Source organism: Bacillus sp. EAC (assembly GCF_002156875.1).
Lineage (GTDB): Bacteria > Bacillota > Bacilli > Bacillales > Bacillaceae_G > Gottfriedia.
The window spans coordinates 115,343-230,685 of record NZ_NCSY01000003.1; the positions used below are offsets into that span (position 1 = coordinate 115,343).

93 protein-coding genes (2 of these 93 running past the window's edge) are annotated in these 115,343 nt (G+C 33.8%); 32 read left to right on the forward strand and 61 right to left on the reverse strand.

Annotated features, from left to right (window positions below):
- The 4 genes from icmF to B7R65_RS06825 form a co-directional block, all read right to left on the reverse strand.
- Window positions 1–2,054: the 5' portion of a fused isobutyryl-CoA mutase/GTPase IcmF gene (icmF, locus tag B7R65_RS06810; RefSeq protein ID WP_088042022.1), read on the reverse strand. The gene continues 1,186 nt to the left of window position 1, outside the view; 2,054 of the gene's 3,240 nt are visible here — the first part of the coding sequence; its start codon is at window positions 2,052–2,054; its stop codon lies beyond the left edge, outside the window.
- A 96-nt stretch (window positions 2,055–2,150) separates the two neighbouring features.
- Window positions 2,151–3,281, reverse strand: a complete 1,131-nt coding sequence (locus B7R65_RS06815) for an acyl-CoA dehydrogenase (protein ID WP_088042023.1) — start codon at window positions 3,279–3,281, stop codon at window positions 2,151–2,153.
- A 364-nt stretch (window positions 3,282–3,645) separates the two neighbouring features.
- Window positions 3,646–4,824 carry an acetyl-CoA C-acetyltransferase gene (locus B7R65_RS06820; RefSeq protein ID WP_088042024.1) on the reverse strand — a complete coding sequence of 393 codons (1,179 nt, stop codon included), beginning with the start codon at window positions 4,822–4,824 and terminating at the stop codon, window positions 3,646–3,648.
- 132 nt (window positions 4,825–4,956) lie between these two features.
- Window positions 4,957–7,074, reverse strand: coding sequence for a (Fe-S)-binding protein (locus B7R65_RS06825; RefSeq protein WP_088042025.1), 2,118 nt, complete (start codon window positions 7,072–7,074; stop codon window positions 4,957–4,959).
- Window positions 7,075–7,285: 211 nt separating this feature from the next.
- Between B7R65_RS06825 and cls the strand changes: the two genes are divergently transcribed.
- Window positions 7,286–8,479 carry a cardiolipin synthase gene (gene cls / locus B7R65_RS06830; RefSeq protein ID WP_088042026.1) on the forward strand — a complete coding sequence of 398 codons (1,194 nt, stop codon included), beginning with the start codon at window positions 7,286–7,288 and terminating at the stop codon, window positions 8,477–8,479.
- Between the two features lie 46 nt (window positions 8,480–8,525).
- A complete protein-coding gene (uvsE, locus tag B7R65_RS06835) occupies window positions 8,526–9,479 on the forward strand; it encodes a UV DNA damage repair endonuclease UvsE (protein WP_088042027.1) in 954 nt (317 codons plus the stop codon).
- A gap of 122 nt (window positions 9,480–9,601) precedes the next feature.
- On the opposite strand, the gene B7R65_RS06840 is transcribed toward uvsE, so the two are convergent.
- The 10 genes from B7R65_RS06840 to speE all read right to left on the reverse strand — a co-directional run bounded on the left by B7R65_RS06840 (window position 9,602) and on the right by speE (window position 20,764).
- Window positions 9,602–10,672: an anti-sigma factor domain-containing protein gene (locus B7R65_RS06840; RefSeq protein ID WP_088042028.1), complete on the reverse strand. Its 1,071-nt coding sequence runs from the start codon at window positions 10,670–10,672 to the stop codon at window positions 9,602–9,604.
- A 2-nt stretch (window positions 10,673–10,674) separates the two neighbouring features.
- Entirely contained in the window at window positions 10,675–11,442 is a 768-nt protein-coding gene (gene sigI, locus B7R65_RS06845; protein ID WP_088042029.1) for an RNA polymerase sigma-I factor, read from the reverse strand.
- A 162-nt stretch (window positions 11,443–11,604) separates the two neighbouring features.
- Window positions 11,605–12,873, reverse strand: coding sequence for a DUF5667 domain-containing protein (locus tag B7R65_RS06850; protein ID WP_088042030.1), 1,269 nt, complete (start codon window positions 12,871–12,873; stop codon window positions 11,605–11,607).
- A 248-nt stretch (window positions 12,874–13,121) separates the two neighbouring features.
- On the reverse strand, window positions 13,122–14,792 hold the full coding sequence (gene argS / locus B7R65_RS06855; protein ID WP_088042031.1) for an arginine--tRNA ligase: 1,671 nt from the start codon (window positions 14,790–14,792) through the stop codon (window positions 13,122–13,124).
- Entirely contained in the window at window positions 14,789–15,226 is a 438-nt protein-coding gene (locus B7R65_RS06860) for a YwiB family protein (protein ID WP_179194799.1), read from the reverse strand. The genes argS and B7R65_RS06860 overlap by 4 nt, the downstream gene beginning before the upstream one ends.
- Window positions 15,227–15,497: 271 nt before the next feature.
- Window positions 15,498–16,724: an MFS transporter gene (locus tag B7R65_RS06870; protein WP_088042034.1), complete on the reverse strand. Its 1,227-nt coding sequence runs from the start codon at window positions 16,722–16,724 to the stop codon at window positions 15,498–15,500.
- A gap of 23 nt (window positions 16,725–16,747) precedes the next feature.
- Complete coding sequence (locus B7R65_RS06875) at window positions 16,748–17,161, reverse strand: MerR family transcriptional regulator (protein WP_256941197.1); 414 nt, start codon at window positions 17,159–17,161, stop codon at window positions 16,748–16,750.
- 272 nt (window positions 17,162–17,433) lie between these two features.
- Window positions 17,434–18,558 carry a PepSY-associated TM helix domain-containing protein gene (locus B7R65_RS06880; protein ID WP_088042036.1) on the reverse strand — a complete coding sequence of 375 codons (1,125 nt, stop codon included), beginning with the start codon at window positions 18,556–18,558 and terminating at the stop codon, window positions 17,434–17,436.
- Between the two features lie 493 nt (window positions 18,559–19,051).
- Window positions 19,052–19,924 (reverse strand): agmatinase, encoded by an 873-nt coding sequence (gene speB / locus B7R65_RS06885; RefSeq protein ID WP_088042037.1) that lies wholly within the window; start codon window positions 19,922–19,924, stop codon window positions 19,052–19,054.
- A 12-nt stretch (window positions 19,925–19,936) separates the two neighbouring features.
- Window positions 19,937–20,764, reverse strand: a complete 828-nt coding sequence (gene speE, locus B7R65_RS06890; protein ID WP_025671010.1) for a spermidine synthase — start codon at window positions 20,762–20,764, stop codon at window positions 19,937–19,939.
- Between the two features lie 357 nt (window positions 20,765–21,121).
- Here speE and B7R65_RS06895 point away from each other — a divergent pair, with 357 nt between their 5' ends.
- Window positions 21,122–23,122, forward strand: a complete 2,001-nt coding sequence (locus B7R65_RS06895; protein WP_088042038.1) for a transglycosylase domain-containing protein — start codon at window positions 21,122–21,124, stop codon at window positions 23,120–23,122.
- A gap of 169 nt (window positions 23,123–23,291) precedes the next feature.
- Here B7R65_RS06895 and B7R65_RS06900 read toward each other — a convergent pair whose 3' ends face one another.
- Window positions 23,292–23,804 carry a YwhD family protein gene (locus tag B7R65_RS06900; protein ID WP_088042039.1) on the reverse strand — a complete coding sequence of 171 codons (513 nt, stop codon included), beginning with the start codon at window positions 23,802–23,804 and terminating at the stop codon, window positions 23,292–23,294.
- 21 nt (window positions 23,805–23,825) lie between these two features.
- Window positions 23,826–24,491, reverse strand: a complete 666-nt coding sequence (locus B7R65_RS06905) for a site-2 protease family protein (RefSeq protein ID WP_088042040.1) — start codon at window positions 24,489–24,491, stop codon at window positions 23,826–23,828.
- A 148-nt stretch (window positions 24,492–24,639) separates the two neighbouring features.
- On the opposite strand from B7R65_RS06905, the gene B7R65_RS06910 reads away from it, so the two are divergent.
- Window positions 24,640–24,825 (forward strand): 2-hydroxymuconate tautomerase, encoded by a 186-nt coding sequence (locus tag B7R65_RS06910; RefSeq protein WP_088042041.1) that lies wholly within the window; start codon window positions 24,640–24,642, stop codon window positions 24,823–24,825.
- A 224-nt stretch (window positions 24,826–25,049) separates the two neighbouring features.
- Here B7R65_RS06910 and B7R65_RS06915 read toward each other — a convergent pair whose 3' ends face one another.
- Together B7R65_RS06915 and B7R65_RS06920 are read right to left on the reverse strand one after the other, a co-directional pair.
- Window positions 25,050–26,363 carry an HD domain-containing protein gene (locus B7R65_RS06915; RefSeq protein ID WP_088042042.1) on the reverse strand — a complete coding sequence of 438 codons (1,314 nt, stop codon included), beginning with the start codon at window positions 26,361–26,363 and terminating at the stop codon, window positions 25,050–25,052.
- A gap of 124 nt (window positions 26,364–26,487) precedes the next feature.
- Complete coding sequence (locus B7R65_RS06920) at window positions 26,488–26,715, reverse strand: YuzB family protein (RefSeq protein WP_088042043.1); 228 nt, start codon at window positions 26,713–26,715, stop codon at window positions 26,488–26,490.
- Between the two features lie 219 nt (window positions 26,716–26,934).
- Between B7R65_RS06920 and B7R65_RS06925 the strand changes: the two genes are divergently transcribed.
- Complete coding sequence (locus B7R65_RS06925) at window positions 26,935–27,768, forward strand: RsfA family transcriptional regulator (protein ID WP_142288214.1); 834 nt, start codon at window positions 26,935–26,937, stop codon at window positions 27,766–27,768.
- Window positions 27,769–27,873: 105 nt separating this feature from the next.
- On the opposite strand, the gene B7R65_RS06930 is transcribed toward B7R65_RS06925, so the two are convergent.
- The gene (locus B7R65_RS06930; protein WP_088042045.1) at window positions 27,874–28,794 is read right to left on the reverse strand and encodes an iron-hydroxamate ABC transporter substrate-binding protein; all 921 of its coding nucleotides are present in this window, start codon (window positions 28,792–28,794) and stop codon (window positions 27,874–27,876) included.
- Between the two features lie 209 nt (window positions 28,795–29,003).
- Here B7R65_RS06930 and lipL point away from each other — a divergent pair, with 209 nt between their 5' ends.
- Window positions 29,004–29,852: an octanoyl-[GcvH]:protein N-octanoyltransferase gene (gene lipL, locus B7R65_RS06935; protein ID WP_088042046.1), complete on the forward strand. Its 849-nt coding sequence runs from the start codon at window positions 29,004–29,006 to the stop codon at window positions 29,850–29,852.
- 104 nt (window positions 29,853–29,956) lie between these two features.
- Here the strand turns inward: lipL and pta are convergent, their stop codons facing one another.
- A complete protein-coding gene (gene pta / locus B7R65_RS06940) occupies window positions 29,957–30,928 on the reverse strand; it encodes a phosphate acetyltransferase (RefSeq protein WP_088042047.1) in 972 nt (323 codons plus the stop codon).
- Between the two features lie 230 nt (window positions 30,929–31,158).
- On the opposite strand from pta, the gene hemQ reads away from it, so the two are divergent.
- The 3 genes from hemQ to gerQ all read left to right on the forward strand — a co-directional run bounded on the left by hemQ (window position 31,159) and on the right by gerQ (window position 32,988).
- Window positions 31,159–31,905 (forward strand): hydrogen peroxide-dependent heme synthase, encoded by a 747-nt coding sequence (hemQ, locus tag B7R65_RS06945; protein WP_088042048.1) that lies wholly within the window; start codon window positions 31,159–31,161, stop codon window positions 31,903–31,905.
- 240 nt (window positions 31,906–32,145) lie between these two features.
- Window positions 32,146–32,568 carry a cell wall hydrolase gene (locus B7R65_RS06950; protein WP_088042049.1) on the forward strand — a complete coding sequence of 141 codons (423 nt, stop codon included), beginning with the start codon at window positions 32,146–32,148 and terminating at the stop codon, window positions 32,566–32,568.
- 36 nt (window positions 32,569–32,604) lie between these two features.
- A complete protein-coding gene (gene gerQ, locus B7R65_RS21960) occupies window positions 32,605–32,988 on the forward strand; it encodes a spore coat protein GerQ (RefSeq protein ID WP_373419553.1) in 384 nt (127 codons plus the stop codon).
- A 50-nt stretch (window positions 32,989–33,038) separates the two neighbouring features.
- Here gerQ and B7R65_RS06960 read toward each other — a convergent pair whose 3' ends face one another.
- Window positions 33,039–33,404, reverse strand: coding sequence for a DUF423 domain-containing protein (locus B7R65_RS06960; protein WP_088042050.1), 366 nt, complete (start codon window positions 33,402–33,404; stop codon window positions 33,039–33,041).
- 15 nt (window positions 33,405–33,419) lie between these two features.
- Window positions 33,420–33,710, reverse strand: a complete 291-nt coding sequence (locus B7R65_RS06965) for a YwdI family protein (RefSeq protein WP_218780404.1) — start codon at window positions 33,708–33,710, stop codon at window positions 33,420–33,422.
- A gap of 259 nt (window positions 33,711–33,969) precedes the next feature.
- On the opposite strand from B7R65_RS06965, the gene B7R65_RS06970 reads away from it, so the two are divergent.
- A complete protein-coding gene (locus B7R65_RS06970) occupies window positions 33,970–34,797 on the forward strand; it encodes a Cof-type HAD-IIB family hydrolase (protein ID WP_088042052.1) in 828 nt (275 codons plus the stop codon).
- Between the two features lie 75 nt (window positions 34,798–34,872).
- Here the strand turns inward: B7R65_RS06970 and B7R65_RS06975 are convergent, their stop codons facing one another.
- The 6 genes from B7R65_RS06975 to B7R65_RS07000 all read right to left on the reverse strand — a co-directional run bounded on the left by B7R65_RS06975 (window position 34,873) and on the right by B7R65_RS07000 (window position 42,180).
- Window positions 34,873–35,544: a uracil-DNA glycosylase gene (locus tag B7R65_RS06975; protein ID WP_218780405.1), complete on the reverse strand. Its 672-nt coding sequence runs from the start codon at window positions 35,542–35,544 to the stop codon at window positions 34,873–34,875.
- A gap of 85 nt (window positions 35,545–35,629) precedes the next feature.
- Complete coding sequence (locus tag B7R65_RS06980) at window positions 35,630–36,613, reverse strand: YeiH family protein (protein ID WP_088042054.1); 984 nt, start codon at window positions 36,611–36,613, stop codon at window positions 35,630–35,632.
- A gap of 111 nt (window positions 36,614–36,724) precedes the next feature.
- The gene (locus B7R65_RS06985) at window positions 36,725–37,651 is read right to left on the reverse strand and encodes a glycosyltransferase (protein ID WP_088042055.1); all 927 of its coding nucleotides are present in this window, start codon (window positions 37,649–37,651) and stop codon (window positions 36,725–36,727) included.
- 95 nt (window positions 37,652–37,746) lie between these two features.
- Window positions 37,747–39,894, reverse strand: coding sequence for a YhgE/Pip domain-containing protein (locus B7R65_RS06990; protein WP_179194800.1), 2,148 nt, complete (start codon window positions 39,892–39,894; stop codon window positions 37,747–37,749).
- 271 nt (window positions 39,895–40,165) lie between these two features.
- Window positions 40,166–41,263: an ABC transporter permease gene (locus B7R65_RS06995; RefSeq protein WP_088042057.1), complete on the reverse strand. Its 1,098-nt coding sequence runs from the start codon at window positions 41,261–41,263 to the stop codon at window positions 40,166–40,168.
- Window positions 41,260–42,180 (reverse strand): ABC transporter ATP-binding protein, encoded by a 921-nt coding sequence (locus B7R65_RS07000; protein WP_088042058.1) that lies wholly within the window; start codon window positions 42,178–42,180, stop codon window positions 41,260–41,262. The genes B7R65_RS06995 and B7R65_RS07000 overlap by 4 nt, the downstream gene beginning before the upstream one ends.
- Before the next feature lie 328 nt (window positions 42,181–42,508).
- Between B7R65_RS07000 and B7R65_RS07005 the strand changes: the two genes are divergently transcribed.
- Window positions 42,509–43,552 (forward strand): acyltransferase family protein, encoded by a 1,044-nt coding sequence (locus B7R65_RS07005; protein ID WP_088042059.1) that lies wholly within the window; start codon window positions 42,509–42,511, stop codon window positions 43,550–43,552.
- 272 nt (window positions 43,553–43,824) lie between these two features.
- Here B7R65_RS07005 and B7R65_RS07010 read toward each other — a convergent pair whose 3' ends face one another.
- The 3 genes from B7R65_RS07010 to B7R65_RS07020 all read right to left on the reverse strand — a co-directional run bounded on the left by B7R65_RS07010 (window position 43,825) and on the right by B7R65_RS07020 (window position 47,621).
- A complete protein-coding gene (locus tag B7R65_RS07010; RefSeq protein WP_373419554.1) occupies window positions 43,825–44,364 on the reverse strand; it encodes a PTS sugar transporter subunit IIA in 540 nt (179 codons plus the stop codon).
- A 201-nt stretch (window positions 44,365–44,565) separates the two neighbouring features.
- Window positions 44,566–45,237: a beta-phosphoglucomutase gene (pgmB, locus tag B7R65_RS07015; RefSeq protein WP_088042060.1), complete on the reverse strand. Its 672-nt coding sequence runs from the start codon at window positions 45,235–45,237 to the stop codon at window positions 44,566–44,568.
- Between the two features lie 80 nt (window positions 45,238–45,317).
- The gene (locus B7R65_RS07020; protein WP_088042061.1) at window positions 45,318–47,621 is read right to left on the reverse strand and encodes a glycoside hydrolase family 65 protein; all 2,304 of its coding nucleotides are present in this window, start codon (window positions 47,619–47,621) and stop codon (window positions 45,318–45,320) included.
- A gap of 299 nt (window positions 47,622–47,920) precedes the next feature.
- Here B7R65_RS07020 and B7R65_RS07025 point away from each other — a divergent pair, with 299 nt between their 5' ends.
- The gene (locus tag B7R65_RS07025; protein ID WP_088042062.1) at window positions 47,921–48,418 is read left to right on the forward strand and encodes a precorrin-2 dehydrogenase/sirohydrochlorin ferrochelatase family protein; all 498 of its coding nucleotides are present in this window, start codon (window positions 47,921–47,923) and stop codon (window positions 48,416–48,418) included.
- Between the two features lie 16 nt (window positions 48,419–48,434).
- Here B7R65_RS07025 and B7R65_RS07030 read toward each other — a convergent pair whose 3' ends face one another.
- Entirely contained in the window at window positions 48,435–50,612 is a 2,178-nt protein-coding gene (locus B7R65_RS07030) for a DNA topoisomerase III (protein ID WP_088042063.1), read from the reverse strand.
- A 375-nt stretch (window positions 50,613–50,987) separates the two neighbouring features.
- Between B7R65_RS07030 and B7R65_RS07035 the strand changes: the two genes are divergently transcribed.
- From B7R65_RS07035 to pepT, 4 genes are all read left to right on the forward strand, one after another.
- Entirely contained in the window at window positions 50,988–52,172 is a 1,185-nt protein-coding gene (locus B7R65_RS07035) for a NupC/NupG family nucleoside CNT transporter (RefSeq protein ID WP_088042064.1), read from the forward strand.
- Between the two features lie 659 nt (window positions 52,173–52,831).
- Window positions 52,832–54,406, forward strand: coding sequence for an Ig-like domain-containing protein (locus tag B7R65_RS21895; RefSeq protein WP_179194801.1), 1,575 nt, complete (start codon window positions 52,832–52,834; stop codon window positions 54,404–54,406).
- Window positions 54,407–54,551: 145 nt separating this feature from the next.
- The gene (locus B7R65_RS07045; protein WP_088042065.1) at window positions 54,552–55,187 is read left to right on the forward strand and encodes a lysoplasmalogenase; all 636 of its coding nucleotides are present in this window, start codon (window positions 54,552–54,554) and stop codon (window positions 55,185–55,187) included.
- Window positions 55,188–55,547: 360 nt separating this feature from the next.
- Window positions 55,548–56,783, forward strand: a complete 1,236-nt coding sequence (gene pepT / locus B7R65_RS07050; RefSeq protein WP_088042066.1) for a peptidase T — start codon at window positions 55,548–55,550, stop codon at window positions 56,781–56,783.
- Between the two features lie 107 nt (window positions 56,784–56,890).
- Here pepT and B7R65_RS07055 read toward each other — a convergent pair whose 3' ends face one another.
- The 4 genes from B7R65_RS07055 to treP form a co-directional block, all read right to left on the reverse strand.
- On the reverse strand, window positions 56,891–58,087 hold the full coding sequence (locus B7R65_RS07055; protein ID WP_088042067.1) for a class I SAM-dependent rRNA methyltransferase: 1,197 nt from the start codon (window positions 58,085–58,087) through the stop codon (window positions 56,891–56,893).
- A 222-nt stretch (window positions 58,088–58,309) separates the two neighbouring features.
- A complete protein-coding gene (gene treR / locus B7R65_RS07060) occupies window positions 58,310–59,032 on the reverse strand; it encodes a trehalose operon repressor (RefSeq protein WP_088042068.1) in 723 nt (240 codons plus the stop codon).
- A 24-nt stretch (window positions 59,033–59,056) separates the two neighbouring features.
- Complete coding sequence (gene treC / locus B7R65_RS07065; RefSeq protein ID WP_088042069.1) at window positions 59,057–60,733, reverse strand: alpha,alpha-phosphotrehalase; 1,677 nt, start codon at window positions 60,731–60,733, stop codon at window positions 59,057–59,059.
- 67 nt (window positions 60,734–60,800) lie between these two features.
- Complete coding sequence (treP, locus tag B7R65_RS07070) at window positions 60,801–62,219, reverse strand: PTS system trehalose-specific EIIBC component (protein ID WP_088042070.1); 1,419 nt, start codon at window positions 62,217–62,219, stop codon at window positions 60,801–60,803.
- Between the two features lie 244 nt (window positions 62,220–62,463).
- Between treP and B7R65_RS07075 the strand changes: the two genes are divergently transcribed.
- Both B7R65_RS07075 and B7R65_RS07080 read left to right on the forward strand, forming a co-directional pair.
- Window positions 62,464–63,369, forward strand: coding sequence for a DUF899 family protein (locus B7R65_RS07075; protein WP_088042071.1), 906 nt, complete (start codon window positions 62,464–62,466; stop codon window positions 63,367–63,369).
- Between the two features lie 255 nt (window positions 63,370–63,624).
- Window positions 63,625–64,212 carry a DUF3238 domain-containing protein gene (locus B7R65_RS07080; RefSeq protein ID WP_088042072.1) on the forward strand — a complete coding sequence of 196 codons (588 nt, stop codon included), beginning with the start codon at window positions 63,625–63,627 and terminating at the stop codon, window positions 64,210–64,212.
- A 65-nt stretch (window positions 64,213–64,277) separates the two neighbouring features.
- Here the strand turns inward: B7R65_RS07080 and B7R65_RS07085 are convergent, their stop codons facing one another.
- Entirely contained in the window at window positions 64,278–65,495 is a 1,218-nt protein-coding gene (locus B7R65_RS07085) for an ROK family protein (RefSeq protein WP_088042073.1), read from the reverse strand.
- Between the two features lie 559 nt (window positions 65,496–66,054).
- On the opposite strand from B7R65_RS07085, the gene B7R65_RS07095 reads away from it, so the two are divergent.
- Both B7R65_RS07095 and B7R65_RS07100 read left to right on the forward strand, forming a co-directional pair.
- Window positions 66,055–66,873: a purine-nucleoside phosphorylase gene (locus B7R65_RS07095; protein WP_088042075.1), complete on the forward strand. Its 819-nt coding sequence runs from the start codon at window positions 66,055–66,057 to the stop codon at window positions 66,871–66,873.
- Window positions 66,874–66,982: 109 nt separating this feature from the next.
- Window positions 66,983–67,888 (forward strand): EamA family transporter, encoded by a 906-nt coding sequence (locus tag B7R65_RS07100; RefSeq protein WP_088042076.1) that lies wholly within the window; start codon window positions 66,983–66,985, stop codon window positions 67,886–67,888.
- 212 nt (window positions 67,889–68,100) lie between these two features.
- Here the strand turns inward: B7R65_RS07100 and B7R65_RS07105 are convergent, their stop codons facing one another.
- On the reverse strand, window positions 68,101–69,588 hold the full coding sequence (locus B7R65_RS07105) for a sensor domain-containing diguanylate cyclase (RefSeq protein ID WP_088042077.1): 1,488 nt from the start codon (window positions 69,586–69,588) through the stop codon (window positions 68,101–68,103).
- A gap of 308 nt (window positions 69,589–69,896) precedes the next feature.
- Between B7R65_RS07105 and B7R65_RS07110 the strand changes: the two genes are divergently transcribed.
- Window positions 69,897–70,292, forward strand: a complete 396-nt coding sequence (locus B7R65_RS07110; protein ID WP_088042148.1) for a CBS domain-containing protein — start codon at window positions 69,897–69,899, stop codon at window positions 70,290–70,292.
- 65 nt (window positions 70,293–70,357) lie between these two features.
- On the opposite strand, the gene B7R65_RS07115 is transcribed toward B7R65_RS07110, so the two are convergent.
- Together B7R65_RS07115 and B7R65_RS07120 are read right to left on the reverse strand one after the other, a co-directional pair.
- Window positions 70,358–70,951 (reverse strand): hypothetical protein, encoded by a 594-nt coding sequence (locus B7R65_RS07115; RefSeq protein WP_088042078.1) that lies wholly within the window; start codon window positions 70,949–70,951, stop codon window positions 70,358–70,360.
- A 9-nt stretch (window positions 70,952–70,960) separates the two neighbouring features.
- Window positions 70,961–72,142, reverse strand: a complete 1,182-nt coding sequence (locus B7R65_RS07120) for a ParM/StbA family protein (protein WP_088042079.1) — start codon at window positions 72,140–72,142, stop codon at window positions 70,961–70,963.
- Between the two features lie 945 nt (window positions 72,143–73,087).
- Between B7R65_RS07120 and queC the strand changes: the two genes are divergently transcribed.
- Genes queC through queF form a run of 4 tightly spaced genes read left to right on the forward strand, consistent with a single transcriptional unit; the run spans window position 73,088 to window position 75,436 of the window.
- Window positions 73,088–73,753: a 7-cyano-7-deazaguanine synthase QueC gene (queC, locus tag B7R65_RS07125; RefSeq protein WP_088042080.1), complete on the forward strand. Its 666-nt coding sequence runs from the start codon at window positions 73,088–73,090 to the stop codon at window positions 73,751–73,753.
- Complete coding sequence (queD, locus tag B7R65_RS07130; protein ID WP_088042081.1) at window positions 73,746–74,222, forward strand: 6-carboxytetrahydropterin synthase QueD; 477 nt, start codon at window positions 73,746–73,748, stop codon at window positions 74,220–74,222. Before queC ends, queD begins: the two co-directional genes overlap by 8 nt.
- Window positions 74,215–74,934 (forward strand): 7-carboxy-7-deazaguanine synthase QueE, encoded by a 720-nt coding sequence (queE, locus tag B7R65_RS07135; protein ID WP_088042082.1) that lies wholly within the window; start codon window positions 74,215–74,217, stop codon window positions 74,932–74,934. The genes queD and queE overlap by 8 nt, the downstream gene beginning before the upstream one ends.
- A gap of 4 nt (window positions 74,935–74,938) precedes the next feature.
- On the forward strand, window positions 74,939–75,436 hold the full coding sequence (queF, locus tag B7R65_RS07140) for a preQ(1) synthase (protein ID WP_088042083.1): 498 nt from the start codon (window positions 74,939–74,941) through the stop codon (window positions 75,434–75,436).
- 349 nt (window positions 75,437–75,785) lie between these two features.
- Here queF and B7R65_RS07145 read toward each other — a convergent pair whose 3' ends face one another.
- Window positions 75,786–79,034, reverse strand: a complete 3,249-nt coding sequence (locus B7R65_RS07145; protein WP_088042084.1) for a hypothetical protein — start codon at window positions 79,032–79,034, stop codon at window positions 75,786–75,788.
- A gap of 641 nt (window positions 79,035–79,675) precedes the next feature.
- On the opposite strand from B7R65_RS07145, the gene B7R65_RS07150 reads away from it, so the two are divergent.
- The 4 genes from B7R65_RS07150 (at window position 79,676) to B7R65_RS07165 (ending at window position 84,166) form a co-directional block, all read left to right on the forward strand.
- On the forward strand, window positions 79,676–80,365 hold the full coding sequence (locus B7R65_RS07150; protein WP_088042085.1) for a response regulator transcription factor: 690 nt from the start codon (window positions 79,676–79,678) through the stop codon (window positions 80,363–80,365).
- The gene (locus tag B7R65_RS07155; RefSeq protein WP_088042086.1) at window positions 80,362–81,366 is read left to right on the forward strand and encodes a sensor histidine kinase; all 1,005 of its coding nucleotides are present in this window, start codon (window positions 80,362–80,364) and stop codon (window positions 81,364–81,366) included. The genes B7R65_RS07150 and B7R65_RS07155 overlap by 4 nt, the downstream gene beginning before the upstream one ends.
- A 105-nt stretch (window positions 81,367–81,471) precedes the next feature.
- Window positions 81,472–82,233, forward strand: a complete 762-nt coding sequence (locus tag B7R65_RS07160) for an ABC transporter ATP-binding protein (protein WP_088042087.1) — start codon at window positions 81,472–81,474, stop codon at window positions 82,231–82,233.
- The gene (locus B7R65_RS07165; RefSeq protein WP_088042088.1) at window positions 82,223–84,166 is read left to right on the forward strand and encodes an FtsX-like permease family protein; all 1,944 of its coding nucleotides are present in this window, start codon (window positions 82,223–82,225) and stop codon (window positions 84,164–84,166) included. Before B7R65_RS07160 ends, B7R65_RS07165 begins: the two co-directional genes overlap by 11 nt.
- A gap of 99 nt (window positions 84,167–84,265) precedes the next feature.
- On the opposite strand, the gene B7R65_RS07170 is transcribed toward B7R65_RS07165, so the two are convergent.
- Window positions 84,266–85,168: a TetR/AcrR family transcriptional regulator gene (locus tag B7R65_RS07170; RefSeq protein WP_088042089.1), complete on the reverse strand. Its 903-nt coding sequence runs from the start codon at window positions 85,166–85,168 to the stop codon at window positions 84,266–84,268.
- A gap of 214 nt (window positions 85,169–85,382) precedes the next feature.
- Between B7R65_RS07170 and B7R65_RS07175 the strand changes: the two genes are divergently transcribed.
- Window positions 85,383–86,909, forward strand: a complete 1,527-nt coding sequence (locus tag B7R65_RS07175; protein WP_088042090.1) for a DHA2 family efflux MFS transporter permease subunit — start codon at window positions 85,383–85,385, stop codon at window positions 86,907–86,909.
- A gap of 67 nt (window positions 86,910–86,976) precedes the next feature.
- Here the strand turns inward: B7R65_RS07175 and B7R65_RS07180 are convergent, their stop codons facing one another.
- The 10 genes from B7R65_RS07180 to B7R65_RS07225 form a co-directional block, all read right to left on the reverse strand.
- Window positions 86,977–88,581: a glycoside hydrolase family 43 protein gene (locus tag B7R65_RS07180; protein ID WP_088042091.1), complete on the reverse strand. Its 1,605-nt coding sequence runs from the start codon at window positions 88,579–88,581 to the stop codon at window positions 86,977–86,979.
- Between the two features lie 62 nt (window positions 88,582–88,643).
- Window positions 88,644–90,143, reverse strand: coding sequence for a xylulokinase (gene xylB, locus B7R65_RS07185; RefSeq protein WP_088042092.1), 1,500 nt, complete (start codon window positions 90,141–90,143; stop codon window positions 88,644–88,646).
- A gap of 100 nt (window positions 90,144–90,243) precedes the next feature.
- Complete coding sequence (xylA, locus tag B7R65_RS07190) at window positions 90,244–91,578, reverse strand: xylose isomerase (protein ID WP_088042093.1); 1,335 nt, start codon at window positions 91,576–91,578, stop codon at window positions 90,244–90,246.
- A 42-nt stretch (window positions 91,579–91,620) separates the two neighbouring features.
- Complete coding sequence (locus B7R65_RS07195; RefSeq protein ID WP_088042094.1) at window positions 91,621–92,583, reverse strand: aldose 1-epimerase; 963 nt, start codon at window positions 92,581–92,583, stop codon at window positions 91,621–91,623.
- A 33-nt stretch (window positions 92,584–92,616) separates the two neighbouring features.
- The gene (locus tag B7R65_RS07200; RefSeq protein ID WP_256941198.1) at window positions 92,617–93,252 is read right to left on the reverse strand and encodes a YesL family protein; all 636 of its coding nucleotides are present in this window, start codon (window positions 93,250–93,252) and stop codon (window positions 92,617–92,619) included.
- A gap of 46 nt (window positions 93,253–93,298) precedes the next feature.
- Window positions 93,299–94,099 carry a carbohydrate ABC transporter permease gene (locus B7R65_RS07205; RefSeq protein WP_256941205.1) on the reverse strand — a complete coding sequence of 267 codons (801 nt, stop codon included), beginning with the start codon at window positions 94,097–94,099 and terminating at the stop codon, window positions 93,299–93,301.
- 118 nt (window positions 94,100–94,217) lie between these two features.
- A complete protein-coding gene (locus B7R65_RS07210; RefSeq protein ID WP_088042095.1) occupies window positions 94,218–95,093 on the reverse strand; it encodes a carbohydrate ABC transporter permease in 876 nt (291 codons plus the stop codon).
- 82 nt (window positions 95,094–95,175) lie between these two features.
- Window positions 95,176–96,483 (reverse strand): extracellular solute-binding protein, encoded by a 1,308-nt coding sequence (locus B7R65_RS07215; RefSeq protein ID WP_088042096.1) that lies wholly within the window; start codon window positions 96,481–96,483, stop codon window positions 95,176–95,178.
- Window positions 96,484–96,575: 92 nt separating this feature from the next.
- Window positions 96,576–97,373 (reverse strand): response regulator transcription factor, encoded by a 798-nt coding sequence (locus B7R65_RS07220; RefSeq protein WP_088042097.1) that lies wholly within the window; start codon window positions 97,371–97,373, stop codon window positions 96,576–96,578.
- Window positions 97,374–97,375: 2 nt separating this feature from the next.
- A complete protein-coding gene (locus B7R65_RS07225; protein WP_088042151.1) occupies window positions 97,376–99,112 on the reverse strand; it encodes a sensor histidine kinase in 1,737 nt (578 codons plus the stop codon).
- Window positions 99,113–99,352: 240 nt separating this feature from the next.
- On the opposite strand from B7R65_RS07225, the gene B7R65_RS07230 reads away from it, so the two are divergent.
- Window positions 99,353–100,321, forward strand: a complete 969-nt coding sequence (locus B7R65_RS07230; protein ID WP_256941201.1) for a Gfo/Idh/MocA family protein — start codon at window positions 99,353–99,355, stop codon at window positions 100,319–100,321.
- A 445-nt stretch (window positions 100,322–100,766) separates the two neighbouring features.
- Window positions 100,767–102,017, forward strand: a complete 1,251-nt coding sequence (locus B7R65_RS07235) for an O-antigen ligase family protein (protein ID WP_088042098.1) — start codon at window positions 100,767–100,769, stop codon at window positions 102,015–102,017.
- 268 nt (window positions 102,018–102,285) lie between these two features.
- Here the strand turns inward: B7R65_RS07235 and B7R65_RS07240 are convergent, their stop codons facing one another.
- From B7R65_RS07240 to B7R65_RS07280, 9 genes are all read right to left on the reverse strand, one after another.
- The gene (locus B7R65_RS07240; RefSeq protein WP_088042099.1) at window positions 102,286–103,101 is read right to left on the reverse strand and encodes an ABC transporter permease; all 816 of its coding nucleotides are present in this window, start codon (window positions 103,099–103,101) and stop codon (window positions 102,286–102,288) included.
- Complete coding sequence (locus B7R65_RS07245; protein ID WP_088042100.1) at window positions 103,098–104,129, reverse strand: ATP-binding cassette domain-containing protein; 1,032 nt, start codon at window positions 104,127–104,129, stop codon at window positions 103,098–103,100. The genes B7R65_RS07240 and B7R65_RS07245 overlap by 4 nt, the downstream gene beginning before the upstream one ends.
- Window positions 104,130–104,402: 273 nt before the next feature.
- Entirely contained in the window at window positions 104,403–105,950 is a 1,548-nt protein-coding gene (locus tag B7R65_RS07250; protein ID WP_088042101.1) for a bifunctional GNAT family N-acetyltransferase/carbon-nitrogen hydrolase family protein, read from the reverse strand.
- Between the two features lie 182 nt (window positions 105,951–106,132).
- A complete protein-coding gene (gene helD / locus B7R65_RS07255) occupies window positions 106,133–108,469 on the reverse strand; it encodes an RNA polymerase recycling motor HelD (RefSeq protein ID WP_088042102.1) in 2,337 nt (778 codons plus the stop codon).
- Window positions 108,470–108,845: 376 nt separating this feature from the next.
- A complete protein-coding gene (locus B7R65_RS07260; protein WP_088042103.1) occupies window positions 108,846–109,559 on the reverse strand; it encodes an N-acetylmuramoyl-L-alanine amidase family protein in 714 nt (237 codons plus the stop codon).
- A gap of 302 nt (window positions 109,560–109,861) precedes the next feature.
- Window positions 109,862–110,890, reverse strand: a complete 1,029-nt coding sequence (locus B7R65_RS07265; protein ID WP_088042104.1) for an NADH:flavin oxidoreductase/NADH oxidase — start codon at window positions 110,888–110,890, stop codon at window positions 109,862–109,864.
- A gap of 157 nt (window positions 110,891–111,047) precedes the next feature.
- The gene (locus B7R65_RS07270) at window positions 111,048–112,550 is read right to left on the reverse strand and encodes a malate:quinone oxidoreductase (RefSeq protein WP_088042152.1); all 1,503 of its coding nucleotides are present in this window, start codon (window positions 112,548–112,550) and stop codon (window positions 111,048–111,050) included.
- Between the two features lie 400 nt (window positions 112,551–112,950).
- The gene (locus B7R65_RS07275; protein ID WP_218780406.1) at window positions 112,951–115,008 is read right to left on the reverse strand and encodes a HAMP domain-containing sensor histidine kinase; all 2,058 of its coding nucleotides are present in this window, start codon (window positions 115,006–115,008) and stop codon (window positions 112,951–112,953) included.
- Window positions 114,995–115,343, reverse strand: the 3' portion of a protein-coding gene (locus B7R65_RS07280; protein WP_088042106.1) for a response regulator transcription factor. The gene runs 338 nt beyond the window's last position; 349 of the gene's 687 nt are visible here — the last part of the coding sequence; its start codon lies off the right edge, out of view; its stop codon occupies window positions 114,995–114,997. The genes B7R65_RS07275 and B7R65_RS07280 overlap by 14 nt, the downstream gene beginning before the upstream one ends.

Below are 115,343 nucleotides of genomic sequence, written 5' to 3' on the forward strand. Positions count from 1 at the left end.
ACTTGCTGATGAATCGCAGTATTTAAAAACATTGCTAATATAATCGGCGCTGGTCCGTTAATTGTCATTGAAACGGATGTTAAAGGATTACATAAATCAAATCCTCTATAAAGTTCAATCATATTGTCCAATGTACAAACGCTTACTCCACTCTCTCCAACTTTCCCGAAAATATCAGGTCGAATAGCTGGATCTTCTCCGTATAAAGTAACCGAGTCAAACGCAGTACTTAAGCGTTTAGCTGGGTCATTTTCACAAAGATAGTGGAAACGTTTATTTGTACGGCTAGGTGGTCCTTCTCCAGCAAACTGTCTCTTCGGATCCTCATCTTGACGCTTGAATGGGAATACACCTGCTGTAAATGGGAAATAGCCAGGAACATTCTCTTTTGCTACCCATCTTAATAAGTCACCATAGTCACGATAAGTAGGAACCGATACTTTAGGAATTTTCGTACCTGATAGTGTTTTAGTTGTTAATTCAATTGTAATTTCTTTGTCTCTAATTTTTTGAGTTAATTGATCTTTTGTATAAGCTTCTTTAATTAATTTAAAGTGATCCAGTGCTTGTTTTGTTGAAGGAGCAAGGGAATCTTCGAATTTCCTCTTTAAAGTAATTAAAGTTTCTTTCCCCTCTACTACTTCAATTGATTCAAGTTCTTCAATTGTTCCTTCTATTTGATATAATCTTGAAGCTTTCGCTGCTTCAATTTCAGTATTCGCATGGTAATTTCTTACCGTTTCAGCAATTTCTCTTAAATAGAAACGACGCTTACTTGGGATAATTACATGTTGTTTTTCAACATTGCCACGTTGTATATAAGTTGTTTTCCATTCTTTTGCTGACTTTTTCTCAACTTCCTCTGTTAAAGCAAGAAATAAATTATTTGTTCCTGCATCATTAAATTGACTAGCAATTGTTCCATAAACAGGCATTGTATCTAAATCATCATGGAATAAATGACGACTACGTTGATATTGTTTTTGCACTAAGCGTAATGCATCTTCAGAGCCTTGACGCTCAAATTTGTTTATAGCAATTAAATCTGCGAAATCGATCATATCAATTTTTTCTAACTGCGAAGGTGCGCCGAACTCACTTGTCATTACATATAAGTGAATATCACTATATTGCGTTATAGCAGCATCTCCTTGACCAATACCACTTGTTTCAACAAATACGATATCAAAATTAGCAGCTTTTAATATAGATAGTGCTTCTCCAAGAGCGTTAGAGATTTCTGATTGACTATCTCTTGTTGCTAAACTTCTCATATAAACATTTGGATGATGAATGGCATTCATACGAATACGGTCACCTAATAAGGCACCACCAGTTTTACGTTTCGTTGGATCAATCGAAACGATTCCAATTGTTTTTTCTGGGAATTCTTGAATAAATCGACGCACTAACTCATCTGTAAGTGAGCTTTTACCAGCGCCACCAGTACCTGTCATACCAATTACTACACTTTTGCTTGTAGCTGTACTTTCCAAAGTTGCTGCCAATTCTAAACTCGAGTCAATTGACCCTTTGTTCTCTGCTAATGTAATAAATCTAGCAATCTCTTTATGATTTTTTGCCGTTATACTTTGTATATTTTCAATATCCTTTAAAGGAGGAAGAAAATCAGTACTTTGTAACATATGGTTAATCATGCCCTGTAATCCCATTGTACGTCCGTCTTCAGGAGAATAGATTTTTGTGATTCCATATGCTTCTAATTCTTCTTGCTCTCGAGGTAGAATAACCCCTCCTCCTCCACCAAATAATTTGATGTGAGAAGCTCCTCTTTCTTGAAGCAAATCATACATATATTTAAAGTATTCCATATGTCCGCCTTGGTAAGAAGAAATAGAAATACCTTGTACATCCTCTTGGATTGCAGCATTAATAATTTCCTCAACGGAACGATTATGTCCTAGATGAATAACTTCGACACCATTTTCCTGCAATAATCTTCGAATCATATTAATCGATACGTCATGACCATCAAATAAGCTTGAAGCTGTAACGAAACGAATTTTATATTTAGCTTGATACTTTTCTACCATACTAATCAGCCTCCGAAATTATAAATACTTTTTCAGAAAGAAAACTTGGTAAAGGGCTGTCTAAAGTCCAAGTACCAAGTTAACTTTATCAATTTTTTATAGCATTCTTGAGATTACTAGTTTTTGAATTTCTTGAGTACCTTCATAAATTTGAGTAATTTTAGCATCGCGCATAAATCTTTCAACTGGATAGTCTTTTGTATAACCGTATCCACCAAACACTTGAACCGCCTCAGTTGTTACATTCATTGCTGCATCTCCTGCAAACAACTTCGAAATAGCAGATTCTTTGCCATATGGTAAGCCATTTGATTCTAACCAAGCAGCTTGGTATGTTAATAGACGAGCAGCTTCTACGCTTGTTGCCATATCAGCTAGTTTAAATGCAATACCTTGTTGAGCAATGATTGGTTTTCCAAACTGTACTCTTTCTTTTGCATAATCAGCAGCTGCATCTAAAGCACCTTGAGCAATACCTACTGCTTGAGCAGCTATTCCGTTTCTACCGCCATCAAGAGTTTGCATTGCAACTTTAAATCCTTTACCTTCTTCACCTAGAAGGTTTTCAGCTGGGATGCGACACTCTTCAAAAATAATTTCTGTAGTCGGTGAGGAACGAATTCCTAATTTACTTTCTTTCTTACCAACTGAGAAACCAGGAGTGTCACTTTCAACGATAAACGCAGAAATTCCATGTTTGTTCGTTGGATCAGTAATAGCGAAAACAACATAAATTTCTGCTTCTCCGCCATTTGTTATAAAGATTTTTGAGCCATTTAATATATAGTCATTTCCTTCTTTTCTAGCATGTGTTCTCATTCCACCAGCATCTGATCCAGATCCTGGTTCAGTTAAACCATATGCACCCATCTTTGTACCTTGTGCTAATGGCTTTAAATATTTTTGTTTTTGTTCTTCTGTTCCAAATTTATATATTGGCCAGCTAGCTAAAGATGTATGTGCAGATAGTGTTACACCTGTAGAAGCACAAACTCTAGAAAGCTCCTCAACTGCAATAACATATGCTAAATAATCACTGCCAATGCCACCATATTCTTCAGGAAATGGGATCCCCGTCAAACCTAGCTCTGCCATTTGATTAAAAATATTACGATCAAATTTTTCAAGTTCATCACGTTCAGCCGCTGAAGGAGCAACCTCATTTCTTGCAAAATCTCTTACCATTTTTCTAATCATTTCATGTTCTTCACTTAGACGAAATTGCATACTCTTCTTCCTCCATTATCATTACTATCTCATGGTAAAAAATTACTTTCCTACGTTATAAGCAGTGCGAATAAGCATCTAACTAATAAAATTAGTAATTTAGTAGTTTGGTATTTAAGATGCTCGATGGCTTTTAAAGATTGTCGAAATTTGTAAGCGTTAACATAATGAATTACAAACTGCTTAAAATATAGTCTACTTAATATAATATTAGACAAAAACTTAAAAAGTCCTTGTTATTTTTTGTAGAATTTTGAAAATAAAAAATAATCAATCCCTTTTGGAATTGATTATTTTTTATGAATTAATTGTTTAAATTGTATTCACCCACAGGAATCAAGCATATCCGTTCCAATGAACTTTATTATACCTCTATTAGTACCGCATCTCCTTGACCACCACCACTACAAATTGCAGCGATTCCAAGTCCTCCGCCTTGAGCTTTTAACGCATGGATAAGAGATACAATAATTCTTGCACCGCTTGCTCCAATCGGATGTCCTAAGGCTATTGCTCCACCATTAACATTAATTTTTTCTAGTGGAATTTCTGCAATTTTTGCACTCGCTAAGGCAACTGCTGCAAATGCTTCATTTATTTCAAAAAGGCTAATATCTGAAACTTGTTTATTCGTTTTTTGTAATAGTTTTTGAATCACATAACCTGGTGTTCTAGGAAAATCTTGTGCTTCAACTGCGATTGATTCTGTCGCAAGAATTGTTGCAATTGGCTTAAATCCATTTAGGCTTGCCTCTTCTTCGCTCATTAATAATAGTGCTGCTGCACCATCATTTATACCAGGAGCATTCCCAGCTGTAATCGTACCATCGCGATCAAACGCTGGAGATAGCTTAGCTAATCTTTCAATTGATGTATCTTCTCTCGGACACTCATCTACATCAATTTTTGTAACGACTCCTTTTTTACTTACCGATTCAATTGAAACAATTTCATCTTTAAATTTACCTTCTTTAATTGCTTTAATCGCTAGTTCATGACTTCTTAATGCCCATTCATCTTGTTGTTCACGAGACAGTTCTTCTATTCTTGCTACGTTATTACCGTATGTCCCCATATGTACTCCAGTAAATGAACAAGTCAATCCATCAAAAAGTACACCGTCTTTTATTTCTGCATTCCCCATTTTATTCCCCCATCTTAATGAAGTTTGATAAAATGGCGTATTGCTCATTGATTCCATCCCGCCTGCTACTACCCTTTTACTTTCGCCTGAGCGAATTAGTAAATCTGATAGCATAACGCTCCTCATACCTGAAGCACATACTTTATTGATTGTCTCTGATCTTGTTTCCCAAGGTAGACCTGCTTTTCTTAATGCTTGTCTTGAAGGTAATTGTCCTTGTCCTCCCTGTAAAACGCTACCCATAATTACATCATCAATATTTTCAAGCGGATGATTTACTTGCTTTAATGCCTCTTGAATTGCTATTCCACCAAGGTCTGATGCGCTAAATTCCTTTAGAGCTCCTCCAAAGCGGCCAATTGGTGTACGCACTGCACTTACTATTACTGTTTTACCCATCTCGTATTCCCCCTTAATTTTTTAACTTCTCTTCTATTTCAAATAATCCTTTTTTAATTTTCCATAGTAAAAGGTGTACGGGATGTACACCTTTTATAGATATTTTATGAATGATTGATTCAATTAGAACTTTTAAGAAGCTTGTGTTTTCTTGTCGCCAAAAATAGATTGTTCTAATAGTTCTGCCACATCAAGAGTTTGAACCTTTTCTTCAACTTCTTTAGCTTTTGTACCATCAGATAACATCGTTAAGCAATATGGACAACCCGTTCCAATCACGGTTGGGCTAACTGCAAGTGCTTGTTCAGTTCGAGTTACATTAATTCGATTACCAACATGCTCTTCCATCCACATCAATCCTCCACCAGCTCCACAGCACATACCTGTTTCACGGTTACGCTCCATTTCAACTAAAGTTACGCCTGGAATCGCTCGAAGAATATCTCTTGGTGCCTCATAAACTTCATTATAGCGGCCTAAATAGCATGAATCATGATACGTAATGACTTGTTCAACTTGATGTATTGGCTTCAATTTACCTTCTTTTACCCATGCAGATAATAATTCTGTGTGATGGTAAACTTCGATCGATAATCCAAAGTCAGGATATTCATTTTTAAACGTATTGTAAGCGTGTGGATCAATCGTGACTAATTTGCTTACGCCTGTTTTTTCTATCTCTGCAATATTATTATTTGCTAGTTCCTGGAAAAGGAATTCTTGACCTAAACGTCTTGGTGTATCCCCTGAGTTTTTCTCTTTATTTCCTAAGATTGCAAATTTAATTCCAGCTTCATTCATTAATTTAGCAAATGCTAAAGCGATTTTTTGACTACGGTTGTCATACGAACCCATTGAACCAACCCAGAATAAGTATTCTATCTCTTCGCCAGCTTTTTGTGCTTCTTTTACCGTTGGAATGTGAATACTTTCATCAAGCTCTCTCCAGTTTTCACGATCTTTACGGTTTAGTCCCCATGGATTACCTTGACGTTCGATATTTGTCATCGCACGTTGAGCATCTGGTTGCATTTTTCCTTCTGTTAAAACAAGATAGCGACGTAAATCAATTATTTTTTCAACGTGCTCATTCATAACAGGACATTGGTCTTCACAGTTTCGACAAGTAGTACATGCCCAGATTTCCTCTTCTGTAATGACATCCCCAATTAAACTTGGACTATACTCTACTAAAGTTGCTGCAGTTTCTTGATGTCCCTTTCCTTGAGATGCAAATGCAAGCTGATTTCCTTTTGTCTTTGAAAATGCTACGGTTGGAACCCAAGGAGCGCGAGATGTTACTACAGCACCTGTTTCAGTTAAATGATCACGTAGCTTTAAAATTAGATCCATCGGTGACAGCATTTTTCCTGTTGCCGTTGCAGGACAAACATTTGTACAGCGACCACACTCTACACATGCATATAAATCAATTAACTGTGACTGACGAAAATCACTTATTTTCCCTACACCAAATGATTCCTGTGTTTCATCTTCAAAATCAATCTTTTCTAATTTTCCATCCTTTGATAATCGGTTGAAAAATACGTTTGCTGGACCTGCAAGTAAGTGCGCGTGCTTAGATTGTGGTACATAAACTAAGAAAGTTAGTAATGAAATTAAATGAATCCACCAAGCAACATAAAAGAATGACACAGCTAACGGTTCGCTAATTCCACCAAAGATTGTAACTACTAACGATGCAATTGGCTCATGAAAACTTGCTCCTTCTCCATTCCAGATTAACCCCATACCATTACCAAATAACGTAGATAGCATCAATAAGCCGATAAAGATTAGTACTAACCCACTTTTCCAGCCTCTTTTTAAACGTACTAATTTTTCAATATATCTTCTATGGAACGCCCAAACTACTGCAACTAATATTAACAATGCAATAATTTCTTCAAAAAATGTAAAGGCACCATATAACGGACCAAGTGGTAAATGAACACCCGGGAATAATCCTCTCAAAATAAAATCTAATGCTCCTGCTTGAACTAAAATAAACCCGTAGAAAAATAATAAGTGAATGAATCCACTTTTCTTATCTTTCAGTAGCTTTTTTTGCCCAAATACATTTACCCAAATTTTTTGGAAGCGATCTTTGTAATTTCGTTCAAACTCTTCTTTTTTACCAAGTTTGATGTAAGCTAATCTTGTTGTAATTAGGTAAATGAATAAATAAATTGCATAACTAGTTAGTGCTACAAATCCAAGTGCGTTCAAGTATAAAAGAGCATGATTCATGATGTATTCCTCCCCCATTTTTTGCGGCTACAAATAAAACGCTTACTTTTTAAAAATTTATAACCGTATTAATTTTCTGACAATATATACTTTTATTATATTATGAATGAGTATTCAGTCAATAGTTTTTCAATATAATTGAGCCCTTTTTCATATAAAATCCTTCATTTGGTCATACTATCAACACGTTCAAGGTAAAGGAGTTATCTAAATGTTTCTGTTTATTTTATTAATTGTTCTACTCTTACTTATACTCCTTGCTGTTTTAGATCTCTATTTCGGTTACAAGGCATTTCATAAATATGATAGGCCATGTCCATTCAAAAATAGAAATAGTGATTCGACTTTAATTACTGACGGGAATGTTCTTTATAAACATTTACTTGATGATATAAGCGAAGCTAGTTCAAGCATTTCAATGTTGTTTTATATTGTTCGAAATGATGATACAAGCGAAAAATTCTTAACCTTACTCGAAAAAAAGGCTCATGAAGGATTACAAGTTAGACTTCTAGTCGATTGGATTGGTAGCTTTAGATTAAAACGAAATCGAATCAAAAAGTTAAAGGAAAATGGAGTGGAAGTACTGTTTAATAGACGTACAGGTTTTCCCTATACAATTTATCGATTTCAACATCGAAACCATCGAAAAATCACTGTAATTGATCATCAAATTGGCTATTTTGGTGGCTTTAATATTGGTAAAGAATACATAGGATTTAACGAAGAACTAGGTTATTGGAGAGATTATCATATTAGAATGACAGGCGAAGGTGTAAAAGACTTACAAGCTCAGTTTTTAATAGACTGGACAAGAAGTGGTGGTAAAGAATTTCCATTAACGAGCACAAATAACTTGTGCAAAGGTGATACCCAGCACCATTTCTATTCTTCTGATTTTATTCGAATTGAATCACTCTATAAAGATTTAATTGATAAAGCCGAAAAGCATATTTATATCGGTACTCCTTATTTTATCCCGACAAAAAAAGTAATGAACGCTCTATTAGCAGCACTTCATCGTGGTGTTTCTATTTGTGTAATGGTACCTGAAAAAGAAGATCATAGACTTGTCAAAGAAGCTTCCTTCCCGCATCTTCTTCTAATTTTAGAAGGTGGAGGTAAGGTATTTCATTATCAAAAAGGCTTTTTTCATGCGAAGGTACTGTTAATTGACGATTATTACTGTGATGTTGGCTCAGTTAATTTTGATCGTAGAAGCTTATGTATAAACGATGAATGGAGTTGTATTTTCACAAGTACACCATTTATCTTAAAAATCAAAGACATTTTTACGAAGGATTTAGAACAAACAAAATCATATCCAATCACCTATTATAAGAACACGACTCTTTTATGGAAATTTCGAAAGTTACTATCTAAACTACTTTCGCCTTTAATGTAACGAAAAAAGACTAATGGAATTTAGTGTCATTTTCGAGGTGTACACAATGAAAATACGATTCGGATACGTATCTCACGCATTATCTTTATATAATTGTTCTCCTGCCAAAACACTTACTTTAACCAGGTATAAATCAATGGGTAAAAATGAACGATTAGAAAAATTAATCGAGGTTACTTCCCAAAATATCGAAAATACAATGCGGGCACTCCATTTCAATGTAGGACAACAAATACCTTTATATAGAATGTCCTCTTCAATGGTGCCACTGGCGACACATCCTGATGTTGATTTTGATTATTTAACTCTATTTCGTCACCAATTTAAAGAGATTGGGGATTTCATAAAAAAACATCATTTAAGAGTTAGTTTTCACCCAAATCAATTCACATTATTTACGAGTGATAAACAGCATATTACAGTTAACGCCGTAAGAGATATGGAATATCACTATAATGTTCTAAAAGCAATGGGAGTAGAAGATCAAAGTGTTATTAATATTCATGTAGGCGGGGCATATGGAAACAAAGAATTAGCAATAGCACGATTTTATGAGAATATAAAAACATTGCCTGCCTTTATAAAAAAGCAAATGACGCTTGAAAATGATGATAAAACTTATACTGCATCGGAAACTCTCAAGGTTTGTAAATCGGAAGAGATACCACTCGTTTTTGATTATCATCACCATATTGCAAATTGTAGCGATGAACCTTTAGACAAATTATTACCACAAATCTACACGACTTGGGAGAGAACAAATTTAAAACCCAAAATACATATATCTTCGCCGAGGTCCGAAAAAGAGTTTCGTTCACACTCAGATCTAATCAATATAGAATTTATAAAGCCGTTTTTTGACATCGCAAAAGCGCTTGGAGAAGATATTGATATTATGATTGAGTCTAAACAAAAGGATATAGCTCTTTTACAACTTATTGAGGACTTATCTAAATTCCGTGGCTATAAACGAATTAGTGGTGGAGTTATTGAAGTTTAATATTAGAAGCAAGTAAAAATAAAAATACGCTTAGTAAATAAATGAAATGCCCCCAACTGTTTGATGGTATCTAACAATTGGGGGCACTTCAAAACCATGCGTTTTTCTACTTTAAGAAGAAACTATCTTCGCTTATCGTTATCTTTGTCATTGATATTTTTATGATCATCACCGTTCTGATTATCATGTACTTTATCCTGACGCTTCGAATGATTATTTCTTTCATAATCGTTATCTTGTTCATGGCCCTTCTTTGGCTTATGAGCCGCATGAAGACCATTTCCATGACCTGAATGGTTATTATTCTTATGATTAGATTGATTTTCATTTAAATGCTTATTTCGTCCATTCTGACCACGATATTGATTTTTCACTTTGCCTTTTCCCCGATTATTTGTACAATCAGGTTTATTCCAATGGTGTCTTCCGTGATTATTAGGATTTACATAATGATTTTTATCTTTTGTTTCTTTTTGAATCAATCTTATTTTTTCTGGCTTATTTTTATTTGAGCTAGATGTTACTTTTTGTACATTTTTAATAGTAGATTGTTTGTGATCGTTTGTTGGTAATGCATTTGTAACAGACGTATTTTTTTGAGTCGACTTGTGTTTGTTTGATGATTTATTTAAATTGATATGCGAATTTTTTTCTTGTAGATCATTTAACTTATCATTTAATTTACTTTGTTTTGCTTTATATTTTTTCTCCATTGAACCCGATATTATTACTTTTTCGTTAGGCTCAATAACCTTATTTTTTTCCATTTTCCCAATTAGGTCTCCCATAACAATTTCAAGAGACTCTTGATTCCAGCCATCCATCTGTTTAATTAATTTCTTACCTTCGTCGTTGTTGGCCTTCATCCCAATTACCAATAGATGCTTATTCAGTACAATTGATACTTTAGCGTGCGAATTAACATTTACAATACCTGCTGCTAGTACACTTTGTTCATTTTTATCTACGAATAAAATTGAAATAAAAATGAGAACACTCGCAATCATTACAGGTAGTAATTTTGGGGAAACTAGATTCATTTTTTTATTTACAATAATAGCATGACTAGGGAACTGAATTTCTTGACCAATTGTATAAGATGACATTTGTTTTTTGCATTTTAAATACTCTCCGCTAGCTGTTAACACAACTACCGACGAATGATTAACTTTTAATACGATGCCTGAGTTCATCTTCAGTCCCCCCTTTTCAAATAACTTTGCAAATAAATATAATCATTGACGCTTATAATACACATGGCGATAATAAATTTTCTATGCTTCTCAAGTGTTTTTCGACTTAGTGTCACTCTATCTTCCAAACTATTCATAGGCAATTTTTTCTTTTTAAATAGAAAATCTAGCATTTCTTCATCAGATGTTATTAAATCTACAACTGAAAATATATGTTCCCTCGTATCTTCATGTTTAGGCGAAACAGATACTAAACTATCTAACGAAATTCCAAACTGTTTTAGCATTTCATTAAAATGAATAATTTCATCTTTTCGGTTGATCTCATCAAAGTTTTTAATATATGTACTATAAACATGATCATCGTATTGCTTATGTATATCTCCGGAATCTGACTGGTCCGAATTCACGATATAATGTTTTGATTCTTTTCTGAAGTAATCAATTAATTCCCTCTTAATGATTAACTTAGCAAATGATAGAAAAGAAGATCCTTTTTTATAAGAGTAAAGTTTAATCGCTTCGTTAAAAGCACTTAAACCAATACTATATTCATCATCTTGTTTAGAAATATATTTTCCACAAATTGTTGAGATCGTTTTATTTATAAACGGTTCATACTGCAAGATAAAATCATCTAATTCTTTAGAAGAAGATTGTTGTATTGTTAAAACAATATCTTCAATTTTATCTTTTCGTTTATAGAGCGTTTGAAAAATTGCTAATAACAAGACCCCATCTCCTTTCAATTCAGCAGGTTTAATGGTCATTAAAACAGAAGGCACCTCCACTCAATTTAATCAATCGGTACAACTGTCATGATTAAATTGAATGATAAGGCACCGTTTTAATTAACCTACACCATTAAAGCATATCGCATCTTTAATAATGTTTCATGTGATTTTTATTGAAAGGTGAATGGTAATAATTACTTATTTATCTTTTTTGTTGCCTCTTTCATTGTCGTTACGATCATTTGATTGGTGATCATGTGATCTGTGGCCATTTGATTTATGATCCTCTGATTTTTGATTATGTGATTCGTGCTTGTTTGATTCGTTATCATCTGATTGGCGATTGTTTTTCCATTCATGTTTTTCATTTTTACCGTGTTGTTTGTGACTTTTACCATTCACACGTTTATCTTCATGTTTTTCTTTGTGTTCTTTTTCTTCTTTATGCTTTTGTTCGAATTTATGAAGTTCTTTTTTATGATCTACAGGTTGAACTGGTTTCGTAGCAACTTCTGTAGCCTCTTTTGAATCATCATCTTTGTCTTCGCCATCATTTTTATTACTATTTACATTGTTAGTTTCTGTATCTTCTACATCTTCAATTTTAGTAATTGTTGTAATTACTTCTGGTGTAGCAGGTTTTTCAGTTGTGTTTGTTGCATCTGGATAATTAATTGTAATAACTGGTTTTAATACAGTTTCTTTGTGCTCTGATTTCTTTAAAAGTTTCTCTAGTTTTTCAGATATTTTGTTGAAGCTTTTTTCAATATTTTTTGCAATTGCTGCTTTTGCTTTAGGATTTTTAACTTGATCTAAAACATTTGCTAAAACTAGTAAATTATTATTTAAATGATGTTGAATTTTTGCAATTTCTTTTTGTTCTTTTGTTAACTTATGTTTTTCTTCTTTATTTGCATCTTCTTTTTCTACTTCTTCTTTATCAGTATCTTGAGCAGGTGTAGTAGTAGTATTTCCTGTTTCTGTACCTTCTGTTGTTGTTGTCGTACCTTCTGTTGCTGTATTTCCTGTAGTAGTTGTAGTACCTTCTGTCGTTGTGTTAGTCGTATTTTCTGTTGTCGTCGTATTAGCAATATCAGTAGGTAGTTTTACATCAACTTGCCCTTGTGCAACTTCCATTTGTGTTAAAGCTTGTTTTAAAGTTTCTTTTGCTAAATCCTCTTTACCTTCTTTAATTAACTCTCTTGCCTCATGAATACGTTCCCCAGCAAATTCTGCTAATAATTCTGCTTCTTTCACTTTGTCTGTTGTAAGTAAAAGTTGAATTTTTTCTACAGTTGTTTTTACGAAATAAAAGAAATCACCTTTTACTAACATTGGTGCTTCTTCTTTTTGAATTTGATCAGTTGTTGGAGACGTTCCATTTTCAGCAGCCAATGCTGTATTTGCTAACCCTAATTGTGATAATAGTAAAGCTGTTGCAGTAGTATGTACGAATAATTTTTTCATTAATTTCTCTCCCTCTTATGTTATCTCACTATATACATTCGTAAGAGGTTTTAGTTTTTAGGGGGTCATTTTAAAAAAACTTTAAAAAATTTCTCTAAAAATGGAGAATCTTGCATTTCACACCCCCACAAAGCGACAAAAAAGTAGAGAATAAGATATAAAAAGATAAAACAAAATGTTATAAGAGCCAAATAAAAAAGTACCATACACTATGAAATGTCATAGTACATGGTACTTTTGATTTTAAATTACATTTTTTCTGGAGCTGAAACACCTACTAACGCCAATGCGTTTTTAAGTGTCACTTGTACTGCCTTCATTAATGCTAGTCTAGCTTTTGATTTTTCTACATTTTCAGGATCTAATACTTTTTCCGCATTGTAGAAGCTATGGAATGTACCAGCTAGTTCAAACACATAGTTTGTAATATGGTGCGGAGTACGTTTAGATGCTGCAAGAGAAACGGCTGCAGGTAATTCGCCTAATTTCTTTAATAACTCATACTCTTTTTCAGATGATACAAGACTGTAATCAGCTGAACCTTCGTAAACAATACCCATTTCTTCACCTTGACGAAGGATACTGCATACACGTGCATGTGCATATTGAGAATAATATACTGGATTTTCATTTGATTTAGATACTGCTAGGTCCATATCAAAGTCTAAATGCGAATCACAGCCACGCATCGCAAAGAAGTAACGAGTTGCATCAATACCTACTTCTTCCATTAAATCGCGTAAAGTTACAGCTTTACCTGTACGTTTACTCATTTTTACTTTTTCACCATCTTGATATAATTGAACCATTTGAATAATTTCAACTTCAAGTGTATCTGCATTATATCCTAAAGCTTGGATTGCAGCCTTCATACGAGGAATATAACCGTGATGGTCTGCACCTAAAATATCGATTAATTTATCTGCTCCACGACCTAATTTGTCACGGTGATATGCAATATCTGGTGTTAAATATGTGTAAGAACCATCACTCTTAATTAATACACGGTCTTTATCGTCACCATAAGTAGTAGAACGGAACCAAGTTGCTCCTTCTTCTTCATATGTTTCTCCACGTTCCTTTAAATCTGCTAGCGCCTCTAATACTTTACCATTTTCGTATAGTGATGTTTCAGAATACCAAACGTCAAACTCTACACGGAAATTACGAAGATCACGTTGAAGCTTTTCCATTTCTAATTTTAAGCCGTACTCTCGGAAAAATTTGTAGCGAGCTTCTTCTGGTTCATTTACAAAACGATCTCCAAATTCTGCTGCTAATGTTTTACCAATCTCAATGATGTCAGCACCATGGTAGCCATCCGCTGGCATTTCTTTTTCCATACCAAGTGCCTGCATGTAACGAGCCTCGACCGAAGTTGTAAGATTATTAATTTGATTTCCTGCATCATTTATATAGTATTCTCGGGTAACTTCATAGCCAGCTTTAGCTAAAATATTAGATAATGAATCACCAAATGCAGCACCTCGGGCATGTCCTAAATGTAGATCCCCTGTTGGATTAGCTGAAACGAACTCGACTAATACCTTTTCACCGTTTCCGAAATTTGTTTTGCCGTATTCATCACCTGCAACAATAATTGATGGGATTAAATCAGTTAGATAGCTGTTATCCATATAGAAATTAATAAATCCTGGGCCTGCAATCTCTACTTTTTGAATACTAGCTTTGCTTTGATCGAAAGAATTAATTAATTCTTCTGCGATCATTCTTGGCGCTTTTTTTGCAACACGCGCTAATTGCATCGCCATATTTGTTGAAAAATCACCATGTGCTTTATCTTTTGGTGTTTCTAATATTACTTGTGGTAACTGATCCTCTGTAGCTAAACCTGCTTTTAATACAGCTGCTTCGATTTCATCTTTTAAACGACTCTTTACTTGTTCTAATGTATTCATGTCGTAGCCTCCTTTATTGATACTGTAATGTTATATGAACCAGCATTTTCATCGCCTACAAATAACTTATAACCTAGCTGAAGCATCCCTTTTAAAGGTCCTTCCGATACAAGGAATTGTAATTTTTTTGTATATGCTTTTGTTTGAAATAAACCTAATTCATTTGAAAATGTTCCGTCAGTTGTTTGATTTAATCGATACAGATGACGCATTGTTACGCCACCATTTCTTATAATGGTAACTTCGCCCTTACTAATTTTCATAGTAGCCTTTACTTTTCGATCTTCATGATTTTCGTCAAATAACAAATATGTAGTATCGTCTTTTTTATAGTATAGACCATTTGCTTGAAAACTGATCTTTTCACGTCCATGAGAATCTTTAATCAGTGTCTCAAAATCTATTGAAACAGGGATTCCTAACTGTTCTTTCACCTTTACACGTCCTTTTCTGCCAATGAACGTAACGAATCACATCCAAAAATCATCTTTTCCCATTTTAGCATAATATACTTAAAAAAATAAAATGTCGTAGAAAAAAATAACGAAAAATAAGCAAATATTTTATCGGAATTAGCCCTATTAATCCACATTGATGGTATTCTCGAGAAACTGCTTCTTTTCATCTGACAAGCAGCTACGATTAATGCAACTAGTTCACATAAAAAAATAGGCACCTTCGAAGATGCCTACTCTTGTAAATCGATCAATGAGCAGATTCTGCTTGATCAATATGCATTAAATGTTTTCGATTTATATATAGGAAGATAACTGATAATAAAACAAAGCAACCACCTACATAGAATGGGACATGAGGGTTATACCATTCAGCAAGTTTACCTGCTAAATATGGTGCAATTGCACCACCAATAAATCGTAAGAAGCTGTAAGCTGCTGAAGCAGTAGATCTTTCTACTGGTGCTGCCTGCATTACAGCAGTTGTTATTAATGTGTTGTTATTTCCTAAAAATGCACCAGCAACAATAACAGCGATAATAATGACTACATTTTTATCTGTACCAATACCCATTACGATTAGTGTTAATGCAAATAGTGTTAACATTGCATACATAGATTTAAGCGTACCCAATTTCTTTTGCAATCTTGGTGCCATAAAGACTGAAGTGAAGGCTAGTAGTAATCCCCAACCTAGAAAAACAAATCCTAAACCGTGTTCATCCAAATTCATAAAAAATGGTGAAAATGCTAATAAAGTAAAGAAGCCGAAATTATATAGAAATGCTGTAATACCCAGTGTTAATAATGATCTATGTTTTAAAGCTCTGAATGGATCAAGAAATGAAGTTTTTGTTGTAGTTTTCGCTACCTTAGTTTTAGGCATCATAAATGAAAGAAAGATAAAAGCAATAACCATTAAACATGCTACACCAAAAAATGGACCTCTCCATGAAATAGAACCAAGCTCACCACCTAAAAGTGGGCCGACAGATATCCCTAAACCAATCGCTGTTTCATATAAAATAATCGATTGTGCAACTCCAGATCTTGATAAGGAAACGATTGCGGATAAGGCAGTAGCAACGAAAAGCGCATTACCTAATCCCCATCCTCCACGTAACCAAACTAATTCCCAAATACTACTCGAATTTCCACCTAAAGCAGAGAAAACAGCAATAATTAAAATTCCTAATAAAAGTGTCCACTTTATCCCAATACGTGAAGAGATAAAACCTGTTATTAACATTGCAAATGCCATTACTAAATTATAGCTGGTGAACAATAAGGTTACATCACTATGAGAAGCATGCATTTTTTCAGCAATTGCAGGCAATATTGGATCAACAAGTCCAATCCCCATAAATGCAATAATACACGCAAAACCAACTGCCCAAATTGCCTTAGGTTGATTAAAGAAACTAGATTTTTGTTTCGAATCTGTCTTTTGATTTTTACTTTGTGCTAAATTTGACATATTTCTTCCAATCCCCCATATTTTTATTTTTCTAATGCTTTTAGAACTCTCTGATATTTCTTATCCATATCATTTCGAATATCGCTCATTTTCTTAAGCTTTTGGTCAATCATTTCTAATTGTTGAGATAATATCCGTTCAACTTCTATAAGTTTTTCTCTTTTTTGATTTTCATCAAATAATTCCCTATATTGCTGACGATGTTCTTCAAACTCCATATCAATCGAGATATATTCCTGAACCTCTTGCAAAGTAAAACCAAGTACATCACGAACATTCATTATTTGCTTAAGACGTTCGATATGCTTATCAGAATATAGACGAAATCCACCTTCACTCCGTTCGGGAGGGAAAAGCAATCCGATTTCCTCATAATAACGAATAGAGCGCTTAGTTAAACCACATTCTTTGGCTACGTCATCTATTTTATATAGCAATCTAAATCCTCCTTTCAGATGTAATCCATAATCAGCTATCTCACTTAATTAGTTTACTCCTCGTTTACCGTTAACGTCAACGTTAACTTTAAAGTAATTTCTATTTTTATCATTCTACAAATTGTATTTTTTACTAGGATATCTTCATTAAACGTTATGAATTGTTGTAGATTTCAACTCGCAAGCTAATTTTAACGACATAAAAATACCCGAATAATACTGATACTTACACAAGCACCAGTTATTCGGGTTATTTTTAATATTTTTTTCGATTAGAGTTCTGCTGTTTCTAGTAATTTCTTCTGTTGCTTTTTCGCTTTGTTTTTTCGCTTTAAAGCCCACATAGTCATTCCTGTAATACCTAATCCAAGTGGCGCAATTCCGACTAAAGCGTATATGATTTTCGTGAAAACTCCACCGTAAGTACCTCTATGTAAACTTTGTCTCCAGACAAAAAATTTATCGTATGCAGTTTCATTACTCTTTGAAAAAGTGCCTAAATGCTTTCCGTTAAATTGATCAAAAAATTCTGATGTGTTTCCTTTTCCTTCCGGATCATAACTTCCATCATTTAATTGTACTTCGATTACCCCTGTTTTATCAGATGGTAGTCTCAGTTTATAAAGTTCACCTTCAGGATGTAACTTTTTAATTTCTGAAGCAATTTTATCTAGTCCAACTAATTCTTTTCCGTTATCGACAGATTTCAAGTCTTCTGGATAATTAGATGTAAACTTCAATCTTAGTGATTCTTCGATTTTTTCTTGGAAAGGAAATAACATTCCAGTAATCGCTACAACTAGTAAAAATGGCAATGTAATAACGCCAATAAAGTTATGCAGAGAGAAGTTACGAGCCATACGGCCTTTATTCCATTTAATACTTAAGCTTTTAAACATTCGTTTAATTCCCGGATACCATAAATAAGCGCCAGTAATAATCATGATGATAAGTGCAATTGCTACAATACCGATAATTACTTCACCACTCTCTTCTAATAATAAATGAGTGTGAAGCTCCTTAACAAAAGAAACGAATGATGCATCCTTATTATAATTTCCTAATAACTCACCATTACTAGGGTCTAAATAAGCATCAACTTCTCGATCACCCTTTGACAAATTCGCATGATAGATATCAGATATTTTCGAAGGAACATCTAACCTAGAAATTTGATACCCTTGATATTTTTCATGGAAAATATGTTCAGCTTCTTTTAAACTAACATTTCTTTCACTACTTTCAGGTGTAAAATATTGAGGATTAAGTGCCTTCTCAATTTGATCATCAAACACTAAAACACTACCTGTAGCACATACAGTAATGATAAAGAGTCCAAAAACTAAGCTACATACTAGATGTAATGTTAAGATAAACTTCCTGATATTTTTTTTCATCTCTATCTTCTCCCTTTAAAACTCAAATTCTTTCCCCTTTAGAATTTGATAATAATAATCGTTCTCAATTATAACGATAATGATTATCATTATCAATTTTTTTTTGCTAATTTATTCTATTTTTTATGCATTCGAGCATTTGGGTACTTAGATAAATACTGATTTAACAACAATCTTTTAGAAAAGTGCCAAAACAAAAAAGACAATTCTTCGTTCTAATTGAACGAAAAATCGTCTTTTTGGTCTGTATCATGTGCCTAGCCCCTCGAGGTCATAAGTCAAAGACCAACAAAGATTAAAAAGCAACCTTCATTGGTCTTTGTCTTATGCTTGTCGGGGCTTAGCAAGGCGCTTCCACATTTCTGAATTGTCTAGTTCCAGCGCCTAGCCCCTCGAGGTCATAAGTCAAAGACCAACAAAGGTTAAAAAGCAACCTTCATTGGTCTTTGTCTTATGCTTATCGGGGCTGAGCAAGGCGCTTCCACATTTCTGATTACTTAACCCATCCTAATAAGATTTCACGGATGAATTTGCTTGCTGCAACTTGTGTTTGCTCTGCGTGATCGTAAACTGGAGCTACTTCTACTAAGTCTGCACCCACTACGTTTATATCACTATTTGCAATCGCTAAAATACTATCTATCATTTCTTTTGATGTTATACCACCTGCTTCAAGTGTACCTGTACCAGGTGCGTGTGCAGGATCTAATACATCAATATCAATTGTTACATAAACTGGACGACCAGCAAGAGTTGGAAGTACTTTCTTTAATGGCTCAAGAACTTCAAACTTAAACAGGTTCATACCTACTTCTTTAGCCCATTCAAATTCTTCTTTCATTCCAGAACGGATTCCAAATGAGTAAACATTTTTAGGTCCAATTAAATTACAAACTTTTTTAATTGGAGTTGAGTGAGATAATGGTTCTCCTTCATATGAATCGCGTAAATCAGTATGAGCGTCAAAGTGAATAATCGCTAAATCTGGGTATTTCTTATACATTGCTTTCATAACAGGCCAAGACACAAGATGTTCTCCACCCATACCTAGAGGGAATTTACCTTGATCTAATAAGCCATCAATATAATCTTCAATCATATCAAGGCTTCTTTGTGCATTACCAAATGGTAATGGAATATCTCCAGCATCAAAATACTTAACTTCTTCAAGTTCTTTATCTTGATATGGGCTGTATTCCTCTAAACCAATTGATACTTCACGAATACGAGCAGGACCAAAACGAGAGCCTGGACGGAAACTCACAGTCCAATCCATTGGCATACCATAAATGACTGCTTTACTTTCTTCAAAGCTTGGATGACTCTTTATAAATACATTTCCTGAATAAGCTTCATCAAAACGCATAATAAAGCCCCCTTATTTAGTAAGATCAGCTACAAATTTTGGTAATACGAACGCTGCTTTATGTAGCTCTTTTGTGTAATATTTTGTCTCAATATCAAAGAAACGATTCTCTTCTACTTCTAATGGATCGTGTTTTTTTGAGCCGATTGTAAATGTCCACATTCCACTTGGATATGTTGGGATGTTTGCAATATATAAACGTGTAATTGGGAAGATTTCTCTTACATCACGTTGTACTTGTGTGATTAACTCAGGTGTAAACCAAGGGTTGTCAGTTTGAGCTACAAAAATACCATCTTCTTTTAACGCTTTTGAAATACCAGCGTAAAAGCCTTTAGTGAATAAGTTTACTGCAGGTCCAACTGGTTCAGTTGAATCTACCATAATTACATCGTATACATTTTCACTATTTGCGATATGCATAAATCCATCGTCTACTTTTACTTCTACACGTGGATCTTCTAATTTTCCTGCAATTTCAGGTAAGTATATTTTAGAGTATTCAATTACTTTTCCATCGATTTCAACAAGAGTTGCCTTTTTTACGCTAGGGTGTTTTAAAACTTCACGAATAACACCGCCGTCACCGCCACCAACTACTAAAACGTTTTCTGGGTTTGGGTGAGTAAATAAAGGAACATGAGCTACCATTTCATGATATACAAACTCATCCTTCTGAGTAGTCATAACCATACCATCTAAGATAAGCATGTTTCCAAACTCTTCTGTCTCTACCATGTCAAGCTTTTGAAACTCAGTTTGCTCTGTATGTAAAGTTTTATTAATTTTAGCAGTAATTCCAAAGTTTTTTGTTTGTTTTTCAGTAAACCATAATTCCATTTGATGCATCTACCCTTCTTTATCAAGATTTAGTTTGAAACATAACACTGTAGATGTATGTCTAGTTGATATGTTCCTTATTATCCCCACTCTTCCTAATTCCTATCGGATTTGTGTTGTCACGACTTTTTTGCCGTACAAAAGAAAAGTATAGAGTAAATTTGGTGAAATGCAAGATTTTTAAGACTAATTATTTGATATTTTTTATTACTAGGTTTAGTTATTTTAAAATGTTGTTTTTTTAACATATTGATAAGTCGAAGAATTCACAAAGATGGACGTCCTTTGAATAAAATTTCTCTTAATCTACCATACTAGTATTAATAAGAGAAATTCGATTGGGACGGAGGGCAAATTATGCAAACTATGACCTATTCATACCATTGGCGTTTTATTCAAAAATTAGGCATCATTATCACAATTATCTCGCTCATTAGCTCTGTATTTCTTTCTAGCATCTACATTATTGCCAACTATTCATCAAAGCCCTCGTTATTTATAGGGTCCAATTCTAACTATTACAGTAATAATGATAAGTTGATTGGTAAAACACAGTTATTACAAAATAGAAAGACTATTAGTATAAACGAAGTTCCCACTATAGCCATTAACACAATTTTAATTAGCGAAGACCGTAACTTTTTTCATCATCATGGTTTTGATTTAAAAAGAATGGTTTCTGCAATTATTATTAATCTCTCAAAAGGTAGCTATGCTCAAGGTGCCAGTACTATCACTCAGCAACTCGCAAAAAATTTATATTTATCACAAGAAAAAACAATTCGTCGAAAACTCAAAGAAGCATTCATTACAATTAAACTAGAGTCATCTTATAAAAAAGAAAAAATATTAGAAGCTTATCTAAATACGATCTATTTTGGTCATGGCATATATGGAATAGAAACTGCAGCAAACGCGTATTTAGGTAAAAGTATTAAACAATTAACCTCCGCTGAAATAACATTTCTACTAAGTATCCCAGCAAATCCATCAAAATATGATCCTTATACTCACTTTTCAACTGTCAAACAACGTCAGAAACGAATTCTTTCAGCTCTTTATAAAAATAATTTAATCAGTAATAAAAACGCAATTGATGCAAGCAACGCTCAAATTAAATTAGTCTCTATTAAATCTACTAAGAACCCTACTTTTACTTCTTATTTTCAACAAAGTGTCCAAAATGAAATTTCTACAACAATAGGTCAATCGTTAAGCAACAATGGAAGTGCCATTTATACAACCTTTAATTCGAAGATTCAAAATCTGATCGAAAATGCATTCAAAGAATTTATTATGCCGATTCCTAATTTACAGGCTGGAATCATCGTTTTAGACAGCCAATCAGGAGAAGTCGTTAGTATGATTGGCGGACGTGAGCAAGGTCAATTCTTATTTAATCGTGCAATAGCTTCTAATAGACAGGTCGGTAGTACAATTAAACCTATCCTTTATTACAGTGCATTAGTTAATGGATTTACCCCTTCTACAAGATTACTAAGTAAGCAGACAGAATTTAAATTTGAAAACGGTGGAGTTTATCACCCAAAAAATAGCGGTAATCTTTACGCAAATAGTCCAATAACGTTAGCTAAAGCAATAGCTGTTTCTGATAATATTTATGCGGTAAAAACTCAACAGGCAATTGGCACAAAAAAATTTATGGACACCCAGAAACTTTTCCATCTGCCAAAACCCGCTGAAGAAGTTCCGTCATTAGCACTTGGTACACAACAAGCTTCGTTGCTTGATATGACGAGAGCATATGCATTGATTGCAAATGGAGGCAAGGAAGTTACTCCTCATTTTGTTAGAGAGATAAAATCAAAATCAGGTAAGATGATTTATCGAGCACAAATAGTGAAGAAACAAGTTTTAGAAAAAGAAAAAGCTATTATTTTGAAGCAGTTAATGAATGGAATGTTTAATACGAAGTTTTCTAGTTATCTACCTGCAACGGGATCGAGTATTCTTCCGGACTTATCAAAAGATTATTACGGAAAAACTGGAACAACTAAGACGGATAATTGGATGATCGGATTCCATTCAAATTTAGTTGTAGGTGTTTGGGTAGGCTATGATCATTCTAGGATTTTAAATGATGAAGAAAGTAAGATGGCTAAAAAGGTTTGGGCTTCAATCGTTGGTAAAATGCCAGAGCATGATATCAATTCTAAAATCCCTAAAAATCTAGTAAAAGTTTCAGTAGATGAAAAGACAGGTCTTTTATACAAAAAAGGATGTAGCGGAAAAGTAGATCTTTATTTCTTAAAAAATACACAACCTTTAAAACCTTGTACAAAGAAAGTGAGTATCGAAAAAGTGAAAAAACCGTGGTATTCACAGTATCTTCCGTAAAAAACAAAAGACCTTACCAAGATGGTAAGGTCTTTTGTTTGTCCTAGTCCTAGCTTTGTCCAAGCTAATATTAGTTTACTTTATTTAGTCATAAATGTAAAAAGATTATTCGACGTTTTCTGTAATTTTTTTTATAAATATTGCCAATTAGAATTTAACAAAAACGCGACTATCCTAAAAGGTCATTTTTTAAGTCTGCAGATGAATTATTCCACATTTCTTCATTATGTGATTTCAGAAAATTACTTAATAGTTTACGTGAAGTTTCATCCATATGATCGACCATAATTTTTCGCTTCATTGCTTTATCCATTTTATTCACATGATCTGGAAGAAGTTTATATCCTCTTCTAGCTTCACGATCAACAGTCATATAACAACCAGTTACCCCTGCATAATATGGTCCTGTTTCATTTCGTTCAGTAGCAACCCATACTAACCAATATGGCTTTCCATTAGGAACATCCTCTTCCTTTGTCAAAAATTTAATTCCTTTTTCGACTGAACTGCGTGCATGCATCGCACCAATATCAACAAACACATCATTTTCTTGTATATCCACAAAGACTGGAGAAACATTTTCCAAGCTAATAGCCCCTACTCCATATCCTCCATGTCCACTTGTTGAATCATTTTTTAATATATTAAATCCTAGTGATTTCTTTTTCGGTTGTTCAGACATCGTAGATCCTCCTACTGTTCATTACATAAATAATGGTGAAACAATTGAATTTATCCAGTGAAATACTGAAGGTATTGCAATATTAAAAATCGGTTGAATCGTATAGTTATCTAAAGGAGTTAATACTAGTATTAAAAAAATCACCGATCCATATTGTTCATATTGAGTCATTTTTGCACGCACATCATTTGGTACTAAGTCTTCAATAATTCGATATCCATCTAACGGTGGTAGAGGAATTAAATTGAAAACAAAAAGTACGACGTTCATTTGAATAAACATATTCATAAACGTATCTAATGTAATTTTTAATGAATGTGGAAAACTGTTAAATAGATTATATTTGTAGCAAATGACATAAATAATAACACCGATTGTAGCTAAAATAAAATTACTGATTGGTCCTGCTGCAGTGGTAAGCAAACTAGCCAATCTTGGATGCTTAAAATTGTAACGATTCACAGGTACTGGTCTTGCCCAACCAAAACCTAAAATTAGGATTGCGATTGTTCCAAAGAGATCTAAATGCTTAAAAGGTGAAAGTGTTAACCTTCCTTGATTTTTTGCAGTACTATCTCCAAATTTATATGCAACAAAAGCATGCGCGAATTCGTGTACTGATAATGAAATAGCAAATACTAATAATACTAATGGAATATCTTTTAAATCGTATTGAAAAAATGACATTCGTAACTCCTCTCAAGTAATGTATCACTTCATATTATAAATTTAGTTTAAAATATTTTATCTATTTTTTCGTCGTTATTACATTTAAGCGTTATTATTCTTACTGTTGCGTTATAATAAATATGACTATATTAAGGAGGTCTATATTATGCCATACGTAACAGTAAAAATGCTAGAAGGTCGTACCGAAGAGCAAAAGAAAGCGTTAGTAGAAAAGGTTACTTCTGCTGTAAGTGAAACGACAGGGGCTCCAGCTGAAAAAATCGTCGTATTTATTGAAGAAATGACAAAAAATCATTATGCAGTTGCTGGAAAACGATTAAGTGACGAATAGATTTTATTACATACAGATTTAGTAAACGGAAGAATCATTTCTTCCGTTTAGTCTGTTGTCAAACGCTCGCTTTCTTTCGGTGCTTCGCCTTCTTTCGGTGCTCATTACCGTCAATGGTAACTCCGCTCTTCATCAGGCTTCGCGCCTCGAAAGACAAGCGTTTTCAATCAGACTAAATTCAAATTTTTAGGACTTTGTCTACAGAATCTTTTCTTCCGTTTATTTTATCTACTTTTTGCCCCTGCAATCTCTTCAATTAACTCTATTATTTTCTTTTTCAAATCATCTGGCTTATTATAAATTAAATCATGAGGATAATATAATTTAGAATCAGATAGCTTTTTCCCGGTAATGCCATCTACTAATTCTGATTTACGAGAAATCTCATTTAATTCACCGCTCGGTAATAATAACAGAATTGGCTTCTTACCATCTTCTTCACCATATCTGAAGTAGTCATATGCTTCATCAGAGATCGTATCCATCACTAAATAATAATTAGGATCAATGCCTATTTCTAAAAATAATCTCTTTAGCTCAACAAGTTTTTCTGAGTGAAGTTCTCCGTGAAAATCTACATATTGGAATAAATTACGATTTAAAAACCTCTTACATAGATCGCTTAATATTTGGTCGGACTCTTCTTGCCAGACTTGGAAGTAATATAGTAAGACAGATTCATCTAATTTTAAATACTCATCTAATACTACTTTACCATCAAATAAACTATCAAAATGCACCGGTACATAATTAAAATGATATCCCTCATCATGTAAGAATCTTGCCCTTTGTAATATTTTAAGCAAAATTGATTCGGCACTTCTAGAAACTGGATGGAAGTAAACTTGCCAATACATTTGGAAACGACTTATTAAATAATGTTCTACGGCATGCATACCAGATTGTTTCATAACAATCCCATCAGGACGTGGTCTCATCACTCTAAGAATACGCTCCATATCAAAATTACCGTAGCTTACACCTGTATAATATGCATCTCTAAGTAGGTAATCCATTCGGTCAGCGTCGATTTGGCTTGATATCATACTCGTAACGAGTCGATTCTCTGAAGTCTTTCCTATTATTTCAGAAACCTGTTTCGGAAATTCTTCTCCTACTCTTTTTAGTATTTCATTTATTTCCGTCGATCCCTCAATAATATCCCTTGTTAACTCTTCATGATCTAAGTCAAAGATTTTTTCAAAAGTATGTGAAAAAGGCCCATGACCAACATCATGTAATAATCCTGCACAGAGTGCTAATAATCGATCATCGTCGCTCCATTCAGGTCGTCCAGAGAAAACATCATCAATCATTCGTCTAATGATTTCATAAACACCTAACGAATGTGAAAAACGGCTATGTTCTGCTCCATGAAAAGTAAGATATGTAGTACCAAGTTGCTTTATTCTGCGTAATCTTTGAAACTCCTTTGTTCCAATTAAATCCCATATAATTTGATCTCTCACATGTATGTAACGATGTACTGGATCTTTAAATACTTTTTCCTCATAAAGCTTTTGGTAACGATAAGACATATGTTGGCCCCCCTTCAATATTTACCATTATATTTTTAAATTAATTTATGTGAAGAGCTTTATCCACTTTTCTATATTATATCAGATGTTTATATGAAAAAACGTTCCTTATATGAAGGAACGTTTAATTCTTACCTAGCTTTGATTTTATCTTTACAATTAGCTCGTCTTCATTAGGTGCCGATAGTGGGCGGTTGTTAATAAAACAAAATGATTTTTTACGTCCTGGTCCGCAATAAGATTGGCAGCCAACTTGAATTTCTGCATCTTCATCTATTCTTTTTAAGCGAGGGACTAATGTTTTAATATTTGTCGCCTGGCAATCATCACATATTCTAAATTCGTTTGACATTTTTTACAATCCTTTCTGTTCTGTATTGAACATACTCAGCAGTAATTTTACTCGTTCCAAAAAAGACATGCAAGTTTTCCAAATAAAACATGCTCAAATAGTATTCTACTATTTTCTATTTTTTGTATAGTTTTCTATTTTTTTGTCCAAACTTCTATTAATCATCTAAGAAATTATATTCATTATTTATTAATTAGAAAGTTGAGGGATGTTTCTATGATGAAATTAAGACAAGATGCTTGGACAGAAGAGAATGATTTGCTATTAGCTGAAACTGTATTACGTCATGTACGCGAAGGAAGTACTCAATTAAATGCTTTTGAAGAGGTCGGAGATATTTTAGAACGAACTTCTGCTGCATGTGGTTTTCGTTGGAACGCTGTAGTTCGCTATAATTATGAAAAAGCGCTTCAATTGGCAAAAAAATTCCGTAAAGAAAAGCTTCGCCATGCAAAAGGTGAAGATGCTAAAAAGAAATTACTTTATACACCTTCTGAATCTAGTTATATACAAACAGATGTATCTAGCAATTTTGATCGTTATTTAAACGATGAACAAGATTTAGAATATGGTGTTGAACTTGATCAAGAATTCAGTTCTTTTGTTGAACCGAATACAATGATTGATAGTAGTGAGGATGAATCTTATGTAGAAGAAATGAGCTCAGATATTGTTATGAATACCCCTACCGTATCACATCAATATAAAGCTCCATCTGCACCAATGAACACAAGAAAAGATTCAATTACTATGTTTGATGTAATTCAATTTTTACAAGGTCTTTCAAGTAGCCAAATTGGTAATGATCGTTTAAATCGTGAAAATGATCAATTGAAAAAAGAAATCAATCAATTACAAGAAAGAAATTTACAGTTACAGAGACAAGTAGAAAAACTAGAAAATGATGCGACTACTGTTCAAGAAGACTATGAAACAATGATGAAGATTATGAATCGCGCTAGAAAGTTAGTATTGTTTGAAGAGGAAGAGAAACCAGCAGCAACGTCATTTAGAATGGATAAGAACGGAAATTTAGAAAAAATAGCTGAATAATTTAGTTAGAAAATAGATAGAGGAACTAAATCTTAATAAATTTGATTTAGTTCCTCTATTTATGTTTTAAATCTGGGATTTTAAATATGAAATTTCTATAATCTATTAATTGCCTAAAAATGACTTTTTAAAGAATGCCAATTGTTTTTCAAGTGTAACAGGGTCACTAAATGAAGCACCGTTGCCAAGCATTTCATATACATGATTATTTCTCACTGCAGGGATAGACTTATATGTTTCAGTCTTTTGGAATGAACTATCTGCATCTGCATACTTACTTAAAATGATATAATCTCCTGCATACTGAGGTAGCACTTCAGTTGAAAGTGTATAATAACCATCTTTTAATGCTACTTCTTTTACTTTTTCAGGCATTTTTAATTTCATTGCTTGATATAATATCTCAGTTCCACGAGCCCAATTATCGCCGAATACATAAAGTTGTTTATCATATGATTCGAATACTGATACTGTTGCATCTTCACCGATTTTAGCGCGAATTTCATCTCCAGCTGTTTCCGCACTTTTCTTAAAGCCATCAACCCATTCTTGAGCTGCTTTCTCCTTGTTTAAAAGCTTACCGATTTCAATATGCTGTGTTAAATAATCTAGCTTACCCCATGTGTAAGTAACTGTTGGAGCAATCTCTTTCAATTTATCAATATTTTTAATATTCGATAAACCAATAATTAAATCTGGGTTTAATTCAATGATTTTCTCTAAGTTTTCATCAGAGACTTCAGCCACATCTTTTAACTCTTCTTTAAATGTAGGATTATTTTTAGACCAAACATCTACACCTACTACAGGTACATCTAAAGAAATTACATTACCTGTGAAACCTGAAAGTAGAACGACACGTTTTGGGTGTGCAGGAACTGCCACAGGTCCATTTTCTGATTGATATGTAATCGTTTTTGGTTCATCTTTTTTAGAAGTACTTTCTTTCTTTTCAGATGAATTATTGCTACAAGCACTAATGATTAATACAACGATGAGGATAAATGGGAGGAACAGCTTCTTCATTTTCGTATCTCCTTATTTTTAAAAAATTTTCTAGATAATCTCGAATGCGCTTTATTGATAACGATTATCATTTTCAATATCAACTATATGGTGAATGGTATTTGTTGTCAATCATTCTTTGCATTTTTTTATACGTGGTCTTTTTTTATTTAGAAAAATTCATGTTAAAATAGGAAAACAATCGTAATAAAGCAAGGGGCTTATTAATAATGAATCAACATTTAATTCGTTTACAAAAAGATGAATTACGTTTTATAGATGGATCAACATTAGGTCCTTCCTTTGAAGCAATTCAATCTTTTGCGCTAGATGATACACTATGTACAAAGATTGGAAAGATGGAATCCCCTACAACTATTCGTACTTGGGTGCACCATAATACAATCGTTCTTGGTATTCAGGATACTAGATTACCAAATCTTGAGAATGGCATTAAATACCTTAATAACCATGGATATAAAGCCATCGTTCGAAATTCCGGTGGGCTTGCAGTTGTCCTAGATGAAGGAGTATTAAATATATCTATTCTGTTCCCAGAAGCAGAGCGAAAGCTTCAAATTAATGATGGCTACGAAACGATGTATGCACTTATTCAAGATATGTTTTCAGACTTAACTAATAAAATAGTGGCTAAAGAAATCGTTGGTTCTTATTGTCCAGGTGATTTTGATTTAAGTATCGATGGGAAAAAATTTGCTGGCATTTCACAGCGTCGTATACGTAAAGGAGTAGCTGTACAAATTTATCTATGCATAAGTGAAAGTGGTTCTGAAAGAGCATCAATTATAAAAAATTTCTATGAAATTGCGATAAATAACAATGATACTTCAATTAATTATCCATCAATATTACCAAATACAATGGCTTCTCTTTCTGAATTATTATCAATGAATCTGACAATCACTGATGTAATGAAGAGACTCCTACAATCACTTATTAAACTAACACCTAATCTCATTCCAGACTCTTTACATGGCGATGAAATAGACTTATATAATCACCATTTAGAGCGAATGATTGATCGCAATAAAGAACTGGCTATACTACAAAATGAGTAGCAAAAAAAAAGAGTACCATAAGGTTACTCTTTTTTTGTAGTCACTGGTTAAATTATATGAGATTCAGTCTGAAAGGGCACCAATAAGGCACTCTTTTTAATTATTTATAGAGATTGTGCTGCTGTAATAATAGATAATTTATAAACATCTTCGCTATTGCATCCACGTGATAAGTCATTAACTGGCATATTTAAACCTTGTAAAATTGGTCCGATTGCCTCGAAATTACCTAAACGTTGAGCTATTTTATAACCAATATTTCCTGCTTCTAAGCTTGGGAAAATAAAAGTGTTAGCATCTCCTTGAATAACAGAATCCGGAGCTTTACTTTTCGCTACTGATGGTACGAATGCTGCGTCAAATTGGAATTCACCATCTAAAGTTAATTCTGGTGCAATTTCTTTCGCAATTTTTACTGCATCTGCAACCTTTTCAGTTTCTGGAGATTTTGCAGATCCTTTAGTAGAAAAACTTAACATAGCAATTTTAGGCTCAATATCAAATAATTTAGCTGTTTTTGCACTCTCGATGGCTATCTCTGCTAAATCTTGACTATTTGGTGCGATATTAATTGCACAGTCAGCGAATACATATTTTTCATCCTCACGAACCATGATGAATACACCTGACGTTTTTGAAACGCCTGGTTTCGTCTTAATAATTTGAAGTGCAGGACGTACTGTGTCTGCTGTTGAATGTGTCGCACCACTTACTAACCCGTTTGCTTTGTTAAGATATACTAACATCGTACCAAAGTAATTTGGATCTAATAAAGCTTTACGAGCTTGTTCTTCAGTTGCTTTTCCTTTACGACGCTCTACAAAAGAAGTAACTAACTCTTCCATCCCTTCATAAGTGGCAGGATCTAAAATTTGTGCACCTTCAAGTGTTAATCCTAACCCTTTTGCTTTTTCTTGTACTTCTTCTACATTGCCAATTAAGATTGGTTTTAAAACATTCTCTTTCGCTAATCTGTCCGCCGCTGTTAGAATTCTTTCGTCAGTACCTTCTGGTAATACAATAGAAACTCCTTTTCCTACTACTTTTTGTTTAATTCCTTCAAATAAACTGCTCATATTAGCCTCCAATAATAAAATTTATATATGTATAGTATTAGAATAGAACCTTTTAACAATAATGAAAAATATAATATACGATTTAAAGCGCTGTCATATAAAGTAAATTAATTCCTAATATTCTAACTAAATTACTGCGCTGTATATTTTTGTATGTTTTTACAAAATACTTTTAATTGTAGTATGCTATAGAAAAGAAAATCAATACGATAACGTTTGGGGGATTTAAAATGAGTGAAGCTGCAAAAACTTTAGATGGTTGGTATTGTTTACATGATTTTAGAAGTATGGATTGGCATGCTTTTAAACAATTAAGCAGTGATGAGCGTCAGCTTGCGATCACAGAATTCCAACAAGTATTCTCAAAGTGGAATCAGGTTGCTGATTCTGGTGAAGGAAGCCATGCTATTTATAATATTTTAGGGCAAAAAGCTGACATCATGTTTATGGTACTACGTCCAACTATGGATGAATTATTACATATTGAAACTGAAATTAATAAAACGACTCTTTCACAATTCATGATTCCTACATATTCATACGTTTCTGTAGTTGAATTAAGTAATTATTTAAGTGCAGAAGATGGCGATCCATATCAAAATCCTCATGTACGCTCAAGACTTTACCCTGCCTTACCAAAAGCTCAGTATGTATGTTTCTATCCAATGGATAAAAAACGTGAAGGTGAAGATAACTGGTACATGCTTCCGGCAGGCGCTCGTAAAGATATGATGTACAGTCATAGTAAAATCGGTCGTGGTTACGCTGGTAAAGTAAAACAAATCATTACCGGATCAGTTGGTTTCGACGATTACGAGTGGGGCGTTACTTTATTTGCTGAGGACGTGCTACAATTTAAGAAACTTATTTACGAAATGCGCTTTGATGAAGTAAGTGCTCGTTACGGAGTATTCGGCTCATTCTTCGTTGGTACGATCTTAAAAGAAGATGCTTTCGCTAAATACTTATATATTTAACTGATATTTGGGATCGGTTTGGTCAAGTACTAGAACTTTATCAAATAGATTTCCGAGTGGATATGCAATTACTAAAAACTTCTCTCTTTGAGAAGTTTTTTTTATATTCCTCTTAGAAAACATGTCATATGTTCAACCTATTTTTAATATAGTTACAGTAGTGAACGAACTATTTAGTCCTCGCTTTCCGATCACCTTTGTGATTTAGTCGAATATATTATTCGGATGAGGAGGCTTATTATGGCTGTTATTAAATATACCGAACAAGAAGTACTATTACTTGCAAGGCTAATGCGTGCTGAGGCTGAGGGTGAAGGAAAAGAAGGCATGCTGATGGTCGGAAATGTTTGTGTTAATAGGGTTCTATGCGATTGTTTAGATTTTAAAGACATTAGAAATTTAACAGATATGGTTTATCAAAGTCCTGGTGGATTCGAAGCTGTACAAAAATCCTATTTCTACCAACGTGCCCGTGATCAAGATATCGAACTAGCAAGAAGAGTAATTGCTGGGCAACGCTTTTGGCCTGCAACTTATGGCTTATGGTTTTTCCAACCTTCAGGATCATGCCCTCCAACTTGGTATAACCAGAAACTAGTCGGTAGATATAAAGCACATTGTTTTTACCAACCATCTGCAAAGGATTGTCCGAAAGTCTTTTAGGAACCAATCTGATATTAAATTAAGGAGGTTTTTTCTTTGAGTAACCCTTTCAACTATTATCCGAGTTTTCCAAGAGTAACACAACCTACACCACAACAAGGTCAAGGTCAAGGACAAGGATTTGCTGCGCCGTCTGGAAGTATGATTTCACCTCAAGGGCAAATTACATCTGCACCTTCTTCCATGTTTGAGCAATCGTATGTAGAAAATATTCTTAGACATAATCGGGGGAAAGTTGCTACGGTATATATGACTTTTACTGGTCATCAACAACAAGTTTTCGTCGGGTATGTTATGGGTGCAGGTCGTGATCATATTGTACTTAGAGATGTAAACTCAAACAAAACTTATATTTTACTTACAATTTACTTAGATTACGTCACATTTGACGAAGAAATAGCTCTACCTTATCAACTTTAAAAAAAAGTGTTCAATATAGTGCAAGATAGCACTTTTATTGAACACTTTTTTTATTTCATTACTGCAATTCCTACTAAAATCCATGCGATTAAAAATGCTAAGCCACCTAATGGTGTGATGGCACCAAGAATTTTAATCCCAGAAATACTTAATATGTACAAACTACCCGAGAATAATAGTATACCAATTACTGATAACCATCCGGCCCATGTTAGTTGTGGAACTGATCCATACTTATCAATTAAAAATGCAATAATAAACAATCCACCTGTTTGAAACATTTGATATTGAACAGCTTTTTGCCAAATTTGAAGTGATCGTTCAGAAATTTTCCCTTCAAGTCCATGTGCTCCAAATGCTCCTAATGCAATAGATAAAAATGCAAAAATACTACCTAATAAGAAAAATAGCTTCATTCTCTTTCCCCCTATTTAAAAATCCAATAACGAACCACCTTCTTCAGAATCATCCACTTTTGAAATGACAGGTGCCTGAGAAATAAAAGGCTGACTCGGAATTGATTGAATGATATTGTTATTGCTTATAATTTTAGTCATTTCTTGATTACCTTCATCTTCAAGAACTAGCTCACATAAAGCTCGAATACTGGCGATTCTTTCTCGGAATTGTCCAGCTTTTTGTGTGCTTATCTTTGCTTTTTGTAACTCATTTTCAATTTGCTGGATTACTTTTTCTACACTGATATTCAGATAAATCACCACCAAAATTTTTTAGCACAATCCAATAAACTTTATTATACTATGGCTTTTTTATGAAAGCGAATGCCAACCATATTTTCATAAACTTTATTCCTCTTAATCATGGAGATTTGTAGATTCCCACTTAGGATGCTAGCTCCAATCATCTTCTTTATCAAATGTTTGCTTTAATAAAACCTTTAATAAAACAACAATTCTTAGAAAAGAACTATTTTTAATGAACAGTGGTATACTATAAAAGTTAATTTTAGGAGGGAATACTTTGAACTATAAAATGATTGTATTAGACATTGATGACACACTATTAACTGATGATCATGTTATTTCTTCCCGCACAAAGGAAGCTTTGCTGAAAGCCCAGGAAATTGGAGTAAAAGTAGTACTTGCTTCCGGAAGACCCACTTTTGCAATGCATAAATTAGCCGAAGAATTATTATTAAATGAATACGGTAGCTATGTACTTTCATTTAATGGTGGGATTATTACTGATTACCGTACGAAAAATAATGTCTATGAATGCACACTTACAAAAGAACAAGCACATGAACTTTATGAAATTAGTAAAAAGCATAATGTTTTTGTCCATACATATGTTGAAAATGATATTATTACTGAAAAAGGTAACCAATACACTGACATTGAAGGTCAATTAACTGGAATGCCTATTAAGGAAGTAAGTAGCTTTGTCGAACATGTACAAAATGATGTTGTTAAATTATTGATGTTAGAGGATCCTCAAAAGCTAGCAGAAGTTGAAAAAATACTACAAAAAGAACTTGAGGGTAAAATAAGTGTCATGCGCTCGAAGCCATTTTTCTTAGAGTTAACTAATAGTGAAGTTGATAAAGGGAAAAGTTTAAATCACCTAATTCAAATTTTAGGCATTAGACAAGATGAAGTAATAGCAGTAGGTGATGGCTATAATGACTTACCTATGATTAAATTTGCTGGTCTTGGTGTAGCAATGGGAAATGCGGCGGAGGAAATAAAACAACAAGCGGATTTTGTGACTGCTTCAAATAACGAAGATGGCGTAGCAATAGTCGTTGAGAAATTTATTTTAAATCATGGCTCTGATAATCACCTTTGAGTTGTTGATATACGTCCTGTCTAAATTAGAGAATACACTAAAAAGCTGTCTAATTTTTGAATTAGACAGCTTTTTTTATTCTTCGATACTCCATTTTATTGGGTTCATTTGTAACTCTTCTAACTTTTGATTTATCTTTGAAAATGGCTTACTCCCAAAAAATCCTCTACTTGCTGAAAGTGGACTTGGATGATGTGCTTTCAATATAGCATGTCTCTCATTTGTCAGGAGACCCTCTTTTGATTGTGCATGCTTACCCCATAATACAAAAATAATGGGATTATCATGATTGTTTAACTCGACTAGTATTGTATCTGTAAATGCTTCCCATCCTTTATTTTTATGTGAGTTTGGCTCACCTTCACGGACAGTTAAAACAGTGTTTAACATTAAAACACCTTGTTTTGCCCAACTTTTCAAATAACCTGTAGATGGTATGTTAATTCCTAAATCATTATTTAACTCCTTATAAACATTTCGTAATGAAGGAGGAATTTTCACACCCGGTAATACAGAAAAACTTAAACCATGCGCTTGTCCTTGCTGATGATATGGATCTTGTCCAATAATGACTACTTTACAATCTTCGTAAGAGCACTCAGTTAAAGCTTGAAAAACTTGATCTTGTGGTGGGAAAATAATTTGTTCTTTATATTCTTTTTCAAGAAATTGTTGCAAGTTAGTAAAGTACGGTTTATCTAATTCTTTTGCTAGTATTTTTCTCCAGCCTAATGGTAATTCGAACAACGAAATACCTCCTTTCTTGACGAAATTTCCCGAGAAATAAGTTTATTTCTCAACATTTGCTGAAACATGGTACTTTTTCATTTTATTAATACAGTATTTGAATAAATAATATTGCTAGTAAAACCTGAAAACCAACGATACATAAAGCATAAAAAGAAAGTGATTTTCCTTGCTTTACAATTAGTTTAATATTTACATTTAACCCTATGGCTGCTAGTGCAGTAATCTCTAATAGATGACTTGTTTGATTAGATGCGATTGATGCCCAGTTCGGAATTGCACCTATACTAAATAAAATGCAAAGAATAGCAAAGCCTATCACATACCATGGAAATTTAATTTTCACTTTTTCTGATACATGCGTATCTTTATTTCTACGTTTACTATTCGACAAAATGATTACAACTACAACAAGTAATACAACTCTGACTAATTTAAAAAGAGTTGCATAATTTTTCACTTCGTCGTTTACTAAACTTCCGCTCGCAACAACTTGTCCAACAGATTGTAGCGTACTGCCTATTAACGCTGAAGTAGGCAAAGTTTCCGAATGATATAGAAAAGAAGCAATTAGTGGGAGGACGAACATTAGAACAGTCCCCATCATGTTTACTAATGTAACTGCTAGACCTTTTTCTTCTTGAGAGGCATGGATGGCAGGTGCTGTTGCCCCAATTGCAGATGAACCGCAAACAGCATTTCCACTTGCCATTAAGTAGCTAAAATTTTCCCCAAATCCTAATTTTTTGCCTACCCAAATAGTAAACATCAGTACTAGACTCATCTGTATAATAATTAACCATATTCCCTTTATACCTAATAAACTGATCATTTGTATACTAATCGTTGCACCAAGTAAAAAAATTGAGACTTCTAATAATTTACTTTCTGCAAACATTCTACCGTCCTCATAAATAGATTTTAATTGAATCGAATTCCCGATTATTAATCCTATTAATATTGAAAAAGTAGCTGCTCCTAAAGGCACTACTAAGGACATTGTCTGGCTTATAAGAGCAATGACAAGGCAAAGAATTAACCCTGGTATATACTTAATCATATTTTTCATTGTACTCTCCGCAATTTCATCTGAATTTTTATTCTGTTCATCATTTATTATCTAATGAAAAAAGAAATTCGACAAGAATCTTGTCGAATTTCGAATAATGGAAAGCATAATTTAATCTTCGTCGTAATTTGATATTTCTATAATATATTGAGGTCTTCTCTTTGTTTCGTAATATGTTTTACCTAGATATTCTCCTAGAATTCCAATCATTACTAATTGTACTCCACCAAATAACATGATTAAGTTTGAAATAGTATATAGTCCGGGTATACGAACACCAACAAAAACCACTTTAAAACTCATACAAATAAAGAAAATAAGACTCAAGCCTATCAAAATAAGTCCAACTTTACTTAAAAATCTTAGTGGCTTTGTATTATAACATAGTATGTATTCTACACTGTTCTTTACTAAATCTAACTTCTTTGTTTCTGATTCTTTACTAATTACACGTGAAGTTACCTCGTACTCAACTGTTTTAATCTTGAAGCCAATCCAATTAAAAATTCCTTTAGAATAGCGATTGGATTCAGGCATATTTAAAATTGCATTTACTGCTTTTCTACTTAACAAACGAAAATCAGATTCAATTTGAAACGTTTCAAGATCCATAAACTTTTTAACGATTTTCTCACTTATATTCTTTTTTGTTTTTTTAACAATCGAGTTTTCGACTTTCATTGAGGCCACTACTTGATGGTTGCCCTTCTTATATTCATCGACCATTTCAAGAATGACATTTGCAGGATGTGCAAAATTCCCATCCATCAGGATGACAGCATCACCTTTAGCATGTTCTAAGCCAGCAGAAATTGAACCTTCTCTACCAAATCGACGGCTAAATGATAAGTATTTCATATGAGTACTATGATTTGATATGACTTGAAGAGCAAGAAGTGTATCATCATCACTTCCATCATTTATGTATATCAATTCATAATCTTCTCGCAGCAATTTCACATTATTTAATAAATTCACATGAAATCTTTCTAAGCTTTCACCTATATTATGACAATATACGATTACTGATAATTTCATTCTTAACACCTACTTCTCCAAAAAACTATTACAATCCAACTTTTACCTATGTTATAGCACTTAGGACTACAATTCAATGACTTTTTACCTATTGATTAGTGGATGAGTTTACTCTTTTTTGATAGATCCATTATTATTTTTGCTTTTTTATTGATTGGTCCCTTTAAAACGATCCCAAGCAAAATCGAAAGTACCATAAACGTTAACAAAATCATTATGTCTTTCCTTACAGTACTCCACAGTATTCCTCCAGTAGCCTCTCTAAGTAAACTTATTGCATAAGTAAAAGGTAAATATGGATTTATTTTTTGAAAAAACAAAGGCGTTACTTGCACGGGATAAACTCCTCCTGCACCTGAAATTTGAAGGACGAGAAAAATGATACTCATACCTTTACCGACATTTCCGAAAACGGAAACAAGTGTATAGACAATAAACGTAAACACAATGCTAATCAATATCCCAAAGAGAATAAAATAGCCTTTATTTGCTGCATATGTCCCTAAAATTAGAAAGTTTCCAGAAGTCACAACTATAGATTGTAAAATTGAAATGGTAACAAAAGTTAAAAACCTACCAAAATAGATTTCACTACTTCTATATTGTTTATTTTCATGCACCTCTGTCGTAAGCAATGAAACAAGTAGCAAGGCTCCAACCCATAAAGAAAGTGTCGTGTAAAAAGGGGTCATGCCAGTTCCATAGTTTGGAATTGGAAACAATCTCTCTTTTTTGATCTCGATTGGATTTGAATAAAAATCACTTACTTTCTCAATATCTGTACGAAGGAAATTAATTAAATCCTCAAGACTCCCTTTCTCTTTTGCTTTTCGTATTTCATTGGCAAGTTTACTAATTTTATTTTTAATAATCGGTAAATCATTTATTAATTGTTCAATTTCTCCCTTTTTCAGAGTTAATAAGTTAGAAGTATTTAAAAGAACGCTATTTATCGTTGGTATGCTCTTCTTTGCATCATCTAGTACAGTCATAATATTTTTCATTGATGTAGTTGCTACTTTACTTACTTCATTTAATTTTGGAATATACTTCGTATCAAACTGATCATTAATTAATGTTAATCTGTTATTTACCGTTTTAGAGATACTAAGCATTTTTTGAAGTATATCAACCGGTATTTCTTTACCTATTTCCAAGTTATGCTTAATTTCATTTGTTAAAGATTGTAAGTCTATTAAGTTTGTTTGAATACTATTTAGTGAGTTTATCTCATTATTTAATGTTACATTAGTATCTAGATTATGAAATGATTGAAGTAATTGCTGAAGTGAACTAAGGGAATCAATTGAACTAGGTAGTTGTCGTTCCAATTCATTTACCATATCTATTGCGTCACTTTTATTTATGTTTGGATCTTGCAATTGGGTAAGTATGTTCTCGATGGTTGAAGCCTGATGTTGAAGCAATAAAAAAGATTGTTTAATAAACGGAATTGAATTTTGAATTGATTGATCAAGTTTAGTTAAAAAAGAATTCATATTCGTCGCTAGTTTAGAGCCACTAGAGGCTAACTCATTTATTCGAACCAAATCTTTTTTTGCTGTTTGTATAACACCTTGTATTTTATCAAATTCATTTAGTGCATTTTTTACTCCTTTTTCTATTTCAGGTAAATCTTTATCAAGTAATAAAATTGTTTTTTCTACTTTTTTTAATAAAGGTAAATTCGCTTGTAAATCAATACCGATCTTATTAAATTCAGTCAATACTTCCTTACTTACTGATTTCTCAAATTTCTTTGTTATCTCATCAGCAATTCCAGAAGCACCTTTTTCAGTATATTTTGGTGCAATGATATTAAGCTTTTCATTTACCTGATATATTAGCTCTGGTTTTTGCGGATTGTCAGTTAATACTGTGCTTATTTTTCTCGAAAAGTCACTAGGTATTAAAATACTAGCATAATATTTTCCTTGTTTGACTCCTTCATGTGCTTCATTCCTATTTTTAAATACCCACCCTAATGTCGGATTTTCCTTTAACGACTGTACAACTTCATTTCCTATATTAATCTTTGAACTTAATACATTTGCTCCACGATCCTCATTAATAATTGCGATTTTAAGTCCTTTTGTATTCCCGTATGGGTTCCAAGACGACTTTATATTAAACCAAGCATACATAGATGGAAGAATGATTAACCCAATAATAATTAATAATGCCGCCCAATTCGTTACTATTCTTTTTAAATCACGCAAATAGATTTCAACAATTGAATTCACTGACATTTCACCTAATTTTAGTTTAATGCACCTAGAACTAAGATTTCATGAGTTGACCTAGGTACTCCACTTTTCTATTTTTCGTAGTATGCAATAAATGGGGACACTCTATACAAAATTCTGTCTAATTATTAGGCTGTTTTCGTGAACCTTGTCGCTATTTGAGAAGAGCCTTTATTAATAGGTACCACTATTAAAAAAAGACCTTCATTTCCATCTAAGTGGAAACGAAGGTCCTTTATTTAAATCTATTTTTCACATTAATCTATAACTATTCCCATCTGAATGTTTTAGCAGCAATTAAGAAACTGACGATCATCCAAACACATAACCAACCAAAATCTGATACTAAATCACCAAAGGTTGCGCCGATATTCATTATATCCCGCATGGCAGTTGATAAATGTGTAATTGGGATGGTTTTAATGATTGGTTGTAAATATTCAGGCATGTTATTAACAGGGAAAAATACCCCTCCTAAAAACATTAGTGGAAATGAGATAAATCCAGCGATTGGTCCAGCGCTCTCCGGACTTTTTGCTAAGCTCGCGATAATAAAGCCGATACTCATAAACGTTAATGTACCTAATACAACAAATAAAACAACTAATAAAAATGAGCCTCTTATGCTTACGTCAAAACCAAAATAGCCTATTAATATCGTTAATATGGCTTGTAAGCTATTTAAGATCAGCCTTGCCGTGATTTGTGCTGCAATAAAGGTAGAGGCTTTTAACGTTGTACCTTGCATTCTTCGTAATACGCCTCGTTCTCGCCATGAAGCAATTTGACCTGCTACACCATTCATATTATTATTCATGATTTGCATGGCAATAATCCCTGGAACTAAAAAGTCTAAGTAAGAAAGTGTGATTCCTGATACGCCTTTAAATGTTGTCACCACTTTTGGCGTATAGCCTGCCATTTGTTTACTAGCACCATCTACATTTGCAGTAATTGTTGCTATTCCACCCTGAAGTTGGCCTGCGTTACTTTCATTATAAAGAACCTGTATTTGAGCAGGCGCGTTTTTTTGTTTTGATGTTACTTGATTTTGAAACCCTTTATTTATTAAAATTACAAAATCCAATTTCCCATCAGATAATGACTTTCTAGCCTTTTTTTCGTCATTTTTTTTGTGAATTTTAAGTGATTGTTGTTTGCTCAATATTGACGTGATTTGTTCACTTGCTTGAGTTTTATCATAATCAATTAAATTTACTGAGTAAGTAGTTGAATTACCATTATTAAACATTAATCCGAAAATAATCATAAAGAAAAATGGGAATAATAATGTCCAAATGAGTGCCTGTCGATTTCTTATATAAATTCGAAGTTGTGCTAGTGTAAGTTGATAATAAGCTTTCATTCTTCACGCAACCCCCTTCCAGTCATATTTAAAAATACATCCTCCAAAGTCGCCGATCTAGTCGACAAATCTGAGATTTCCACGTCATGCTCCTTCGTATACTCAAGTAATGAGATTAATGAGAGTTGGAGATTACCTGTATAAAGAGTTACAAAATCGTGATTAATGACTACATTTATTACATTTTCTAAATGAGCGAATTTATCTTCCGTTTCAGGTGATTTTGTTTTAAATTCAATTGCGCTCTCTGCTTGAATTGAACTAACTAAATTGTTTGGTGTATCTAACGCAATTAATTTACCTTGATCCATGATGCCAATCCTGTCTGCTAACACATGAGCTTCATCCATATAGTGTGTAGACAATACGATCGTTTTTCCTCGTTCCTTTAACTTTAAGATGATGTCCCATAAAGTTCGTCGTGCTTGTGGATCCAGTCCAGTTGTTGGCTCATCTAAGAAGATGATCTGAGGATCGTGGATTAGAGCTAAAGCGATAGCTAAACGTTGTTTTTGTCCTCCAGATAATCCTTTTACTAAACTATTTTGCTTTTCTGTTAACAACATTTCATCAATTAGAGGTTGAATCGGTATATGACTAGGGTAAAAACTAGCATATAGTTCAATGATTTCTTTTACTTTTAAAAGTTCAAATAATGAAGTTGATTGAAGTTGAATGCCAATTTCCTTCTTTATTTTATTTGAATCTTTCCCGATGATATGACCTGCTATAGTTGCCGTTCCATCATCTGGTTTTCGTAATCCAACTAGCATTTCCATAGTAGTTGATTTACCAGCACCATTAGGACCGAGCAGACCAAATACCTCGCCTTTTCCTACATCAAAACTAATGCCATTTACAGCATAAAAGTTACCATATCGTTTTTTTAAGTTCTTTACTTGAATGATTGAATCCAACTATTTCACCTCGTTTTAAATTCTTAATCTACTTTTTATTCATTGTAATTCAATTCAACATTTTTTCAGATTAACCTGTATCAGTATAAACTTCTGAACAAAATAATTTTGTCGAAAAAACAAATTATTATTAATTTTTAATCTTTAATTTTTACAATATTTCCCAAAACATTAGGAACTTAAGTGATTTATTTAATAAAAATTTACTGAATATATCTAATTATTTTTTTAATCTTTATTACTTTATTGTAACTCCTATGTTGTCTCTCTGTAATAATCATCGGTTACAATATGAGGGCAATTAACTAATGAATAGTTAGGTGATCTTATGAAAATCGAACGAGAAACATGGTTAGATGTGGCCAAGATGATTGGTATCTTATTGGTTGTTTATGGTCATTCAACTGAAGGACCGAAGTCAATTACATTTATCTATTGGTTCCATATGCCACTATTTTTCATGATTAGTGGATACTTATTTAAACCTGTAAACACGATAAGTGAACTTAAATTCTATATTAAAAAACTTACCCTTAGATTGCTTGTTCCATATTGTACGTATTTAATCTTATTTAGCCTATATAATGTAGTTCTCCAATTGAATGCAGCGACGTTTAGCTTGTCTAATTTACTTGATGAAGTAGGCTCTTTATTAATAGGTGGCCGTTTTATTACCGGGGTCCATGGGGTATTTTGGTATGTAACTTGTCTATTTATTACGCAAATATTATTCTCACTAATTTGTTTATATTTCAAGAAGAATAGTACTCGTTTACTAATCATCACTTCATGTTATTTACTTGCTCACTTTGAAACAATTAAGCTTGTACATGAGTTCGGAAAAACTACATTTAATCAAATCGCTATTCCTTGGAATATGGATGTTGCATTTCTTGCAGTTTTCTTTTTAGGATTAGGATTTTTCATCAAAAAATTAATCTCATCCATTCCTAATTATATTGGAATAAGTTGTTTTATCTTAAGCATAATCTATATGGCTCTGTATAATCTAAATAAATTGGATTATCATCTTAGTTTAAAGTATTTAAGATATGATCATTTATTTCTAGATGCTTTGATTCCAATCACAATGACTATTGCCGTATTTTATTTATGTCAAAAGATCTCTAAGATTAAAATGATACAATCTTGTACACTTTTAGGGAAAGAATCCTTAACTATTATGTATATTCATATATTTGCAAATGCAGTGTTATCACAGTTTTTCGATTATGGTCCGTTATTCTATACAATAATTGGAATAGCCGTACCTTTGCTATTAAAAAAATTTATTATCGAATCTCAACCGTCGATTCGACCTTTCTTTATCGGCTTAAATGCCAAGCGTCGATTAAAGGTTCGAACTGCATAAAAATAGCCCTATTAACTAGGGCTATTTTTTATTTTAGGATCTTTTATAAAAGATTGTAAATTCCCGTTTCAGGATGCTCGCTTTCCGTGTGGCGTGCCCCTGAAGCTCCATTTTGTGTGAGGTCTCAACTGACACTCTACCCCCACAGGAGTCGAGCACATTATGCTCCATTCAAACTATCTATTGAATATCTTCTCAACGTCAACCTAACTAAAAACAAACTTTTAAAGGAAGCCTTTATTTAAATATCAACAATATATATAAACAGAGTCTTATTTTAAGGTAACTGTAGCTGCATCTGATCCTGCTTGAATTGATCCAGTTGCTTGTACATTGATTTTTTCTAACATATCTCCATTTGTAAAAATAACCGGAGTAATGATGCTTTTTGCATTTTCTTTTATGTAATTCATATCAAATGTTAAAAGTTGGTCGCCAGCTTTAACTGCTTGACCTTCTGTTACATGCGCTTCAAAACCTTCACCATTAAGCTTAACAGTTTCTAAACCAACATGGATTAAGACTTCAACACCTTCATTCGAACGAATTCCAACTGCATGTTTTGTATGGAAAACTTGTACAATTTCTCCGTCCACTGGTGAAACTACTTTACCTTCTGTCGGCGTAATAGCAAATCCGTCTCCCATCATTTTTTCTGCAAAAACAGGATCGGGAACTTCAGATAATGTATTCACTTCTCCAGTTAATGGTGCTTTAATTACAATCTCTTTTGATGCTGTTGTCGATGGTTTAGCTGTAGTTTGTTGTTCACCTTCACCTGAACCAAACATTTTTTTTAATTTGTTAAACATATAATTCACCTTTTCTTCAATTTATAGATTCCAATCTTATCATTATCTTTTAAGTAAAAATAATACTAACTATCCTATCAGAAAAGCTGACTATTTGCTTGTTATTTAATGAATTTTTAGTGAAATTTTCATAAAATAGACTGAATCTATAAAAAGGATAAAAAAAGGAAATGAATCTAAAAATCCATTTCCTAGTAATATTTATGCTTTGTTATATGCATCAATAATTGCTTCTAAAGATAGTTCTGATGTAGATGGGTAAACAATGTCTGCTTTTGCTAGTGTTTGCTCTGAACCTACACCTACAGCGAACATGCCTGCTCCTTTGATAGAGTCCACACCTGCAGCTGCATCTTCTATCCCAATGCATGCGATTGGCTCTACATTTAATAGACTCGCGGCAGTTAAGAAAATCTCTGGATCTGGCTTTCCATTTGTAATTTTCGCTGCGTCAACAATGACATCAAACTGATCTGTTAACCCTAATGATGTCATCACAGCTAATGCATTTTTACTTACTGAAGCCAGACCTAATTTTAATCCTTTATCTTTTATATCAGCAATCAACTTTTCGATTTTTGGTAAAATATCATTAGGTGAGATATTTTGAATTAATGAAACATAATGTTCATTCTTCTTTTCTGCTAACGTCAATTTTTCCTCAACAGAAAAATCATTCTGTTTATTTCCTAATGCAAGAATTTTCTCAAGTGAATCCATGCGAGATACACCTTTTAATTCCTCGTTAAACTCACGAGTAAATGGAACACCAACATCTTCTCCTAATTGCTTCCAAGCTAAATAATGGTATTCAGCAGTATCTGTTATTACGCCATCTAGATCGAAAATGATTGCTTGTAATTTTTTTGACATGTTCTTTTGCTCCTTTAATCATTTATAGCTTTTTACAAAAAAGCCAGAAAGAAAATTACACTCTCTCTGAACTTATTGTTTTATTTTTGTAGTGCTACTTTGAATTGACCATTCTCTGGAAGATTAACTTCGTTTCCGTATAGCTTCATTTGAAGAGAAGGTCCATTTTGAGTAATGACCACATTTGTTTGATTTACTTCAATTGTTAATCTGTGCTTACGATAAACAATATTAAATGAATATTGATTCCAAGCCTTCGGTATAAATGGTGCAAATGATAAACATTCGTTTGCTGTTCGCATTCCTGCAAATCCTTGAACAATTGCTAACCATGAACCCGTCATGCTCGTAATATGAAGTCCATCTTCCGTATCATTGTTGTAATTATCTAAATCTAGTCTTGCAGTTCGATTATACATTTCATATGCTTTTTCTTCCATACCTAATTCAGATGCTAAGATGGAATGAATACAAGGAGATAGTGATGACTCATGAACTGTCATTGGCTCGTAAAACTCAAAGTTTCTGCGCTTTTCTTCAATTGTAAAGCGATCATTTAAGAAATACATACCTTGTAGCACGTCTGCTTGTTTAATAAAGCAACTTCGTAAAATACGGTCCCATGACCAGTTTTGATTTAATGGACGGTGCTCTGGAGCTAACTGATCAGCTGTCATTAAATCTTTATCAAGAAACGTGTCATGCTGAACAAATACATTTAATTCTTCATCAAATGGGTAGTACATTTTATTTATAATATCTTGCCATTTCGCCAACTCTTCGTCTGAAATAGTTAAGCCTTCCAAACGATCCGTTTGATCAATTTCTTTTAAATAGTTTATAACTTCTAAAGTATATTCTAACGTCCAACTAGCAATAAGATTTGTATACCAGTTATTATTTACGTTATTTTCATATTCATTTGGTCCAGTTACACCGTGCATCATATAAACATCTTTCTTTTTATTATAGTGCACTCGGTCTGCCCAAAATCGAGCTATACCCGTTAAGACATCTATCCCTAGTTCATGTAAATACTCTTTATCACCTGTATAGTTTACATAGTTATATACTCCATAAGCGATAGCTCCATTACGGTGTATTTCTTCAAATGTAATTTCCCATTCGTTATGACATTCGATTCCTGTAAATGTTACCATTGGATATAAAGCGCCTTTTAGCCCTTGTTGTTTTGCATTATGAAATGCGCCTTCTAGCTGATTATGACGATAAACTAATAAATTTCTTGAAACTTCTTGCTCTGCAGTCGATAAATAAAGCGGTATTGCATATGCTTCTGTATCCCAATACGTTGCCCCACCGTATTTTTCACCAGTGAATCCTTTAGGACCAATGTTTAATCGTGCGTCTTCTCCATAATACGTTGAAAACAATTGAAACAAATTAAAACGAATTCCTTGCTGAGCTTCAGCATCCCCGTCTATTTCAACATCAGCTATTTCCCAACGTTCTAACCAACCCTTTTTATGATCCTCTAATTCAGCAGCAAATCCTCTTCCAACAGCGTTTTGAACAATGGATTTACCTTTTGAAATCAACTCAGCAGTCTCATAGTCACGATCTGTTGTTACGGCTACGTATTTTACTAGACTGACTGTTTCTCCCTCGGGAACGTTTACTTCAATCACATTTTCCACATATTCATCTTTTTCATTCGTACTTACTGAAAGAACCTCAGCTTTTTCTGTATGAACTGTGATGCTCATCGTTGTAGCAATTTGAAATCTAGGTGCACCAAATGGATTGTCTTTCGTTTGCATCTGTAGACTTCCACAGTATTCTTCAACATTTCTATTTATTTCTATCCAGAAATCTTCATCATAATTCGAGTCTTCATTACGAATATCACCATCTAAATAAGGTATAAATGTAATATTTCCAGTGTAATTTTTCGCAGTAACTGAATAGTTAATTGCTGCAAGTTCTTTTTTAGCAACAGATAAAAAACGAACAACTTCAATTTCTGTTTCTTTTTTATTATGCAGTACTGTAAATTTACGTGTTAGTACACCATGTTGCATGTCTAACTCACGATAGAATTCTCTTACTTCAGCAGTAAATAGATCTAGTTCCTCACCATCAATTAAGATATTAATCCCTATAAAATTTGTGGAATTAATTACTTTTCCAAAATAGTTTGGATAGCCATTTTTCCACCAACCAACACGTGTTTTATCCGGAAACCAAACACCTGCTATATACGAACCACGATGAAAGTCACCTGAATATTTTTCTTCAAAATTTCCTCTCATCCCCATATGTCCATTACCTAAACTAACCATACTTTCTGCAAGTCGAAACTCTTCTTTATGCAATTCTGTTTCAACGATTTTCCATTCGTTTACATCAAATAGTCTTTTCATTATTTTCACCCATATAAATTAATATTTTTTGTTAACGGTTACAATTCTATGCAAGCGCTTTCGCAAAATAGAAAAAATTTTTGATAAATTTTCCACAAAATCTATTATAAAGCATTTTCTAAAAAAAGAAACACCTTACGCATTATTGTAGGTTAGTTTACACAATATATTATTCTACAAATTACGCGCTTTTGTTATCAATTTAAATCTCCATCCAATTAGATTATCAAAATAGTAAATTAATTTATGATAAAATAAATAAAAACTGACAATTTATCCATTTCCGAGGAGCGTTCACTATGTCTGATATGGTCCCCTTATTGTTTTCTTTCGAAAATAAAAGAATAGTTATAATTGGTGGCGGGAAAATAGCTTTTCGAAAAGCGAAATCGTTTGTTAAAAGTGGGGCTACAATTACAATAATTAGTCCAGAAATTGTCGAAGAATTTAATGAGTTTCCGTCCATTTTATGGATAAAAAAACATTTTGAAAAAGAAGATATCACTAATGCCCATGTCATCATTGCAGCAACAGATGATCAAAAAGTAAATAATTATATAAAAGAATGTACTTCAGATTTTCAGTGGTTTAGTGATGTGAGTGATCAAAATAAAAGTGACTTCCACACACCTGCCGTTGTTAGAAGAGGTGATTTAGTTATATCCATTTCTACTTCAGGTAAAAGTCCGATTTTATCAAAAAAAATAAAACATGAATTAGAAAATTACTTCGATGATCATTTTTTTAAAATAGTTAATGACTATGGAGAACAAAGAAAAAAACCAGGCAAACAGTAATGTACCTGGTTTTTATTTATTTTTTGAATTTAGCTAAAGCTTCAGCAAATGGATTATTGAATGGTTCATCGTCTTGATTTGTTTGTTGTTTTAAATATTTTTGCACATCTCGCTTAGAAACTTTACTATTCTTCTCTTTTGAGCGTCTTTCTTTAAAGGTTGAAAGTTTTTCTCTATGACCGCAGCCGCATACAAAAATTTGACCTTCGCCTTCCCCTTTTAACTCTAAACGCTTGTGACAATTAGGGCATCTGGCATTGGTGGATTGTGAAATTGTTTTTCGATGGCCACATTCTCTGTCCTGACAAACTAGCATTTTGCCTCTTTTACCATTCACTTCAAGCATTAACTTTCCACAGTCTGGACATTTTGTACTGCTCATATTATCGTGCCTAAATTTTTGATCTGTTTGTTTGACTTCATTCACGGCTTTAGCAGCAAATTGAATCATTTCATTCATAAATTTATCTTTTGATAATGCGCCTTTCGATATGGCTTGAAGTTTTTGTTCCCACTCGGCAGTAAGTGCTGGTGATTTTATTTCTTCTGGCACTAACGTTAATAATTGTTTTCCTTTATTTGTAATAAAAATGTCTTTTCCCTTTTTCTCTATTAAAAAGCTACTGAAAAGTTTTTCAATAATATCAGCTCGGGTAGCAACCGTACCTAGACCACCCGTTTCACCGATAGTCTTTTTTAAATCTTTGCTTTCTCCAGACATAAAATGAACAGGATTTTCCATGGCACTTAACAGCGTCGCTTCGTTAAACAGCGCAGGAGGTTTCGTATATCCTTTCGTTTCTATATATTTTTTAACTTCATATAGATCTTTTTCTTTCATTATTGGAAGCTTCTGATCTTCATTTTGATCATTTTCTTCCTCATCCTGAAAAACTTCTTTCCAACCAAGTGAAAGAACACGTTTTCCTTTTGCAATAAATGTTTGACCATCAATCTCTGCAATGACCCTTTTCTGTTCATACTCGAATGGTGGCAGTAAAACAGCCAAAAATCTTCTAACAATCAATTCATAAATTTTAAATTCTTTTGAAGACAGTTCGCTTAAAATAGGCGCTTGTTCAGTCGGAATGATCGCATGATGATCTGTAACCTTCTTATCATCTACAAAGGATTTGTTTCCTTTAATAGGTTGATTAGTCAATTTCATGATGATCTTCCCATAAGGTTTCATATTACATGCAAGTAATCGTTCTTTTAATGTCCCTACTAAATCTGTCGATAAGTAACGAGAATCCGTTCGAGGATATGTGACGATTTTATGGTGCTCATAAAGCTTTTGCATAATTGATAATGTTTCTTTTGGTGAAAAATTATATCTTTTATTAGCTTCACGCTGAAGTTCGGTTAAATCATATAACTGAGGTGCATATGATTTTTTTTCAGTAGAAGTTACTTCTTTAATTTTCAGTTGTTTTCCTTTGATCTTCTCAATTAATGATTGAAGTTCCTCGCTTGATTTAATTTTCGTTTCATTCGTATGACTATTTTGCCATGTAAATGTTACATTGTTTGCTAAAAGCTGTAATCCGTAAAATGTTTGTTGCTTAAATGCTTTTATTTCTTTTTCTCTTTCTAAAATCATTGAAAGAGTTGGTGTTTGCACCCTTCCACATGAAAGCTGTGCATTATGTTTACAAGTGAGTGCACGTGTTGCATTTATGCCTACTATCCAGTCCGCTTCTGCTCGAGCAACTGCTGATTTATATAAGTTCTCGTATTCTCTTCCGCTTCGTAAGTTTTCGAAACCTTTTTTCACAGCTTGATCTGTTGCAGAGGAAATCCATAATCTTTTAATAGGTTTGTTTACCTTTGCTAGCTTTAAAATCCATCTAGCCACAAGTTCACCTTCACGTCCTGCATCGGTTGCAATAACAATTTCTGATACATCTTTTCTTAGTAATTGCGCTTTTACTGCATGAAATTGTTTACTCGTTTTTTTTATTACAACTAACTTTAATGCTTCAGGAATCATTGGTAAATCTTCTAAATTCCATGACTTATATTTTTGATCGTAACCTTCCGGGTCTGCTAGTGTAACAAGATGTCCTAATGCCCACGTAACAATATATTTTTTACCTTCTAAATAGCCGTTACCCTTCTGATGACATTCAAGCACTTTTGCAATGTCTCTTGCAACTGAAGGTTTCTCAGCTAATACAATTGTTTTCGTCATATCGTACTCCTTACTTATTGATCCATTCTATTCGTACTAACTTTATCATTTCTATTTATAGAATTCCATGTATGAGATATCAACAATCTATTTGTACTTCCTGTGTGAGTAGCAGGACAAGGGAGACCTACACAAGGAGTAAATGCACGGATGAGGCTCTGCGCTCGCTCCACAGAAATTGAGCATCCTGTATTAAAAATCTACTAATTACTTTCTTAAATAGCTCAAAAGTTAAGAAATTAACCTAAAATAATTAAGAAAAATACGTTCATTTCATAACTTTGTTCTAACTTGTACATATTATCTAATAGTATATTTTTGGAAGATATTTACCTTCTATTGGTTTATCTTCTCAAACATCTCAGGAGGAATGTCATGAACTATTTGATAGCATTACTTGGGCTAGTAATTACTCTTGCATTTGCGTATATGGCTAGTACAAATCGAAAAATCATCAAAATACGGCCAATTATCATCATGATCGTTCTACAAATCATATTGGCATACTTACTTCTTAAAACTAAGTTCGGCATCATTATTATTCAAGGCATTGCAAAAGTGTTTGATAAATTATTGCTTTATGCAGCAGATGGAGTTAACTTTGTTTTCGGTGGAATAGCAAACGAAGGGGCATTTGTATTCTTTTTAAATGTACTTCTACCAATTGTATTTATCTCCGTACTGATTGGAATTCTTCAATACACAAGAATCTTACCTTTTATTATGAAAGGGATCGGACTACTGTTAAGTAAAATTAACGGAATGGGAAAATTAGAATCTTATAATGCAATTGCATCCGCGATTGTTGGACAATCTGAAGTTTTTATCACAGTTAAAAAACAACTTGGTCAATTACCACCTTATCGATTATATACTTTGTGCGCTTCAGCTATGTCAACGGTTTCAATGTCGATCGTTGGGGCGTATATGACAATTATCGAGCCACGATTTGTTGTTACGGCAATTGTATTGAATTTATTCGGCGGATTTATTATCTCATCAATTATTAACCCTTATAGAGTTTCACACGAAGAGGATATTTTAGAGGTGCAAGACGAAGAAAAACAAACGTTTTTTGAAATGCTTGGCGAATATATTTTAGATGGATTTAAAGTAGCAATAATCGTTGCTGCTATGTTAATTGGATTTGTTGCACTTATTTCATTAATAAATAATTTATTCGATCTTATTTTCGGAATCACATTCCAAGAGATTCTTGGCTATGTATTTGCTCCAATTGCATTTTTAATGGGTGTACCATCTTCGGATATCGTCAAAGCTGGAGGAATTATGGCCACTAAACTTGTAACGAATGAATTTGTTGCAATGGACTCATTAGCAAAAGTTGCACAAAGTTTTAATTCAAAAACAGTCGGTATTATTTCAGTCTTCCTTGTATCATTTGCTAACTTCTCTTCAATTGGTATTATTGCCGGTGCAGTGAAAGGCTTAAATGAAAAACAAGGTAATGTCGTTGCACGCTTTGGACTAAAGTTATTATATGGCGCTACATTAGTTAGTGTTTTATCAGCAATCATTGTAAGTGTTGTACTAACTTAACGAAAAGTAGATATGTCTTATTTTTAGGATCTTATCTAAAAGAGAGTTGTTTTTAAAAAGGTTTTTAATACAAACTGTTAATAAAGAAGATGATGAACGGATATCCGAGACTCCTGTGGAGTAGCGGGACAGGTGAGACCCTGCAGGCCTCAATAGGTAGGCATGCTAATACCACGACGTCCTGTCGTAACGCATGCATAACCCACATCGTGTGGGTCTAGGCTCAGCGCACGCCCCACGGAAAGCGAGCATCCTGGAGGGAAATCCACGAATTACTTTTTTTATAGCAACAAAGTTCACGAAAGCATCCTATTTTTATTACGACGAGCATAAAGGGAAAATTCCCTTTGTGCTTTTTTTTTTGAATTTTATCATCCCTTTTCAAAATTAAATTAAAAGTTTACAACATGGAAACATCCTATGACAAAATTAGAAACATTTTAAATATATGATACAAATATCAAGATTCTAGGAGAGTGATATGAGGAAAAAAGATTCTATCCTGAAAGGGTAATGATTATTTATAAAACAAATACTTTTCATTTTTAGTTAATCATTTTTTTGCAGAAATTTGACGTTTTATAATTCTAAAAAAATAAAGGATTTAAATAGATTAAAAGCAAATTTAGTAAGTAATTCCAATTATAAGGAGAGAGACAATGACCAATAAGATTTTATCCACACTTCTGGGGATGTTTTTATTCCTTTTACCAACAGCAAATGCTACTTCTTTAACATCAGATTTTACTGGTGAATTATCAAACTATATAGACAATCTTAATATAAATACAACTGAGGCTACATTTGGACAATCCATTGAAATTGGATTAACGACTAAAAAAAGTTTTGAAAAAGTTGTTTTAACTTTTTCAAATGGTCAACAAAAAAATGAAGCTTCACTCGTGAGCACAACTAACAATTACTATTCTGGAAAAATAAAAATTACTAATTCATTTACTACAGGGGTTCACCAACTAACCTCCATTACATTAGATGGTAAAAGTCTACCAGTTGCAGACTCTAACGTTAAATTCATGATTGTAGATTTACCAACTCCAACGATTAGTCCAATTTCTAATAAATCTACATCAATCAATGGAACTTACTTATCGAATAGTACTGTACAAATTTATTCTAATGATAAATTGCTTAAAACTTTACAAACAGATCAAAAAGGTTCTTATATGTATGGAATTAAACCAATTAAAGCATTTACGAAAATCAGTGTCATTGGCGTTACAGAGGGTCTAAAAAGCAAAATTAATAGTTTAACAGTTTCTGACGCGATTGCCCCTACTATTGTTTCTATTACTTCTGTTTCGGACCAAACACAGAACCTAATTGGGAAATCTGAGCCGTCTGCGATTGTAAAAGTTTACTTTAATAAAAAACTTATCGGCAATAGTATTGTCCCTCCTTCAGGGAAATTTAATATCAAAATTAAAAAGCAAAAAGCTAATTCACTTCTTGATGTCATAGCATTTGATAAGAGTAATAATCAAAGTAAACCTGTTTCTGTTCATGTGTTAGATCGAACAGCACCTTCTATACCAACTGTTCTACCGATAAAGGAAAATTCAACAACTGTTAATGGGAAAACTGAGCCAAATTCAGTAGTTAAGTTATACATCAATAATCGATATACTTCGAAAACAACTGCTTCAACTAGTGGTAGTTATTCATTTAAAGTTACTAAATTAAAGGCATATACTGGTGTGAAAGTATATTCAATTGATTCGGCTGGAAATCAAAGTAAAGCTTCTTATAGTGAAGTAAGAAGTAATCAACCTCTTTCAAACGGACAATTAATCATCGTTAACACTCAGACAAATAAACTCACTTATTATAATAAAGGAAAACTTGTTAAAACATTTAGAGTTGCAACAGGAAAATCTTCTACACAGACACCAATAGGGAAGTTTAAGATATTAAATAAAATAAAAAATCGACCTTGGTATAAGGAAAATATCCCAGGTGGTAGCCCAAACAATCCACTTGGTAAACGTTGGATGGGAATAAGCGCTGGCTCTTCTCCTGGTAGTTCGTACGGTATTCATGGAAATAATAATGAAAGTTCTATCGGTAAATCGGTAAGTCATGGGTGTATCCGTATGCATAACAGTGAGATAGAATGGCTTTTCGAGCAGATAAAAGTAGGAACAACCGTTATTATTGCAAAGTCCTCAAATTCAAACGGTAAAATTGCTCATTCATATGGAATTTCAATCTCTTAAAGGGGCAAACCATTATGGTTTGCTTTTTTTTATAGATTAATAGTTTAAGAGGAAAGTAAATAATACTGATAGCATTCTTTTCATGAATCATTGATAATATTAAATAAAAAGGAAATAGTCTGAAAATGAGAGGGGTTTGCCAATTTTGAAAAAGTACTTACCATTATCTATATTATTTTTTGGCATTATTTATATTTTTTTAATACCTTCAGAACCAATCAGTTTAAAGATTTTATTTAAATTAATACCAATGCTATTAATCATCTACTTTGCTTATTCGCAAAAGCCTTATCTGTCTACTAAGTATCGAATCTTGATTATAACCGGTTTGACTTTTTGTATGATTGGAGATGGAACATTAATCTGGTTTGTAGTTGGATTAAGCTCTTTTTTGATTGGACACTTATTTTATACAGCAGGCTTTATTGTAAACTGGAACTACTCACACATACGAATGGTTTCACTCATTCCAATTGGACTATATGCATTTTTTATGTGCACAAATTTAGTTCATGCTTTAAGTGATAACGGACAAGAAAATTTAACAATACCTGTTATAGCATATACAGTTGCCATCTCAGCTATGGTTTTTACAGCGATTATGACTGGAAATAAATGGGCTATATCTGGAAGCATTTTATTCATTATCTCTGACTCCATTCTATCTTGGGATCTTTTTGTAGAAGCGATTCAGTATAGTAATGAATTAATTATGATTACATACTACAGTGCACAATTTTTAATTGCGAAAAGCTTATTTAAATCAAAATCATTTGCATAACATTTTACTTTCAAATATCGAACAAACTACAATATAGATGTAATATGATTTTAGAAATAGGCTCTGTTAATGTATATTGTTGATATTTAAATAAAACCTTCCTTTAAGAGACTGTTTTTATGTTAGGTTGACGTAAAGAAAATCGATAAATATAAGAATTCGATTGGAGCGTAAGGTGCTCGACTCCTGTGGGAGTTGCGGGACAGTTGAGACCCCGTAGGCGCATGGCGTCGAGGAGGCTAAAGCAGCACGCGCCACGGAAAGCGAGCATCCTGAAGTGGAAATCAACAATCTTTTTTAACAGAACCTAATAATAAAATGTAAGCGCATTATTTTATTTGAGGAAAAGGAGATATTGTAATGAAAAATGAATTAATTAGTCGTTTAATGAGTTATGCAAAAGTCGATACACAATCCAACGCTAGTAGTGAAACATGCCCTTCTACTCCAGGACAACTAACTTTAGGCCGCATGCTAGTTGAAGAATTAAACAAGATTGGATTAGTTGACATTACAATGGATGAAAATGGATATGTAATGGCTACTTTACCAGCTAATTCGGAAAAAGATATTCCGACAATCGGATTTTTAGCCCACTTGGATACTGCAACAGATTTTACTGGTAAAAATGTTAATCCTCAGTTAGTTGAAAATTATGATGGTAATGACATTGTACTAAGTGAGGAATTAAATATTATTTTATCTCCTAGTCATTCACCAGAATTAAGAAATTATAAAGGTCATACATTGATGATAACAGATGGTACTACTTTACTAGGTGCAGATAATAAAGCTGGAATCGCTGAAATTATGACTGCAATGGAGTATCTAATTCAACACCCAGAAATTAAACATGGCAAAATTAGAGTAGCTTTTACACCTGATGAAGAAATCGGTAGAGGTCCACATAAATTTGACGTAAATGCATTTGATGCAAAATACGCATACACGATGGATGGCGGGCCACTTGGTGAGCTTCAATATGAAAGCTTTAACGCCGCTGGTGCAACAATTACTGTAAAAGGTAAAAGCGTGCACCCTGGAACAGCTAAAGATAAAATGATTAACTCCACAAAGATTGCAATGGAAATAAACAATTTATTACCTACAGAAGAAGCCCCAGAATATACAGATGGTTATGATGGTTTTTATCATCTAATCTCTATCGATGGTGATGTAGAGCAGACTAAAATGCACTATATTATTCGTGATTTTGATAAAGAGAAATTTAATAACAGAAAAGAAACACTAACTAATATCGTAAATCAATTAATAGAAAAACATGGAGAAAATAGTATTACCTTGGAAATCAAAGATCAATACTTTAATATGAGAGAGAAAATTGAACCTGTCATGGAAGTTGTTGATATCGCTTATGAAGCAATGAAAAATCTAGATATCTCCCCTATCGTTGAACCGATTCGTGGTGGAACTGATGGCTCACAGCTTTCATATATGGGATTACCTACTCCTAATATTTTCACAGGTGGGGAAAACTACCATGGTAAGTTTGAATACATTTCTGTCGATAACATGATTAAGGCAACCAATGTCATGATTGAAGTAATAAAATTGTATGAGCAAAAAGCAAACTAAATAATAGATAAATATGTCTCTCTTTTGACATATAAAAACACCACGCATATTTTTCCAAATGCGTGGTGTTCTCTTTTACGTCTTAAACCTAATTAATCGATACATTCTCACTTCACTTTACGAATAAAGACTACTTTTAAATAATTACCTTCTTTAAACTGTTTATTTACTCGGAAATCATTTGGAAGTGAAAATTCTTCCAACAGTTTGTACTGTCCTTCTAATTCTTGAAACGCAGTGTCTATAAACCCTTTAAACTTATTCATGCCAAAGGTGCTACAATTTGTTGATGCTACGATTACACCATCATCTTCAGTAATCGTAATTGCTTCTTTTAACAAATCCTTATAATCTTTTTCTGCACTAAATGTATGTTTTTTCGATCTGGCAAAGCTTGGTGGATCTAAAATAACCATATCGAAAGTAAGATTCTTTTTAACTGCATATTTGAAATAATGGAACACATCTTCAACTATAATACTCTGGGTACTTGGATCAATTCCGTTAATAGTGAATTGCTCCTTTGTTTTATTTAAGCTTCGATTTGCTAAATCAACACTTGTTGTTTTTTCTGCTCCACCTAAGGCTGCAAAAACAGAAAATGCTCCAGTATAAGAAAAGGTATTTAATACTGACTTGCCATAAGCATATTTATCTCGAATCAGTTTTCGTACCTCTCGTTGATCTAAAAATACACCTACCATAGCCCCATCATTTAAATAAATTGCAAAGCTGACTCCATTTTCCTTAACGATGAGTGGAAATTCGCCTCTTTCTCCCATTACGAAGTCATCTTCTTCGATATATTGCCCTTTTACGTCAAATCGCTTTTTTTGATAGATTCCTTTAAAGTCTACTACTTTAGTTAGCGCATCAATGATCATTTCTTTAAATTGATAAATTCCCTCACTATACCAGCTAATTAAATAAAATCCATCAAAATAATCAATAATTAAACCACCTATCCCATCACCTTCACCATTAAAAACTCTAAAGGCTGTTGTATCGGAATTTTGATAATACTGATTTCGATTATTGATAGCAAGCCTAATTTTGTCTTCAAAAATTTTCGATCCAATTTCTTCATTCTCATTTAGGCTTAACAGCCAACCTATTCCTTTATTTTGTTTACCATAATATCCTCTACCAATAAATAGATTACGTTCATCAACAAGCTTAATGATCGTTCCTTCGTTCATTAAATCTTTACTATTTATGATTGATTCTTTTGAAATAAGTGGATACCCATTCTTATAATCTCTTACAAACTTTTGTTTCACTTTTAGATTCAATTCTTTTTTCATATTTCCATCCAGTCATTTTCTATTTTTTTCTCATTATTTCCATAAACAATTCAGATTAGTATGAGGTTCACTAATAGCGTGTTATGGTAAGTAGTTTTCTCTATTTTTCATCTTTATTTGTACGATTAAGCATAGTATACACTGTACTTAATAGCAATTTTTATCTGGAATTAGGCTACTTTAATCAAAAAAAACCTTATCCGGTTGAATAAGGTTTTTTTATTAGTTATTTTGTTGAATTCTTCTTGCAAAATCCACAAATTTAAATTTGTCAGGACGATGTCTTGATTGACCATATTGTAATAGTGAGCCATCGTCTAAATAGACAAATGTATTTACGACTACTACCATATCATAACCGTCTAAGTCCAAATATTTCCGGTCATCTTCTGAACAAGTTTGAACAACTATCTCTTTTTTGGCAAAACCTATATTCAGCATCAAGGTATTTTCAATATAATCAAAAATCGATCCTTCACAAATTTCCTTTGTAAGAAGGTCAATATATATACCATTATAAAATTCCTTATCTAAAATAATTCTCTTACCATCAATTTTTCTTGCTCGAACTACTTTCCATACTGCTGTTTCATCATCAATTTGTAATTGTTCTTTAATAAATTTTCCGGGCTTTACTTTATCAAGCTTTTCTACGATTGTTTCAGCATTTCTTCCAATTTGTGTCGAAAGTTCTTTGAAACTAATTAATCCTGTAACTGGAAAATTAAATTTAGCTGTATCTAAAATAAATGAACCCTTTCCTTTAACTTTATTGATATAGCCATTTTGCTCAAGCATCTGCAAGGATTTTCTTATCGTATCCCTTGAAACATCAAATTGTTCCATCAAACTTTTTTCCGATGGAATTTTACTTCCGACAGCAAATACACCTTTTTCTATCTGTTCAATTAACCTATGATAGATCGATATATACTTTGCATTCATATTCATCACCTAAGAAAAATTTTATTATATTCTCCCTTTTTTCTCAAGAATGTAACAAATAGATTCATATGGTCGCAAAGTTATTTCAGATAAAGTAGGGCTTGATTCATTATAATTTGAAATCAAAATACGTTCTTCAAACCCACTAAGGTCTATATTCTCAGGTAATGTAAATACCGTGTTTTGATCATAAAAATTATTGATGACAATTAACTTCTGATTCTCCAAACTGCGAGTATATGCAAATATTTGTGGATGGGCCATACATAATGCTTCATATTTACCATTCACTATAATCTCATATCGTTTTCTTAGCCCAATTAACTTTTGATAATGATAAAATATTGAATCCCTATCTTTTAGTGCTTGTTCTACATTAATTTGCTCATAATTTTCACTAGTCGAAATCCAAGGCTCTCCAGTTGTGAACCCCGCATTTTCTGTATCATCCCATTGAATTGGTGTACGAGAATTATCTCTAGATTTACTTTTTAAAATGGATAAAATATCTTCTTCAGCCACTCCATTTTCTTTTAAAATCTTATAATAATTTAAACTTTCTACATCTCTATATTGTTCAATCTGATCAAACTTAGGATTTGGCATTCCTATTTCTTCACCTTGATAAATATAAGGTGTACCTCTTAGTAAATGCATTGTAGTTGCTAGCATTTTAGCAGATTCCTTATGATATATTTGATCATTTCCTATACGAGAAACGATACGTGGTTGATCATGATTGCACCAGAACAATGCATTCCATCCATTACCATCCTGCATTCCAATCTGCCAAGAATTAAGAATATTTTTCAACTCCATAAAATCAAAATCCATAATAGACCATTTTTCACCGTCTTTATAATCAATTTTTAAATGGTGAAAATTAAATACCATCGTTAATTCCTTTTCTTTTGGATTAGAGTATTGAATACAATGGTCTATGGAGGTAGATGACATTTCTCCAACTGTTATAATTTCTTGATTTTTCCCAAAGGTCTCTCTATTTAATTTCTTTAAATAATCATGAATTCGAGGACCATCCGTATAATATTTCCTGCCATCCCCATCTTCATCATCAATTAGTTCCTCTGGCTTCGAAATTAAATTAATAACGTCTAATCGAAATCCTTTTACCCCTTTATCAATCCAAAAATTAACGATATCGAACACTTCATTTTGGACTTCAACATTTTCCCAATTTAAATCTGGCTGAGTCTTATCGAAAAGATGCAAATAATATTCGTTTGACCCTTCTACTTTCTCCCAAGCAGATCCACCAAATTTAGAAATCCAGTTTGTTGGCTCTTTTCCATTTTTGCCTTCTTTAAAAAAATAGTAATTTTTATATGTTTCATCTCCTGCAAGAGCTTTTTTAAACCATTCGTGTTCTGATGATGTGTGATTAAAGACCATATCCAACATAATATCTATACCACGTATACTTGCACCCCGTACTAGCTCTTCAAAATCTCCCATTGATCCATATGCAGGGTCGATACTTCGATAATCTGCTACGTCATAACCATTATCATTTTGAGGAGATACATAAAAAGGAGTAAGCCAAATGTAATCGACACCTAATTCTTTTAAATAATCAAGTTTTTCAGTAACTCCTCTTAAGTCTCCAAAGCCATCTCCATTTGAATCATAAAAAGACTTCGGATAAATTTGGTATACAACACTGTTCTTAAAATCCTTCATTTTGTTTATCTCCTTGATTGTAATACTTGAAAGGAAGGAAAATAAATTTTTCCTTCCTCTTAAATAATTATGAATTTTTTACTAGCAGTTTTTTCTTATTAAAAATGATTGTTAAAATAAATGGAACTAAAATTGCAATTAACATTGCGACTGAAAACATTCCCATGTGTTTTGGTTGAATTGAGAGAATGCCAGGTAGTCCACCTACACCAATCGAGTTTGCCATGACGCCAGATCCAACTGAAACAATTCCAGCTATACCCGAACCAATCATTGCTGCTAAGAATGGATAAGCATATTTTAAGTTAATACCAAACATTGCTGGTTCTGTTACACCTAAGTAACAAGAAATAACCGCTGGTATAGAAATTTGCTTTTCTTCTTCATTTTTTCTGTTTAAGTAAAGAATTGCTAGAACTGCTGAACCTTGTGCAATATTAGATAAAGCAATCATTGGCCATAAATTCGTTCCACCAAGCTCACTCATTAATTGTAAATCAATCGCGTTCGTCATATGGTGTAAGCCTGTTATTACTAAAGGTGCATAGAAGAATCCAAATACTAAAGCAAATAACCATCCGAAAGAAGAAGTTAATCCAGAGTAAACAACATGAGATATTGCAGAACCAACTTTCCAACCAAGTGGTCCTAAAACCACATGCGCTATTAAAACTGTTGGTACAAGTGCTAAGAACGGAACAACAATCATTGATATTGCACTTGGAACAACCTTTCTAATCCCTCTCTCTAAAAATGCTAATGTGAAACCTGCTAAAATAGCTGGAATAACTTGAGCTTGATAACCGATCATGTCAATCTTCGCGAAACCAAAGTCCCAAACTGGTGCCTCAGCCCCACCTGCTACTGCATAAGCATTTAATAATTGTGGAGAAACAAGTGTGATACCTAGGACGATACCTAAAATTTGAGTTGTACCCATTTTCTTTGTAATCGACCAAGTAATACCAACAGGTAAGAAGTGAAAGATTGCTTCGCCTATTAACCATAAGAATGAATGCACGCCAGCCCAAAATTGTGAAGTTTCTACAATCGTTTTTGTTCCATCTTCTAATAACTTAATATCACCAATAACATTTCGAAACCCTAAAATTAGACCCCCTACAACAATTGCGGGAATTAATGGTGAAAAAATTTCTGCTAAATGCGCAAGTACCCGTTGTAACCATGTCATATTCTGTCTTGCAGCAATTTTTGCATCTTCTTTTGAAGATTCCTCTACCCCAGCAATTTTCACAAAATCATTATAAAACATTGAAACTTCATTACCGATTATGACTTGAAATTGTCCTGCTTGAGTAAACGTACCTTTAACTAGTTTGATCTCTTGAATTTTCTTTTCATCGGCTTTATTTACATCTTTCAAAACAAAACGCATGCGAGTTGCGCAATGAGTTACAGTTGCTATATTTTCTTTACCACCAATGTATTGCAGTAATTGCTTCGCATCATCACTAAAACGACTCATAATAATTCCCCTCCTCAATTTCTCTCTCTATGTATAATTGCTTCTTATCCTGTACGTACAAGATTAGTATATTCTTGTACGTACAGGATTGCAAGCGTTTTTTTGTAACCGTTGTCAGGCCTCTCGGATTCAGGAATCAAAGCATTAATTTATTCTTTGATTCTATCTAGTAACTTATTAAGGTTAGAAAAGGATATCCGCTCTTATTATTGAACTATATATATAAATGACTTGGAGGTGTGACATGCAAACCCATGATTTACAAGCTGAAATTGAGCAATTAGAAAGAGATATTCTTGAAAAAAAGAAACAACTCTCAAAACTTCGTAAAGCTATCCCGGAACAACAGGTAGATAATTATCAATTTCTTACTTCGAGCGGAGCATCTACAAACCTATTAGAACTTTTTGGAGAAAAAAACGAATTAATTGTTGTACATAATATGGGTAAAGGCTGTTCGTATTGTACGATGTGGGCAGACGAGTTTAATGGCGTTTATCATCATATTATTAAAAAAGCAGCCTTCGTACTTTCTACACCAGATGAACCTTGCATTCAAGAAGATATTGCTGCTGAGCGTGGATGGATTTTCCCGATTGTTTCCACAAAAAATACGACGTTTAAAAAAGATTTCGGTTTTGAAACTGACGGAAAGCCTCAACCAGGCGTTTCAACTTTTCGCAAAGACAAAGACGGAACAATTTTTCATGTGACAAAAGCATCTTTTGGACCTGGTGATGATTTTTGCTCTGTTTGGCACTTATTCGATCTATTACCTTCAGGCTCAACAAATTTTCAACCAGCGAAAAAATTAAATGACTATTCGCCTTTTCAATTAACAAACTATGTTGCCATTGAAGTAGAAAATTATGAAGAAGCTATAAAGTTTTACGAAAACATAATTGGGATGAAAGTTGAAAAGGTATTTGATGAAGAGACAAAGTTCTCTTTAAATGGAACATATTTTTATATTTCAAATAGTAAAGACAAGAACGTCTTTTTTGAATTTGCGGTTGATCGTTTTGATGAAGTGATTGGCAAATTAAAAGATGAAGGTTGTAAAATAACGAAGGTTTATAATGATAAAAATGTAATGATTGCAGATCCATTTGGAATGAAGTTTCACTTATTTGAAACAAGTAAAAATTAGGATTAAAAATTACGCTGTTTTCGTAAACTTTATTCCTAATAAACACGAAGTTTTGTCGATTTCTGCTAATGGATGCTAGCTTTCAGTGGGGCAGAATCGCTCATGCGGACACTAGTCCCTCAGTTCTCACAGAAGTTTCATACATTCAGCTCCAATTATCCTCTTTGTTAAGAGCTAAAAAGAAGCTATTACTTGTTTATATCGTTTAAGTTAGAAGTTATTATGGAATCCATTTCAATGAAGTGAGTGATGTTTATGGTAGAGATTATTAAAATCCGTTCAAGCGTATTTATTCCTGAAGTGCTTTGGATGGCACCTAGAATTGATCCAACTTCGGGTATTCAATTTGAATTCGGAGCAGATGCCCGTGAATTTTCTCCTCATACTGTTAACACAATGCGATCTAGAATCGAACAAGAGGTAATCGTAGACTTTGTAAAAAGAGAGCTCTTTTTACATTGTCAAACCGGCATTACAAAAGCCAAAATTACATATCCTGATGGCAAAGTTGAATACTTATCTGATAAAGCAAGTACTTCCGGTATTACATGCCAACATATTGATTGGTTGCCTGAATCGGTTCGATTCGTAATGCTGGCCTCAGCAAGTAACCCACTTAGACCTAATGCTCCAACGGTTGATTATGCGTACGATCTTGAATGCTTTTCAGATGGAACTGTTTCAATTAAAGGACGACATGATGGATTCCCGTGTTATGAAATCTATAAGCAGGTAGATTTTAGTGAATTTCAACTCATTTACCAACATGATTTTCGAAAAACAGGTGATACACCTGATGCTCTTGATGGTCCTATGGAATATCAGTTTGCGAGCGAATTTTAAAACCAATTAAATAACCGGTTCTACCTTTCAATTAATGATAGGAGAACCGGTACGATCTGTTTTCATTATGATAATGTTTCTTCAGTGTATGAATCAAACACCATACATCCAGCACCTTGAGCAACAACATTATATGCAGTCGTCGATTTTACTACTTGGACAAGGCTATTTGGATAATTTTGCATTCTAGTTCGCGCCACTTCGGATGCTACTTCAAAGAATAATGGCTTTGGAACTAATGTACCTCCGCAAATCACTATATCAGGACGTAGTAAAAAAATAAGGTTCGTTAACCCAATTCCGAAATAATAAGCTGCATCTTTGATAACTTCCAAACAAAGATGGTCTTCTTTTTCTAATGCTTCTAAAATTTGGTGGAAGTTAATCTCTTCAACGTCACTTACTTCATTTTGTAAATACGATGTCTCTCCACGTTTAATCCGTTTAACAATTTCCGCGCGAATGGCTGGAAGACTACTATATGCTTGTAGACAACCGTATGAACCACATGAACACCGTTGACCATGAACGTCAATAATCATATGTCCAATGGCCTCATCCATTTCATTTTTATTACTGACCAATCTACCTTGTTGAATAACTCCACAGCGAATACCCATATCACTTGAAACAAACACAATGTCATCCGTTATCTTTTCATAATTAAGTCTAAACTCAGCTAAAGCAGCTAAATTTGTACCATTATTAATAAAAACTGGACAACCATTCGACCCTTTTAAGTATTCAACGATGTTAAGCCCTTCCCACCCTCCAGCGAAAAATGATTTCGAATCCTTAATCTCTGCTTTTTCAAGATCAAATGGATCAAGGACACCTATTCCGATTCCTAAAAGTTTTTCTTTTTGTATTTTATTTTTGTTAAGTAATTCATCAACACTGTTCGTAACAAAATTTAGCGTGTAGATGCCCGTACTTTGATTATTCATTTTTAACTTTTTCGTTTCCAAAATATTTAAATCTAAGTCTAAAAGCAATACTGTTGTATATAGATTCGTAATTTCTACTCCTACTAAATAAAATGCTCTAGGATTTATAACATACATTACGGGTTTTCTTCCGCCGCTAGATATCCCTAGGCCACTATCATATACAAGTCCAGCTTGAACTAACTCATCTAATAAGCGAACACAAGTCGTATGTTTATAACCTGTCATTTCAGTTAATTTATTTACTCTAATAGGACCAAATTTACGTATTAAACTATATAAAAGCTTTATGCTCTTAACTTTTGGTGATTGTAGGCCAATAAATTCCTTTAGCATGCATTTCCTCCAAAATGTAGATTAATTGTCCCTGTTTTCGTAAACTTTGTTGCCAGTAAACATGGAGAAATGTAGATTTCCACTCCAGGATGCTCGCTTTTTAATGGGGCGCGCGATGAGCCTGGGCCCACACGATGTGGGTCATGCATGCGTTACGACAGGACGTCGTGGTATTAGCACGCCTGCTAAGGTCTCGTCTGTCCAGCTACTCCCACAGGAGTCTCACATATCCGTTCATCTTTATTTACAGTTTGCTTTAAAAACCCTTTTAAAAAAAACAATCTTTTAGAAAATACCTTAAACAATTTAAATTAGAATAACGAATCTTTCTTTTTTCATTTTTGTAAATTAAGTATTGCTATTTCCTTGTTTATTTTACAGTTTTACATCAAAAAACACAAAACTTTTTTCCAAAATGATTTTTAGTTTATTTACATTTACAATTGAATCGATTAGACTAATTAAGAAGGAATGATCGTAATCATTACTCCTTTATCAAAATTACTTATGTTATTAATATCAAAATACAGTTTATTAACTCAATTAGGAGGAAAAATAAATGCATAAAACAGAACATATTTTAGAAACTAGAGATTTTATTTTAAGTAAAACAAACTACCGTCCAACAGTTGGATTAATTTTAGGATCTGGCTTAGGTACACTTGCTGATGAAATTGAAAATTCAATTACAATTCCTTATAGTGAAGTTCCTCATTTTGCTAAATCAGAAGCAGTTGGACATGCAAATGAATTAGTAATCGGTGAATTAAGAGGTCAAAGTGTAGTAGCGATGAAAGGCCGATTCCATTATTATGAAGGATTTACTTTAGACGAAGTAACTTTCCCTGTTCGTGTTATGAAGGCTCTAGGAGTCGAAAAATTAATCGTAACTAATGCTTGTGGTGCAGTTAATACAAGTTTTAACCCAGGAGACTTAATGTTAATCACGGATCATATTAATTTAGTTGGAACAAACCCACTAATCGGTCCAAATAATCCTGAATTAGGAACTCGTTTCCCTGATGTTTCTGAAGTATACAATAAAGATTTACGTAGTCTTGCATTAAATGTTGCAGAGAAACAAAACATTTCTTTACAACAAGGTGTATATGCATGGTGGAGCGGCCCTTCTTATGAAACACCTGCTGAAATCCGTATGATTCGTACATTAGGTGCTGACTCTGTTGGTATGTCGACAGTTCCAGAAGCTATTGTAGCTGTACACGGAAATATGAAGGTTCTAGGTATCTCTTGTCTAACGAATATGGCATGTGGCATTTTAGACCAGCCACTAAACCATGACGAAGTAATTGAAGTTGCTAGCATGGTTCGTTCTAAGTTCGTTAACCTTGTAAAAGGCATTTTAGAAGAAATGTAATACAGTAGACTTTGGATTAAGGCTCTCTTGTCTAACGCCAAAATCTTGACATTAAAGTAAAGAGAGTTTAACTCTCTTTACTTATTTTATTTGTAAATGAGGTGTTTTTTTGAGGGGAATACTCTATATCATTATAGGTTCAGCATGTTATGGTGTTTTGTCCACTTTTGTAAAATTAGCTTATAATGATGGGTTTAAGGTAAATGATGTTGTTGGAATTCAGATGTTTATTGGAGCACTTTTATTATGGACTATCGTACTTTTTAATAAACGAAAAAAATCAAAACCAATTAATCAGCAATTTTCAAAGCCTACTAAAAAAGAAATTTTACTTTTAACCATTTTAGGATCTACTACTGGATTAACTGGTATGTTTTACTATCTTTCATTACAATATATCCCTGCGTCATTAGCGATCGTGCTTCTTTTTCAATTCACATGGATAGGTGTTTTATTCGAATCATTAATAAACCGTAAGCTTCCAGAAAAAAATAAATTATTATCGCTTATCCCATTAATCATTGGGACTCTTTTCGCTACAAATGTCATAACATCTGGACTTACGATTAATTTGTTAGGATTATTATTCGGGTTATTTTCTGCGATCTCATATAGCATTTTTATTCTCCTTAGTGGCAGAGTCGCGTTGCAAACAAATCCTTTTACAAAAACAGCACTTATGATTACTGGTGGTTTTATTATTTGTGCAATCATCCTTCCACCTAATTTTTTTCTCAATGGAAAATTATTTATCGAAATCACGTTAAAGTACGGATTAATTCTTGGGTTTTTAGGACCCTTCTTCTCAACCCTAATGTTTTCAAAAGGCGTTCCTTTAACTGGCTCAGGCTTAGCTTCCATTTTAGGGGCAACTGAACTTCCAACCGCTATATTAATGTCAGCTTTAGTCTTAAAAGAAGCAATCGGTTCAGCACAGTATATTGGTATTTTTCTTATATTAATTGGAATTGCTCTGCCTGAAATTTTAAGGAAAAGAATGCTGCAAGTCTCATAACTGCTCCTACATCGTGTTGGCCCAGGAGGCTCATCGTCCGACCTACTAAAAAGCGAGCATCCTCGAATGGAAATCTACCATTCTCCATGTTTACTAACAACTAAGTTTAAAAGAGCAAAAAATAAAAACACTTCAAATGTGAGTTGTGATTTCTTTTTCTTCTCACAACTTTATAATTGAAGTGTTTTTTACTAATGGAATTCTATATTATTTCATAATTTATTATCTGATAAGGGCGAGTAATATCGATAACTGTTTTTTCCAAATTGTTTTGCCTGATACATTGCTAAGTCAGCATGTTTTAATAATGTTTTCACATCTTGTCCATCATTTGGATAAACTGATATACCGATACTTACTGTAACAACTATATCTTTCCCATCTATACTATTTATTTGTTGAATCGATCGGATAATATCAAAAGCGATTTCATCTACTCGTTCTTGCTTGATTTGATCATCTAGTAAGATAATTAGCTCATCTCCAGCCCATCTAGCGCTGAACCCTTGCTGGTCAACAGTATTTTCCAGGCAATTAGCTACTTTTTCTAAAAGACAATCTCCAATCTCATGACCATATTGGTCATTCACTTGCTTAAAACCATCTAAGTCTAAAAATAGCACAGAGAACCTAGTTTCTTCATCCGCCTGGTTAATTGTCTCTGTTAATTTATCCAATAAATATCTTCTATTTGGAAGTCCAGTTAATTCATCATAATATGCCATTATTTTTATCACTTCGTTCTGTTCAGCAATTTTACCTTCAGCTTTCTTACTTTCATTAAATAATTTTTTATAGTTATATTCACTTTCAATTACAATTCGATACAGTTCAGTCATTCTTATATACATTTTTGAAAATTCGTAGATCATACCTACCAAGACAATATTTGCTGAAACTAAAGTATTCCATTTTGCAACGTACCACCCGAGACTGTATCTTTGACCCCCACAAAGGACAATTGCAACATCTAAGAAGGACGCTAACAATGCAACACATAACCAAGCCGAGGTTATCGTTCTTGCACGTTTCTTCCAATAAAAATAAATCAAAGTAAGGAGACAAGTCAGTAGAATGGGCGTACCTAAACCATAAATAAATAATGAAGTTAATTTACCCTCATTTAAGACAATTGGTAAATAATCGTGAAAAAATACTGTGACAAACGATAGGCCAATTATTAGTAAAAGTACCGTGCTAATCGTAAAAATCGTAGCTATTCTTGCACTTTTTTCATTTAATAGTAAGTTCTTATATTTTGATTCAACCATTAAATACACAAGAATAAAAATAGGATAACCTAGGTGCCAGAACAGATATAACCAAGGTGCAGTTTGTAGCCCTGCATGGAAAAGGCCATGCTCAGTGAAAACGCCTGGAAAAGTAAGCAAATACATTAGACTCATACCAGCTGAATATAGATAACCAGCTGAAAGAACGAGTATTGCAGGGGAACCACTGATTCGGAATTGGTTGTATAATATCATAGCCGTCATAAGTTCAAAAGTAATTAATGTAGTAAATATTGCAGGTTGATAAGCTAATATTTCTGGTAGTTGCAAATTCGCAAATGGTACACTAATTAACGAAATAATCGTTATAATGGCAGCAACAATATAAACAAATCTGCGCTGATGAGAATTTGTCTTTAAAGTTACTAAACTTTCTACTTTATCTCTAGCCTCTTGCAGTTCTTCCATGCAGACCTCTCCTAAAGTTTTCTTCAACTCTATTTAACTAAAAATTCATGATATTTTCTTAATAAAAAATTAGTTAAAAATAACTAAAATTCAGATAAAACAATATTTACTTTTACATAAAAAGCTTAATACATCCATAATAAAACAAAATTTTTTAAAAAATTAAGCCAAAAGTCCTACAAAATCAAATTAAGTTTACTAGTAATCTAATTATATTTTCAAATGTTTTTTGAATAATAATCTTGTTAATCCAAATAATATCTTTGTTAAATTTTAACGGAGGTGTTCTCTTGAAAGTTAGAGATGTTATGTCAAGTAATGTTGAATGTTGTTCAAATCAAGATTCGTTACAATCAGTCGCAAGTAAAATGGAATCATTAAACGTAGGTGCAATACCAGTAGTTGAAAATGGGCAGATAGTCGGAATGATTACAGATCGAGATTTAGCAATCCGCGGAATTGGTCAAAATGGGAGTGGGAGTGCCTCTCAAGTCATGACTAACAATATTGTGACGATTGATGCGAATTCGAGCCTTCAAGAAGCAGCAAATTTAATGGCACAGCATCAAATTAGAAGATTGCCGGTAATTGAAAATGGGAATCTGGTTGGGATGCTTTCTCTTGGTGATTTAGCTATAACTGAACAGTCTGATGAGAGTGCTGGTGAAGCATTGTCACAAATCTCTCAAAACGATATCCAGTAAGTAAGCAAGTAAATAGGGACCGTATTAAACACTATACGGTCCCTTTCTATTTGGTTTCAAAAGATTTATTTATTCATTTGAGCAAGAAAGTCTCCAAGTAGACTGTCCATATCATCATCTTCAATAGTTTCCTCGGTTGCAGCCAGTTGACTTTTATCTGCTGTTTCCCAATTAAAATTATCTAGATCATCAACGTATGGGCTTACTTGTACAAGATCCTCTTTCTTCTCTATATTTGTTTGTAAGTGTGTATCTCTACTTTCCCATTCAACTTCTAGATTTTTCACTTCATCTTGAAGATAGAGAGCGTCTTCTATCTCCAAAGCACTACTATTTAAAGATGTAAGGAGGGACACCGTACGGATTGGATTTGATAGTAATTGATAGACAATACTACCTAATAAGGCCTCAGAGTGCTCATGTTTTAACCAATCTCTTTGCGCTTTACTTAAACTTTTCGGAAGCGGAATCGTAATAGTTTGCCTTTGCCTTGAAAATGAATCACTTACTCCATTCATCACGTACTCGGCAATTTTACTAGAAAAATTACGTCGCTCGCTTTCCTTTAGCTTTTGTAACTGCCTTATGATTTGATCAGACGTATCGGAAGGGATTCGAAATGTGATAGGCTGTCCTCTCGTCAATTCTTTATCCTTCATAGAATCACCTTATTTTGTCTTCGCCATTTTTTGTTCTTCGTTTTGTTTCTCTTTTTGATTTCTTCTAGAAAAATCTGCAATCAGTTTATAATAAGCATTCGCCATCATCCAAATACTTTCTTTTTCGTCTTCAAAGAAATCAATGTTATATCCATCTAAATTATTATTTAACGTTTTAAGATAATCTTTAAGAATAAGGGACCCACCACCAATGAAATAACATATTTCTGTTTGGGAGTTTTTCTGCCACATATTTCTTAAATGACGATACTGCTTTTTCGCTAACTCTAGAAGAATGCGATCTACAATATCATGAACGCTTGTCCGGTTACCTTTTACCATAATATGATTTCGATCGCTTTTCTTTGTAATCATTTCAACAACATCTCTACGGCTATCTAGCTCGATTCCATGTCTTGATCGAATTTCTTCTCGAATTGCTTCTAGCGATTCAGCAACACCTAAATTAAAGCCTTGTGCCTTATCGTCATCAACCTTTCTATTTTTAATAACAGCTATATCAGTTGAAAGTCCACCTATATCTTGAATAAGTATTCTCTTATCAATAAGAGACTTATTAATGATATTTAAATGATTATCCATCACAAGATTTATAAAAGCTGCGAATCCTTCAGGATAGACTTTCACTTCTTCAAATTTGATATTAACCTTCAATCCTTGATGCTTTGGAGTAACCAAAAACTCCACTTGATGGACTGAGCTTAATAACTTAGATCGATAACCGACATCTTTTCCTTCCTTTACCTCTCTTAGAGGTAGGCCTGTCCCTAATATATACGTAGCCTCAATCACATTATTAGCGTTTTTCATAATCTTTTTATTTTCATCTCGTGCCGCATCTAGTGCCAAAGCCGCAAATAACATGATCAGTGTTTGGTCCTCTTCTGATTTGTTACTTCCTGGATCTAGTTCTGTTGCATTCGTACTTTTTGTTGCTAAGTGTCCGACACGATAAACTGAATTATTATCCTTAAGAGTAGGCGAGTGAACACGAATATGTATACCATCTACAGGATCTTGATTGTCTAACTCCTCTATTCCAATGATTGGTCGATCCTCTGTATCCCTAGCAATAATATTAGGAATATTAATTTCTGCTTCCAATTTCCCAAAAAAACCTTTGAGTGAATCATTTCCTACATCAATTGCTGCAATACGAGCATTACTCACATAAATCATCCCTTTCATTTTTAATAGATTTACCAACTAATCGACAATTCTGATAATAGGTTATCTAACTATTCGTGGTCGGTCAATCATCCCTACGAAACTATAATGATAATGTAAACTACACCGCTTAATTGTCATCTAATATACAAAAACGTAAACATATATACTTGTTTACATACTTGTATACCGACTTGTTTACTTGTATACGTTTTTTGTATACAAATGTTTACAAATTGTACACGTGTATACAAAAATGTATACAACTCTTTTTTATGTAATAAAAAATCACAGGAAGATTATCTTCTACCTGTGGTCCAAGCTGTCCAAAAAGTCAACAGTCTTTTATTTTGGCTATTTTCGCAAACCTTGATCTACTAATTATGTACTATGTCGATTTCAACTCCAGGATGCGCGCTTTCCGTGGGGCGTGAGCTGAGCCTCCTCGGCGAGCCTGTGGGGTCTCAAGCCTTCCCGCTACTCCCACAGGAGTCTCGCACCTTCCATTCCAATCATCCCCCTTAGCTTATTGTAAAATCTTTTAAAACCAAATATCTTTTAAAAAAAGATGTGTTTTGGAACAATGTACGCTAAAAATCATCAAAAAGTATTAGTATATTCAAATCCCTAAAAATTACGTAAGAATTAAAAAATTGTTAGCTTTTTTCCTATTAATTATTCACTTTGATTTGTAAATTTTTACTTTCTTACAAAAGTTTTTGTTCTTTTTTCATGAAACGATTATAATGGGAATTATGATTGTACTTTTCTAGTACAATTTAATAAGTGTAAAACTAAATAAAAAATCCATAAGTATTTACTTATGGTAGAGGTCGCAAACTCCCCTCTACAAAAAAATAAGGCGAAAAACAATATTTGTCGTATTGTTTTTATTTTTGTTATTCGGGATGCCCTCTTCTTTTTAAACACGTAAAGGAGAGAAGAAATATGAAAAATGAAAAAGCAATCGTAGTATTTAGCGGTGGCCAAGATAGTACTACTTGTTTATTTTGGGCAATGCAACAATTTGGAGAAGTTGAGGCCGTTACTTTTAACTACAATCAACGTCATAAATTAGAGCTAGATGTAGCTGCAGATATTTGTAAGGAATTAGATATTCCACATCATATACTTGATATGTCCTTGTTAAATCAGCTTGCTCCAAATGCTTTAACAAGAACTGATATTGATATAACACATGAAGAAGGTGAATTACCGTCTACATTCGTTGATGGACGTAATTTATTATTCTTATCTTTTGCTGCCGTTCTTGCTAAGCAAAAAGGTGCAAAACACATCATTACTGGAGTTTGTGAAACAGACTTTAGTGGCTATCCAGATTGCCGAGATATTTTCGTTAAATCATTAAATGTAACGCTTAATTTATCAATGGACTACCCTTTTGTTATCCATACACCACTTATGTGGATTGATAAAGCTGAAACATGGAAATTAGCTGATGATTTAAACGCATTTGAGTTTGTTAAAAATAAAACTCTTACTTGCTACAATGGCATCATTTCAGATGGCTGTGGTGAATGCCCAGCATGTGAACTTCGAAAAGCTGGATTAGATCGTTATCTAGACATGAAAGGAGCCTCAAAACATGTTTGATTTTCGCATAGTGGAGAGACTTCATAAAATTGATGAGCATATTAAAAAAGAAGAATTAAAGTATCATCATAAACGTGTGCTTGTAAATAAAGAATTTGCATTTGATGCTGCACATCATCTACATTGTTACGAAGGAAAATGTAAGAATTTACATGGACACACATATAAAGTACTATTTGGGATTAGTGGATTTGTTGATGAGATCGGGTTAGTGATCGATTTTGGTGATATCAAAGAGATTTGGAAAGAAAAAATAGAAATCTATTTAGATCATCGTTATTTAAATGAGATGCTCCCTCCTATGAATACAACTGCTGAAAACATGGTTGTATGGATCTATGAACAAATGGAAAATGCACTTAAAGAGGCTACAAATCCTTCACAAGATATTAGAGTAGAGTTTGTTCGTTTATTTGAAACGCCTACAAGCTACGCAGAAGCTCGTAGGGAGTGGATGATTCATGAATAATAAAATTCCTGTACTAGAAATATTTGGACCAACTGTACAAGGTGAAGGCATGGCGATTGGACAAAAAACAATGTTTATTCGTACGGCTGGATGTGATTATTCATGTAGCTGGTGCGATTCATCTTTCACATGGGACGGTAGTGAAAAAGAAAATATTAAATGGATGACTGCCGATGAAGTCTGGAATAGTTTAGTAGAGTTAGGTGGAGATACCTTCTCTCATATTACGATTTCAGGAGGTAACCCTGCCCTTCTACCTTCATTAGGACCTGTTGTTGATTTCTTAAAGGAAAAAGAAATGACTTTAGCTCTTGAAACACAAGGTAGTAAATGGCAAACTTGGTTACCTTCAATTGATGAAATTACTTTATCACCTAAACCACCTAGCAGTGGAATGGAAACTGATTTTGATATATTAGGAAACATAATTAAAAATCTAGCACATCATCCAAAAACTTGTTTAAAAGTTGTCATTTTTGACGAAAAGGATTTTGCTTATGCAGAAACTGTTCATCAAAAATTTCAACACATTCCATTTTTCCTTCAAGTAGGAAATAGTTGGTTAAATGCAGATGATGAATCATTATTACAATACATGTTAAAACGTTATGAATGGCTTATAGATGAAACGATGAAGTCAGAAGTCTTTAAAAATGTAAAAGTTTTACCTCAATTACATGCATTTGTATGGGGAAATAAGAGAGGAGTTTAACAAAATGGTAGGTAGATCAAAAGGTTCACTAGAGGAAGTATCATTATTAGGTAGCAATAATACAAAATATTTATTTGAATATGATCCAGCAATTTTAGAAACATTCGATAATACTCACCCAAATCGTGATTATTTCGTAAAATTTAATTTCCCAGAATTCACTTCACTTTGCCCAAAAACTGGCCAACCTGATTTTGCGACAATCTATATTAGCTATATTCCTGAGCAAAAAATGGTAGAAAGTAAATCACTAAAGCTTTATTTCTTTAGCTTCCGTAATCATGGAGATTTTCATGAAGATTGCATGAATATCATTATGGATGACTTAATTAAATTAATGGATCCACGTTATATCGAGGTTTGGGGTAAATTCACTCCACGTGGCGGCATTTCAATTGATCCATATTGTAACTACGGTCGCCCTGGTACAAAATACGAAAAGATGGCTGAACACCGTATGATGAACCACGATTTGTATCCTGAAAAGATTGATAATCGTTAATCAGATTAATCTCGTACTTTATTAAAATCAGATTAATTGGTTTGTTTTAGGTTTAATAAAAAAGCTCATTTCTAATAGAGAAATGAGCTTTTTTTATATAAACTTTATTGGGAACTAAATTTGATTATTTTTTTACAACAATTAGGATAACGTTTTTAAATCCGGCATACTGTACAACTCACTCTAACTTTTCTAGGAGTTTTTCTATTCTATGTAAATTCTTCCATAAAATTTGGCCATAAAAATACCCCGTAACGTTAGATTGAAACTAACTTACGGGGGAGACCCTAAAAACATAACTATTTTGTATCTGACAAAATTATCTAAACATCAATTATAAAAGTAATCTTTATGGTTTTACAATAACAGGTATAATTATTCTAAATCCATCATATTCCGCCATGATAACAGCGGTTCCTTCAGACTTTGTTAGGATCTTATGATCAGTGGTCATTTCCGCTATTTCCGAATTGGAACTAATCCATTTGACATCAGCTGTAACGTCTTTTAACGTTCCATCGCTTGACAAAGCATTAATGACTACCTCATTTTTTGAGCCCACTGAATTTACGATATAACCCAGCGAAGAACTTATTCCCCTAGTAAATGTAGGATACTTTGCTACAACTTCAACATCAATTGTCTTTGACATTCCAAAAACAGTAGCAGTTATCGTCGTTTTTCCAACAGAGTGAGCGATGATATGTCCATCAGCAGAAATCGTTGCAATCGATTCGTCCGCCACCGTCAATTTTGCATAGCTATTAAGATTAAAACAATCACAATTTCCATCTCTGCCATGATGACCAAAGTATCCATCAATTGAGATGTCAGTGGACTTATTAGGTTCTAACATTACATTGCTACCTGTCGATTGACCGTTTTCTTCCCAATATAAATCTACAGGCTTAGTGTTTCTTACCCAAACAGCATCTCTCATATTTTCATAAATGAACCAGATGTATGCTTCACCAGGACCGACCCATTTAATGACCCCGTTCTGATCAACAGTTGCTACACTTTCGTCGGAAGATTCCCATTTCCCTTCTGTATCAACCTGAACGATATTATGATCTGTATATTCAGCAAACGCGTTCGCATCCATAGTTCCTTCTTCAGGGTGTAATATCATCCCATTGCTAATATTAGTTATCGCTGCTACTAAATTTCCTACTTCAGGCTGTAATACCATCCCCGAGCTAACAATTCCTACTAAATTTACTGGTCCAGCTTTTTCTGTTACTTTTACTGGAATATTAATTGAAGAGAAGCCTGCAATTGTTGCACTAACCTTCGTTGTTCCAGTTTTTATTCCAATAAATTTCCCGTCTTTAACACTTACAACTTTAGGATTCTCTGTTGTCCATTGGATTGAATTCGTTATTTCTCTTTGAGTTCCATCATTGTATTGAGCAAAAACATGTACTGGATAAAGCTTATTTTTTTGTACAATTACATCCAATGAGGTAACAAGCAATGACTCAATTTTTAAATCTTTTATAGTTGCATCATTCCCAGAAAAAATTGAAACATTCAAGATTTTTGTGCTTGTGCCGTAATCGATAAGTACTTGCGTTTTTCCTGCTGCTACTGCTGTAAGAACACCATTCTTAATGGTAACTTTGTCTGGGTCTAATGATGTGAATCTTGAGTCTGATGTAACGTCAGCAGTTGAACCATCCTTGTATTTTGCTTTTACAGAGAACGAATGTGTGTGTTCAGATAAACTAAATGAGATGTCATTTTCACTAGGAATCAGATCAACAATTTTATTTACAAAATCTTTAGAAGGTTCATTTGAAACGACAATGGTCACCTTCTTTGAGTAACCAGAGCTATCTACGGTAATAATTGTTGTACCAATGCCTACAGCAGTAAGCAGACCATCCTTATTTACTTTAACAACCTCAGGATTAGACGATTTATATCGAGCAAATGAAGTCGAATTTAATGTTGTTCTGTCTGAATAGGCCGATTTTACGTCTAATTGATGTTGTTGATGTACTACCATATTTTTCATATCTGATGTTACAGAAATTGATTCCGGAATTGGAGCTATCTTCTGATCGTCACTATCCTTGACTGCTACTGGGATATCTAAGAGGAAACGATCATAAGAATAAATAGCATGCAAGACAGTTGTTCCACCCAATTGACCAATAACCTTTGATTCACCACTATAATTTTGGAAAACTGAAGCTACGTTGTTTTGGTCGAAGTAGAATTCAACGGAACCTGTTACATCCTCAGTACTCCCATCACTGTAAATCGCATTTATTTTAATAGGTGTTTCTTCACCTACTCCTAAAGAAATGTTTGGTTGAGAAGCTGACAAACCAATAACTCTAGGAGTTGTAAGCTTATTTGTAACAGTAACCTCAATCTTTACCGGAGGAATTACATCTGAACGATAGGAAGCTGTCACAATCGTTTTACCTGTCTTACCTCCAATGATATATCCGGAATCAGTAACCGTTGCAATGCTATTATCTTCCACTGTCCATTTGACATCATTAGGATTTACATCTTCAAGTAAAGTCATATCACCTTCTGATATTCCATTAGTGAATACTTCGGTTAAATGAACACGGAAATTTTGATTTGGCAATAGTTCTACCGTAGGTTCATCTGTTACAAGCTTTGTAGGCTTAACAACATTAACAAGTACAACATCAACCAATTTATCATATTTAAAATAAATATATGCTTGGCCTATTCCAACTGGGGTAATTTGACCATCTTTACTAACTGTAGCAACATTTCGATTTGTTGTTGTCCATTCTCCTAAAGAAGTAACCTCTTTACTCTCTGGGCTCCTTGTATAAGCTAATACTGGAAATGGTTTATCAGAGGTTTCTAACCTCACCATGGAGCTTGTAAGGTAAAGGGCAGTTATTTTATCTGGAGTATCTCTTATAGAAGCAAAGAAGTTTATTTGTGGAAAATTTTCGTAAGTTACTCTCATTGAAACATTACCTGGTGATATCCCTTTTAATACCCCTTTTTTAACCAGTGCAATTGAAGGATCTATAGATTCCCATTTAGCTAATTTTGTTACATCTTTCATCGAGCCATCGCTATAGAGCGCTTTCAAAGAAATAGGATGCTCTTGCCCTTCATCTAGATAGGTAACTTGATTCGCATTTAATACAAGCGATACAATTTTTTTACTCTTTGAAGGATTTGACAATTGACTTAAAACTTGTGTACTTTTCGTAACATTTACTTCTACGTTTAACACTGCATTACCAAGACTGAATTGTACATTTGTAGACCCAACATTTACTGCTGTTAGTTTTCCACTTTCAACAGTTACAACTTTTTCATCTATTGATGTCCATTTTCCTTCCGCTGTAACATCTGCTTTACTTCCATCCTTATACTCTGCTTCCACCTTTATAGTGTGGTGACCTTGAGAAAGAGAGATCGAGACTTTTGATTCACTTGGAGTAAGCTTTACGATCTCTTTTAGTGGTGGATTCTTTGTTGCTCCGGCTGCCTTTTCAGTTGAAGCAAAAACCAAACTACTGAATAGAGACATGAATAAGGTTAGTACTAGTGTTAATGATGTAATACGTTTTGTCATTTTTGTTCTCATTTTTTAACCTCCATATTTTTTTATATTAATCAACCTGTCAATTCAGATTGATAATATCCGTTTTCTATTCAATGCCTCTTGTAAATCCAATAGTAAATCGTTTTTCTCTTCCTCCTTCTTGCAATATTGTAGGACTAGTCATGGGCATCATCAATCTGACAATCGACTAAAATTATCCTGGTCCTTCACAGTTCATAATCGATTGACAAGCTCAACGACTTAATATTATGAGTATTCAGAAACATTAACAATACAGGATTTTAGATGGATTTGATTTAATAAATCGATGGATCGCTGTTTAAATAGGTAGATAGGATGATACCACTTCTTTTGACGCATAATTGAAAGGTGAAATCTTTTTAAGAAGGTTTTTAAAAATAAGCTTATTATCCGTGTAAACAAAGAAACTGCTATTCCGTCTTTAGGAATAACAGGATTTCGCAAATAATTATTATCATATTTACTTCTTTCTATTTAACTTGAAAAATGATTAATATTAACTACAATTAGTTTTCCTCTCACTTTAGTCACTCGCATTTAATTTGACTACTCACTTATTTTAAATACCAACCGTTTATGGCATTCATAATGATTTTACTTTACAATTAATGGAAAAGATGTAAAAAGTGGGGTGAATCATTTTGTTTAAACTCTTATTAGTAGAAGATGATTCTTCTCTTTTTAATGAGATTAAAGATAGATTAGTTCAATGGTCTTACGAGGTTTATGGAATTTCCGATTTTAGTAAAGTGATCCAGGAGTTTACTGAGATTAAGCCTGATTTAGTTGTTATCGATATTCAACTTCCGAAATATGATGGTTTTCATTGGTGTCGGATGATTCGTTCTCATTCGAATGTACCAATTATATTTTTATCGTCAAGGGATCATCCTTCTGACATGGTTATGTCCATGCAGCTTGGTGGCGATGATTTTATACAGAAACCATTTCATTTTGATGTCCTTGTTGCAAAAATCCAAGCTACTCTTAGACGAGTTTATAACTATAATACTGAAAAAATCGCACTAAAAACTTGGTGTGACTCCACAATTGATTACGAGAAAAATACGGTAACAAATCAAAATGGAGCAATCGAGCTTTCAAAAAATGAAGTGTTTATCTTAAAACTCCTAATTGAACAGAAAAATAAAATAGTTAGTCGGGAAGAGCTAATCAATGAACTCTGGGATGATAAGCGTTTTATTAGTGATAATACCCTTACAGTAAATGTAAACCGTTTACGTAAGAGACTTGATGAAATCGGCTTAGGTCGATTTATCGAAACAAAAGTCGGTCAAGGATATATTGCTTTAGAAGAGGACTTTGTATGATTAAAAATTTTTTGATTGAAAGACTTAGTTGGATTACTTTTTTTCTGATTACCCAACTTTTAATCCTTTTTGTATCTTATATTGATTCATCGATACCATTTAAGTCTCTTCTTTATATTGTATTTTTATCACTGCTTTTGTTCATTTTCTTTTTAGTGATTCGTTACCCAAAAGAAACTAAATTCTATAAAAGCCTAGAAGAACGTGAGGATAATCTTGATCTATCTAGTATCGCATATCCAGATAGCCCCTTTGAAAGAATAGTGGAAAATAGTTTATCAAATCAAACTATACGATTGAAAAGAGTAACTTATCAAAATCAGACCGAATTAGAACAAGAGAAAGATGAACTATTATCTTGGATTCATGAAGTCAAAACCCCTTTAACGGCTATGCACTTAATGATTGACCGGATGCAAGATGAAAAACTGAAAACAAACTTAACCTACGAGTGGCTACGAATCCACTTACTTCTTGATCAACAGCTTCACCAAAAACGAATTCCTTCTATTGAAAACGATTTGTATATCGAAAGACTTCAGCTAGAGGATATTATTTTCCCAGAAATTAAAACATTGAAATCTTGGTGTATACATAAAGGAATAGGCTTTGAAATCGAACTAGAGGTGTTTTATGTATATAGTGACGCTAAATGGCTTTCCTATATTATTAGACAGCTTTTAACAAACGCAATTAAATATAGTACATCCTTAGATATAACCATTAAAAGCTATCAGAAGCATGGCCAAATAGTTCTTGAAATTGAAGACAATGGACGTGGTATTCATTCAAAAGATTTACCACGTATCTTTGATAAAGGTTTTACATCAACAACATCACATCAAGACGCCGCTTCAACTGGAATGGGATTATATTTAGCAAATAAAGCAGCTCAGTCCTTATTTATTATCATCCAAGTGCAATCAGAAATTGATAAAGGAACGAGCTTTACCCTCACTTTTCCGAAACGAAATGAATTTGTAAATATCAAAGGCATGTGACAAAATTGTCACATGCTTTTATTGATTGTTCGTTTAATCAAAGGAATCGAATCAAAAAACCACTTATACTAATTTTATTGAATGAATACAAAGGAGTGGAATGGAATGAATATATTAGAAGCAAATAAAATTCATAAAAGCTATGGCACTAAATTTAATAAACAAGAAGTACTAAGCGGCATAGATATCAATATTGGAAAAGGTGAATTCGTAAGTATTATGGGGGCATCTGGTTCTGGTAAAACGACATTACTGAATGTACTATCCTCTATTGATAAAATAAATAGCGGAACAATTGCTATTGAGGGAAAAAATATTTCTGATATGAAAGAAAAACAATTGGCTGAATTTCGTAAATACTATTTAGGGTTTATCTTTCAGGAATACAATTTATTAGATACTTTAACGGTAAAGGAAAATATTCTTTTACCTTTATCAATTACGAAAACGTCACCTGGTGAAGCAAATCAAAAATTTGAATTAATAGCTAAAGATCTAGGTATTTATGAAATAAAGGATAAGTATCCAAACGAGATTTCAGGTGGACAAAAACAACGTACATCAGCAGCTCGAGCGTTTATTCATGAGCCTAGTATTATATTTGCAGACGAACCGACAGGCGCACTTGATTCGAAATCTGCTTCAGATTTATTAAATAAACTAAGTGACCTAAATGAAAAAAGAAAAGCAACAATTGTCATGGTTACCCACGATCCTGTAGCTGCTAGTTTCTGCAATAGAGTTATCTTTATAAAAGATGGTCAAATCTACTCCCAACTGCATAAAGGTGATGAAACACGACAAAACTTCTTTAAGGATATTATGAAAACACAGGGAGTATTAGGTGGTGTTCATCATGAGCATTAATCATCTAATCTTTCGTAATTTAAGAAAGAACTTAAAAAATTATTATCTTTATGTTTTTGCATTAATTTTTAGCTCTGCCCTTTACTTTTCATTTGTCACCTTACAATATGATCCATCTATGGATGCAACAAAAGGGTCAATAAAAGGAGCAGCTGCAATTCGCTCAGCTTCGATTTTACTTGTTGCAATCGTTTCAATTTTCCTTTTATACGCAAATATGATTTTTATTAAAAGACGTAGTAAAGAGATTGGTTTATTTCAATTAATTGGAATGACAAAAGACAGGATTTTTCGAATTCTGACAGTTGAGAACTTTATTCTTTATTTTAGTTCGCTAGTGCTTGGTGTCTTACTAGGATTTTCTATTTCAAGACTAATCATTATGATTTTATATAAAATCACAGGGATTAAAGCAATTGCTTCTTTACATTTTTCAACACAGGCATTAGTTCAGACATTGATCGTATTCGTTGTTATTTATGCTTTCATTATGTTAATGAATTATGGTTTCATTAAAAGACAAACAATTTTATCCTTATTCCGAGTAGTCTCATCGACTGAAGGTAAGCTGAAAAAAATGTCCATTTTCGAGATTTCAATTGGAATTTTGGGTATTTTATTAATTATCTCAGGCTACTTTCTTTCATCCAAATTATTTGATGGCGATTTTACTTCAATGATTGAACTGTTTTCAGCAATGATCTATATTTTAGCATCAGTCATCATAGGAACTTACTTAGTTTATAAAAGCTCCGTCCGTTTTATTTTAAATGTAATTCGAAAACAGAAAAACGGATATTTAAATATTAACGATGTACTATCTTTATCTTCAATTATGTTTAGAATGAAGTCGAATGCTTTATTACTAACGATTATTACAACTGTATCAGCTTTAGCTATTGGTCTATTATCTTTAAGTTATATATCTTACTATTCTGCAGAGAAGACAGCAGAGAACCATGTCCCTGCTAATTTTTTCTTAAAAGATAATAAAGATTTACAAACGTTTACCTCTGCTTTAAATAAAAATGGCATTAAATTTACTAAAAAGCACACTGAGGTTATTCAAGTAAATACAAATATAAATGATATTCTCGATAAAAAGTTAGAGCAATTTAATAGAGATTCAGATACTATGCCACTTGCAGTTGTTAGTGAAAAAGCCGTTAATGTTAATCTTTCTGCTAATGAAACGGTATTTACTGGCTATAATGATTTGCTTCAAAAATTTATGACATTAAAGGATTCAGGGAATATTGAATTAACTAGTAAAAAGAAGGTCTTTAAACTAAACTATATAGGTTTAAGACGTCAATCGATTATCCCCTCCTACTTCACAAATGGAGGTTTACCTACTGTAATAGTAGACGACAAAGTTTTTAAAACCTTAAAACAGAATCTTGATTCGTCAATTCAAAAGGACTCTACTGTTTATAACGGAATTAATATTAGTGATGAGAATTTAATTGAAAAAGCAAATGACATTTATATGAATCATCAATTTGATGAGAATTATCCTAATGCTTCTCGCCTTGAAATTGTTAATGATCAGAAAAAAACAATGGGACTTATGATGTTCATTGTTGGTTTCTTAGGATTAACATTCTTAATGACATCTGGTTGTATTTTATATTTCAAACAAATGGATGAAAGTGCTGACGAAAAGCCTAATTATACAATTTTACGTAAACTAGGCTTCTCCCATAGTGATTTATTACGAGGAATCCGTTCGAAGCAACTCTTTAATTTCGGAATTCCATTAATAATTGGACTAGTGCATAGCTATTTCGCTGTCCAATCTGGTTGGTTCTTATTTGGTACTGAAGTTTATACACCGATGATCATTGTCATGGTTCTATATGCAGTTTTATATTCTGTTTTTGGTGTATTATCAGTTCTTTATTACAAGAAAATAATTAAAGAAGCACTTTGATATAAGAAAAGCTCTAGTATTTAACTAGAGCTTTTCTTTCGTGATAATTTGTCCAATTAGAATATAAGGTCAACCCTCTTACTGGTTGACCTTTTCATTTTATTGAACTGTTGTTTCATTATTTTGTGATAAATTCATCGACACTAGGTCTAATAATTTTTTCAATTCGCTTTCACCAAAAATTTCTTTGCCTTCCTTTAATGATGAAAGTGCACTTTCAATTAAAAATTTCCGAGGTGTTTTTGTATTAAATAGTTCAGTTTGTACAAAATCAAGTAACTCACTGTACTTTATTTGTTCCTCACATTGTATAAGAGCTTTTTTTAGCATACAAATATGTTCATTAAGCTTCTGTTGTATTCCTTCGTCGATATTTTTAGGCGGCAGCCACTTCTCAATAAATTCCGGTTTAAATAGCTGATCCCCAGATTTTGCAACTTCTTCGACAATATGGACAACACGATTCACACTAAATCGAACAACTTGTTCAATCGTGATTCCAAGATTTTCTGCAAGATCATAATACTTTAAATTATGATGTAAAATCCCTGTAAATAAAATTGCACTATCTAACAAGTAAGGCTTCTTTTCTTCACCGAATAATTCGATAAAACGACTATATACCCAATATAACAATCTGAAGTTGCCTTCTCTAATAAATTGTTTAACATCCAAATCATTCAAGAAAATGACTTCCTCGAAAAGTGATATTAACTTGTTGTCCCGATTTGTCTTCATTAGTAATTCAATTTGTTTAATAAAAATCTGAATATCTGACGGATTTTGGCCAATAAGCAGCTCATTTCGTTCCTGAGCGAGCTGTTTGTAAATCATGTTAAAAAGAGCGATTATTAAATCACTTTTAGACGAAAAATAATTATAAAACGTCCCTTTGGAAATTCCGCTATAGTCCAATATATCCTGTATAGATGTAGCTTGATATCCTTTTTCAACAAATAATTCATGGGCTATTTTTATGACATGTTGTTTCCTATCATTCATGTTATCACCTTTTATTCCCAGTAAATTGTAAATTTCTGCTTAGAGAACATAGTACATTATTTTCACTGTTTACACTAGTAAATACTCACCGAAAACATTAAAGATTTTTAATGTACTTAATAATTGCAACAACAGTATGAATGGTATATCATATACTTTTAAATGGAAATAAAGTTCAAAAAAATGAACTTAGAGTATAAAGGAGGGGAAAAACATGGAACACACTATTGAAAAATCTGTTCGCCCACCATACGGGATTCTTACAGTCCTAATGATTGCGGCCTTTATTGCTTTCTTAAATAATACTTTACTTAATATCGCATTGCCGTCTATTATGAAGGACTTAGATGTTGGGCCTTCAACAGTACAATGGCTTTCTACTGGATATATGTTAGTTAACGGAATTTTAATTCCGACTACAGCTTTTTTAATCCAAAAATATTCCGTAAGACACTTATTTATCGCAGCACTAATTTTATTTAATATAGGAACATTCACAGCTGGATTTGCACATATTTTCCCTTTATTATTAACAGGAAGAATGGTTCAGGCATCAGGATCTGCAATTTTAATGCCATTATTAATGAATGTTATGTTAACGAGCTTCCCTGTTGAAAAACGAGGAACTGCAATGGGCTTCTTTGGTTTAGTTATGATGGGTGCTCCTGCAATTGGCCCTACTTTATCGGGTTGGATTGTTGAACATTATGACTGGAGAATGCTTTTCCATTTTATCTCTCCAATTGCATTAGTTGTACTTGTTATTGGATTCTTCTTACTTAAAGATAAAAAAGCTAAATCAGATAGCAGAATTGATCTCCTTTCCGTTTTATTATCGAGTTTAGGATTTGGTGGATTATTATATGGATTTAGTTCAGCTGGAACAGATGGCTGGGATAGTCCAAAAGTATATGGCACTTTAATCGTAGGTTTAATTTCATTAATTTCATTTATTGTTCGTCAATTAAAGCTTGATAAACCAATGCTTAACTTTAAAATTTACCGCTATCCAATGTTTGCCTTATCTTCAGCGATTTCTATTGTCGTTACTATGGCAATGTTCTCTGCAATGATGCTATTACCGATTTATACGCAAACACTTCGTGGAATTAAACCTTTTGATGCTGGTTTAATGCTACTACCAGGTGCTTTATTAATGGCTATCATGTCACCAATCACTGGTAAGTTATTTGATAAAATTGGTGGAAGAATTCTTGCTATAACAGGATTAACGATTATGACTGTTACAACATATTTTTTAAGTAAATTAACGATGGATACCACATATACACATCTAATTGTTTTATACTCTTTACGTATGTTAGGTATGTCAATGGTAATGATGCCTGTTTCAACGAACGGCTTAAATCAATTACCTGCACGTTTTTATCCACACGGTACTGCTATGAATAATACATTACAGCAAGTATCTGGAGCTATTGGTACTGCATTATTAATTACAATTATGTCTAATCGAACTGAATCAAAAGGCAAAGAATTTGCTGCCGAAGCAATGAAACATCTTACAGGTAAACCTACACCTGAAATGTTAGCGCAAATCAAACAACAAGTTACTATGAAGGCAATGTTAGAAGGAATAAACTTCTCATTTTATGTGACCGTATTTATCGCACTTCTAGCATTAATTCTTGCTTTCTTTATCAAGCGAGCAACGCCTGCAGTAGAAGTTTCTGCAGCACAAACACAACCAACTTTAGAAAAAAAATTGGCTGAGAATTAATCTGATATTCTCGATTGTTTAAAGATATAAACAAAAAGTTCAACCAGTAGATGGTTGAACTTTTTTATTAATGTTTATAGGTAAAGTAGTCAAAATCTGCATGCAGATTTTGTCCAGTTGTATCTTGGCATTGCATACCAACAAATGCACCTGTAAAGAAGCCTCCACCTTGAATATAGTCATCTGATAGCTTATGTGAGTAAAACGTCACTGGTATATCTAGCCAGTTTTCTCCATCAAATGAATAAGAGTATTGGTAAAGATTCGTATTTACATTTACTCGAAGATACACGTACTCGACATGATCTGGTACTACAATTTCTTCACCTTGAAGAGGTTGAGAAAACGTAAAATTATCACATGCCACTAATTCTAGAATTCTTCCCCTATCTTCATTCCAAGTTATTTGACATGAAGTCCAATTCTGAGTGTTATAGTAATTTACTAAACCTGCCGATTGATGGAATGTAGTAGGATTAAATGCCATTTTTGTCTCTGCCATGAAATTAAAATGCTGCCACCTTCTTGCAACAAAGCTTTGAGTAAATTTTGACGTTAACGATTCCTTTCCGTATAATCGCAAATGTCCTTGACGATCTTTTAATGAAACAATTTCCTCAGTTAATGGAATTCTTAAATTTTGAAAGTGAGCATTTAGGGTATCTGAGTCAAAATCGTCTTTCTCAAGGTAATCTCTTTCCCACTTTACTTCTTCAATTTTTGGACCTTCTATTTCTAGTGAAGGATTATTTCCTCCTACCACAAATGGCCAATCGTTTTTCCATTCAAGTCTTTGAATAGCCGTTTCTCTTCCAAGTGGACAAAAGCCTCTAGGGTCTAATAATGGTTGCCCTTCTCTTGGTAAAGGTCTTCCTGTTAAATGAACAAGGAACCATTCATTTGTATGTGTATGGACAATGGATGCATGCCCCGCTTTTTGAAGTGGAATTCTCGGTGTGTGAAATGAAGAAATCAACGGATTTTCTGGATGTACTTCATACGGACCTCTCAATTGTTTTGAACGAGAAATTGTGGCCTGGTGATCATATTTGGTTCCACCTTCAGCAGTCAATAAGTAGTAGTAATCATTTATTTTATATAGATGTGGAGCCTCAGTTAGTTTAATATCTGTTCCTTTAAAGATTACTTCTGTCTTCCCTACAAGCTTTCGTTCTTGGGCGCTGTATTCCTGTAACGCAATTCCATAAAAATTATGATGATTTACACGATGATCCCATACCATTTGAACAAGATACTTTTTCCCATCCTCATCATGAAATAATGAAGGATCGAAGCCAGTACTGTTTAGATAAATAGGGTCTGACCATTCACCATCAATTGTTTCACATGTTGCAAGGTAATTATGGCAATCCTTCCACTGACCTTCAACTACTTTTACATCCGTGTAGATTAACCAGAACTGTCCATCATGGTAAGATAATGCTGGAGCCCATATACCACCTGAATCTGGATTACCCATCATGTTCAATTGACTTAAACGATTTAATGGTCTAGATGTTAAACGCCAATTTTTTAAATCCTTGGAATGATAAATACCAACTCCAGGAAACCATTCAAAAGTTGAAACCGCTATATAATAATCTTCCCCTACTCGACAAATACTTGGATCCGGATTGAATCCTGGTAAAATTGGATTGCTAATTGTAGCCATTTTACACTCCTCCAGTTTATGTATTTAGATCTTAAAAAAACGTACTTTTTTGCAAGATTAATTTACCTTCTAAATTCAGACAACTGACTATTTAGTTCCTTCGTCTGTGTGTACACCTGTTTATATATTTCAAAAAGCTTTTTATATTTTTCTACATTTTCTTTTATTGGCTTAAATGCTTTAACTGGCTTGATGAATTTCTCTCCACAAGCTTCTAGTGTTCCAAACCAACCACTTCCGTAAGCTGCTAACATTGAAGCTCCCATACCAGGACCCTGTTCGCTTGAAAGCTTAATAATGTCTGCATTGAAAATATCAGCTTGCATTTGAAGCCAAACAGGATTTTTTGCTCCTCCACCAATCGAAATAATCGAATTAATCTTTTTGCCATTTTGTCGGAAGATTTCAATTGATTCATTTAATGAAAATGTTATTCCTTCCATAACAGCTCGTGCAAAATCACTTCTTTTGTGAGCTGCGTCCATTCCAATAAAACTACCTCTGATCGTCGAATCTGCGTGAGGAGTTCTTTCACCTACTAAGTAAGGCGTAAATATCAAACCATTTGAACCAACTGAAACCTGCTCAACGTCCTTTAATAACTGTTCAAATTTTTCATTTTCAGCAAATGTATCTTTAAACCAACTTAAAGAATATCCTGCTGCAAGAGTCACACCCATAGAGTAAAATGCATCTTTTTTACCATGATTAAAATAGTGGACTTTTCCCTTAAAATCCTGATTACCATGTTCTTCGTATGATAGCACTACACCAGAAGTACCGATGCTACATAGCGTATACCCTTCTGATAAAATACCTGAGCCAATTGCTCCACACGCGTTATCCGCACCACCTGCGAACACCTTAAGTTCTTGACTAAGACCGGTCATTTTAACAATTTCAGCTGTAATAGTCCCAACACATTCGTGAGATTCAACTAAAGGCGGACAAAGTTCCAATCGGATAGTAAACTTTTCGCAAATTTCCTCACTCCACTGCTTTTCTTTTACATTTAAAAGTAAGGTTCCTGCTGCATCTGAGTACTCGCTTTGGACCTTTCCTGTCAGACGAAAGCGAAGATAATCTTTTGGTAGTAAGAATACAGATGCTTTTGCAAATATTTCAGGTTCAAATTCCTTCACCCACAAAAGCTTTGGTAAAGTAAATCCTTCAAGTGCTGGATTTTTAGTTATTTCAAGTAATTGATTTTTGCCTACTTTTTCATAGATTTCTTCACATTGCATTGTTGTTCTAGTATCATTCCATAGGATTGCATTTCGAAGAATATTATTTTCTTTATCCAGTAATACTAGGCCATGCATTTGACCAGAGAAGCTTATTCCTTCAATATCAGTCACATCTCCATCAAATCCGCTAACTAATTCAGCAAGGCCATCAATTGTTTTTTCTACCCATTCTTCAGGATTTTGCTCACTGTATCCAGATTTTTCTTGAATAAGAGGATAAGAACGGGATATCTCATTACATACTTCCCCACTCTTATTTACTAATAAAATTTTTACTGCACTAGTTCCTAAATCAACACCAATTACATATTTCATCAAATCATCCTTTTGTTGTTTTTGAAGGCACAGATGAGAAAAATGTGCTGGAACCACTCACTTTCCCAGCACACATTTTTATATAAGACTTGTCTTTTATTTATACAGTCGCGAATTCAGCAATTGCTTCTAATAAATATTGGTTTAATATTGACTTTAAACGCTCTTCTCTACCAGATTTATTTTGAATGTCACCTAAACCTAGTGCATAGGCTTCAAGACTATGGAAATTTGCTTTATTCTCAACAATTTCTTTACCGATACCAAAAGTAAAGCTGTTATAGCGATCTTCAATAAAGCTTTCAAACACTTTATCTTCAATTAGTTTATTTGCCACTAAAGTTCCAATTGCAAAACTATCCATTCCTGCAATGTGTGCATGGAACAAGTCTTCTACGTCAAATGACCCTCTTCTTACTTTTGCATCAAAGTTTAATCCGCCTTTGCCTAGTCCGCCATTTTTTAAGATTTCATACATAGCTAGTGTTGTAGAGTAAAGATCTGTAGGGAATTCATCAGTATCCCAACCAATTAACTTATCACCTTGGTTTGCATCGACAGATCCAAGCATTCCGTTAATACGTGCAACACGTAATTCATGTTCGAAAGTATGACCAGCCAGCGTTGCATGGTTAGCCTCAATATTAAATTTAAAGTTTTTCTCTAAGCCATTAGTTTGTAAAAATGCCAATCCAGTTGCTACATCGAAGTCATATTGATGTTTAGTTGGTTCTTTTGGTTTTGGCTCAATTAAGAATTGTCCATCGAATCCTATTTCTTTTGCATAGTCAACCGCCATATGGAAGAAACGTGCTAAATTGTCTTGTTCAAGCTTCATATCCGTATTCATTAATGTATCGTAACCCTCACGTCCACCCCAGAATACATAGTTTATTGCACCAAGCTCTTTTGCTATTTCCAATCCTTTTTTCACTTTTGCTGCAGAATATGCGAATACATCAGCATTATTTGAAGTAGCTGCTCCGTGAACATAGCGAGGATGTGTAAACATATTAGCTGTATTCCAAAGCAATTTTGTTTTACTCGTTTTCATAGTTTCCTTAATCATGTCAACGATTATATCGAGGTCTCTGTATGTCTCACTCAATGTGTTACCTTCTGGAGCAACATCTGAATCATGAAAACAAAAGAATGGTACGTCTAATTTTTCATAAAACTCAAAAGATGCCTCTACTCGAGCTTTAGCAAGGTCCATGCCTGTTAGATGATTCCATGGGCGTTGCATTGTTCCTGCACCAAATGGATCGGATCCATCCGCAGTAAATGTATGCCAGTATGCAACTGAAAATCGTAATAAGTCTTCCATTTTTTGTCCATTAACAAGTCTTTGTGGATCATAATATTTAAAAGAAAAGGCATTTTTTGATTTTGGACCTTCAAATTTAACTTTGTTAATATTAGTAAAATAACTCATGTTTATTTCCTCCTAAAATATAAGTTTTGGACTCTATTTTTTTCATGAAACAACAATCCATGTTCGTAAAACATTTGTGTCACCTGGTTCAATTCCTTTGAACCCTGATAATTCGACAGGCACATCTAAGTTAGGAGCATTTGTCACCCAAGTATACGGTTCAGGACAGAGAAAACCACTCTTTCCATCTTTGTTATAAACAACCCAATGCTTAAAATTGGAGTCGACCGTATAATTAATTTCAACTCCAGTCGAACCATTTCGTATTTGTGCGGTATGCAAGCCTTGATTGTCTATATTAGAAAGAAATACATCGTCTAGCTCCAAACCAACTAAGCTCATCCCTTCATTTAAATCTTGACGATATGGGATTTCTTCAAGTTCTCCCGTTGGTAAAAGTCTTTCATTAAGCTTCCAGCGTTTGTCAGCCGGTAGCTTGAACAATGATTTCTCTTCAGGGAATAAAAAGCTAGTATGGTACCCAAAGCCAAATGGTAAAACTTCATTACTTTTATTTATAATTTCAGCCTTTTTTGAGAGTGTGTTATCGTTCAACAAATAACTCATTCTTATCATAAAATGATGCTGAAACTGATTCATTACTTCTATGTGTTTACTCGAATCAAACTCTGTGATTATCGTAACTATTTGTTCGTTTATATCAACAACAGAGACGTCCCAATTTCTTGTATGAACAAATCCATGAATGTGATTTTGTTTATCCAACTCATTAATATCGAATTGATACGTTCTATTATCAAAGTTAAATGTTCCTTGATCAATTCGATTTGGTGGAAATAAGATTGGCGTACCAAATAGGACCGGTTTATCCCAAAATTCCTCCTTGGAGGCTGGAACTCTTAATAACTCAGTATTTGTCTGTTTCTCAACTATGGAGATCAAATTTGAACCCCATCCAGGAATAATAATAATCTCCAAATATTCGTTACCGGCTTTGATTGCAGGCTCTTCTAAAAAAGAGATCTCCTCCACATAATTATTCATCGAAATTCCTCTCTTTAAATAAGTTCATATTTCTTAGACCTTATTTACATTACTTTGTCTTGATTCAATTCGATTAAAACTATATATTCCGCAAAACATTAGAACCCAAGCAACTGATACGATACTAAAGAAAGGCGTTAAACCTGGCTGATATAAAAGTAAAAACAGAATTGCTGCTACACTAATTAACATTAGTAACGTCATATGAAAATGGTAGATACTTAAAAAGAAAGCATTTTTTAGATATTCGATCAACTTAAATTCGTAATGGACATAGACCGGGAAAATATAAAGTAATACCATGAGATAAACAGCAGAAATGATCAGTAACGGTACCTGCAATACTAACTGAAAAGCACCTTCGAGAGTTTGTATGAAAAAAGCATCAAATACTAAAAAAGTTCCGCATGAAATCAAGATTAAACCAAGTCTATTAGAATTTTTGAATTCATTCAGATATACACTGAGAAATGTTTGCCAAATTGGAAAATCGGTTTCTTTCTGTATCCATTTTCGAACAATTGTAAAAAGGGCGACTGTAGCTGGGAAAATTCCGAAAATGATTAAACCTGCTATTGAAAAAAGGAACCATAATAGATTTACATATGCAAACCTCATTATCCATTCACATACAGTAAACAACTTCCCCATTGTTTTTCCAATAAGCATTAAACCATCTCCCTTAACTGAATCATAATAGCGTTATCCGTTACCACTAGCCTTTTACGGAACCGGATGCAATTCCTTCAACAATTCGATTACTTAAAATTAAGAACGCGATCAGGATAGGCAATATGCTAATAACAAGTGTTGCGCCGATTGCCCCCCAATCTGTTGTATATTGGCCAATAAAGTTTTGAATTCCAACTGTAAGTGTTTTAAATTTATCTGAACTAATGAACGTATTAACAAAGACAAATTCATTCCAGTTGTAAATCATGTTTATAATCGCTGCCGTGGCAATGACCGGTGATGTCATCGGCAAGGTTATCTTAAAGAAAATGTGATTAATTGATGCTCCATCCATAATAGCCGCTTCTTCCACTTCACGAGGAAGTGCCTCATAAAAACCTATTAGAATCATAATCGTGATTGGCAAATTAAAAGCAGTGTAAGCTAAAATAACCGAAAGAGGATTATCAATTAAGTTAATTTTTGTAAAGGTACTGAATAATGGAATTAGTGTCGAATGGACTGGAATCATTAAACCTACCATGAATAATCCCAATACAAGCTTACTCGCTTTCCAATTCATTCTTGTGATTGCAAAAGTCACCATACTTGCCAATATAACTGTCAAAATTACTGCAACAATGGTATATGTCACACTATTAAAGAAGTACTGGCTTATGTTACCTTCTGTCCAAACCTTTGTATAATTCTCCCATTTTGGGCTTTCTGGTAATGAAAAAGGAGACATATTGAATACTTCTTGGTTATTTTTTAGTGAAAAAAGAAACAGCCAGATAATCGGAAAAATTTGAAAAACTGCTACAATTATAAGGAAAAGATACATGAGTCCGTAAGCGCTTCGGCTAAGGAAACTATTCGTATTTTGACTAGGTTTCTTTTCGTTAAGAATATATCGAGATTCAGTAGCTCTTGCCGTATCCACTTAAATTTCCCCTTTCCTTTTAATAAATGTCATCATTTGATTCTGTAAGCTTACGAATAATCCAAGTAACAACTAGACAGATCACCAATAAGAAAAAACCAATTGCACTTGCGTAGCCAAAGTCAAAGCCTTTAAATGCTTTTTGGTACATATATGAAGCCATTACTTCACTTGCACCATTCGGACCCCCGCCGGTCATGACATAAATTAAATCAAAGTATTTAAGTGATCCAACAACAGCGAGTACAATCGTTACTTTTACTACATTCATTATTAATGGTAATTTTATTCTCAGTGCAATTTGTAAAGGTGTTGCCCCATCAATTCTGGCAGCTTCTATTAGTGAATCTGGGATGTTTTTAAGGGCCGCATAATAAATAAGGATATAAAAACCGGCATATTGCCAAATAATTGGAATGATTATCGCGTATAAAGCTAAATTTGTTTCGGCTAACCAAGCTGGCGGGTTTTCAATCCCTATTGATATAAGAAGACTATTTAATATCCCATTCGTTGGATGATAAATTTTTAGCCATAACTGCGCGATTGCAACTGATGCAAGTAACATTGGAATGAGATAAATTTTTCTCAGCAAGTCTGCACCCTTAATTTTTCCGGCAAGTATAAATGAGATGAACAAATAGCCAATTAAACTAACTGCCGAAAATACTGCTAATAAAAAGGAGTGGAGGGCACTTTTCCAAAATAGAGGATCGTGTATTAAGTGGGAATAATTCTGTAAACCAATGAATTCCTTTTCCCCGATGCCATTCCATTTCATCAAGCCAAAATATCCCGTTTGTATTATTGGAACGTAAATCAAAGCAAGGATTAGAAAAAGAGCTGGTGCAATATAGAAGGCGATAATTTTTTTATTTGACATAAATTTATTCATTTCGATTCAACTCCTTCCCTCGTTTTGAAAAAAAAGGACATACCCGAAGTAAAGAAATATGTCCTTTTAATTTTTACAGTAGTTATTTATCTTCAGCCTTCAATGCTTCCTCGTGCTGTTTAGCGAAATCTTTTGGCTTGACTTCGTTTCCAAATAAAGACTGAATTAAATTTAAGTGCGTTTCTGCTACTGAAGCACTCATTTGAACATCAGCAAATAGAGTTAAGCTACTAGCATTATTTAGCTCATTTAGTACATCAATATAAAGTGGTGGTAAATTAACTTTTGAAGTGTCCACTTTTGTTGCTGGAATAACACCAGCTTTTTCGACAGATTGCTCTCCCCATTTTTCAACGAAGAATTTAACAAAATCTTTTGCTTCTGGTTTTACTTTTGAATTCTCAGATACGAATAATCCAACTCCAGGTCCGCCAACCCAACTATTTTCATTCCCTTTTCCGCCTTCGTAAGTAGGGAATTTAAAGAAGCCTACATTGTCACGGAAATCTTTTGAAATTTCTTCATTTGTTGTAAAGTTTGGAAGCTCCCATGATCCCATTAGATACATAGCTGCATTACCATTTAAGAATTCTGATTTTCCTTCATCGTTAGATAACCCATTAAATCCTTTATTAAATCCATTTTCCTTCACAAGGTTTTGAACCTCTTCAGCTGCTTTAACTAGTGCAGGATCCTCAAAAGAACCTGTACGATTAATTGCTTTATTTAAAACATCTGAACCACCGATTCTGTCAGCTAAGTACATATACCATAATGAACCAGTCCAACGATCCTTGTTTCCTAAAGCAATTGGTGCAACTCCATTTTTAGCCAGCGTTTTTACAACATTTTGAAATTCACTATACGTTTTTGGTACTTCAAGATTATATTTATCAAAAATTGATTTATTGTAGTAAATTGGAGCAATGTTCAATTCTAGTGGTAATCCATATGTTTTACCGTCTATAGCGTAGGCTTCTGTTGTTCCACTTACAAATGTGTCCTTTAGACCATCATTTAACACATCATCTAAATCTGCAAAAAGTCCGCCTTTTACAAAGGGAGACATATATCCAGCTGCCCATGTAAAGCCAACATCAGGGAGTTCGTTAGAAGAAGAAAGAACTTTAATTTTGTTCTTGTATTGCTCATTTTCAAGAACCTCTACCTCAATTTTTACATCCTTGTGTTCTGATTCGTATTGCTTAATAATGTCAGTTACAATTAAGTTTTGTTGCTTAGAACTTCCTGCTGGCCAAAGGTGCATAAATTTAACCACTTTCTTGGAACCGCTTTCAGTTCCGGCCTTATCAGAACTTCCACAGCCAGTTAAAGCAGCCATCAGTACAAGAACAAGTGCTAGCATTAATAAATACGCTCTTTTAAACATGTCAAACCCCCATTATTTGAATTTTCAATACAATTAAATTCTAGCATTAATAAAAAACCGCGGTAAGGTAACCGCGATTGGGGAAAATTCCATTATTTTTGGATTAGTGTTTCATCAAGCTCTGATGTTTTTCTAAATTTACTAGGAGTAATACCCTCGTAATTTTTAAAGATTTTAATAAAATATTTTGCTGTTTGATATCCCACTTCTTGGGCAATTTCCTCGATTTGTAAATCTGTTGTTAATAATCTATTTTTAGCAATTTGCAGTCTTTTTCTAGTTAAATATTCACTAAAATTTAATCCAATTTGCTCTTTAAATAACACACTAAAATAGCTTGCATTTAAATGGACTGCATCTGCAACTTCTTTTAAAGAAATCTGACTGCCAAGATTTTGATTAATAAATTTTTTTGCTTCTTTGATTGGATTTGATTGACTAAGTTTACTGTCTATTTTAAGTAACGTTTGATCGGTGACCTTTTCCATATACTCTATACGTTCAATATTTGCTTCCTTTTCTAAAGCTTGCTCAACGGCTTCAATTAGCTTTTGTTTGCTTACTGGTTTTAAGAGATAATTTACGACACCTAGGCGAATGGCTTCCCTAGCATATTCAAAATCCGGGTGTCCTGAAATAATGATGGAAACGAATTTATGTCCCTTACTCTTAAGCTTTTCTAAGAGCTTCAGGCCGTCCATTTCAGGCATACAAATATCAGTAATTAATAAATGGACTTTTGTTTTACTGATTTTCTCGAATGTCTCTTGACCATTTGCAGCACTAAGGATTTCAAATTTACCATTAGACCATTTTTCTAATGTGTTTTTTAGCCCTTGTCTCGTTATTTGCTCATCATCAACAATAAGAATCGTCTTTGTATCCTCCATTTTTACTCTCCACCTTTGTCTGGAATATCAAATATAACCATCGTTCCTTTTCCGAGTTCACTTTTTAATCGCAGTCCCTTTAAGTCTAATTCATTGTAATAGAGCTTTATTCTCTTATTTACATTAGTAAGAGCCATTCCCATACCTTTAAAAGAAGATACATTATCATTTTGAATTGCTAGATTAAGTGTTTTTAATGTTTCTAGTTCAATACCTGGTCCATTATCCTCGACAGTAACTTGAATGCTTGAGGAATTTTTTATCTTTTGTATTTTTACTTGAATAGTACCTTGTTCTCTACTATTTTCAATGCCATGCATTATTGCATTTTCTACTAATGGTTGAATAATTAATTTAGGAATTTTTACAGATAAAAGTTCAGAAGGTGCTATTATTTCCCACTCTAATCGGTCTCCAAGTCTCATTTTCATTATTTGTAAATAACGTTCTATTTGTTCTAATGCAGCTTGAATTGTCACCCACTCACCGCTTTTTTCATTCCCAATCGTATATCGGAATAACCCCGACATTGCTATAACAATTTCTGCAAGCTCTTCTTCTCCTTTTTCATCCAATGACCAATATAAAGCATTTAACGTATTATAGAGAAAATGCGGATCAATCTGGGCTTGGAGTGCTTTTAGTTCTGTCTGACTACGAAGTAACTCTTTTTCATAAACAACTTGAATTAGATGGTTTGTATTCTCTACCATTTGATTGTAGGTTCTATTTAACTCAACGATTTCCAATGAAGAAGCACTTTCCGAATTGATCTTTAATTCATCCATTTTTGCATTCTTCATCGTATTTGTTAGTTTTTTAATTGGTCTAGTAATCATAGTTGCTAGAATAATAGAGGATATTAAAAAAATGAAAAAACCTATTGCTCCGGAATAAAGTGTAGCATTCCGAACAGTCGATACCCGCTCCTTAAGAAAGCTTGTCGGCTTTAATATCACAAGTGTCCAGCCTGTTTTTAACGATGACTGTTTAACAATCATGTATTCTTTTTTATTTACTTTTATTGTTTGAAATCCTTCTTGCAAAAAGTATTGAATATTAATTCCATAATTATCTGTTATTGGAGCTAAATCCCTGTCAAGAAGCATCATATAATCCTTTTCCCCAGGATTTAACGTACTCTCTTCTAAATGAAAATAGCTATTTATTATTTTTACAACCAAATAGCCACCATTTGAATACCAACGATCCATTAAGCTAACCCTTCTTATCGCATAAGAATAATTGCTATTCTTTGGATCTTTCCCTACCCATACCAATCTACCCTTTTCGCTTTCTGCTTTTTTTACCCACTTATCATCAATCACACTAGATAATTTCTTTTCTCCAAATGGGTACATTCTTTTTCCTTCTTTTGAGTATAGTTCAAAAGAATAAATACCATCAGAATACGCATGTAAGTTATTAATCACCCTAATTAGTGATTGCCTTTTCGCAAAATCAATACTTTCTCCATTTTGCAAATCTAGCAAAGTTTGTTGAACAGTTCCATTCGTAACCAATTGATTAGATAGTGTGTCAATCTGTTTATAAAGCGTTTCCATTCTTCCGTTAGCTTCTATCGCCGTTTGTTTGATTTGCTTCTCCGTTGTTTCAGTCATCAACTTCCCAACTTGGTTATTTACCATTATTGAAACAATTGTTAAAACTATAATCATAACAATCAAGAAAATAGATAGGATTTGATTTCGTAAAGTGTTTAAGTTTTTCAACCGCATTTTGATGTTAACGATCATAATCACCTATTTCATAGTAAAATGATGTAAGTTCTTTTTTTAATTTTAATCATACTATACTTATCATCAAGCTCAACAAAAAAAATTTTCTTTGATTTAGCTACTAGATTTATACTTACTTTGTAAATGTACTTAAATGTCATAAGAATAACAGGTTCCATCTATTTAACCTACTGAACCTGAAACGTCATAGACAACATAATTTCTAATGGGGTGTACTTATTGAAAATTGGAATCATCGGCTTAGGCGATATCGCTAAAAAAGCTTACTTACCTGTCCTGTCTGAAAAAGAAGATATAGAATTAGTTCTATGTACAAGAAATAACTTAGTACTAAATGAACTATCAAAAAAGTACCGAATTGAGGAAAAGGCCCAAACAGTAGAAGAATTAATAACGAAGAATATCGATGCCGCGTTTATTAGTACTGCGACGGAAGCGCACTTCGAAACTGCAGAAAAGTTACTTAAAAGCGGAATAAGTGTTTACATTGATAAGCCAATCTCTATGAATTTACATGAAACTGAGAAAATCGTGAATTTAGCAAAAGAAACTGGCAAAATTGCTATGGTTGGATTTAATAGAAGATTTATCCCTCGTGTTAAAGAGCTAAAGGATCAAGGTAAAGCCACATTAATAATCATGCAAAAAAATAGATATGCTTCCCCAGATTTTGTAAGAAGATTTGTTGTTGAGGATTTTATTCACGTTGTAGATACTCTTCGATTCTTAATGAATACAGAAGTGATGGATTTAAAGGTAGAATTCCTTAAAAATGAAGACAAACTTGATCATTTAGTTATTCAACTTATTGGAGAAGGATGCACCGCAATTGGAATAATGAACAGAAATAGTGGAGTTACCGAGGAAGTAATTGAATATATGACTGCGCAAAATAAGTATGTTGTAAATGCGCTTGTAGAAACAACCCGTTACCATGATAAAGAAATCAATCTAATTAAATTCGGAGATTGGGAACCAACCTTGTACAAACGCGGATTTTATCAATTAATAGATCACTTTATTGAATGCGTTAGATTTAATAAGAATCCAGCCCTTCCATTGAGGATTCATTACTTACCCATGAAATTTGTGAAAGAATCGTTAAATTTATTGATTCTAAAGCTTGAGACCATTAATTATTTTCTGGCATCTTCTCAAACCACTTTTAATAAAAGTGGTTTTTTGTAACCTTAATGCCATTTTTCATATAAGTTCCAGGATACTCGCTTTCTTGAGCTAGGCAATCAGCCTTATTCAGACATCCCACCTGTCCTTTTCACCCACAGGAGTAATTGCATACGCTCCACTACATTCTTACTTAGCAAATTCCCATCAAAAAACGCTCTTCATATTGCTCCCCATTTAAAGTTGGTTTTATGACTGAAAAACAAAATCGGTATAATACAAAATTTATATTCAGTTTACATTTTCCAAGCATTACCGAAAAATTAATATGTTATTTTTAATCTATTGTAAATACTATTTCTTAAGTCGTTGCTTCGTGGTATTCGCTTACACTAATGGTTCGTGATTTTCATACTTTGAAGCTTATTAAATGCTTTATTGGAGGTTGTTAGATCTGAAATCTCATAAGGATTAAGAGCATAACGTCACTAACAATTAGGGGTACATCATGAACGTATTTTTTCAACCTTTAAAAAAATTTACATTATTAGAATTAAGCATATTATTATGTTTTCTCTTACCTCCAGTAGGTATTTTAATTTTACTTATTATTGGTCTCTATACGATCTATACACAGTGGATTATAAAGAAACGTTTCACTTTTACTCTGTTTTCTTATTTTTTCCTATCCCTTTTTATCGCTACAGTTGGGGCAACCATATCATTGAAGGAAATATCTTATATAGGCATTAGTGTGATGATTCTAGGTTATTGGGGATTGTATAGTAGAATATTGGAAACTGAAAAAAATCAATTATTTAAACATTATCGGATGATTATCATTTTTGGAGGATGTTATAGCTGTGTTATAGGATGGATTTCGAAATTGATTACTTTCCCTTTAGTACTCAGTTATTTAACAGGCACTGTGCTCTTTGGTGAAGACACACGAAAAGATTATGACCGTCTGATTGGCTGTGAATATAATCCAAACTTTACAGTGTATATTCTTTTAATCGCAACTTCATTTCTTTTTGCTAATCTCCTGACAAATTTGCGGAACAAACAATTTGTTAAATCCATGTGGCAGATATCGTTAATTCTTGTGCTTAGTTTTGGCGTGATTCAAACGGGATCTAGGGCAGGCTTTGCGTCAATGGTTTTGATTTATTTTTTATTTATCTATCGATTAAATCGAGACGTATTCTTTATTAGTACAATAATTGGCATATCATTGTCTAAGTGGTTACTTCATGTCATGCCTAGATCTGAGTCGGTCATTCAAGCAAGTGAAATTAGACAAGAGATTTGGAAAAAAGCGATTAGTATATGGCAGGATCATCCTTTCTTCGGTGTGACTCCAATTGGATTCGGTCAAGAATATTTGCAGCATTATAATGAATACGTACCTCATGCTCATAATGTGTTTATTGGAATATTTGTTGAGTATGGGACACTTGGTGGATTAGCCTTTTTATGTGTCATAATTATAAATCTTGTTAAGTTTATCCAATTATTTTTTTCCATACGAAATAAAAAAAGTTTATTAAACAATTACTTGCTTAGCTTACCTATAATTCTTCTTACTGGAGTGTTTGATGAACCTTTATTTTCGCCTCAAATAGGATTTCTAACGGTTATTCTATTAGCTTGTTGGGACAAATATACGAAACGAATCCATCTAGCAGAGTTTCCGTCATTATCAAGGATTAATCATTGGATTTATCTACATGTACTAGCCCCGAAGGATCAGTCGTAATAAAAACTTTGTTGCTATTCAAAGGAGGAGAGATCGATTTCTTCTCCAGGATGCTTTTTCTATGTGATCGGTGAACCTCCTCGCCACAATCTATTGTTAAGTTGTCTCATCTATCCTACTTGAGAGAAAATCAATAAAGAAGAGGAAGCAAAGCGCTGTTTAACATGCTTTACTTCCTCATTTTTTATGATTGCGTTTTAATTGTTACAGTGATCATTACATATAATTTTTATATTGTGTTGAATAAACGAGTAACTTTAAATCTCGACTATGTTCTTCTCATATAGGCGCTTACTGTTAAAGGCGCAAAGATCGCTACAATGATAGCGGCTCCGATTAGAGAGATGGATAAATCCCAACCTACCGTTCCAGAGTTAGTCAAGTTTCTGACAGCAGTCACAAGGTGCGAAATCGGATTGAGTTTAACAAACCATTGAAGCCAGTTAGGCATTGTATCAACCGGTACGAAAGCATTTGAGAGAAACGTAAGTGGGAATAGCACGAGCATTGATATTCCTTGTACGCTTGAAGCAGTACGTGCAATTACACCAAAGAAAGCAAATATCCAGCTAATTGCCCACGAGCATACAATTACTATAAGCCCGGCTAATATAACATTACCAAGTCCTCCATCAGGTCGGTAACCCATGATATATCCCATTGAGAACGTGAGTACAGTCGCAATTGTATAACGGATCGTATCTGCCAACAATGCTCCCGCTAGCGGTGCAATTCGTGCGATTGGTAGTGACTTGAAGCGGTCAAATACTCCCTTATCCATGTCCTCCCGCAGTTGAACCCCTGTAACAATTGAAGTCGTTATTACGGTCTGTACAAGTATCCCAGGAATGATGACAGGCAAGTAACTCTTCACATCTCCAGAAATAGCTCCACCAAAAATATAGGTAAACATCAACGTGAAGATGATTGGTTGTAGCGTGACATCAAACAATTGCTCCGGAGTGCGTTTTATTTTCAGTAAACCCCGATAGGCCATCGTAAAAGAATTTCTTAATGATTGACGAAAACTTGTTTTGTTTTTTAGTTGGCGATGTGCAGTCGGTTTAATTGAAGCGTGGCTCATACACTTACCTCCCCTTTTTCATCTGATCTTACAGCTTCTTTTGAGGTGTCAGCATTTATATCGTTGCCTGTAATCGTTAGAAACACTTCGTCCAGAGTCGGCTTCTGCACACTCATTTCAGCTAAATGAATCCCTGCATCACGAAGAGCAATAAGCAGGTCCGTTACTCTGTCAGCATCCGCCATTGGCGCGGTAATCTTTCCTTCTTCCACTGACACTTTTGACTGGACCTTAAGTACTTGTTCAACAGTCCTACGGGCGTTTTCGATTTCCTTTAGATTTTCGATTTTCAGATGTAATGATGAGCTACCGACTGATGCTTTTAGCTCATCCACAGTGCCTTCTGCGACAACTCGGCCGTGATCAATTACAGCAATTCGATCAGCCAGTTCATCTGCTTCTTGTAAATATTGTGTTGTTAGTAATACAGTGGACCCACTATTTACCAATCGGCGAATGGTATCCCACATTTGATTTCTCGTGCGTGGATCTAATCCAGTAGTTGGTTCATCCAAGAAGATAAGTGGCGGCTGGGCAATCAGACTTGCAGCTAAATCAAGCCTACGACGCATCCCTCCAGAGAAATTTTTCAATGGACGCTTCGCTGCTTCAGTTAAACCAAATTCCTCCAATAGCTCGGCTGCCTTTTTTCTTGCTTCAGCACGTCCTAATCCTAGCAGCCTTGAGAAAATGATAAGATTTTCAGTAGCACTTAGTGACTCATCAACGGATGCATACTGACCTGTTACTCCAATTAATTGACGCACAATTTGTGCTTCCTTTACTACATCATGCCCGAAAATGCGTGCGAAACCTGCATCTGCGCGTAGTAAAGTTGCTAGCATTCTAATTGTAGTTGTTTTTCCCGCACCATTTGGTCCAAGTACACCGTAGATCGAACCCGCTCGTACATTTAGATCTACTCCATCAACTGCACGATTATCGCCAAAAGTTTTAACTAGGCCGCGAGCTTCTACAGCCCAATCACCATTCTCTGGCGTAATTATTTTTTTGTTTAAATATTCCACATATTTTCCTCCTCTACAACTTATTACAAGGTAAATATATCTATAATATATGAAATAAGTATGAACAAAAAAGAACCTCTAATTATCAATTTACGATCACTCGATTACTGATAACAAGGGTTCAGTTTCTAGAAGGCGGCACTTCAATTCAGCTTTTAAATGTCCCATTAATATTAGGTTCTCTTGAAAGCTTAATCTAAAAAATATTCAATTTTAAGTACTTTTATGGAGAAAGATTATACTTCTTTACAATCAATTACCTATCTTTTCAATTTATTCTAGCTTTAAATTTTTAAATTCAATTCTATATAAATCACGTCGTCGATCGCGTAATTGTCGTACTGAACCCGTATTACGAGAACGCCTTAATTTCTCAAGATCCACGTCACCGACAACCACAGTGTCGACATTAGCATCACATTCACCAACAATCCCATCTCTCGCAAACCCAAAATCTGAAGGTGAGAAAATTCCAGACTGCGCATACTGAATATCCATGTTTTCTACATGTGTTAAGTTACCTACTGTTCCAGCAATACATGTATATACTTGATTTTCTATTGCGCGTGCTTGAGCACAGTAACGTACACGTAGGTACCCTTGGCGATCATCCGTACAAAATGGGACAAAAATAATGTTCGCACCTTTATCTACGGCAATACGCGCAAGTTCTGGAAATTCGATGTCGTAACAAATTTGGATAGCAATTTTACCACAGTCCGTATCAAACACATGAATTTCGTTCCCCTCGGCAATTCCCCACCACTTTCGTTCGTTAGGCGTTGCGTGAATCTTTGATTGTTTCTCAATCGTTCCATCACGTCTAAATAGATACGCTACATTATATATATTTCCATCCTCTTCTACAAAATGAGATCCTCCTACAATATTGACGTTGTATCGTACGGCAAGTTCAGTAAACAGTTCGATGTATTGTTCAGTATAGGTTGCAAGTCTACGAACAGCCTGATCTGGTCGTTTTTCTTCGAGAAAAGACATCAATTGGGTCGTAAATAACTCTGGGAACACAGCAAAATCCGAACCGAAATCCGCCGCGACATCGACATAGTATTCTATTTGACGAGTGAAATCTGTGAACGAATCAATTTTTTTCATCATATATTGGATTGCACAAATTCTCACTGGAAATGATGCACGATAGACGCGACGGGACTTAGGAAGATAGTCGATATTGTTCCATTCCATCAAGGTTGCAAATGAATCTGATGCCTTGTCGTCTGGAAGGTAACGTGTGTTGATACGCTTAATTGTAAACCCTTCAAGGAGCTGGAAGGATAATACCGGATCATAGATGCTATGTTTCTCAACTGCTGCCACATACTCACGGGGCGTCATTTCATCTTTGTGCTCATGGTAATTCGGAATACGTCCACCTATGATGATGCTCTGGAGATTTAATTGACGTGCTAGTTCCTTACGCGCCTCATAAAGACGGTGCCCAATTTTCATACGACGATATTCTGGGTCAACCATGACTTCAATTCCATATAAGTTAAATCCATTAGGATCATGATTAGTAATATAGCCGTTGTCTGTGATCACGTTCCAAGTATGCTGATCATCATATTCATCAAAATCGACCAAAAGACTCGAACAAGAACCAACAATTTTATCCTCATATTCTACACAGAACTGACCTTCGGGGAAAATTCGAATATGGCTTTCCAGCTGCTCTCTCTTCCATGGTTCCATGCCTGAAAAGCAACGGATCCATAAATTCATAATTTCATCAATGTCTTCCATTCGTATGTTGCGAATGATAATTTTCTTTTCATATTTCGACATATCTGTCTCTGACACGTTCTCACATCCTTATCTCAGATATCAAACTTACAATCTGTTCGTATAAAAATGGAAGTCTCTTAAATTGACCTGCATACCTGTTATAATGCCCACAATTTCCCTTTTCAAATTACAACAAATACCACTTATAGAATAAAAAAATGACCACTCATTAATTGAGTGGTCTGTAATTCTTTGAATTAGTTTTTTAATAAGCTTTCCTTGGCAATATTGTGTAAAAATGGACTAGGTTCTCCTAAACTGTAAAGCTCCAAATGGTGCATAGCACGAGTACATGCAGTATAAAACAATCTAAGCAAACTCTCATCTCCGTATACTTCCGAGGATGCATTATATATGATAACAGCATCGAATTCTATTCCTTTAGCTAGATATGCAGGAATAACGACAATCCCCTGTTCGTATTCTACTGAACCGCTCTTTACGAGCTTGATATTATCGATACTTTTTAATGCGTCAAATGCGACTAAAGTTTCTGCAGCAGACTTGCATATAACTGCTATTGTATTATACTTTTTCTCCATCAAGTCTTCGATTTTAGAAGTGATGCATTGGTGCAATTCATCATGACCTGACACTTGGGTTAATACAGGTTTATTGCCATCGCGCTCAAAAGCAGTTATCAGTTCACCGTTAGGAACGAGTCCTCGTGTAAATTCCACAATTGGTTTTGTTGATCTATAACTTCGGGTCAGATTTATCGCATATGTTTGGTCCGGCCCATATAAGTCTTTAAGAATTTGAAAATCAATTCTTTCACTCGAATAAGTGAATATCGCTTGGTTAAAGTCTCCGAGCACAGTCATTCTTGCTGCAGGAAACAAACGTTTTAAAAACTCGAATTGAAATGGAGAATAATCTTGCGCTTCATCTACAAGTACATGTTTAATCGATGCGTTCGTCTGAAATCCTTGAATCAGCTCTTTTAAAAGTAAAAATGGCGTAGCATCTTCATAAAACAGTTTACCTTCATCTATCATTTTCAACGTTAACAAACAAATATCTTCCCACTCTTTAGGTACTGTACCATCAATCCATAATTTAATCTGACTTGGATCTTGGAACAGCTGTTTATAAACCCCTTTTATGTCAATAAAACGAAGCATGTTGATCCACTCACGTAGCGGTTTTAACTTCCTGCGAATAATCATTTTGCTAAGTACCCTAATTTCACTCTCGTAATCGTCAAATGATTCTTCAGAATTTCCACTTTTTTTCATTAAGTATTTATAAGCTTTTTGATAATCCTCTTTACTAAGTAATTCAATTTCATCTTTCACCCATGACTTTTTTTGCTCTACTTTTTCTAACTGGTTAATCCGCTCATTCAGCCATTCTGTCAACTTCTCAATTCTGTTATAAAAACGAAGTGATGTGTTGCTGTTATAAAACTTTTCAGTGATTTCCTTTGATGAAATGATCGTTTTACCTCTGAATTTAATTCCTCTGAAAATCATACCAGACATTTCTAATGACTGACTGAATGCTTTAATTGTCTCAAAAAAGCGAGTCGATGCCTTGAATTGGATATTAGCAGTTCTCGTCTTATAGAAAGGTTCATGCATGGCAGTCAAAACATATTCTAGTTGGCTATAATTATCCTCAACTTGGAATGAGTCACTTAGGCGATGATTCAAGTATTCCTGGAATGTAACCTGTTGCATATTTTCTTCACCCAGCTCTGGTAAAACTCTAGATACATAGCTGTTAAACATAGCGTTTGGCGAAAAAAGAATAATTTGATCTGCTCTCAGCCAGTCTCGATGCTTGTATAGCAAGTAGGCGATTCGTTGTAGTGCTGCAGATGTCTTCCCACTCCCAGCTGCGCCTTGAACAATAAGTAATCTACCTTTGTCAAACCTGATAACCAAGTTTTGCTCTTGCTGAATACTAGCTACTATACTGTGCAAATGTTTGTCTGTTCCTTTTCCTAGCACATGCTGTAATATTTCATCTCCAATTGTGAGGCTCGTATCGAACATCGATTCAATTACGCCGTCACGTATGACATATTGCAACTTTTGATCCAACATACCACGAACTAATCCACCAGGTGTATCGTACTCTGCCGGACCAGGCGGATAATCATAATAGACACTTGAAATAGGTGCTCGCCAGTCATATATTAGAAAGTTTTCTCCGCTTTCATCAGTTAAAGTGGAGACCCCAATATAAATATGCTCTAATTCGGTATTACCTTCTTCAGTAAAGTCGATACGACCAAAATAAGGTACCTCCTGCATTCGACGCAAAGAAGCCAACCGCTTGGAGGCTTGTTTATGACTATTTTGGCTTACAGATAAAACTTGAGCTTGTTGTCTCAAGCTGATAATTGTCTCGAGATAATCATCGAAATTATCTGTATTAACTTTGACTTCATCCCAAAAGTTTTTACGGATATCAACTACATCACTCATACGTTGATTTGTTTTGCCTTCAAACTTGTCGATCTGTTCTGTGATTGTTTCTACTATACTGTCTAAACGTTTTTGCTCCAGACGAAGTTCTTTATTCATAACATGCACTCCTTTAAAAAATTTGAACCAAAGGGTTGACTTATAAGATATTATGTTGTAAAATTATAATAGGGATAATTTACCCTATATGAAATTAATACTGCAATCTATATAAATGTACCATGTTTTTTTATTTTAATCAATGTATTTGAAACATCTATTGTTTTTTTGATGTCAATTAAAAAGAATTAAATTCTATTCAAACATAATAAGACCATATACTAAGTGAGTTATCATTAAAATCACTTGTTATATGGTCTTTTCTATCTTTATTAAAGAGTCTCCCTGAAGCATTAAATTATTCATATTTAATACCAATGAAAATCATACTTAATGGTTTAATACTCTTATAAACTTTCTAAACATCTTTCGAAGATTATCTTACCGCTTTTTCGATACCATTTACCATTCCGGTGACTAACTTTGTTTGATACGAATTGGTTGATAAATTTCTATCCTCAATTGAATTGCTCATAAAACCCATTTCAACAAGAATAACTGGCGTAGTTGACCAATTAAAACCTGTTAGGTCTGCCCTGGCTACAAGACCTGTTCCATATCCTTTTTTAGCTTTTGTTGATTTTATAAGTTCATTAAGGACATGTTCCGCAGTCTTCTTACTATATGTATTTACTTTTTTTGTAGATTTCCCACTTGGATATAGAACTGAAAGTCCCTGTACTTTCTTATCTGTACTTCCGTCCGCGTGAATTCTAATTGTTAAATCAGCTTTTTTCTTATTACAGTAAGCTGCACGATCAACATTACTCAAGTTAACATCATGCGTAGTTCTCGTCATAAATACTTTATAATTTTTTTTAATTAAAGCCTCTCGTAATTTAGTAGCAACCTCAAGATTAAGTTTATATTCTGGTTTCTTTGTATAAATACCTGTCGTACCAGAGGAAACCTTTGTTTTTACTATTTTTGATCCTGGAGCAATTGGCTCCTTACCTAGATTTTGCTTTCTTTGATGTCCTGGATCAATACAGATCACTTTCTGTTTCTTTTCAGCTACTTTACCAACAGTAACTCCTATTTGAGTAAAGGCAAAAATAAAAATAGCAGTAAATAACAATATTTTTTTCATCTTCAATACCTCATAATAATTTTGATTTCGCTTTTTTAAGCATTTGTTTAAAATTAAATTCCCTACCTTGAGTTCATTGTTAATCATTTTAAATATAAAACTCTCAACCTTTGTTTTATTTTGATTTCCTCTCTTGTCATAATTATTTATGATAGCGTTTTTTATTTCAATAATAATTTTGGGTTAATTTCCATTTTTAATTTTTTAGACATGTAAATTTCTCTGCCATTTTAAAAGGCCTCTATATAATTAGAGGTCTTTTAAGTTTCATTATACTATTCACTATATTGTACTAATATAGACTAATAAGCCCGGATGTACTGTTTCGGGACATCCAATTCTTCCCTTCCCAATTGACGCGACGCATTGATCGTCCAGTATGGATCACGCAATAGTCCACGGGCAATCGCAATAAGGTCAGCATCCTCATTTGCGATAACTGATTCTGCCAGTACAGGATCTTCTAACATTCCCACTGCAATGACAGGAATATTTACTTCCTTTCGGATCGCACTAGCAAAGGGAACCTGGTAACCTGGATGATTCCCTGGCATTCTCACTCCCGGCTTTCCTTCCCCACCAGAGCTCACGTGAAATAAATCTACTCCTGCCTGTTTATAAGCAAGACAAAGCTTAATAGCATGATCGATTTCATACCCTCCATCTGCATATTCCACAGCCGAAATTCGAAAAATGAGTGGCATATCTGCTGGGATTTCTTTCTTGATCGCTTGGATAATTTCCACGCCGAACTTTTCTAGCCTCTCCCCATATTCATCTGTTCGGTGATTGGTTAAGGGCGAATGGAATTGGTGAATAAGATATCCATGGGCTCCATGAATTTCAATCACATCTACCCCCGCCTCTACAGCACGACGAGCCGCTGACGCATACAGACCTACCATTTCTTTGACTTCATCTTCTGTAAGTTCTCTTGGGTTCTTATATCGGGATCCCTCGAAACGAATAGCTGATGGCGCGACAGGTATCTCAGCATCCTCTGCCTTTCTTCCTGCATGGGCAAGTTGAATACCGATTTTTGCTCCGTGCTGATGGACGCTTTTGATAATACGTGCGAAGTCAGGAATTTGTTCGTCCGACCATAACCCTAGATCATAGTTCGTAATCCGTCCATCAGGTTCTACATCTGTCATTTCCATGATGATTAGTCCTACTCCACCAACCGCTCGGCTAACATAATGAACATAATGCCAATCATTTGGATGCCCATCCATAGCGGAAACAGAATACTGGCACATAGGAGCCATGACGACACGATTTTTCAATTGGAGACCCTTTATTGTAAAAGGAGAAAATAGAGCATTTGCCAAATTAAAACACCTCTCAAGTTAGTTTTAGAACTGTTTTATCATTTACACGAGTATTCTAATCTTAATAAAAGTTTTTATACGGTATGGATTAAAATCCTAATTTAGAACTAAGAACCATCAATCAAATGAATGACAATGGTTCTTAGTTCTTTATTTTTTAACTGTAGGCTAGTTCTTTCTCAACTAGACCCAATGTTCGTCCTGTTGAAGTATGAATATCTTGGAGAAGCTCTGGGTTTTCCGCTAGTGACACTCCGTAAGAAGGTATCATCTCCATTATTTTTGGTTCCCACTCTTTGAAATGTTGAGGGAAGCATTTTTCGATTATCTCTAGCATGACGTGAACAGCTGTAGAAGCACCTGGAGATGCACCTAGCAATGCAGCTATCGATCCGTCTGCAGCACTAATTACCTCTGTACCAAATTGAAGTGTTCCTTTACCGCCTGCCTCAGTATCTTTGATAACTTGCACACGTTGACCTGCTTCTACTATATCCCAATCCTCGATTCTTGCATTTGGGATAAACTCTCTTAATTCTTCTATACGTTTTTCATTCGTTAACATAACTTGCTGGATCAGGTATTTCGTTAATGCCATCTCTTTTACACCAGCCGCTAACATTGTGAAGACATTATTCGGTTTTACTGAACCAATTAAGTCAAAATTTGAACCCGTTTTTAGGAACTTAGGTGAGAAACCAGCAAATGGTCCAAACAATAAAGATTTTTTGTTATCAATAAATCTTGTATCAAGATGCGGAACAGACATCGGAGGAGCACCCACCTTAGCTTTACCGTACACTTTTGCATGGTGCTGTGCTACAACTTCCGGATTGTTACAAACCATAAATAGGCCGCTTACCGGGAATCCTCCAATATGTTTTGATTCAGGAATACCGGTCTTTTGTAGTAATGGAAGACTACCCCCACCACCACCGATAAAGACGAATTTCGCAGTATGGAATTCGGTCTTTCCGCTATTCATATTATGAACTTTCACTTCCCAAGAGCCGTCGCTAGTACGTTTAATATCTTTAACACTATGATTGTAGTTTATCTCGACATTTTGGCTCTTTAAATGATCAAACAACATGCATGTTAAAGCACCGAAGTTTACATCAGTTCCAGAGTCAATTTTAGTTGCAGCTATTGGTTCATCAGACGTACGGCCTTCCATTATAAGCGGAATCCATTCTTTTAGTTTTTCAGGGTCATCAGAAAATTCCATCCCTTGAAACAAAGGATTGTTTGACAGCGCTTCAAAACGATTTTTCAAAAACGTTACATCTTTTTCCCCTTGTACTAAACTCATATGGGGTATTGGCATAATAAAATCTTGGGGATTACTTATCAGTTTACTGCTTACAAGGTAAGACCAAAACTGTCTTGAAACCTGAAACTGTTCATTAATCTTGATCGCTTTGCTAATATCTATAGATCCGTCTGAATTTTCGGATGTATAGTTAAGCTCACAAAGTGCAGAATGCCCAGTACCCGCATTATTCCATTCATTAGAGCTTTCTTCTCCTGCATTTGCAAGCTTCTCAAACACTTTAATTTCCCATTCTGGTGCTAACTCTTTTAGTAAAGATCCCAAAGTCGCGCTCATGACTCCGGCACCAATTAAGATAACGTCTGTTTTTTTCTGAATGTTGTTCATGATAACCATCCTTATCCCCTATATTTGCAAAAAAGAGGTAGGCGCTCCTGCTTAGGTGTCACAAAAAACCAGGCACGACTTAGGAACACACCTTTTCTGTCTCAATTATATCCTATTTAATAGTATATCACTATTAAATCATTAATTAATAATAGTATATCACTTTTAAACAACTACCTATTAATAGTATATCACTTTTATGGTATTAATTTAATATGTGAATGACTATTTTTTATGGATTAAAAATATAAACTTATCAGATAATTATAAACTATTTAAGGCTAGTTAAAAAGTGAAAAGTCTATTAGAGAGTGCTTAAAAACAAAAAAACAAGCCTTAACTCTGCTTCTTACAAGAGTTAAGGCTTTGTTTCATCACTACCATCGAATCAAAGCGATCATTAAAAGTTTTTTATATGTTTTGGCATACTAATCATAGCCTTAAATAAATCTCCATCAACTTGAATAGTAAATTTCCCTTTTTGAATATCCACTAGACTTTTGGCAATTGATAGACCTAATCCACTTCCTTGGCTGTTTCTTGATTCATCGCCCCTTTTAAAGCGTTCCATTAATTCATCAGCAGAGATATTTAGCTCATAAGCAGAAATGTTTTTGAAGGTTAGAAGAATTTCATTTCCTAAATCTTCTATATCTATATATACCCTAGACCCTCTAAGTGCGTATTTGAATATATTGGATAATAAATTCTCTACGGATCTCCACAATAATTTCCCATCCGCTGTAACATAGAGTTTATCCTGAGGATGGTTTATCTTAATTGTTAAATCCAATGCTTCTATTTTTGCATTTACTTCACCAAGACCTTGGGTTAATAGTGATAAAATATCGATACGCTCAAGGTGAACAGGAATCGTTCCACTAGATGCCTTTGCAGCTTCAAATAAATCATCTGTCAATAGCTTTAACCTTTGTGATTTTTGATCTAATACCTCTACATATTCTTCTATTTTTGAAGGGTTCTTTTCCTTTTTCAGTAAATCGACATACGTAATGATAGACGTCAGAGGCGTTCTTATATCGTGTGATACGTTAGTAATTAGCTCCGTTTTCATCCTCTCACTCTTTAGTTCTCGATCAACTGCCGTTTTTAAACCATCCGTAATGCTATTTATATTATTAGAAAGCCTTGCAAACTCGCCCTTTCCATTTAACTCTATACGATGCTGGAAATCGCCTGTTTTTATTTGCTCGACTCCTTCCTTAATCGCATTGAATTTTTTTATTTGTTTATATGCAAACCATGCTGCAAAACCAATAGTGATTGGGAATATAAAAAGTGTTAACGCAATCACTACTGGATAACCGACTACGATTAATACGGTCTTTACGCCAGTACCTCCGCTGTTATATACATCTTTAATAAATGCGAAAAACTTATTCAACAATAGATAGATTAATGTATGCTTTATTAATGTTCCGTTTTTAATATGCTTTATTATTGATAAAATCAGCAGAAGTGCTACTATAAAAAACGGAATAACTAGGAAGAAGACCAACTTGTTGATGACTTCAATTGTTAGCGGCTCTACTAATGCCACCCAAGATATGATAAGACATATTAACAGTGCTACGTTAACATCATTAAACAATCTATCAATTGGATTCAAATACATTTCTCTATCCTTAAAGGATCTTCTACCAATAATGAATACTAAATACACGAAAGATAGTAAAAATCCTATTGAACAACCAATTAAAAGATAGAATTCTTTTGTTGCAATTGCCTTATTTTCTTTCCACTTATTAATTCTTTTATCTAAAGACTCTTGCGTGAACGCCATAGAAACTTCCATATTTGTTGGATTTAACTGATCTAAACTTCCGGTAATCCAATTCAAACGCTTGTTCTTTTTAACTTTATCTGGATAAATTTCTCTTTTATAGTCTTTAAAAATTAAATAAGATGGCTTCGATTTGAATTGCCCTTTTAAAGTGTTATTCGTAAATTCATTAACACCATCACTGGCATAATATAATATGTCTTTGTTCTCAGCTAAATTTTGTTGCAAAGCATGATATCTTTTTAAATCCTCTGTTATCATCTGACTCTTTGTCTGTTTAATTTCTTCTGCTAAAGTTGTTTGAAAGTTTTGCTCATCGTTTATACTTGGCTTATCTATTCTCGACTGCCCTATAAAATTTGGATATAATTTTTCTTCAATTGCTCTTATATTCTCATTACTAATGGTCCCACCCTTTAAAATATGTTCCTCACTCTTATACTCACCTACTAATAGAGATAGGCTATTAATAACAGTTTCAACTTCCTGCACGTAGGATTTACTTAAAAAGTAGTTCTCTTCAAAGACAATCCCAAAATCATCATCAGTTAAAGCAGATACATTTGCAATAGACTTAAGGATGCCTGAAAAGAACAAAACTACGATTGTAAATACAATTATTTTTGTTATTAATGAATGGCTATATTTTTTCAACTTTATATCCAACTCCCCACACCACCTTCAAATATTTAGGTTCTTTCGGATTTATTTCAATCTTCTCTCTAATTTTTCGAATATGGACTGTTACTGTATTTTCTGGATTAAACGCTGTTTCGTTCCATACTCTTTCATAAATTTCCTCAATGGAAAATACCCTACCAGCATTTTCAGTCAAGAGCTTCATAATCTTATATTGAACTGGAGTAAGATGAACAACTTCCCCATCAACCGTGATCGCTTTACTTTCATCATCGATTACAAGCCCACCACTTTGATAAACATTGTTCTTACTCTCAAGACTTCCAAATGTCGTATATCTTCGCAGCTGT

Coding starts and splice junctions, on each gene's coding strand:
- B7R65_RS07080 (WP_088042072.1), top strand. CDS start 63,625: ATGGTAGAGATTATTAAAATCCGTTCAAGCGTATTTATTCCTGAAGTG.
- treP (WP_088042070.1), bottom strand. CDS start 62,219: ATGAGTCGTTTTAGTGATGATGCGAAGCAATTACTGCAATACATTGGT.
- B7R65_RS07200 (WP_256941198.1), bottom strand. CDS start 93,252: ATGCTTATTGGAAAAACAATGGGGAAGTTGTTTACTGTATGTGAATGG.
- B7R65_RS06995 (WP_088042057.1), bottom strand. CDS start 41,263: ATGAAAGCTTATTATCAACTTACACTAGCACAACTTCGAATTTATATA.
- speE (WP_025671010.1), bottom strand. CDS start 20,764: ATGGAATTATGGTTTACTGAAAAACAAACAAAAAACTTTGGAATTACT.
- B7R65_RS07235 (WP_088042098.1), top strand. CDS start 100,767: ATGAACGTATTTTTTCAACCTTTAAAAAAATTTACATTATTAGAATTA.
- B7R65_RS06905 (WP_088042040.1), bottom strand. CDS start 24,491: ATGTCATTTTTTCAATACGATTTAAAAGATATTCCATTAGTATTATTA.
- hemQ (WP_088042048.1), top strand. CDS start 31,159: ATGAGTGAAGCTGCAAAAACTTTAGATGGTTGGTATTGTTTACATGAT.
- queD (WP_088042081.1), top strand. CDS start 73,746: ATGTTTGATTTTCGCATAGTGGAGAGACTTCATAAAATTGATGAGCAT.
- pepT (WP_088042066.1), top strand. CDS start 55,548: ATGAAAAATGAATTAATTAGTCGTTTAATGAGTTATGCAAAAGTCGAT.
- B7R65_RS06900 (WP_088042039.1), bottom strand. CDS start 23,804: ATGTCTGAACAACCGAAAAAGAAATCACTAGGATTTAATATATTAAAA.
- B7R65_RS07055 (WP_088042067.1), bottom strand. CDS start 58,087: ATGAAAAAAGAATTGAATCTAAAAGTGAAACAAAAGTTTGTAAGAGAT.
- B7R65_RS06870 (WP_088042034.1), bottom strand. CDS start 16,724: ATGTCAAATTTAGCACAAAGTAAAAATCAAAAGACAGATTCGAAACAA.
- B7R65_RS07175 (WP_088042090.1), top strand. CDS start 85,383: ATGGAACACACTATTGAAAAATCTGTTCGCCCACCATACGGGATTCTT.
- pgmB (WP_088042060.1), bottom strand. CDS start 45,237: ATGTCAAAAAAATTACAAGCAATCATTTTCGATCTAGATGGCGTAATA.
- speB (WP_088042037.1), bottom strand. CDS start 19,924: ATGCGTTTTGATGAAGCTTATTCAGGAAATGTATTTATAAAGAGTCAT.
- queF (WP_088042083.1), top strand. CDS start 74,939: ATGGTAGGTAGATCAAAAGGTTCACTAGAGGAAGTATCATTATTAGGT.
- B7R65_RS06910 (WP_088042041.1), top strand. CDS start 24,640: ATGCCATACGTAACAGTAAAAATGCTAGAAGGTCGTACCGAAGAGCAA.
- B7R65_RS07180 (WP_088042091.1), bottom strand. CDS start 88,581: ATGGCTACAATTAGCAATCCAATTTTACCAGGATTCAATCCGGATCCA.
- B7R65_RS07095 (WP_088042075.1), top strand. CDS start 66,055: ATGCATAAAACAGAACATATTTTAGAAACTAGAGATTTTATTTTAAGT.
- B7R65_RS07155 (WP_088042086.1), top strand. CDS start 80,362: ATGATTAAAAATTTTTTGATTGAAAGACTTAGTTGGATTACTTTTTTT.
- B7R65_RS07160 (WP_088042087.1), top strand. CDS start 81,472: ATGAATATATTAGAAGCAAATAAAATTCATAAAAGCTATGGCACTAAA.
- B7R65_RS07085 (WP_088042073.1), bottom strand. CDS start 65,495: ATGCTAAAGGAATTTATTGGCCTACAATCACCAAAAGTTAAGAGCATA.
- B7R65_RS06950 (WP_088042049.1), top strand. CDS start 32,146: ATGGCTGTTATTAAATATACCGAACAAGAAGTACTATTACTTGCAAGG.
- B7R65_RS07225 (WP_088042151.1), bottom strand. CDS start 99,112: ATGCGGTTGAAAAACTTAAACACTTTACGAAATCAAATCCTATCTATT.
- sigI (WP_088042029.1), bottom strand. CDS start 11,442: ATGACCATTAAACCTGCTGAATTGAAAGGAGATGGGGTCTTGTTATTA.
- B7R65_RS21895 (WP_179194801.1), top strand. CDS start 52,832: ATGACCAATAAGATTTTATCCACACTTCTGGGGATGTTTTTATTCCTT.
- xylB (WP_088042092.1), bottom strand. CDS start 90,143: ATGAAATATGTAATTGGTGTTGATTTAGGAACTAGTGCAGTAAAAATT.
- B7R65_RS07205 (WP_256941205.1), bottom strand. CDS start 94,099: ATGTATCTTTTCCTTATAATTGTAGCAGTTTTTCAAATTTTTCCGATT.
- B7R65_RS06925 (WP_142288214.1), top strand. CDS start 26,935: ATGAAATTAAGACAAGATGCTTGGACAGAAGAGAATGATTTGCTATTA.
- B7R65_RS07110 (WP_088042148.1), top strand. CDS start 69,897: ATGTCAAGTAATGTTGAATGTTGTTCAAATCAAGATTCGTTACAATCA.
- B7R65_RS06985 (WP_088042055.1), bottom strand. CDS start 37,651: ATGAAATTATCAGTAATCGTATATTGTCATAATATAGGTGAAAGCTTA.
- B7R65_RS07210 (WP_088042095.1), bottom strand. CDS start 95,093: ATGAATAAATTTATGTCAAATAAAAAAATTATCGCCTTCTATATTGCA.
- B7R65_RS06840 (WP_088042028.1), bottom strand. CDS start 10,672: ATGAACTCAGGCATCGTATTAAAAGTTAATCATTCGTCGGTAGTTGTG.
- B7R65_RS07240 (WP_088042099.1), bottom strand. CDS start 103,101: ATGAGCCACGCTTCAATTAAACCGACTGCACATCGCCAACTAAAAAAC.
- B7R65_RS06815 (WP_088042023.1), bottom strand. CDS start 3,281: ATGCAATTTCGTCTAAGTGAAGAACATGAAATGATTAGAAAAATGGTA.
- B7R65_RS06850 (WP_088042030.1), bottom strand. CDS start 12,873: ATGAAAAAATTATTCGTACATACTACTGCAACAGCTTTACTATTATCA.
- B7R65_RS07035 (WP_088042064.1), top strand. CDS start 50,988: ATGAACTATTTGATAGCATTACTTGGGCTAGTAATTACTCTTGCATTT.
- B7R65_RS07195 (WP_088042094.1), bottom strand. CDS start 92,583: ATGAATAATTATGTGGAGGAGATCTCTTTTTTAGAAGAGCCTGCAATC.
- B7R65_RS06880 (WP_088042036.1), bottom strand. CDS start 18,558: ATGAAAAAAAATATCAGGAAGTTTATCTTAACATTACATCTAGTATGT.
- B7R65_RS07020 (WP_088042061.1), bottom strand. CDS start 47,621: ATGAAAAGACTATTTGATGTAAACGAATGGAAAATCGTTGAAACAGAA.
- B7R65_RS06915 (WP_088042042.1), bottom strand. CDS start 26,363: ATGTCTTATCGTTACCAAAAGCTTTATGAGGAAAAAGTATTTAAAGAT.
- B7R65_RS07010 (WP_373419554.1), bottom strand. CDS start 44,364: ATGTTTAACAAATTAAAAAAAATGTTTGGTTCAGGTGAAGGTGAACAA.
- B7R65_RS07165 (WP_088042088.1), top strand. CDS start 82,223: ATGAGCATTAATCATCTAATCTTTCGTAATTTAAGAAAGAACTTAAAA.
- B7R65_RS07270 (WP_088042152.1), bottom strand. CDS start 112,550: ATGAACAACATTCAGAAAAAAACAGACGTTATCTTAATTGGTGCCGGA.
- B7R65_RS06930 (WP_088042045.1), bottom strand. CDS start 28,794: ATGAAGAAGCTGTTCCTCCCATTTATCCTCATCGTTGTATTAATCATT.
- B7R65_RS07145 (WP_088042084.1), bottom strand. CDS start 79,034: ATGAGAACAAAAATGACAAAACGTATTACATCATTAACACTAGTACTA.
- pta (WP_088042047.1), bottom strand. CDS start 30,928: ATGAGCAGTTTATTTGAAGGAATTAAACAAAAAGTAGTAGGAAAAGGA.
- B7R65_RS06920 (WP_088042043.1), bottom strand. CDS start 26,715: ATGTCAAACGAATTTAGAATATGTGATGATTGCCAGGCGACAAATATT.
- treC (WP_088042069.1), bottom strand. CDS start 60,733: ATGAAGGATTTTAAGAACAGTGTTGTATACCAAATTTATCCGAAGTCT.
- B7R65_RS07220 (WP_088042097.1), bottom strand. CDS start 97,373: ATGGAGGATACAAAGACGATTCTTATTGTTGATGATGAGCAAATAACG.
- B7R65_RS07215 (WP_088042096.1), bottom strand. CDS start 96,483: ATGTTTAAAAGAGCGTATTTATTAATGCTAGCACTTGTTCTTGTACTG.
- B7R65_RS07025 (WP_088042062.1), top strand. CDS start 47,921: ATGTCTGATATGGTCCCCTTATTGTTTTCTTTCGAAAATAAAAGAATA.
- B7R65_RS07260 (WP_088042103.1), bottom strand. CDS start 109,559: ATGAAAAAAATATTGTTATTTACTGCTATTTTTATTTTTGCCTTTACT.
- cls (WP_088042026.1), top strand. CDS start 7,286: ATGTTTCTGTTTATTTTATTAATTGTTCTACTCTTACTTATACTCCTT.
- uvsE (WP_088042027.1), top strand. CDS start 8,526: ATGAAAATACGATTCGGATACGTATCTCACGCATTATCTTTATATAAT.
- B7R65_RS07115 (WP_088042078.1), bottom strand. CDS start 70,951: ATGAAGGATAAAGAATTGACGAGAGGACAGCCTATCACATTTCGAATC.
- helD (WP_088042102.1), bottom strand. CDS start 108,469: ATGAATAAAGAACTTCGTCTGGAGCAAAAACGTTTAGACAGTATAGTA.
- B7R65_RS07005 (WP_088042059.1), top strand. CDS start 42,509: ATGAAAATCGAACGAGAAACATGGTTAGATGTGGCCAAGATGATTGGT.
- B7R65_RS06820 (WP_088042024.1), bottom strand. CDS start 4,824: ATGGGTAAAACAGTAATAGTAAGTGCAGTGCGTACACCAATTGGCCGC.
- B7R65_RS07105 (WP_088042077.1), bottom strand. CDS start 69,588: ATGGAAGAACTGCAAGAGGCTAGAGATAAAGTAGAAAGTTTAGTAACT.
- B7R65_RS06895 (WP_088042038.1), top strand. CDS start 21,122: ATGCAAACTATGACCTATTCATACCATTGGCGTTTTATTCAAAAATTA.
- B7R65_RS06960 (WP_088042050.1), bottom strand. CDS start 33,404: ATGAAGCTATTTTTCTTATTAGGTAGTATTTTTGCATTTTTATCTATT.
- B7R65_RS07075 (WP_088042071.1), top strand. CDS start 62,464: ATGCAAACCCATGATTTACAAGCTGAAATTGAGCAATTAGAAAGAGAT.
- xylA (WP_088042093.1), bottom strand. CDS start 91,578: ATGAGTTATTTTACTAATATTAACAAAGTTAAATTTGAAGGTCCAAAA.
- treR (WP_088042068.1), bottom strand. CDS start 59,032: ATGAATGCAAAGTATATATCGATCTATCATAGGTTAATTGAACAGATA.
- B7R65_RS06825 (WP_088042025.1), bottom strand. CDS start 7,074: ATGAATCATGCTCTTTTATACTTGAACGCACTTGGATTTGTAGCACTA.
- B7R65_RS06980 (WP_088042054.1), bottom strand. CDS start 36,613: ATGAAAAATATGATTAAGTATATACCAGGGTTAATTCTTTGCCTTGTC.
- queC (WP_088042080.1), top strand. CDS start 73,088: ATGAAAAATGAAAAAGCAATCGTAGTATTTAGCGGTGGCCAAGATAGT.
- B7R65_RS07170 (WP_088042089.1), bottom strand. CDS start 85,168: ATGAATGATAGGAAACAACATGTCATAAAAATAGCCCATGAATTATTT.
- lipL (WP_088042046.1), top strand. CDS start 29,004: ATGAATCAACATTTAATTCGTTTACAAAAAGATGAATTACGTTTTATA.
- argS (WP_088042031.1), bottom strand. CDS start 14,792: ATGAATACATTAGAACAAGTAAAGAGTCGTTTAAAAGATGAAATCGAA.
- B7R65_RS07030 (WP_088042063.1), bottom strand. CDS start 50,612: ATGACGAAAACAATTGTATTAGCTGAGAAACCTTCAGTTGCAAGAGAC.
- queE (WP_088042082.1), top strand. CDS start 74,215: ATGAATAATAAAATTCCTGTACTAGAAATATTTGGACCAACTGTACAA.